Annotated in this window: 105 protein-coding genes and 1 pseudogene (2 of these 106 running past the window's edge); 33 read left to right on the forward strand and 73 right to left on the reverse strand. The window is 72.3% G+C overall.

What is annotated here, in order from left to right; genetic code table 11:
- The 3 genes in view from dhaM to dhaK are tightly spaced (at most 41 nt apart) and all read right to left on the reverse strand, a layout consistent with a single transcriptional unit that may run on beyond the window.
- On the reverse strand, positions 1–548 hold the 5' portion of the coding sequence (gene dhaM / locus ES689_RS05320) for a dihydroxyacetone kinase phosphoryl donor subunit DhaM (RefSeq protein ID WP_146901101.1). It extends 142 nt beyond the left edge of the window; only the first 548 of its 690 coding nucleotides appear in the window; its start codon is at positions 546–548; its stop codon lies beyond the left edge, outside the window.
- Between the two features lie 2 nt (positions 549–550).
- A complete protein-coding gene (gene dhaL, locus ES689_RS05325) occupies positions 551–1,222 on the reverse strand; it encodes a dihydroxyacetone kinase subunit DhaL (protein ID WP_146901105.1) in 672 nt (223 codons plus the stop codon).
- 41 nt (positions 1,223–1,263) lie between these two features.
- On the reverse strand, positions 1,264–2,265 hold the full coding sequence (dhaK, locus tag ES689_RS05330) for a dihydroxyacetone kinase subunit DhaK (protein ID WP_146901109.1): 1,002 nt from the start codon (positions 2,263–2,265) through the stop codon (positions 1,264–1,266).
- 164 nt (positions 2,266–2,429) lie between these two features.
- Here dhaK and ES689_RS05335 point away from each other — a divergent pair, with 164 nt between their 5' ends.
- Both ES689_RS05335 and glpK read left to right on the forward strand, forming a co-directional pair.
- On the forward strand, positions 2,430–3,230 hold the full coding sequence (locus ES689_RS05335) for an MIP/aquaporin family protein (RefSeq protein ID WP_146901112.1): 801 nt from the start codon (positions 2,430–2,432) through the stop codon (positions 3,228–3,230).
- A 135-nt stretch (positions 3,231–3,365) separates the two neighbouring features.
- Positions 3,366–4,883 carry a glycerol kinase GlpK gene (glpK, locus tag ES689_RS05340; RefSeq protein ID WP_123545611.1) on the forward strand — a complete coding sequence of 506 codons (1,518 nt, stop codon included), beginning with the start codon at positions 3,366–3,368 and terminating at the stop codon, positions 4,881–4,883.
- A 124-nt stretch (positions 4,884–5,007) separates the two neighbouring features.
- On the opposite strand, the gene trpD is transcribed toward glpK, so the two are convergent.
- Positions 5,008–6,060 carry an anthranilate phosphoribosyltransferase gene (gene trpD / locus ES689_RS05345; RefSeq protein ID WP_146901115.1) on the reverse strand — a complete coding sequence of 351 codons (1,053 nt, stop codon included), beginning with the start codon at positions 6,058–6,060 and terminating at the stop codon, positions 5,008–5,010.
- Positions 6,061–6,169: 109 nt separating this feature from the next.
- Here trpD and ES689_RS05350 point away from each other — a divergent pair, with 109 nt between their 5' ends.
- From ES689_RS05350 to ES689_RS05365, 4 genes are read left to right on the forward strand one after another with little or no spacing between them, the layout of a single operon-like run.
- Positions 6,170–6,814: a heme-copper oxidase subunit III gene (locus tag ES689_RS05350; RefSeq protein WP_123545607.1), complete on the forward strand. Its 645-nt coding sequence runs from the start codon at positions 6,170–6,172 to the stop codon at positions 6,812–6,814.
- A 21-nt stretch (positions 6,815–6,835) separates the two neighbouring features.
- Positions 6,836–7,681, forward strand: coding sequence for a c-type cytochrome (locus ES689_RS05355; RefSeq protein WP_146901118.1), 846 nt, complete (start codon positions 6,836–6,838; stop codon positions 7,679–7,681).
- A 38-nt stretch (positions 7,682–7,719) separates the two neighbouring features.
- A complete protein-coding gene (locus ES689_RS05360) occupies positions 7,720–8,787 on the forward strand; it encodes a ubiquinol-cytochrome c reductase iron-sulfur subunit (protein WP_146901121.1) in 1,068 nt (355 codons plus the stop codon).
- On the forward strand, positions 8,784–10,451 hold the full coding sequence (locus ES689_RS05365) for a cytochrome bc complex cytochrome b subunit (protein ID WP_370512331.1): 1,668 nt from the start codon (positions 8,784–8,786) through the stop codon (positions 10,449–10,451). Before ES689_RS05360 ends, ES689_RS05365 begins: the two co-directional genes overlap by 4 nt.
- A gap of 778 nt (positions 10,452–11,229) precedes the next feature.
- On the opposite strand, the gene ES689_RS05370 is transcribed toward ES689_RS05365, so the two are convergent.
- From ES689_RS05370 to ES689_RS05390, 5 genes are all read right to left on the reverse strand, one after another.
- Positions 11,230–11,646, reverse strand: coding sequence for a cytochrome c oxidase subunit 4 (locus ES689_RS05370; protein WP_146901124.1), 417 nt, complete (start codon positions 11,644–11,646; stop codon positions 11,230–11,232).
- Between the two features lie 4 nt (positions 11,647–11,650).
- Positions 11,651–13,393, reverse strand: coding sequence for a cytochrome c oxidase subunit I (gene ctaD / locus ES689_RS05375; protein ID WP_146901127.1), 1,743 nt, complete (start codon positions 13,391–13,393; stop codon positions 11,651–11,653).
- Positions 13,394–13,406: 13 nt separating this feature from the next.
- On the reverse strand, positions 13,407–14,294 hold the full coding sequence (gene coxB / locus ES689_RS05380; RefSeq protein WP_223269394.1) for a cytochrome c oxidase subunit II: 888 nt from the start codon (positions 14,292–14,294) through the stop codon (positions 13,407–13,409).
- 208 nt (positions 14,295–14,502) lie between these two features.
- Entirely contained in the window at positions 14,503–14,883 is a 381-nt protein-coding gene (erpA, locus tag ES689_RS05385) for an iron-sulfur cluster insertion protein ErpA (protein WP_123545598.1), read from the reverse strand.
- Between the two features lie 131 nt (positions 14,884–15,014).
- Positions 15,015–16,430 carry a dipeptidase gene (locus ES689_RS05390; RefSeq protein ID WP_146901130.1) on the reverse strand — a complete coding sequence of 472 codons (1,416 nt, stop codon included), beginning with the start codon at positions 16,428–16,430 and terminating at the stop codon, positions 15,015–15,017.
- A gap of 42 nt (positions 16,431–16,472) precedes the next feature.
- Here ES689_RS05390 and ES689_RS05395 point away from each other — a divergent pair, with 42 nt between their 5' ends.
- Positions 16,473–17,048 (forward strand): DUF3043 domain-containing protein, encoded by a 576-nt coding sequence (locus ES689_RS05395; protein WP_223269395.1) that lies wholly within the window; start codon positions 16,473–16,475, stop codon positions 17,046–17,048.
- An 83-nt stretch (positions 17,049–17,131) separates the two neighbouring features.
- On the opposite strand, the gene ES689_RS05400 is transcribed toward ES689_RS05395, so the two are convergent.
- From ES689_RS05400 to hisD, 3 genes are all read right to left on the reverse strand, one after another.
- Positions 17,132–18,175, reverse strand: a complete 1,044-nt coding sequence (locus tag ES689_RS05400; protein WP_223269396.1) for a quinone-dependent dihydroorotate dehydrogenase — start codon at positions 18,173–18,175, stop codon at positions 17,132–17,134.
- Positions 18,172–18,654, reverse strand: coding sequence for a transcriptional regulator NrdR (gene nrdR / locus ES689_RS05405; protein ID WP_146901131.1), 483 nt, complete (start codon positions 18,652–18,654; stop codon positions 18,172–18,174). Before nrdR ends, ES689_RS05400 begins: the two co-directional genes overlap by 4 nt.
- Before the next feature lie 99 nt (positions 18,655–18,753).
- The gene (hisD, locus tag ES689_RS05410; protein ID WP_146901134.1) at positions 18,754–20,064 is read right to left on the reverse strand and encodes a histidinol dehydrogenase; all 1,311 of its coding nucleotides are present in this window, start codon (positions 20,062–20,064) and stop codon (positions 18,754–18,756) included.
- An 86-nt stretch (positions 20,065–20,150) separates the two neighbouring features.
- Between hisD and ES689_RS05415 the strand changes: the two genes are divergently transcribed.
- Entirely contained in the window at positions 20,151–20,681 is a 531-nt protein-coding gene (locus ES689_RS05415; RefSeq protein ID WP_146901136.1) for a flavin reductase family protein, read from the forward strand.
- 81 nt (positions 20,682–20,762) lie between these two features.
- Here the strand turns inward: ES689_RS05415 and dnaE are convergent, their stop codons facing one another.
- The 21 genes from dnaE to ES689_RS05520 form a co-directional block, all read right to left on the reverse strand.
- Positions 20,763–24,278, reverse strand: a complete 3,516-nt coding sequence (gene dnaE / locus ES689_RS05420) for a DNA polymerase III subunit alpha (RefSeq protein ID WP_146901138.1) — start codon at positions 24,276–24,278, stop codon at positions 20,763–20,765.
- A gap of 49 nt (positions 24,279–24,327) precedes the next feature.
- Positions 24,328–25,251, reverse strand: coding sequence for an RluA family pseudouridine synthase (locus tag ES689_RS05425; RefSeq protein WP_146901140.1), 924 nt, complete (start codon positions 25,249–25,251; stop codon positions 24,328–24,330).
- Positions 25,248–25,889 (reverse strand): signal peptidase II, encoded by a 642-nt coding sequence (lspA, locus tag ES689_RS05430; protein ID WP_223269397.1) that lies wholly within the window; start codon positions 25,887–25,889, stop codon positions 25,248–25,250. Before lspA ends, ES689_RS05425 begins: the two co-directional genes overlap by 4 nt.
- A gap of 4 nt (positions 25,890–25,893) precedes the next feature.
- Complete coding sequence (locus tag ES689_RS05435) at positions 25,894–26,727, reverse strand: DivIVA domain-containing protein (protein WP_146901142.1); 834 nt, start codon at positions 26,725–26,727, stop codon at positions 25,894–25,896.
- Positions 26,728–26,886: 159 nt separating this feature from the next.
- On the reverse strand, positions 26,887–27,183 hold the full coding sequence (locus tag ES689_RS05440; protein ID WP_146901144.1) for a YggT family protein: 297 nt from the start codon (positions 27,181–27,183) through the stop codon (positions 26,887–26,889).
- 74 nt (positions 27,184–27,257) lie between these two features.
- The gene (locus ES689_RS05445; protein WP_146901146.1) at positions 27,258–27,812 is read right to left on the reverse strand and encodes a cell division protein SepF; all 555 of its coding nucleotides are present in this window, start codon (positions 27,810–27,812) and stop codon (positions 27,258–27,260) included.
- 37 nt (positions 27,813–27,849) lie between these two features.
- Positions 27,850–28,548, reverse strand: coding sequence for a YggS family pyridoxal phosphate-dependent enzyme (locus ES689_RS05450; protein WP_146901149.1), 699 nt, complete (start codon positions 28,546–28,548; stop codon positions 27,850–27,852).
- Between the two features lie 3 nt (positions 28,549–28,551).
- On the reverse strand, positions 28,552–29,718 hold the full coding sequence (ftsZ, locus tag ES689_RS05455) for a cell division protein FtsZ (RefSeq protein WP_146901152.1): 1,167 nt from the start codon (positions 29,716–29,718) through the stop codon (positions 28,552–28,554).
- A gap of 140 nt (positions 29,719–29,858) precedes the next feature.
- The gene (locus tag ES689_RS05460; protein ID WP_223269398.1) at positions 29,859–31,043 is read right to left on the reverse strand and encodes an FtsQ-type POTRA domain-containing protein; all 1,185 of its coding nucleotides are present in this window, start codon (positions 31,041–31,043) and stop codon (positions 29,859–29,861) included.
- A 37-nt stretch (positions 31,044–31,080) separates the two neighbouring features.
- Positions 31,081–32,511 carry a UDP-N-acetylmuramate--L-alanine ligase gene (gene murC / locus ES689_RS05465; protein WP_146901156.1) on the reverse strand — a complete coding sequence of 477 codons (1,431 nt, stop codon included), beginning with the start codon at positions 32,509–32,511 and terminating at the stop codon, positions 31,081–31,083.
- Positions 32,508–33,716 carry a glycosyltransferase gene (locus tag ES689_RS05470; RefSeq protein ID WP_146901159.1) on the reverse strand — a complete coding sequence of 403 codons (1,209 nt, stop codon included), beginning with the start codon at positions 33,714–33,716 and terminating at the stop codon, positions 32,508–32,510. Before ES689_RS05470 ends, murC begins: the two co-directional genes overlap by 4 nt.
- Complete coding sequence (gene ftsW / locus ES689_RS05475; RefSeq protein WP_146901162.1) at positions 33,713–35,008, reverse strand: putative lipid II flippase FtsW; 1,296 nt, start codon at positions 35,006–35,008, stop codon at positions 33,713–33,715. Before ftsW ends, ES689_RS05470 begins: the two co-directional genes overlap by 4 nt.
- On the reverse strand, positions 34,965–36,533 hold the full coding sequence (murD, locus tag ES689_RS05480) for a UDP-N-acetylmuramoyl-L-alanine--D-glutamate ligase (RefSeq protein ID WP_146901165.1): 1,569 nt from the start codon (positions 36,531–36,533) through the stop codon (positions 34,965–34,967). The genes ftsW and murD overlap by 44 nt, the downstream gene beginning before the upstream one ends.
- Complete coding sequence (mraY, locus tag ES689_RS05485) at positions 36,530–37,633, reverse strand: phospho-N-acetylmuramoyl-pentapeptide-transferase (protein WP_146901168.1); 1,104 nt, start codon at positions 37,631–37,633, stop codon at positions 36,530–36,532. The genes murD and mraY overlap by 4 nt, the downstream gene beginning before the upstream one ends.
- Positions 37,630–39,039 carry a UDP-N-acetylmuramoyl-tripeptide--D-alanyl-D-alanine ligase gene (gene murF, locus ES689_RS05490; protein ID WP_146901171.1) on the reverse strand — a complete coding sequence of 470 codons (1,410 nt, stop codon included), beginning with the start codon at positions 39,037–39,039 and terminating at the stop codon, positions 37,630–37,632. Before murF ends, mraY begins: the two co-directional genes overlap by 4 nt.
- Positions 39,036–40,586: a Mur ligase family protein gene (locus ES689_RS05495; protein WP_146901174.1), complete on the reverse strand. Its 1,551-nt coding sequence runs from the start codon at positions 40,584–40,586 to the stop codon at positions 39,036–39,038. Before ES689_RS05495 ends, murF begins: the two co-directional genes overlap by 4 nt.
- A gap of 14 nt (positions 40,587–40,600) precedes the next feature.
- Positions 40,601–42,391: a penicillin-binding protein 2 gene (locus ES689_RS05500; protein ID WP_223269399.1), complete on the reverse strand. Its 1,791-nt coding sequence runs from the start codon at positions 42,389–42,391 to the stop codon at positions 40,601–40,603.
- Positions 42,392–42,466: 75 nt separating this feature from the next.
- Positions 42,467–43,105: a hypothetical protein gene (locus ES689_RS05505; protein WP_146901176.1), complete on the reverse strand. Its 639-nt coding sequence runs from the start codon at positions 43,103–43,105 to the stop codon at positions 42,467–42,469.
- Positions 43,102–44,052, reverse strand: a complete 951-nt coding sequence (gene rsmH / locus ES689_RS05510) for a 16S rRNA (cytosine(1402)-N(4))-methyltransferase RsmH (RefSeq protein ID WP_146901179.1) — start codon at positions 44,050–44,052, stop codon at positions 43,102–43,104. Before rsmH ends, ES689_RS05505 begins: the two co-directional genes overlap by 4 nt.
- A 102-nt stretch (positions 44,053–44,154) precedes the next feature.
- Positions 44,155–44,586 (reverse strand): division/cell wall cluster transcriptional repressor MraZ, encoded by a 432-nt coding sequence (gene mraZ / locus ES689_RS05515; RefSeq protein WP_123545558.1) that lies wholly within the window; start codon positions 44,584–44,586, stop codon positions 44,155–44,157.
- Positions 44,587–44,872: 286 nt separating this feature from the next.
- The gene (locus ES689_RS05520) at positions 44,873–45,286 is read right to left on the reverse strand and encodes a DUF3040 domain-containing protein (protein WP_146901180.1); all 414 of its coding nucleotides are present in this window, start codon (positions 45,284–45,286) and stop codon (positions 44,873–44,875) included.
- Between the two features lie 98 nt (positions 45,287–45,384).
- Here ES689_RS05520 and ES689_RS05525 point away from each other — a divergent pair, with 98 nt between their 5' ends.
- Positions 45,385–46,506, forward strand: a complete 1,122-nt coding sequence (locus tag ES689_RS05525; RefSeq protein ID WP_146901183.1) for a polyprenyl synthetase family protein — start codon at positions 45,385–45,387, stop codon at positions 46,504–46,506.
- A gap of 46 nt (positions 46,507–46,552) precedes the next feature.
- On the opposite strand, the gene ES689_RS05530 is transcribed toward ES689_RS05525, so the two are convergent.
- Positions 46,553–46,909: an Rv2175c family DNA-binding protein gene (locus ES689_RS05530; protein WP_370512332.1), complete on the reverse strand. Its 357-nt coding sequence runs from the start codon at positions 46,907–46,909 to the stop codon at positions 46,553–46,555.
- A 187-nt stretch (positions 46,910–47,096) separates the two neighbouring features.
- On the opposite strand from ES689_RS05530, the gene ES689_RS05535 reads away from it, so the two are divergent.
- Both ES689_RS05535 and pknB read left to right on the forward strand, forming a co-directional pair.
- Positions 47,097–48,482: a LysM peptidoglycan-binding domain-containing protein gene (locus ES689_RS05535; RefSeq protein WP_223269400.1), complete on the forward strand. Its 1,386-nt coding sequence runs from the start codon at positions 47,097–47,099 to the stop codon at positions 48,480–48,482.
- An 89-nt stretch (positions 48,483–48,571) separates the two neighbouring features.
- Positions 48,572–50,530 carry a Stk1 family PASTA domain-containing Ser/Thr kinase gene (pknB, locus tag ES689_RS05540; protein ID WP_146901185.1) on the forward strand — a complete coding sequence of 653 codons (1,959 nt, stop codon included), beginning with the start codon at positions 48,572–48,574 and terminating at the stop codon, positions 50,528–50,530.
- Between the two features lie 134 nt (positions 50,531–50,664).
- On the opposite strand, the gene ES689_RS05545 is transcribed toward pknB, so the two are convergent.
- From ES689_RS05545 to ES689_RS05555, 3 genes are all read right to left on the reverse strand, one after another.
- Positions 50,665–51,993 carry a class II 3-deoxy-7-phosphoheptulonate synthase gene (locus tag ES689_RS05545; RefSeq protein WP_146901925.1) on the reverse strand — a complete coding sequence of 443 codons (1,329 nt, stop codon included), beginning with the start codon at positions 51,991–51,993 and terminating at the stop codon, positions 50,665–50,667.
- A 111-nt stretch (positions 51,994–52,104) separates the two neighbouring features.
- Complete coding sequence (locus ES689_RS05550; RefSeq protein WP_146901188.1) at positions 52,105–52,794, reverse strand: 1-acyl-sn-glycerol-3-phosphate acyltransferase; 690 nt, start codon at positions 52,792–52,794, stop codon at positions 52,105–52,107.
- 29 nt (positions 52,795–52,823) lie between these two features.
- Positions 52,824–53,774, reverse strand: a complete 951-nt coding sequence (locus ES689_RS05555; protein WP_146901190.1) for an ROK family glucokinase — start codon at positions 53,772–53,774, stop codon at positions 52,824–52,826.
- Between the two features lie 121 nt (positions 53,775–53,895).
- On the opposite strand from ES689_RS05555, the gene ES689_RS05560 reads away from it, so the two are divergent.
- A complete protein-coding gene (locus ES689_RS05560; RefSeq protein ID WP_146901193.1) occupies positions 53,896–55,749 on the forward strand; it encodes a long-chain fatty acid--CoA ligase in 1,854 nt (617 codons plus the stop codon).
- Positions 55,750–55,815: 66 nt separating this feature from the next.
- Here ES689_RS05560 and ES689_RS05565 read toward each other — a convergent pair whose 3' ends face one another.
- A complete protein-coding gene (locus ES689_RS05565; protein ID WP_146901195.1) occupies positions 55,816–56,313 on the reverse strand; it encodes a peptide deformylase in 498 nt (165 codons plus the stop codon).
- Between the two features lie 133 nt (positions 56,314–56,446).
- On the opposite strand from ES689_RS05565, the gene ES689_RS05570 reads away from it, so the two are divergent.
- Positions 56,447–57,259: a ParA family protein gene (locus ES689_RS05570; protein WP_146901198.1), complete on the forward strand. Its 813-nt coding sequence runs from the start codon at positions 56,447–56,449 to the stop codon at positions 57,257–57,259.
- A gap of 128 nt (positions 57,260–57,387) precedes the next feature.
- On the opposite strand, the gene ES689_RS05575 is transcribed toward ES689_RS05570, so the two are convergent.
- The 3 genes from ES689_RS05575 to ES689_RS05585 form a co-directional block, all read right to left on the reverse strand.
- Positions 57,388–57,936 carry a MerR family transcriptional regulator gene (locus tag ES689_RS05575; protein WP_146901201.1) on the reverse strand — a complete coding sequence of 183 codons (549 nt, stop codon included), beginning with the start codon at positions 57,934–57,936 and terminating at the stop codon, positions 57,388–57,390.
- A gap of 154 nt (positions 57,937–58,090) precedes the next feature.
- Positions 58,091–58,789 carry a MerR family transcriptional regulator gene (locus ES689_RS05580; protein WP_146901204.1) on the reverse strand — a complete coding sequence of 233 codons (699 nt, stop codon included), beginning with the start codon at positions 58,787–58,789 and terminating at the stop codon, positions 58,091–58,093.
- On the reverse strand, positions 58,789–59,355 hold the full coding sequence (locus ES689_RS05585; protein WP_146901206.1) for an FHA domain-containing protein: 567 nt from the start codon (positions 59,353–59,355) through the stop codon (positions 58,789–58,791). Before ES689_RS05585 ends, ES689_RS05580 begins: the two co-directional genes overlap by 1 nt.
- A 234-nt stretch (positions 59,356–59,589) precedes the next feature.
- Here ES689_RS05585 and ES689_RS05590 point away from each other — a divergent pair, with 234 nt between their 5' ends.
- Positions 59,590–61,044, forward strand: coding sequence for a S1C family serine protease (locus ES689_RS05590; protein ID WP_223269401.1), 1,455 nt, complete (start codon positions 59,590–59,592; stop codon positions 61,042–61,044).
- Positions 61,045–61,100: 56 nt separating this feature from the next.
- Here the strand turns inward: ES689_RS05590 and ES689_RS05595 are convergent, their stop codons facing one another.
- The 4 genes from ES689_RS05595 to ES689_RS05610 form a co-directional block, all read right to left on the reverse strand.
- Positions 61,101–61,997 (reverse strand): NUDIX domain-containing protein, encoded by an 897-nt coding sequence (locus ES689_RS05595; protein WP_146901209.1) that lies wholly within the window; start codon positions 61,995–61,997, stop codon positions 61,101–61,103.
- Entirely contained in the window at positions 61,994–62,281 is a 288-nt protein-coding gene (locus ES689_RS05600; RefSeq protein WP_146901211.1) for a hypothetical protein, read from the reverse strand. The genes ES689_RS05595 and ES689_RS05600 overlap by 4 nt, the downstream gene beginning before the upstream one ends.
- Positions 62,282–62,450: 169 nt before the next feature.
- Complete coding sequence (locus ES689_RS05605; protein ID WP_146901214.1) at positions 62,451–62,837, reverse strand: VOC family protein; 387 nt, start codon at positions 62,835–62,837, stop codon at positions 62,451–62,453.
- A 102-nt stretch (positions 62,838–62,939) separates the two neighbouring features.
- Positions 62,940–63,896, reverse strand: coding sequence for a DnaJ domain-containing protein (locus ES689_RS05610; RefSeq protein WP_146901217.1), 957 nt, complete (start codon positions 63,894–63,896; stop codon positions 62,940–62,942).
- Between the two features lie 104 nt (positions 63,897–64,000).
- On the opposite strand from ES689_RS05610, the pseudogene ES689_RS05615 reads away from it, so the two are divergent.
- A pseudogene (locus tag ES689_RS05615) lies at positions 64,001–64,825 on the forward strand (glycerol dehydrogenase); the annotation flags it as partial.
- A gap of 71 nt (positions 64,826–64,896) precedes the next feature.
- Here the strand turns inward: ES689_RS05615 and ES689_RS05620 are convergent.
- Entirely contained in the window at positions 64,897–65,304 is a 408-nt protein-coding gene (locus ES689_RS05620; protein ID WP_146901219.1) for a PGPGW domain-containing protein, read from the reverse strand.
- Positions 65,305–65,480: 176 nt separating this feature from the next.
- On the opposite strand from ES689_RS05620, the gene ES689_RS05625 reads away from it, so the two are divergent.
- Positions 65,481–66,356 carry an aldo/keto reductase gene (locus ES689_RS05625; protein WP_146901222.1) on the forward strand — a complete coding sequence of 292 codons (876 nt, stop codon included), beginning with the start codon at positions 65,481–65,483 and terminating at the stop codon, positions 66,354–66,356.
- Between the two features lie 44 nt (positions 66,357–66,400).
- On the opposite strand, the gene ES689_RS05630 is transcribed toward ES689_RS05625, so the two are convergent.
- Positions 66,401–66,907: a hypothetical protein gene (locus ES689_RS05630; RefSeq protein ID WP_146901225.1), complete on the reverse strand. Its 507-nt coding sequence runs from the start codon at positions 66,905–66,907 to the stop codon at positions 66,401–66,403.
- A gap of 151 nt (positions 66,908–67,058) precedes the next feature.
- On the opposite strand from ES689_RS05630, the gene ES689_RS05635 reads away from it, so the two are divergent.
- The 3 genes from ES689_RS05635 (at position 67,059) to manD (ending at position 70,106) form a co-directional block, all read left to right on the forward strand.
- Entirely contained in the window at positions 67,059–67,913 is an 855-nt protein-coding gene (locus ES689_RS05635; protein WP_146901227.1) for an aldo/keto reductase, read from the forward strand.
- Between the two features lies 1 nt (position 67,914).
- Positions 67,915–68,706, forward strand: coding sequence for an EI24 domain-containing protein (locus tag ES689_RS05640; RefSeq protein WP_223269402.1), 792 nt, complete (start codon positions 67,915–67,917; stop codon positions 68,704–68,706).
- 161 nt (positions 68,707–68,867) lie between these two features.
- Positions 68,868–70,106, forward strand: coding sequence for a D-mannonate dehydratase ManD (manD, locus tag ES689_RS05645; protein ID WP_146901230.1), 1,239 nt, complete (start codon positions 68,868–68,870; stop codon positions 70,104–70,106).
- Positions 70,107–70,145: 39 nt separating this feature from the next.
- Here the strand turns inward: manD and ES689_RS05650 are convergent, their stop codons facing one another.
- From ES689_RS05650 to ES689_RS05680, 7 genes are all read right to left on the reverse strand, one after another.
- Positions 70,146–70,628, reverse strand: a complete 483-nt coding sequence (locus ES689_RS05650; RefSeq protein ID WP_146901233.1) for a VOC family protein — start codon at positions 70,626–70,628, stop codon at positions 70,146–70,148.
- A gap of 150 nt (positions 70,629–70,778) precedes the next feature.
- A complete protein-coding gene (locus tag ES689_RS05655; protein ID WP_191330185.1) occupies positions 70,779–72,245 on the reverse strand; it encodes an NCS2 family permease in 1,467 nt (488 codons plus the stop codon).
- Positions 72,246–72,303: 58 nt separating this feature from the next.
- Positions 72,304–73,875, reverse strand: a complete 1,572-nt coding sequence (locus ES689_RS05660; RefSeq protein WP_191330187.1) for a biotin carboxylase N-terminal domain-containing protein — start codon at positions 73,873–73,875, stop codon at positions 72,304–72,306.
- Complete coding sequence (pxpB, locus tag ES689_RS05665) at positions 73,872–75,662, reverse strand: 5-oxoprolinase subunit PxpB (protein ID WP_146901240.1); 1,791 nt, start codon at positions 75,660–75,662, stop codon at positions 73,872–73,874. The genes ES689_RS05660 and pxpB overlap by 4 nt, the downstream gene beginning before the upstream one ends.
- Positions 75,659–76,462, reverse strand: a complete 804-nt coding sequence (locus ES689_RS05670; RefSeq protein ID WP_146901243.1) for a LamB/YcsF family protein — start codon at positions 76,460–76,462, stop codon at positions 75,659–75,661. The genes pxpB and ES689_RS05670 overlap by 4 nt, the downstream gene beginning before the upstream one ends.
- An 88-nt stretch (positions 76,463–76,550) precedes the next feature.
- A complete protein-coding gene (locus tag ES689_RS05675; protein ID WP_146901246.1) occupies positions 76,551–76,982 on the reverse strand; it encodes a hypothetical protein in 432 nt (143 codons plus the stop codon).
- A 152-nt stretch (positions 76,983–77,134) separates the two neighbouring features.
- Positions 77,135–77,992 (reverse strand): LysR substrate-binding domain-containing protein, encoded by an 858-nt coding sequence (locus ES689_RS05680; RefSeq protein WP_146901249.1) that lies wholly within the window; start codon positions 77,990–77,992, stop codon positions 77,135–77,137.
- 197 nt (positions 77,993–78,189) lie between these two features.
- Here ES689_RS05680 and ES689_RS05685 point away from each other — a divergent pair, with 197 nt between their 5' ends.
- Complete coding sequence (locus ES689_RS05685) at positions 78,190–79,548, forward strand: MFS transporter (RefSeq protein WP_146901252.1); 1,359 nt, start codon at positions 78,190–78,192, stop codon at positions 79,546–79,548.
- On the opposite strand, the gene ES689_RS05690 is transcribed toward ES689_RS05685, so the two are convergent.
- The 8 genes from ES689_RS05690 to ES689_RS05730 form a co-directional block, all read right to left on the reverse strand.
- Entirely contained in the window at positions 79,545–80,936 is a 1,392-nt protein-coding gene (locus ES689_RS05690) for an AMP-binding protein (RefSeq protein WP_146901255.1), read from the reverse strand. The genes ES689_RS05685 and ES689_RS05690 overlap by 4 nt on opposite strands.
- A 4-nt stretch (positions 80,937–80,940) precedes the next feature.
- The gene (locus ES689_RS05695) at positions 80,941–81,606 is read right to left on the reverse strand and encodes a phosphohydrolase (RefSeq protein ID WP_146901258.1); all 666 of its coding nucleotides are present in this window, start codon (positions 81,604–81,606) and stop codon (positions 80,941–80,943) included.
- Positions 81,596–83,731, reverse strand: a complete 2,136-nt coding sequence (locus tag ES689_RS15540) for a VWA domain-containing protein (protein ID WP_223269403.1) — start codon at positions 83,729–83,731, stop codon at positions 81,596–81,598. Before ES689_RS15540 ends, ES689_RS05695 begins: the two co-directional genes overlap by 11 nt.
- The gene (locus ES689_RS05710; protein ID WP_146901264.1) at positions 83,728–84,474 is read right to left on the reverse strand and encodes a potassium transporter Kef; all 747 of its coding nucleotides are present in this window, start codon (positions 84,472–84,474) and stop codon (positions 83,728–83,730) included. The genes ES689_RS15540 and ES689_RS05710 overlap by 4 nt, the downstream gene beginning before the upstream one ends.
- On the reverse strand, positions 84,471–86,051 hold the full coding sequence (locus tag ES689_RS05715; protein WP_146901267.1) for a MoxR family ATPase: 1,581 nt from the start codon (positions 86,049–86,051) through the stop codon (positions 84,471–84,473). Before ES689_RS05715 ends, ES689_RS05710 begins: the two co-directional genes overlap by 4 nt.
- A gap of 9 nt (positions 86,052–86,060) precedes the next feature.
- Positions 86,061–87,149, reverse strand: a complete 1,089-nt coding sequence (locus tag ES689_RS05720) for an AAA family ATPase (protein WP_146901270.1) — start codon at positions 87,147–87,149, stop codon at positions 86,061–86,063.
- 1 nt (position 87,150) lies between these two features.
- On the reverse strand, positions 87,151–87,780 hold the full coding sequence (pnuC, locus tag ES689_RS05725; protein ID WP_146901273.1) for a nicotinamide riboside transporter PnuC: 630 nt from the start codon (positions 87,778–87,780) through the stop codon (positions 87,151–87,153).
- A 77-nt stretch (positions 87,781–87,857) separates the two neighbouring features.
- The gene (locus tag ES689_RS05730) at positions 87,858–88,259 is read right to left on the reverse strand and encodes a hypothetical protein (protein WP_146901276.1); all 402 of its coding nucleotides are present in this window, start codon (positions 88,257–88,259) and stop codon (positions 87,858–87,860) included.
- 299 nt (positions 88,260–88,558) lie between these two features.
- Here ES689_RS05730 and ES689_RS05735 point away from each other — a divergent pair, with 299 nt between their 5' ends.
- Positions 88,559–89,611 (forward strand): LLM class flavin-dependent oxidoreductase, encoded by a 1,053-nt coding sequence (locus ES689_RS05735; protein ID WP_146901279.1) that lies wholly within the window; start codon positions 88,559–88,561, stop codon positions 89,609–89,611.
- 74 nt (positions 89,612–89,685) lie between these two features.
- Positions 89,686–90,660 (forward strand): acetylxylan esterase, encoded by a 975-nt coding sequence (locus tag ES689_RS05740; RefSeq protein WP_146901282.1) that lies wholly within the window; start codon positions 89,686–89,688, stop codon positions 90,658–90,660.
- A 235-nt stretch (positions 90,661–90,895) separates the two neighbouring features.
- On the opposite strand, the gene ES689_RS05745 is transcribed toward ES689_RS05740, so the two are convergent.
- The 3 genes from ES689_RS05745 to ES689_RS05755 form a co-directional block, all read right to left on the reverse strand.
- Positions 90,896–91,768, reverse strand: a complete 873-nt coding sequence (locus ES689_RS05745; RefSeq protein ID WP_146901285.1) for a hypothetical protein — start codon at positions 91,766–91,768, stop codon at positions 90,896–90,898.
- A 91-nt stretch (positions 91,769–91,859) separates the two neighbouring features.
- Complete coding sequence (locus ES689_RS05750) at positions 91,860–92,522, reverse strand: response regulator transcription factor (RefSeq protein ID WP_146901288.1); 663 nt, start codon at positions 92,520–92,522, stop codon at positions 91,860–91,862.
- On the reverse strand, positions 92,519–93,979 hold the full coding sequence (locus ES689_RS05755) for a sensor histidine kinase (RefSeq protein WP_146901291.1): 1,461 nt from the start codon (positions 93,977–93,979) through the stop codon (positions 92,519–92,521). Before ES689_RS05755 ends, ES689_RS05750 begins: the two co-directional genes overlap by 4 nt.
- A 66-nt stretch (positions 93,980–94,045) precedes the next feature.
- Here ES689_RS05755 and ES689_RS05760 point away from each other — a divergent pair, with 66 nt between their 5' ends.
- The 3 genes from ES689_RS05760 (at position 94,046) to ES689_RS05770 (ending at position 97,473) form a co-directional block, all read left to right on the forward strand.
- The gene (locus ES689_RS05760) at positions 94,046–95,074 is read left to right on the forward strand and encodes an NADPH:quinone reductase (protein ID WP_146901294.1); all 1,029 of its coding nucleotides are present in this window, start codon (positions 94,046–94,048) and stop codon (positions 95,072–95,074) included.
- A gap of 166 nt (positions 95,075–95,240) precedes the next feature.
- Positions 95,241–96,308, forward strand: coding sequence for an MBL fold metallo-hydrolase (locus ES689_RS05765; RefSeq protein WP_146901297.1), 1,068 nt, complete (start codon positions 95,241–95,243; stop codon positions 96,306–96,308).
- A gap of 52 nt (positions 96,309–96,360) precedes the next feature.
- Positions 96,361–97,473 carry an ATP-dependent DNA ligase gene (locus ES689_RS05770; RefSeq protein WP_146901299.1) on the forward strand — a complete coding sequence of 371 codons (1,113 nt, stop codon included), beginning with the start codon at positions 96,361–96,363 and terminating at the stop codon, positions 97,471–97,473.
- 15 nt (positions 97,474–97,488) lie between these two features.
- Here the strand turns inward: ES689_RS05770 and ligD are convergent, their stop codons facing one another.
- The gene (ligD, locus tag ES689_RS05775) at positions 97,489–98,499 is read right to left on the reverse strand and encodes a non-homologous end-joining DNA ligase (RefSeq protein WP_146901302.1); all 1,011 of its coding nucleotides are present in this window, start codon (positions 98,497–98,499) and stop codon (positions 97,489–97,491) included.
- A 63-nt stretch (positions 98,500–98,562) separates the two neighbouring features.
- On the opposite strand from ligD, the gene ES689_RS05780 reads away from it, so the two are divergent.
- The 4 genes from ES689_RS05780 to ES689_RS05795 all read left to right on the forward strand — a co-directional run bounded on the left by ES689_RS05780 (position 98,563) and on the right by ES689_RS05795 (position 102,581).
- On the forward strand, positions 98,563–99,783 hold the full coding sequence (locus ES689_RS05780; RefSeq protein WP_223269404.1) for a glycosyltransferase: 1,221 nt from the start codon (positions 98,563–98,565) through the stop codon (positions 99,781–99,783).
- Between the two features lie 109 nt (positions 99,784–99,892).
- Entirely contained in the window at positions 99,893–100,372 is a 480-nt protein-coding gene (locus ES689_RS05785) for a heme-degrading domain-containing protein (RefSeq protein ID WP_146901305.1), read from the forward strand.
- A 43-nt stretch (positions 100,373–100,415) separates the two neighbouring features.
- Complete coding sequence (locus tag ES689_RS05790) at positions 100,416–100,922, forward strand: hypothetical protein (protein ID WP_146901307.1); 507 nt, start codon at positions 100,416–100,418, stop codon at positions 100,920–100,922.
- Positions 100,923–101,048: 126 nt separating this feature from the next.
- A complete protein-coding gene (locus ES689_RS05795; RefSeq protein WP_370512333.1) occupies positions 101,049–102,581 on the forward strand; it encodes an APC family permease in 1,533 nt (510 codons plus the stop codon).
- A 9-nt stretch (positions 102,582–102,590) separates the two neighbouring features.
- On the opposite strand, the gene ES689_RS05800 is transcribed toward ES689_RS05795, so the two are convergent.
- Positions 102,591–104,138 carry an MFS transporter gene (locus tag ES689_RS05800; RefSeq protein WP_146901313.1) on the reverse strand — a complete coding sequence of 516 codons (1,548 nt, stop codon included), beginning with the start codon at positions 104,136–104,138 and terminating at the stop codon, positions 102,591–102,593.
- Between the two features lie 294 nt (positions 104,139–104,432).
- On the opposite strand from ES689_RS05800, the gene ES689_RS05805 reads away from it, so the two are divergent.
- A complete protein-coding gene (locus ES689_RS05805) occupies positions 104,433–105,029 on the forward strand; it encodes a hypothetical protein (RefSeq protein WP_146901317.1) in 597 nt (198 codons plus the stop codon).
- Between the two features lie 31 nt (positions 105,030–105,060).
- Here ES689_RS05805 and ES689_RS05810 read toward each other — a convergent pair whose 3' ends face one another.
- Positions 105,061–105,555: a DUF427 domain-containing protein gene (locus ES689_RS05810; RefSeq protein ID WP_146901319.1), complete on the reverse strand. Its 495-nt coding sequence runs from the start codon at positions 105,553–105,555 to the stop codon at positions 105,061–105,063.
- A gap of 332 nt (positions 105,556–105,887) precedes the next feature.
- On the opposite strand from ES689_RS05810, the gene ES689_RS05815 reads away from it, so the two are divergent.
- Positions 105,888–106,355, forward strand: a complete 468-nt coding sequence (locus tag ES689_RS05815; protein WP_146901322.1) for a DIP1984 family protein — start codon at positions 105,888–105,890, stop codon at positions 106,353–106,355.
- A 293-nt stretch (positions 106,356–106,648) separates the two neighbouring features.
- Here the strand turns inward: ES689_RS05815 and ES689_RS05820 are convergent, their stop codons facing one another.
- The 3 genes from ES689_RS05820 to ES689_RS05830 form a co-directional block, all read right to left on the reverse strand.
- Positions 106,649–108,106, reverse strand: coding sequence for a hypothetical protein (locus ES689_RS05820; RefSeq protein ID WP_146901324.1), 1,458 nt, complete (start codon positions 108,104–108,106; stop codon positions 106,649–106,651).
- On the reverse strand, positions 108,103–109,329 hold the full coding sequence (locus ES689_RS05825; protein ID WP_146901327.1) for an OmpA family protein: 1,227 nt from the start codon (positions 109,327–109,329) through the stop codon (positions 108,103–108,105). Before ES689_RS05825 ends, ES689_RS05820 begins: the two co-directional genes overlap by 4 nt.
- Before the next feature lie 522 nt (positions 109,330–109,851).
- Positions 109,852–110,499 carry a helix-turn-helix domain-containing protein gene (locus ES689_RS05830; protein ID WP_146901330.1) on the reverse strand — a complete coding sequence of 216 codons (648 nt, stop codon included), beginning with the start codon at positions 110,497–110,499 and terminating at the stop codon, positions 109,852–109,854.
- Between the two features lie 81 nt (positions 110,500–110,580).
- On the opposite strand from ES689_RS05830, the gene ES689_RS05835 reads away from it, so the two are divergent.
- Positions 110,581–111,753 carry an NAD(P)/FAD-dependent oxidoreductase gene (locus tag ES689_RS05835; RefSeq protein ID WP_146901332.1) on the forward strand — a complete coding sequence of 391 codons (1,173 nt, stop codon included), beginning with the start codon at positions 110,581–110,583 and terminating at the stop codon, positions 111,751–111,753.
- A complete protein-coding gene (locus ES689_RS05840; protein WP_146901335.1) occupies positions 111,750–112,469 on the forward strand; it encodes a bifunctional 2-polyprenyl-6-hydroxyphenol methylase/3-demethylubiquinol 3-O-methyltransferase UbiG in 720 nt (239 codons plus the stop codon). Before ES689_RS05835 ends, ES689_RS05840 begins: the two co-directional genes overlap by 4 nt.
- Positions 112,470–112,496: 27 nt before the next feature.
- Here the strand turns inward: ES689_RS05840 and ES689_RS05845 are convergent, their stop codons facing one another.
- Complete coding sequence (locus tag ES689_RS05845; protein ID WP_146901337.1) at positions 112,497–112,946, reverse strand: MauE/DoxX family redox-associated membrane protein; 450 nt, start codon at positions 112,944–112,946, stop codon at positions 112,497–112,499.
- A gap of 135 nt (positions 112,947–113,081) precedes the next feature.
- Positions 113,082–115,343 carry the 3' portion of a glycoside hydrolase family 2 TIM barrel-domain containing protein gene (locus ES689_RS05850; protein ID WP_370512339.1) on the reverse strand. The gene runs 822 nt beyond the window's last position, so 2,262 of the gene's 3,084 nt are visible here — the last part of the coding sequence; its start codon lies off the right edge, out of view; it ends in the stop codon at positions 113,082–113,084.

Genomic DNA, 115,343 nt, shown 5'->3' on the forward strand with positions numbered 1-115,343 from the left:
TTCGCGTCGACGCCGTTGACGGTGACGTCGGCCTGGAACCGGGAGGCGTGGGTCACGAGCTCGGCAGCGGGCCGGGCGTGCAGGCCCGACGCGTTGACGAGCACGGCCGACCGCTCGACGGCGTCGCCGCCGCGCAGCTCGCGCTCGTCGGCGTGCGGATCGGCTACGCCCGTCGCGCTGCGGGCTGCCTCGGCGACCTGGGCCAGCGAGCCGCCGGTCTCGGCCGCGACGGCCGCGGCCACCGCTCCCTCGACGATCGGCGCGTCGACGATGACGACGCGCTCCTTCTCGGCGTCGTCGAGGAAGTCGACCGCCGTCTCCGACGTGAGCAAGGCGGAGCCGAGGTCGCAGAGCACGACGACTCCCCCGCCTCCGTCGGCGGTGCCCAGAGCTGCGGAGACGGCGTCGAAGCTGGTGCCGATGCCGCCCTCGTCGGTGCCGCCGGCGGCGACGAGGGTCGTGGTGGGCGCCATCTGACGAGCGAGCTCGACCGTGCCCTCGGCGATCTTGGAGCTGTGCGAGACGACGACGATGCCGACGGAGGCCATGGTCACGCCTCCCCGGAGGTCGTCGCCGCGGCCGCCGCGACGTCGTCGGCGGCATCCGCGGCGGCCGCCAGGATGAGCGCGGACGACTGCGCGCCCGGGTCCCGGTGCCCCACCGCGCGTTCGCCCAGGTAGCTGGCGCGTCCCTTGCGGGCGACGAGCGGCTCGGTCGACGCGGCTCCGTCCGCAGCCGCGTCGGCAGCTGCTCGCAGCACCGACGTGGGGTCGCCACCGGCGTCCGCGGCTGCCTTCGCGGCATCCGACGCGGGCGTCCAGGCATCGATCATGGTCTTGTCCCCGACCTCGGCCTTGCCGCGCAGCACGGCGCCGTCGCGCGCCGCGGCCACGAAGGCCGCGACGGCGGCGGAGTCGATCTCCGTCGCGTCGCCGATCGCGCCGGCCCCCTTGAGGAACGCGGTGCCGAGGAGGGGCCCCGAGGCGCCTCCCACGGTCGAGATCAGGGTCGTCGCGACCATCTTGAGCAGGGCGCCGGGCGTGGCGTCGTCGGGCTGCGAGGCGAGCTTGGCGCGCACGGCCGAGAAGCCGCGCTCGAGGTTCTCGCCGTGGTCACCGTCGCCGATCTCGCGGTCGAGCTCGATCAGAGCGGCGCGGTTCTCGCTGACGGTGTCGGCCGCGCGCTCGACGAAGCGGCGGGCCCAGGTGGAGTCCAGTGTCATGTCGTCCTTCTCTCGGGTGTCTGGTCTGGTGGGCGGCGGGGTCAGCGTCCGCGGCGCAGGGCCGCGGTCTCGACGGGGGCGTCCCACAGCTCGGTCAGCTCGTCGTCGAGCGTCGTCACCGTGATGGACATGCCCTGCATCTCGAGCGACGTGACGTAGTTGCCGACGAGCGTCCGCGTGACCTGCACGCCCTTCTCGGTCAGCACCTCCGAGGCACGGCGGAACGCGACGTAGAGCTCGACGAGCGGGGTGCCGCCCATCCCGTTGACGAACAGGAGCACGCGATCGCCGGAGGCGGTGCCCAGGTCGTCGAGGACGGCGTCGAGCAGGCGGTCCACGATCCGGTCGACCGGCTCGAGCGGCACGCGCTCGCGGCCGGGCTCGCCGTGGATGCCGATGCCGATCTCGACTTCGTCGTCGGCGAGCGTGAAGCTCGGCTCGCCGGCGTGCGGGACGACGCCGGCGGTCAGCGCGACCCCCATCGTCCTGGTCGCCGCGTTGGTCCGGCGAGCCACCTCGGCCACCTGCTCGAGCGAGTCGCCGCGCTCGGCCGCGGCTCCCGCCGTCTTCTCGACCACGACCGTGCCGGCGACGCCCCGGCGGCCGGCCGTGTAGAGCGAGTCCTTGACGGCGACGTCGTCGTCGACGAGCACCGACGCCACGGTGATGCCCTCGGCCTCGGCCAGGTCGGCCGCGGTCTCGAAGTTGAGGACGTCGCCCGTGTAGTTCTTGACGATGTAGAGGACGCCCGCTCCCCCGTCGACGGCCTGGGTGGCGGCGACGATCGGGTCTGGCGTGGGCGACGTGAAGACCGGGCCCGGCACGGCCGCGCTGAGCATGCCGTGTCCGACGAACCCGGCGTGCAGCGGCTCGTGGCCGCTGCCGCCGCCGCTGACGATCGCGACCTTGCCGGCGACGGGCCCGGAGGCGCGGCGCACGAACGTCGGGTCGTGCGAGACGACCAGCAGGTCGGGGTGCGCGGCGCCGATGCCGGCCACCGCCTCCTCGACGACGTCCTTCGGATCGTTGATGAGCTTCTTCATCGAAGTCCCTCCCTGGAACGGGCACGGTGCACGGGCGGCACCGTCGCGCCTCGAAGCTACTCCGGGCAGGGCCGGTGCAGGCGGGGCGCGCGACGGCTCCCGTGCACATATGTGCATCCGTGGTGATTCGGGTGGCGGCCGGGGTGTTCCCCGGGTCTATGGTGATGCCACACGCTCACCGCGGAGGTGCACAGTCGCCCTCCGCCCGACGACTAAGGAAGGTCGACGTGGACCTGGGAACGATTTTTCTCTCTGAGCTGGTGGGCACTGCCATGCTCCTCACCCTCGGTGGCGGCGTGGTCGCCAACGTGGCCCTCACGAAGTCGAAGGGCTTCAACGGCGGCACCCTGATGGTGAACTTCGGCTGGGGCCTCGCGGTCTTCGCCGGCATCGCGGTCTCGTACAAGTCGGGCGCTCACCTCAACCCCGCGGTCAGCATCGCGCAGCTGATCCTCGGCAACATCGACTTCCCGCAGTTCCTCGTCTACGTCGCGGCGCAGATGGTCGGAGCGATCATCGGTGCGGTCATCGTCTGGCTGGCCTACAAGAACCACTTCGACGAGGAGCCCGACCCGGCCTCGAAGCTCGGAGTGTTCTCGACCGGCCCGGCCATTCGCAACTACGGGTGGAACCTCGTGACCGAGATCATCGGCACCTTCGTGCTGGTGTTCGTCATCATCGCCTTCACCAACGGCAGCGCAGCGCCGGTCGACCTCGGCGGCCTCGGCGGCCTCGCCGTCGGCCTCCTGGTGGTCGGCATCGGCGCCTCCCTCGGCGGCCCGACCGGCTACGCGATCAACCCGGCCCGTGACCTCGGCCCGCGCATCGCCCACGCCCTGCTTCCCATCAAGGGCAAGGGCTCGAGTGACTGGTCCTACGCCTGGGTGCCCGTCGTGGGCCCCCTGGTCGGCGGCTCGCTCGCGGCGCTCCTGTCCTACCCGCTCCTCCCCCTCATCAACGGCTAGCAGGCCCCCGGCAGGCAGCCGACGACCCCCCGTTCCACGACTGCACCGCGGGGACACCCGGGACACGCACCGGCCACGGCCGGGGCGTGTCCGCCCTGCTCGGTGCACACCATCAACGACGAAGGAGAACCACACGTGAGCGACGACTACATCCTGGCGATCGACCAGGGCACCACCAGCACCCGCGCCATCATCTTCGACCACTCCGGCTCGATCGTCTCGACCGGCCAGAAGGAGCACGAGCAGATCTTCCCGCGCGCCGGCTGGGTCGAGCACGACCCCGCCGAGATCTGGGAGAACACCCGCGAGGTCATCGGCCAGGCCCTGTCCCGCGCCGACATCACGCGCCACAACATCAAGGCCGTGGGCATCACCAACCAGCGCGAGACTGCCGTCGTCTGGGACAAGACGACCGGCAAGGCCGTCTACAACGCCATCGTCTGGCAGGACACCCGCACCCAGTCGATCGTCGACCGCCTCGCTGCCGACGGCGGCGTCGAGCGCTTCAAGCCCGTCGTGGGCCTGCCGCTCGCCACCTACTTCTCGGGCACGAAGGTCGTCTGGATCCTCGAGAACGTCGAGGGAGCCCGCGAGAAGGCCGAGGCCGGCGACCTGCTGTTCGGCACGACCGACACGTGGGTCCTCTGGAACCTCACCGGCGGCACCGACGGCGGCGTGCACGTCACCGACGTCACCAACGCCTCGCGCACCCTCTTCATGGACCTGGAGACGCTCGAGTGGCGCGACGACATCCTCGAGGCCTTCGACGTGCCCCGTTCGATGCTCCCCGAGATCAAGAGCTCGTCCGAGGTCTACGGCACGGTCGAGGCCTCCAGCCTCCTCCGCGAGGTCCCGATCGCCGGCATCCTGGGCGACCAGCAGGCAGCGACCTTCGGCCAGGCCGCGTTCGACCAGGGCGAGTCGAAGAACACCTACGGCACCGGCAACTTCCTGATCTTCAACACGGGCGAGGAGATCGTCCACTCGAAGAACGGCCTCCTCACGACGCTGGGCTACAAGCTCGGCGACGCGGCGCCGCACTACGCGCTCGAGGGCTCGATCGCCGTCACCGGCTCGCTGATCCAGTGGCTGCGCGACAACCTCGGCATCATCGGCTCCGCGCCCGAGGTCGAGGAGCTCGCCAAGAGCGTCGAGGACAACGGAGGCGTCTACTTCGTGCCCGCGTTCTCCGGTCTGTTCGCGCCCTACTGGCGCTCGGACGCCCGTGGCGCCCTGGTCGGCCTGACGCGCTACGTCAACAAGGGCCACATCGCCCGTGCCGCCCTCGAGGCGACGGCGTTCCAGACCCGCGAGGTGCTCGACGCGGTCAACGCCGACTCCGGCGTCGACCTCACCGAGCTCAAGGTCGACGGCGGCATGACCGGCAACGACGCGCTGATGCAGTTCCAGGCCGACATCCTGAACGTGCCCGTGGTGCGTCCGGTCGTCGCCGAGACGACCGCGCTGGGCGCTGCCTACGCGGCCGGCCTCGCGGTCGGCTTCTGGGAGACGCTCGACGACCTGCGCTCGAACTGGCAGGAGGACAAGCGCTGGACGCCGAACATCGAGGCAGACGAGCGCGACCGCACCCTCCGCCTCTGGAAGAAGGCCGTCACGAAGACCTTCGACTGGGTCGACGAGGACGTCAACTGACGCCAGCGCCACCTGGCGTGACAGCACGAGGGCCCGTTCCGTCAGGAACGGGCCCTCCGTCGTGTCCGGGACGACCGCCTCCTCGTGTCCGCGCCAGGCGCGACGCAGGAGGCGGTCGGTCGACTCAGCGCCGGGTGGCGGCCACCCAGTCAGCCAGCTTGCGGGAGGCGGCGCCCGAGTCGATGGCCTCGGCCGCGACGATGAGCTGCTCCCTGAAGCGGGCGAGGATCGGTCGGTCACGCTGGGCCGGGTCCTGGGCGAGGCGGTACGAGACGAGCCCGGCCGCGGCGTTGAGCAGGACGATGTCGCGGACCGGTCCGGTCTCGCCGTCGAGGACACGGCGAGCCACGCCAGCGTTGTGCTCGGCGTCGCCGCCCACCAGGTCGGCGATGGCCGCCCGCGGGATGCCCAGCTCGAGGGGGTCGAGGTCGTGCTCGGTCACCGAGCCTGCCGAGACCTCCCAGATGTGGCTGTGTCCAGTCGTCGTGAGCTCGTCGAGCCCGTCGTCGCCCCGGAACACCAGCGCCGTCGCCCCGCGGGTCTGGAAGACGCCGACGATGAGCGCCACCTTCTCGGGCGACGCGACGCCGACCGCGCTGGCCTCGGGACGCGCGGGGTTGACGAGCGGGCCGAGGAAGTTGAACACCGTCGGCACGCCGATCTCACGACGGACGGCCGCGGCGTGGCCGAACCCCGGGTGGAACGCGGCCGCGAAGGCGAAGGTCAGGCCTACCTCGCCGAGGACCTCGGCGACCCGGTCGGCACCGAGCCCCAGGTCGATGCCGAGGGCCGCCAGCACGTCCGACGATCCCGACGACGAGCTGGCGGCGCGGTTGCCGTGCTTGATGACGGGGACGCCGGTCGACGCGACGACGACGGACGCCATCGTCGACACGTTCACCGTGCCGAAGCGGTCGCCTCCCGTGCCCACGATGTCGACGGCCATGGAGTCGACGGGCAGGGGCACCGCGTGGGCCAGCACGGCGTCGCGGAAGCCGACGATCTCGTCGACGGTCTCGCCCTTGGCACGGAGGGCCACGAGGAACGCGCCGAGCTGGGCCGGGGTCGCCTCCCCCACCATGACGCGCTCCATCGCCCAGGTCGCCTCGCTGATCGAGAGGTCGTGCCCGGAGAGCAGCTGGTCGATGAGGAAGGGCCAGGTCAGGTCGTGGATCATGCCGTCAAGGCTATCGGCGCACAGGGTGGCCCATCACATAGCTCGTCGTCAACGCAAAATCCACCACCCGGGGTTTCCTGCGCAAACCCTGGGCCGGTTACCAGGCATAATGGTCCTCGTGACAAGTACCTCTCTCTCGAGACCTTCTGCAGGACCGGTCGTGAACCGGCCGAGCACGGTTGCCGTGGGCACCATCGTGTGGCTCGGCAGCGAGGTCATGTTCTTCGCCGGCCTCTTCGCGATCTACTTCACGCTGCGCAGCACCTCCCCGGGGCTGTGGGCTGCCGAGACCGCCAAGCTCGACGTGCCGTTCGCGCTGACGAACACGATCATGCTCGTGCTCTCGTCGGTCACCTGCCAGTTCGGCGTCTTCGCCGCCGAGCGCATGCAGGCTCGACGCACCGGCAAGCTCTTCCAGGTCGGCTCGTGGGGCATGGTCGAGTGGTTCTTCCTCACCTACTCGATGGGCGCCGCGTTCATCTGCCTCCAGGTCTTCGAGTACGCGCACCTCATCTCCGAGCACGTCACCCTGAGCTCCAGCGCCTACGGCTCGGCCTTCTACATGACGACGGGCTTCCACGGGGCCCACGTCATCGGCGGGCTCATCGCGTTCCTGCTCACGATCGGCCGCGCCTTCGCCGTCAAGAACTTCGGTCACAAGGAGGCGACGACCGCCATCGTCGTCTCGTACTACTGGCACTTCGTCGACGTGGTGTGGATCGGCCTCTTCATGGTCGTCTACGTCCTCAAATAGGCATTGGATCCCTCGCACAGCATGTTCCTCAAAAGCTCAGCAGCCTCGTCCTCTCCCGAGGGCCGTACGCCCAAGCGCCGCCCGGCCAAGACCGGGCGCCGCAGCCCCCTGGCCACGGCCTCCCTCCTCCTGGTCGGCCTGCTGACCACAGGTGGTGCCTACGCTCTGTTCTCGTCCACGGCCACGGCCGACGAGAGCACCACCTCGGCCGCGTCGCAGCAGAGCATCGACGAGGGCCAGAAGCTCTTCGCCTCGAACTGCGCCACCTGCCACGGACTCGCGGCCGACGGCACGGGCGAGGGCCCCAGCCTCATCGGCGTGGGCGCTGCCTCGGTCGACTTCCAGGTCGGCACCGGCCGCATGCCCATGGCCGCGAACGGCCCGCAGGCCGAAGAGAAGCCCACGCAGTTCACCGACGACCAGGTCTACGACCTCGCCGCGTATGTCGCCTCGCTGGCCCCCGGCCCCGCGATCCCCGACGAGGAGTACCTGCAGGCCGACGGCGACACCACCAACGGCGCCGAGCTGTTCCGCATCAACTGCGCCATGTGCCACAACGTCGCCGGCGCAGGAGGTGCCCTCACCGAGGGCAAGTACGCTCCGGCCCTCGACGGCGTCAGCGGTGCCCACATCTACGAGGCCATGCTCACCGGCCCGCAGAACATGCCCGTCTTCAACGACCTCAACCTGTCCCCCCAGGACAAGGCCGACGTCATCACCTACCTCAAGTACCTGGAGAACAACCCGTCGCCCGGCGGGTTCGAGCTCGGGAGCCTCGGCCCCGTCGCCGAAGGCCTGTTCATCTGGATCTTCGGCCTCGGCGCGATCGTCGCGGTGACCATCTGGCTCACCGCCCGGTCCAACTGACCCGCGACTCTCCCGCACTCCACGAAAGGCAAGAAACCATGGCACAGCACGACGACGAGGCCCCGACCGCGGGCTCGGCTGTCGAGAAGCATGAGCCTCGACAGGTGTCGGCCGGCACGGCCGTCGTCACGAAGGACGTCTTCGAGAACCCGGGTGAGCCGCCCCACCGCGACCGTGTCACCGACATCGACCCTCGCGCCGAGAAGCGCGCGGAGCGTCAGATCAGCCTCTGGTTCTTCCTCTCGATCGTCGGCAGCATCGGTGCCATCGGTGCCTACGTGGCCTTCCCGATCACGTCCGGCGACTCCGGCTCCGTTCGTCTGAACAACCTGTTCCTCGGTCTCGGCATCGCCCTCGGACTTCTGTCCGTGGGCATCGGGGCCGTGCACTGGTCGAAGACGCTGATGCCCGCCCGCGAGATCACCGAGATGCGGCACAGCACCCGCGGCACTGACGAGACCCGCGAGAAAGCCGTCGAGGTCTTCTCGCTGGGCAACGAGGAGTCCGGCTTCGGTCGGCGTGCCCTGATCCGCAACAGCATGATCGGTGCACTCGTCGCGACCCCGCTGCCCGCCGTCGTGATCTTCCGCGACCTGGCACCGGCAGAAGACCCCAACGCGGTCCTCCGTCACACCCTCTGGGAAGACGGCATGCACCTCACCCGTGATCCTGACGGATCGCGCATCAGAGCGTCCGACGTGACCCTGGGCTCGGTGTTCCACGTGATCCCCGAGAACCTGAACGAGTCGGAGCACCTCCTCGAGGAGAAGGCGAAGGCAGCCGTGCTGCTCATGCGCCTGAAGCCCGAGGACCTCAACATCCCTGAAGGCCGCGAGGGATGGCAGTACGACGGCATCGTCGCGTACTCCAAGATCTGCACGCACGTGGGGTGCCCTGTGGCGCTCTACGAGCAGCAGACACACCACCTGCTCTGCCCCTGCCACCAGTCGACCTTCGACGTGACGAACAACTGCGAAGTGATCTTCGGACCGGCCAAGCGGCCTCTCCCGCAGCTGCCCATCGCCGTGGACTCCGACGGGTACCTCGTCGCGCAGAGCGATTTCCACGAACCTGTGGGCCCTAGCTTCTGGGAGCGCGAAAAGTGATCACCACCACACCGGCACCGAGCACGGAGACGACCACGTCCGAGGGCTCCAACACCACCACCACGGCACCGGCCTTCGCGCCGACCAAGACGAACAAGATCTTCGGCGCCGCGGCGAACTACGTCGACGAGCGCACCAGCATGTCGGGCCTCGTGCGCGAGGTGGGACGCAAGATCTTCCCCGACCACTGGTCGTTCATGCTCGGCGAGGTCGCGCTTTACTCCTTCGTCGTGATCCTGCTCTCGGGAACGTTCCTGACGTTCTTCTTCCAGCCGTCCATGGCCGAGGTGAACTACAACGGCTCGTACGTGCCGCTCAAGGGCCTCAACATGTCGGCCGCCATGGCGTCGACGTTGGACATCTCGTTCGACGTGCGCGGCGGTCTGCTCTTCCGTCAGATCCACCACTGGGCCGCGCTGCTCTTCGTCGCCGCCATCATGCTGCACATGCTGCGCGTCTACTTCACGGGTGCGTTCCGCAAGCCGCGTGAGATCAACTGGGTCGTCGGCTTCACCCTCTGGATCCTCGCCATGGCCGAGGGCTTCACCGGCTACTCGCTCCCCGACGACCTGCTCTCCGGCAACGGTGCGCGGATCATCGACGGCATGGTGAAGGGCATCCCCGTCATCGGCGTCTGGATCTCGTACCTCCTGTTCGGCGGTGAGTTCCCCGGCACCGACATGGTGGCGCGCTTCTACTCGCTGCACATCATGCTGCTGCCGGCGCTGCTGATCGCCCTCCTCGGCGTCCACCTGCTGCTGCTCATCATCAACAAGCACACCCAGTGGGCGGGGCCTGGCAAGACGAACGAGAACGTCGTCGGCGTCCCCGTGATGCCCGTCTTCGCGGCCAAGGCCGGTGGGTTCTTCTTCATCGTCTTCGGCGTCCTGGTGCTGATCGCCTCGCTCTTCACCATCAACCCGATCTGGAACTACGGGCCGTACGACCCGTCGCCCGTGTCGGCCGGAACGCAGCCGGACTGGTACATCGGGTTCGCGGACGGCGCTCTGCGTCTCGTCCCGCCGGGCTGGGAGTTCCTGTTCTTCGGCTACACCGTATCCATGAACATCCTGGCTCCCATCGCGCTGCTGACCTTGTTCATCCTGGCCGTGCTGCTGTACCCGTTCCTCGAGGCGTGGGTGACCGGTGACAAGCGTGAGCACCACATCCTCGACCGTCCCCGCAACGCTCCCACCAGGACGGCGATCGGCGCCGCAGGCATCGTGCTCTACGCGGCACTGTGGGCCGCGGCCAGCTCGGACATCATGGCGACGCACTTCAAGCTCTCGCTGAACTTCGTCATCCACTCCGTCCAGGCCGTCCTGATCATCGGACCGTTCCTCGCCTTCTGGATCACCAAGCGCGTCTGCTTGGCGCTCATGAAGAAGGACCGCGAGATCGCGCTGCACGGCTACGAGTCGGGTCGCATCGTCCGCCTCCCCGGTGGCGAGTACGTCGAGGTCCACGAGCAGCTCGACGAGTACGAGCGCTGGCGTCTGCTGAACTTCAACGAGTACGAGCCGCTCATGATCCGTCCGAACGCGAACGGGCAGATCACTCCCCTGCAGCGCGTCAGGGCGTCGGTGTCGACCTTCTTCTTCGAGGACCGCATCGCGCCGGTCACGCGGTCGGAGATCGAGGCCTCGCACCACGACGAGCACTGACCCACCTGCACCACCCGAAGGGCCCGACCGCACCAGCGGTCGGGCCCTTCGCCGTCCGCCCGGCTCCACTGCTCCCCCGGGCCCCTTCTCATCTGCTTCCCGCACCCCCGGTCTCGTCTGCGCAAGACGGCGGCTCACCCGGCCGCCCCGGCCCGAGCACCCCCACGGCGGCTCCCCGTAGCCATCGACGGGGCCGGTAGCCCCCGCGGGCCCCAGAAGCCCGGTTCCCGTAGTCCTCCGCCGGCCCACCCGCCCTCGGGCAGGTTCCCGTAGCTCGCGGCGGATCGGTGTGCGCCCGCCGCCGACGACAGCAACCCGCTCGACCCTCTACCCCTGCCTCCGGACTCACGCACTCGCCAGCAGCCCCCCAGAGCGCCGCCGCACCCCGCTCCGCCCTCGGACGGGGCAGTGCGCCCCACGGCGGTTGTCGCTAGCCCGCGGCGGGTTCACGTGCCTCGCGGCGGGTTCCCATAGGCCGTGGCGGTCCGCACGGACCCGCCGGCGGCGACAGCCACCCGCCGACTCCGAACGATGAGCCGATGGAGCCGGTGGGGCCCACTGGGCTGACCCACGCACGTCGGATCCGGTGACCAGGGTGGAATGGGACAAGTCAACAGCGGGCCCCGGGTCGCCTCGTCGCCTTCGCGTCAGCAAGTACGAGTGTGCCCGAGCCTAAGGGACGGCAGCCACGTCGGCCGCGCAGACGCAGCCAGCCGCAGGCACCAACGACGGATGCCGCCCACCCGTGAGGGTGAGCGGCATCCAGGGGACGGTGACGTCAGTGGGCGAAGTTGCCCCGGTAGTACTCGTAGACCCAGCCGACGAGGGCCACTGCCACGAGCGCGCCGCCGATGTAGATGATCCACATGCCGACCGCGAGGGCCAGGAAGATCAGGCCGCAGGCGAAGGCCAGGACGATGGGCCACCACGACCACGGGCTGAAGTGCCCGAGCTCAGGGTCGCCGTCGTCGATGTTGGCGTCCGGACGGTCCTCTGCGAGCTCGCCGCCCTGGGCTGCGTGCGAGCGTCCCATGTAGAAGGCGAGGAAGACCCCCAGAGCTCCGGCAAGGCCGATGCCCATCGTGCCGGCCCACTCCACCTTGCCCGTGTCGATGAGGCTCCAGATGACGTAGACGGCATCCACGAAGAAGAAGAAGATCGCCAGGATCCAGAACAGGGTCGCGTTGGTTCTCATCGGACTACTTCACCTCGTTGCTGGATGCGTCGTACGTGGGGGCCTCGGGCGCGTCCTTGACCGGACCGATGCCGACGGGGATGCCCGCCTCGGGGTGGTTCAGGTCGAACGCCGGCGACTCCGAGCGGATGCGCGGGATCGACGTGAAGTTGTGACGGGGCGGCGGGCACGACGTGGCCCACTCGAGCGACCGGGAGTAGCCCCAGGGGTCGTTGACCTCGACCTTGGGCGCCCGACGCGCGGTGATGTAGACGTTGTACAAGAACGGCAGGATCGAGACGCCGAGCAACATGGCACCGATCGTCGAGAGCTGGTTCATCCACGTGAAGTGGTCCTCGGCCTGGTACGTGGCGTAGCGACGAGGCATGCCCATGACGCCGAGCCAGTGCTGGATGAGGAACGTCGTGTGGAAGCCGATGAACAGCATCCAGAAGTGGATCTTGCCGAGACGCTCGTTGAGCATCTTGCCCGTCCACTTCGGCCACCAGAAGTAGAAGCCGGAGAACATCGCGAAGACGACCGTGCCGAACACCACGTAGTGGAAGTGCGCCACGACGAAGTACGTGTCGGAGACGTGGAAGTCGAGCGGCGGCGACGCCAGGATGACGCCGGTGAGCCCACCGAAGGTGAAGGTCACCAAGAAGCCGATCGCCCAGAGCATCGGGGTCTCGAACGTGACCGAGCCGCGCCACATCGTGCCGATCCAGTTGAAGATCTTGACGCCGGTGGGAACCGCGATGAGCATCGTCATCAGAGAGAAGAACGGCAGGAGGACCGAGCCCGTGACGTACATGTGGTGCGCCCACACCGTGACCGACAGGGCCGCGATCGAGATCGTCGCGTACACGAGCGTCTTGTAGCCGAAGATCGGCTTGCGGCTGAAGACCGGGAAGACCTCGGAGACGATGCCGAAGAACGGCAGCGCGATGATGTACACCTCAGGGTGACCGAAGAACCAGAAGAGGTGCTGCCACAGGATGGCGCCTCCGTTGGCGGGGTTGAAGACCTGCGCGTCGAACACCCGGTCGAACCCGAGCCCGAACAGGGCGGCGGCCAGCACGGGGAACGCCATGATCACGAGGATCGAGGTGATCAGCGTGTTCCAGGTGAAGATCGGCATGCGCCACATCGTCATGCCGGGTGCGCGCATGGTCACGATCGTGGTGATGAAGTTGACCGAGCCGAGGATCGTGCTGAAGCCCGTCATGCCGAGCCCGAAGACCCACAAGTTGCCGCCGAGCCCTGGTGAGAACGTCGTGTCCGACAACGGTGCGTAGGCGAACCAGCCGAAGGAGGCGGCGCCCTGGGGGGTGAGGAAGCCGGCGACCGCGATGAGCGAGCCGAAGAGGTAGAGCCAGAACGCGAAGCCGTTCAGTCGCGGGAAGGCGACGTCAGGCGCACCGATCTGCAGGGGCATGAGCGCGTTGGCGAAGCCCGAGAAGAGGGGCGTCGCGAACATGAGCAGCATGATCGTGCCGTGCATCGTGAACAGCTGGTTGTACTGCTCCTTCGTCTGCACGATCTCGAGCCCGGGGGCGAAGAGCTGCGCGCGGATCAGCAGCGCCATGACGCCGCCGAGGCAGAAGAAGAGGAACGACGCGATCAGGTACATGTACCCGATGGTCTTGTGGTCGGTCGACGTCAACCACGTGACGACGACGTTGCCCTTGCGGCCGACCTTCGACGCTCCGAAGTTCTGCCCTGAGGAGGTTCCGCCTGTGGTGGGGCGGGTGGCGGTGGCTGTCATCGAACCCGTGCCTTTACTTCTCGTCCGAACCGGCGGCGACGGGCGCCTCGTTGTTCGGCTGGTTGGTGTTGGTGTTGTACTGGTCGCCGAGGAGGCCGGTGTTGCCCTCGTCGGCGAGCGTCGCGAGGTAGTCCTCGTACTCGCCCTCGGAGACGACCTTGACGTTGAACAGCATCAGGGAGTGGTACTCGCCGCAGAGCTCGGCGCACTTGCCCGTGAACGTGCCCTCTTTCTCAGGCGTGAAGTACATGAAGTTCGTCTTGCCGGGGATCGTGTCCTTCTTGTAGAGGAAGTCGACGATCCAGAACGAGTGGGCGACGTCGCGCGACTTGAGGTCGATCTGCACGGTCTTGTTCACGGGGAGGTACAGGACCGGGAGCTGGTCCTGGTCGACCTCGCCGCTCGGCAGTTCCTGGGCCTGGATGCCCTGGTAGTAGACGCTGTCGTCTTCCTGCTGCTGGTCGATGTAGTTGAAGTCCCACGCCCAGCGCTTGGCGTAGACGTCGATCTTGACGTCGGGGTTCGCGGTCGGCTCCTCGATGGCGGCCTGGTCGCGAGCGGTGAAGGCGAAGAAGCCCAGCACGAGGATGAGCGGCACGACCGTGTAGAAGATCTCGATCGGCATGTTGTAGCGGAGCTGGACGGGGAGGCCGGTCTGCCCCTTGCGGCGCCGGTAGGCGATGCAGGTCCAGATGATCAGGCCCCACACGATGAGCCCCACGATCAGCAGCACGATCCACGACGTGACCCAGAGGCCGATGATGCTGTCGACGTGGTTGGTCGTGCCCGCGGTGGTGGGGAGCCAGCCCTGGAGCTGTTCCGGCGTACATCCCGCGAGGACGAGGGCCATGACGGCGGCCACGGGGATGGCGGCCCAACGAAGACGGCGGTTAGAACGCACTGTTACCTCTCGGATGACACGACAGCTTGGGGGTCTTCCCAGTCTAGGACGGGACTTCCCTAGCCTACTCGCAGGTTGACCGGGCCTCTGCACACGGCCCCGCCGAGTCGTTCGAGCACGAGCCACCTGGACGCACGAGAGGGACCGCCTCTCGGCGGTCCCTCTGGTGTGGTGACCGGTCAGGAGCGCCCGGGAGGCGCCTCCTGCGTCAGTGGAAGCTGTCGCCGCAGGCGCAGCTGCCCTGGGCGTTCGGGTTGTCGATGGTGAAGCCCTGCTTCTGGATCGTGTCCTCGAAGTCGATGGCCGCGCCGTCGAGATAGGGAACGCTCATCTTGTCGACGACGACCTCGACGCCGTCGAAGTCGACCGTGGCGTCGTTCTCGAGGAGGCGCTCGTCGAAGTAGAGCTGGTAGATGAGGCCGGAGCAGCCACCGGGCTGGACGGCAACGCGGAGGCGGAGGTCGTCACGCCCTTCCTGCGTCAGGAGGCTCTTCACCTTGTCGGCGGCGGTCGCGGTGATCGTGACGCCGTGGGCGGTCGTCGTGTCGCCGGCGGCCGTCTCGACGGCGGGGGTCGCGGTGTCGGTCATGGAGCCTCCTCGGGTCGGTGCGCAGGGGCACTCGTCGTTGACCAGTGTAAGCAGCCCGTGCCGGGATTTGTTCCCGGCGACCAGGGCGGACGAGGCCGACGGTGCACAGGCGCCGTCGACCCCGCCGTGCCTCAGCTCCGGGCGTCGAGGCGGGCGATCAGCACGGCCTCGCTGAGCACGGCACGGTGCAGCACGCCGAGGTGCTGCGACTCGTTCGGGCTGTGCGCACGCGTGTCGGGGTCCTCCACGCCGGTGACGAGGATCTGGGCCTCGGGGAACGTCCGGACGAGGTCGGCGATGAAGGGGATCGAGCCGCCGATGCCGATCTGCAGGGGCGCCTCCCCCCAGGCCTCTGTCATGGCCGCGGTGGCCTCGGCGAGGGCCCAGCCGCTCGTGTCGACGAGGAACGGGTCGCCCTCGTCGACGTCGTCGATCTCGACGTGCGCGCCGAAGGGCGCGTGCTCGCGGAGGTGCGCCTCGATGGCCGTGTAGGCCTCGGACGCGGCCTGCCCCGGAGCGATGCGCGCGCTGATCCGGACGGACACCTCGGGCGACAGCGTGTTCGACGCGTTGGCGACGCTCGGGGCGTCGATGCCCGTGACCGTGATCGACGGCTGCGACCAGACGCGGCTGAGGAGCGGGCCCGTGCCGATGGGCGTCACGCCCTCGAGCAGCCCGGCCTCCTCGCGCAGCTGCTGCTCGCTCTGCTCGGGGTGCTCGGCCTCGCGGCTGCGCAGCCCGGCGACGGCGACGCTGCCCGCGTCGTCGTGCAGGGTGGCGAGCAGCTTCACCATCGCGAGCATCGCGTCCGGGACCGCGCCGCCGACCATCCCCGAGTGGGACGCGTGCGCCAGGGTGCGGACGGTCAGGCGGAACGTCACGTTGCCGCGGAGTCCGACGGTGATCGCGGGGACGGTCGTGCTCCAGTTGCCCGAGTCGGCGACGACGATGACGTCGGCCGCGAGGTCGTCGCGGTGCTGGCGGAGGAAGTCGGCGAACGAGCGGGAGCCGAACTCCTCCTCCCCCTCGATGAACACCGCGACGCCGACGCCCAGGTCGTCGCCGAGCACCTCGCGGACGGCCCGCAGCGCCGCCACGTGGGTCATCACGCCGGCCTTGTCGTCGGAGGCGCCTCGCCCGTAGAGGCGATCGCCCTTGACGGTGGGCTCGAACGGAGGCGAGTCCCAGTCGGCGTCGTCGCCCTGCGGCTGCACGTCGTGGTGGGCGTAGAGGAGGACCGTCGGCTTGCCGTCGCGCGCGGGGCGCCGGGCGAGCACGGCCGGCTGGCCGAGGGCGCCGGTGTCGCCGATCGGGGCACGGCTCACCTGGACCGTCTCGAAGAGGCCCGTGCCCCGCACGAGCTCGGCGACGGCCTCGGCGCTGGCGGCGACGTGCGCGGGGTCGAAGGCGTCCCAGGAGACGGACGGGATGCGCACCAGGCCGCCGAGGTCGGCGACGGCGGCGGGGAAGCCGCCCTGCACCGCCTCCGCGAGTTCGCTGACAGTACGAGGATCGGTCGGGGTCACGGGGTGCTGCGAGTCGGTCATGCAGGTAATCTTAGGAACTCGTTCAACCCCCGAGGACTCTCCGTGGCCAAGGCACCTGACAAGACCATCACGACGACCGTCGACGAGACAGAGTCGCCGACGACCGGCAAGGGACGGCCGACGCCGACCCGCCGCGAACGCGAGGCCGCCAACCAGCGCCCGCTCGTGGCCACCGGCAAGGAGGCGCAGAAGGCGCAGCGCGCCCGTCTCGCCGAGCAGCGCGAGCGCCAGCGCGTCGGGCTCGCGAACGGCGAGGAGAAGTTCCTCCCCGAGCGCGACAAGGGCGTGCAGCGAAAGTTCATCCGCGACTACGTCGACGCTCGCTACAGCGTCGGCGAGGCGATGATCCCGGTCATGGTGCTCGTCATCGTCATGAGCATCGTCCAGAACGTCGCGGTCCAGACGACGACGCTCTTCGTCCTCTGGGGCTTCTTTATCCTCGCTGTCGCCGACTGCCTCCTCGCCGGCCAGCGCGTCTCCTCGCAGCTGCGCGCGAAGTTCGGCGACGACGGCCTGCAGAAGGGCAACCGCTGGTACACCGCCATGCGGGCCATGCAGATGAAGCCCATGCGGCTGCCGAAGCCGCAGGTCAAGCGCCGCGAGTTCCCCACGCTGTAGCCAGGCCACGACGAAGGAGCCCCCGACCACGCGGTCGGGGGCTCCTTCGTGTCAGGCGAGCCTCACGGGGCGGCCGAGACCGATCAGGCTGTTCGGCGGAGGGCGCGCAGCCCTCGGTTGACCTTGCGGGCCCAGAGCGGCCCCTCGTAGAGGAAGGCCGTGTAGCCCTGCACGAGCGTGGCGCCGGCGTCGAGGCGCGCCTGCACGTCGGCCGCGCTCGTCACGCCCCCGACGGACACGACGCACGTCTCGTCGGGCAGCACCGAGCGCAGCACGCGCAGCACCTCGATCGACCGGGCCGCGAGCGGGGCGCCCGAGAGACCACCGGCGCCCGCGGCCTCGACGACGCCGGGCGGGGTCTGCAGCCCCGACCGGGAGAGGGTCGTGTTCGTCGCGATCACTCCCCCGAGCCCGATCTCGGTGACGAGCTCGGCGATGTGGCGGATGCCGTCGTCGTCGAGGTCGGGAGCGATCTTGACGAGCACGGGGGTGTCGCCCGCGGCGGCGTGGACGGCGCGCAGCAACGGCGACAGCTTGTCAAGCTCTTGCAGGCCGCGGAGACCGGGCGTGTTGGGGGAGCTGACGTTGACGGCCAGGTAGTCGGCGAGCGGGGCGAGCAGTCGCGTGCTGTCGAGGTAGTCGTCGACCGCGTCGTCGACCTCGACCACACGGCTCTTGCCGATGTTGACGCCGATCACCGGCCTGCCCGAGGCACGTCGCGCGCTGGTGAGCTCGTCGGCCGCCTGAGCCGCGCCTCCGTTGTTGAAGCCCATGCGGTTGACGACCGCCAGGTCGGGCACCAGGCGGAACAGCCTGGGTCGCTCGTTGCCGGGCTGGGCCCTGGCCGTGATCGTGCCGACCTCGACGTGGCCGAAGCCGAGCGCCCCGAGACCGGCGATGCCCGTGGCGTCCTTGTCGAAGCCTGCGGCGACGCCGAACGGCGACGCGAACCGGAGTCCGAGGGCGTCGACGGCCAGCGACGAGTGCGGCGCCGTGAAGCGGCGCACCAGCGGCGCGAGGCCGACCCGAGGGACGGCGCGGATGACCCGGGAGGCGAGGTGGTGAGCGTCCTCGGGGTCCATCTTCGAGAGCACCAGGTCGAAGAGGACCCGGTAGGGGGTCCTCACTCGTCGACCGATCGCGGCGTGCGCACGCGATCGCGGTGCTCGTCGCGCAGCTGGGTGATCGAGGCCTCGAAGTCCTCGAGGGAGTCGAAGGCCTGGTAGACGCTCGCGAAGCGCAGGTAGGCGACCTCGTCGAGTTCTCGCAGGGGAGGCAGGATCGCGAGGCCGATGTCGTTCGCCTCGATCTGCGACGTGCCCGACGCACGGACCGCCTCCTCGACTTTCTGCGCCAGGACGGCCAGGTCGCCGTCGGTGACGGGCCGGCCCTGGCAGGCCTTGCGCACGCCGGAGATGATCTTCTCCCGGCTGAAGGGCTCGAGCACGCCGTTGCGCTTGACGACGTTGAGGCTGGCCGTCTCGGTCGTGCTGAAGCGACGACCGCAGTTCGGGCACTGGCGTCGCCGGCGGATCGAAGTGCCGTCGTCGCTGGTGCGGGAGTCGACGACGCGGGAATCGGGGTGGCGACAGAAAGGACAGAACATGGTGTCCTCAGCGTACCGGGGCCCCACGCCCCGCCCCCTCGACGCCACGGGCGGGAGACGGCCGGCCGCGCCCTGCACGGGCGCCGTCGGGACGACCGGTCAGGGCTTGTGGAGACGCGCCGCGACGGCCTCGCCGTGGGCCGGCAGCAGCTCGGCACGCGAGAGGGCGACCAGGCGGTCCGCGACCTCGACCAGTGCGTCGTGCTCGTAGCGCACGATCTGCTGGGGTCGGAGGAACGTGTAGGCGCCGAGCCCGGACGAGAAGCGCGACTGGCCACCGGTCGGCAGCACGTGGTTCGAACCGGCCAGGTAGTCGCCCAGGCTCACGGGCGTGCTCGGGCCCACGAACACTGCGCCGGCGCTCGTGATGCCCGCGAGCACCGCGTCGTCGTCGTGCGTCTGGATCTCCAGGTGCTCGGGGCCGTACGCGTTGCTGAAGTCCACGGCGGCCGACAGGTCGTCGACGAGCACGAGGGCCGACTGGCGACCGTCGAGGGCGGTCTGCACACGGGTCGCGCTCAGCGTCCGCGGGACCAGCCGGACCAGCTCGTCACGGACGCGGTGGGCGAGTTCCTCGGACGTCGTCACGAGGACGGCCGCTGCCTCCTCGTCGTGCTCGGCCTGGCTGATCAGGTCGACAGCCACCAGGGTCGGGTCGGCCGAGTCGTCGGCGATCACCAGGATCTCGGTGGCACCGGCCACGGCGTCGATGCCGACGCGTCCGCGCACGAGCTGCTTGGCCGCGGCGACGTAGTTGTTGCCCGGACCGGTGATGACCTGGACCGGATCGAGCCCGATCTCGGGCACGCCGTAGGCGAGGGCCGCGATCGCGCCCGCGCCGCCCATGACGTAGACCTCGTCGATGCCGAGGAGCCCCGCGGCCCCGAGGATGACGGGGTGGACGGCGCCGCCGAAGTCGCGCTGGCCCGGCGAGACGAGGGCCACGGAGCCGACGCCGGCGACGAGGGCCGGCACGACGTTCATGACGACGCTCGAGGGGTAGACGGCCTTGCCGCCGGGCACGTACACGCCCGCCCGGGCGACCGGCTGCCACCGCTGCTCGATCCGAGCCCCCGGCGCCGGGACGGTGACGGAGCCAGCGGGCACCTGGGCCCGGCTGGCCTCGGTGACGCGCGCGATCGACTCGACCAGCGCCTCCTTCACCAGGGGGTCGAGCTCGTCGACGGCTCGGGCGATCGCGGCGGCCTCGACGCGGAAGACCTCGGTGCGGACGCCGTCGAAGCGCTCCGCCTGGTCGCGGAGGGCGTCCGCTCCGCGCTCTCGCACTGCCTGGACGATCTGTGCGGCCGCGCCCGAGGCGGCGGCGACGTCGACGTGCGACCGGGGCACGAGGCCCAGCAGGTCGGCGTGGGTAGGCTTGAGGCCCCGGAGGTCTGTGGTCTGGATCATGGCCCGTCGAGCCTAGCCCGAGCCGTCGCGGCGCGGGCGCGGCCGCTCCCCCGGCAGCAGCAGAGCACAGGAGGCGCCCACCCGTCATGTCCGACACCACCGCACCAGCAGCCGCCGCTGCACAGCCCGACCCCGCCGACCTCGCCGCCTTCAAGGCGGGCTTCCGGCGCCATGCCGCCGGGGTCGCGATCGTCACCGCCAGGGACTTGGACGGCCGACCCGTCGGCTTCACGGCGACGTCCCTCGCCTCGCTCGCGGCGGTGCCGCCCCTGGCGACCTTCAACATGGCGCGCACCGCCAGTTCATGGCGCGCGATCGAGGAGACCGACCGCGTCGTCGTGCACCTTCTCGGCCTCCGCAACCAGGGCCTCGCCCGACGCATGGCGGGGCCGGCGGCCGAGCGGTTCGAGGGCGACCACTGGAGCGAGGGGCCTCACGGCCTCCCGCTGCTGCACGACGTCACCGCCTGGATGACCGGTCGCATCGTCGAGAGGGTGCACGTGCACGGCAACGCCGTCGTCGTCGTCCAGGTCGAGGACGGCGGCACAGGAGCCGACGACGACGCGTTGCTGTACCACGACCGCCGCTGGCTCCGACCCGTGGGCCTCGAGGCCTAGGCAGGCCCTGCGTCCGGACCACGACGGCCCCGCGGACTCACGTCCGCGGGGCCGTCCTCCGCCACCGGAAGGGACAGGGGCCTAGACGAGGCAGCCTGGCCCGAGCAGGCTCTTGAGCTCGCCGTACAGGTCGGCGGTCACGTCGACCGGCATCGGGATCTCGAACGACCGCGCGACGTCGCCCTTGACGAGCCGGAGCCGGACCTCGGTGCCGCCTGTGTGCCGGCCGAGCACCGCCGCGAGCTCGGTGACGGTGTCGGTCGTGGCGCGGTGCTCGGGGATCTGCAGCACGAGAGGCCCCTGCGACGCGCCGACGCCGAGGTCGGGCATGAACATGCTCGCGGCGTGCATGTTCATGCCGTCGTCCCGCACGCTCACCCGCCCCTTCAGCACGATGATCGAGTCGCCGACGAGCGACGGCCCGAACTCCTGGTACGTCTTGCCCAGGAACATCGCGGAGATCTCGCCGCCGAAGTCCTCGACCGTGACGATCCCGTAGGGGTTGCCCGAGTTCCGTGCGACCCTGTGCTGGACGCTGGTGATCAAGCCCGCGATCGTCACCGTCTCGCCGTCGATCGCTGTCGGCTCGCTCGACAGGATGTCGGTCACCGTCGTGCTCGCGTGCTTCGCCAGGGGCAGTTCGAGCCCGGCCAGCGGGTGGTCGCTGACGTAGAGCCCCAGCATGTCGCGCTCGAAGGCGAGCTTGTCGCGCTTCGACCACTCGGGCCGCTCCGGCACGTGCTGGACGTCCTGCGGCTCGTCCCACAGGGAGTCGAAGTCGAAGCCCACCTGGCCGTTGGCCTCGGCCCGCTTCTCGTTGACGGCGGCCTCGACGGCGGACTCGTGGATCTCGACGAGGGCCCGGCGGGTCGAGCCCAGGCTGTCGAAGGCCCCGGCCTTGACCAGCGACTCGACCGTGCGCTTGTTCGCGACGGGGAGCGGGACCTTGCGCAAGAAGTCGTGGAACGAGGCGAAGGCCCCCTCTTTCTGCCGGGCGGCGATCACCTGGTCGACGACGTTGAACCCCACGTTCCGGACCGCGCCCATGCCGAAGCGGATGTCGTCGCCGACGGCCGCGAAGAAGCCGATCGACTCGTTCACGTCCGGCGGGAGGACCGTGATGCCCATGCGTCGGCACTCGTTCAGGTAGAGCCCGAGCTTGTCGCGCGAGTCGCCGGTGCTGGTGAGCAGGGCGGCCATGTACTCGGCCGGGTAATGCGCCTTGAGGTAGGCGGTCCAGTACGAGACGACGCCGTAGGCGGCGGAGTGCGCCTTGTTGAAGGCGTAGTCCGAGAAGGGCAGCAGGATGTCCCACAGCATCTTGACGGCGTCGGGCGAGAAGCCGTTGTCGAACATGCCCTGCTCGAAGCCCGCGTACTGCTTGTCGAGCTCGGACTTCTTCTTCTTGCCCATCGCGCGGCGCAGGATGTCGGCCTGGCCGAGCGAGAACCCGGCGACCTTCTGCGCGATCGCCATCACCTGCTCCTGGTAGATGATCAGGCCGTAGCTCGTCGACAGGATCTCCTTCAGGGGCTCCTCGAGCTCGGGGTGGATCGGCGTGATCTCCTGGATGCCGTTCTTGCGCAGCGCGTAGTTCGTGTGCGAGTTCGCGCCCATGGGCCCTGGCCGGTACAGGGCGATGACGGCCGAGATGTCCTCGAAGTTGTCGGGCTTCATCAGCCGCAGCAGCCCGCGCATGGGCCCCCCGTCGAGCTGGAAGACGCCGAGCGTGTCACCGCGGCCGAGCAGCTCGTAGGCCGCTCGGTCGTCGAGCTCGAGGTCTTCGAGGACGAGGTCGAAGCCCCGGTTGGTGCGGATGTTGTCGAGGGCGTCGTTGATGATCGTCAGGTTGCGGAGACCCAGGAAGTCCATCTTGATCAGCCCGAGCGACTCGCAGGCGGGGTAGTCGAACTGCGTGACGATCTGGCCGTCCTGCTCGCGCTTCATGATCGGGATGATGTCGATCAGGGGGTCGCTCGACATGATGACGCCGGCCGCGTGCACGCCCCACTGGCGCTTGAGGCCCTCGAGGCCGAGGGCCGTGTCGAAGACCGTCCTGGCCTCGGGGTCGGTCTCGACGACCGTCCGGATGTCGCCGGCTTCTTTGTAGCGCTCGTGGGCCTTGTCGAAGATGCCCGTGAGCGGGATGTCCTTGCCCATGACCGCGGGCGGCATGGCCTTCGTGAGCTTCTCGCCCATCCCGAAGGGGAAGCCGAGCACGCGACTGCTGTCTTTCAGGGCCTGCTTGGCCTTGATGGTGCCGTAGGTGACGATCTGGGCGACGCGCTCGTCGCCGTACTTCTCGGTCACGTACTGGATGACCTCGCCGCGGCGACGGTCGTCGAAGTCGACGTCGAAGTCGGGCATCGAGACACGGTCGGGGTTGAGGAACCGCTCGAAGATGAGGCCGTGGCGGAGCGGGTCGAGGTCGGTGATGCGCATCGCGTAGGCGGCCATGGACCCGGCGCCCGAGCCGCGTCCCGGACCGACGCGGATGCCGTTCTCCTTCGACCAGTTGATGAAGTCGGCGACGACGAGGAAGTAGCCGGGGAAGCCCATGCCGGTGATGACGCCGATCTCGTACTCGGCCTGCTTGCGGACGTCGGAGGGGATGCCGTCCGGGTACCGGTAGACCAGGCCCTTCTCCACCTCCTTGATGAACCAGGTCTCTTCCGTCTCGCCTTCGGGCACCGGATAGCGCGGCATGTAGTTGGCCGAGGTGTTGAACTGGACGTCGCAGCGCTCGGCGATGAGCAGGGTGTTGTCGCAGGCCTCGGGGTGGTCGCGGAAGAGGTGCCGCATCTGCTGGGCGGACTTCAGGTAGAACTCGTCGGCGTCGAACTTGAACCTGTTCGGGTCGTTGAGGGTCGAGCCCGACTGGACGCAGAGCAGCGCCGCGTGGCTCGTGGCGTCGTGCTCGTGCGTGTAGTGCAGGTCGTTGGTGGCCACGAGGGGCAGCCCGAGGTCTTTCGCGAGGCGGAGGAGGTCGCCCATGATCTGGCGTTCGATGCCGAGGCCGTGGTCCATGATCTCGGCGAAGTAGTTCTCTGCGCCGAAGATGTCGCGGAAGTCGGCCGCCGCCTTGACCGCCTCGTCGTACTGGCCGAGACGGAGGCGCGTCTGCACCTCGCCGCTCGGGCAGCCCGTCGTGGCGATCAAGCCGTCCGAGTACTGCGACAGCAGCTCGCGGTCCATGCGTGGCTTGAAGTAGTAGCCCTCGAGGGACGCGCGCGAGGACAGCCGGAAGAGGTTGTGCATGCCCGCCGTGCTCTGCGACAACAGGGTCATGTGCGTGTAGGCACCGGCACCGGAGACGTCGTCGCGCCCGCCGTCGCCCCAGCGCACGCGGGTCTTGTCGCCCCGGTGCGTGCCCGGGGTGATGTAGGCCTCGGTGCCGATGATCGGCTTGACCCCGGCGTCGGTGGCCGTCTTCCAGAAGTCGTAGGCGCCGAACACGTTGCCGTGGTCGGTGACCGCGACCGCGGGCATGCCCTGGGCGGCTGCCTCCGCGATCAACGGCTTGACCCGGGCTGCCCCGTCGAGCATCGAGTACTCGCTGTGGACGTGCAGGTGGACGAAGGAATCTTTCGAGGCCACGCGGCTCCTCGTCTGTGGTGGTTCGGCTGTTCAGCGGTAGACGGACAGCCTAGGCGGCACGGAGGACATCGAGAGCGTGCTGCAGGTCGTCGGGGTAGGTCGACCTGTAGACGACGGGCTCGCCGGTGCCCGGGTGCCGGAAGCCGAGCTGGACGGCGTGCAGCCACTGCCTCCCGAGGCCGAGGGCGGCCGAGAGCGTCGGATCGGCGCCGTAGGTCGCGTCGCCCACGCACGGGTGCCGCTGCGCCGCCATGTGGACGCGGATCTGGTGCGTGCGCCCGGTCTCGAGGTGGATCTCGAGCAGCGAGGCCGAGCGGAACGCCTCGACGGTCTCGTAGTGCGTCACCGAGGGCTTGCCGTCGACGACGACGGCGAACTTCCAGTCCGACGAGGGATGCCGGCCGATCGGCGCGTCGATCGTGCCGGTGAGGGGGTCGGGGTGCCCCTGCACGACGGCGTTGTAGATCTTCTCCACGGTGCGCTCGCGGAAGGCGTCCTTGAGCTGCGCGTAGGCGCGCTCGGACTTCGCCACGACCATCAGGCCACTGGTGCCGACGTCGAGACGGTGCACGATCCCCGCACGCTCGGCGGCGCCCGACGTCGCCACCTGGAACCCGGCCGCGGCGAGGCCGCCGAGCACGGTCGGCCCGGTCCAGCCGACGGAGGGGTGGGCGGCGACGCCGACCGGCTTGTCGACGACGACGATCTCGTCGTCGTCGTGCACGATGCCGAGGCCGGGCACGTCGAGCGGCACCACGGTGGGAGCTTCACGCGGCGACCAGGTGACCTCGAGCCAGGCGCCGGCCTCGAGCCGGTCGGACTTGCCCACGGGGCGACCGTCGACGGCCACTCCCCCGGAGCTCGCCACCTCGGCGGCGAAGGTGCGGCTGAAGCCGAGGAGCTTCGCGAGGGCGGCGTCGACCCGCTCGCCTGCGAGGCCGTCGGGAACGGGGAGCTGGCGGGACTCGCTCACGGGCGCTCCGTCGGTCGAGGCACAGGAGGCGCCGCATCGGCATCGGCACCAGTGCCGGACCGGGGCGAGGCCGTCCCGTCCACCGTCGCCTGGTCGGAGGCGTCACGGACGGCACCGGCCTTCGTGGTGCGGGTGCCGTCGAGGTTCACGCCCAGCAGCGTCAGCAGCAAGAGCAGGCCCATGCTGGACACGATGAAGATGTCGGCCACGTTGAAGATCGCCGGCAGCAGCGACGGGAAGTACAGGAAGTCGATCACGTGCCCCTGGCCGAAGGAGGGCTCACGCGTCAGGCGGTCGGTCAGGTTGCCGAGCGTCCCGCCCAGGAGCATCCCGAGCATGACTGCCCAGGAACGGGAGCGGATGCGCCGCGCGAAGACGACGATGGCCACCACCACGGCCGAGGCGGCGATCGAGAAGATCCACGTCGTGCCGCTCGCCAGGGAGAAAGCGGCCCCGGGGTTCCGGACGAAGTGCAACTGGAAGAACTCGCCGACGACGTCGACGCTCTCGCCCTCGACGAGACGCGTCACCACGAGGTGCTTCGACACCTGGTCGAGCACGTAGGCCGTGACAGCGACGAAGGCCAGCGCCGCGATGATGCGGACGCTGACCTTCGTCGGAGGAGTGCTCTGCGTCAAGACCTTAGTTGGAGCCGAAGCCCTGGGCGCTCGCCGGTGCGAAGCCGCTGGCGGGCTGCTGCTCGCCGGACTCGGCCTCGAGGTCGCGGAGCTGGCCCTCGATGTAGCCCTTGAGCTTCTGGCGGTAGTCGCGCTCGAAGGTGCGGAGGTCGTCGATGCGACGCTCCAGACCGGTCCGCTCGGTCGCCAGCTGCTCGAGCACCTCACGGCGCTTGGTCTCGGCCTCGGCCACGACCTCGCGGGAACGAGCCTCGGCCTCGGTCACGACGTCGCGCTGCTTGGCCTCCGCCTCGGCGACGAGGCGGGCAGAGGTCGACTGACCCTCGGCGATCAGCGCGTCGCGCTTCTCGACGCCCTCGCGGACGTGCTCCTCGTGGAGTCGACGTGCCAGCTGCAGGAGGCTGTTCGTGCTCTCCGTGTCGTCCTGGCTGGGCCCGGCGTAGGCCGGGACCGGCGCGACAGCCGCGGCGGCGACCGGCTCGGGCGCTGCCACGGGCTCGGGTGCCACCTCGACCGGGGCCGGGACCGACGCGGGAGCCGGCTCGGAGACCGGAGCGGGCTCGGCCTCGGGGACCGGGGCCGAGGCGGGAGCCTGTGCGGAGACGGGGGCCTGAGCCGAGGCGGGTGCCCCGGCGGCGACCGGAGCAGGGACGGCGGAGCCGCCCGCCGACTCTGCGGCCGTCAGCCGCTGTCGCAGCTCGTCGTTCTCCTGGCCGAGTCGTCGCAGCTCTGCGACGACCTCGTCGAGGAAGTCGTCGACCTCGTCCTGGTCGTAGCCCTCGCGGAACTTCGTCGGCTGGAACCGCTTGTTGACTACGTCTTCAGGCGTCAAAGCCATTGCCGTCACCTCGTGCATCTGTGGGATCACGTGATCGTGATCGTGGTCTGTGTCGTTCGACTACACCGTAGCGAACACTGGCCCTGGAGGGCAGCAAGGACGCGGACGCCCTCGCACCAGCCTACCCTCTCACCGCGCAGGGAGAGGCCAGGCCGGGCGTCATGCGTAGCGGAGCCCGCTTGCCACGCCCATGAGGATGACGACGGCGAGCATGATGAGGCTCCACCCGAAGTCGAGGGCCACCGAGCCGAGGCGCACCGGCGGCAGGACACGTCGGACCGCCTTGATCGGAGGATCGGTGACCGTGTAGGCGATCTCGGCCAGCACCAGCACGGGCCCCTTGGGACGCCATCCACGGCTGAACGACTGGGCGAGGTCGAGGACGAACCGCCCCCACATGAGGAGGAAGAACAAGAGGAGCGCGTAGTACGCGATCGAGGCGATCAGGAACGTCATCGGGGTGTCATCAGCTCACACTGGTCGGCGTGGTCGGGCCACGGAGAGGAGTCGGGGCGTCGTGACGCCGCCGCTCAGGACTGCGCGAAGAAGGACGCCTCGATGTCGGACTCTACCTCGGCCTGCTCACCGCTCACCGCGATGTGGGCCGGCGACAGCAGGAACACCTTGTTCGTGACGCGCTCGATCTTGCCGAAGAGACCCTGTGACAGGCCGCTGGCGAAGTCGACGAGGCGACGAGCGTCGGCCTCGGTCATCTGCGACAGGTTGATGATGACGGGGATGCCGTCGCGGAAGCTCTCCGCGATCGCCTGGGCGTCCTTGTACTCGCGGGGGTGGACGGTGAGGATCTCGTTCATGTCGTGGGGCACCGTGTTCTTCGAGGTGGAGGTCGAGCTGCGACGCAGGGGCGTCACGGGGGCACGTGTCGCGGCGGGGGCGGGCGCCGGCGAGGGGACGGGGGCGACCGGGGAGGCGTGGGTCGCGGCCGAGGACTGGCGGGCGGCCGGCTGTGCAGCCGGCTGCGGCTGCTGCCGCTGCGGCTCCTGCCGCTGCTCCTGCTCGTCGTACTCGAGTTCTTCGTCGGCGAGGCCCAGGTAGACCATCGTCTTGCGCAGGGGGTTGGCCATGGGGTGTCCTCCGGGTCGTGGGGCGTTGTGTCCGAGGTTAACGAGCTTCGGGCCTGGAACCCGTGATTGCCGTGCCGATGCGCAGGTGTGTCGCCCCCTCGGCGATCGCGTCGGCGAAGTCGTGCGACATGCCGGCGGAGATCGCGTCGGCGCCGGGGGCCATCCGGCTGACCCTCTCGGACACCAGGCGGAGGCGCGCGAAGGCCTGCCGGGCCGGCACGCCGAGCGGAGCGACGGCCATCAGCCCGCGCAGCCGCACGCCGGGTGCGGCGAGGAGACGCTCGACCAGCCGCTCGACGTCCGGCTCGGGGACGCCGCCCCGGCCCTGCTGCTCGTCCAGGGACACCTGGACGAAGCCGTCCACGACCCGGCCGTCGTCGACCCCGAGAGCGTCGACAACGCTGTCACGGTCGAGTGAGTGCACGGCTGAGACGTAGCGTCGGGCCTGCCGAGCCTTCTTCGACTGCAGCTGACCCACGAAGTGCCAGCGCAGGCCCTCGAGGTCGACGGTGTCCGCCGACTTGGCCTGCGCCTCCTGGTGCCTGTTCTCCGCCACGTCGCGAACGCCGAGGGCGTGGAGCTCGCGGACCAGCGAGGCCGGGTGGAACTTCGTGACGACGATGGTGGTGACCTCGTCGGCTCGTCGCCCGGCGGCCTTGACGGCGTCGTCGACGCCGGAGGCGACCCGGGCGAGACGTTCGCCCAGGTCGCCTCCGAGATCGAGACCGTCCGTCACGTGCTACTTGAGGAAGTCGGGCACGTCGAGGTCGTCGTCGCCGCCGTCGAACGCGGGGTCGACGGCCTGCGTCGCCGTGTGGTCGTCAGGTCGGCGCCACGAGGGCGTGTCGTGCGACGCCCCGCTGTCGGCGATGGCGGAGACGCCCGGCGTCGACGCCGCTGCCGGGGCCGCGTCGGACTCGACGAAGCTCGAGCGCCGGTCCTTCGTCTTCGCCGTGGGCTCGCCGCCGTCGAAGCCGGCGGCGATCACGGTCACCCGCACCTCGTCACCGAGGGTGTCGTCGATCACCGCGCCGAAGATGATGTTGGCCTCGGAGTGGACGGCCTCCTGCACGAGGCGAGCGGCGTCGTTGATCTCGAAGATGCCGAGGTTGGAGCCGCCCTGGATCGAGAGGAGCACGCCGTGGGCGCCGTCGATGCTCGCCTCGAGCAGGGGCGAGGCGACGGCGAGCTCGGCGGCCTTGATGGCCCGGTCTGCGCCTCGCGACGAGCCGATGCCCATCAGGGCCGAGCCCGCGCCCTGCATGACCGACTTGACGTCGGCGAAGTCGAGGTTGATGAGACCGGGCGTGGTGATCAGGTCGGTGATGCCCTGCACGCCGGCGAGGAGCACCTGGTCGGCCGTGCCGAAGGCCTCGACCATCGAGATGCCGCGCTCGGAGATCTCGAGGAGGCGGTCGTTGGGGACCACGATGAGCGTGTCGACCTCGTCCTTCAGCTGGGCGACGCCCGCCTCGGCCTGGGCCTGGCGACGCTTGCCCTCGAAGCCGAAGGGCTTGGTGACGACACCGATGGTCAGGGCGCCGATCGACTTCGCGATGCGGGCCACGACGGGCGCGCCTCCCGTGCCGGTCCCGCCGCCCTCACCGGCGGTGACGAAGACCATGTCGGCACCGGCCAGCGCCTCCTCGATCTCCTCCGCGTGGTCCTCGGCGGCACGACGACCGACCTCCGGGTCCGCTCCGGCGCCGAGACCCCGCGTCAGCTCGCGACCCACGTCGAGCTTGACGTCGGCGTCGCTGAGGAGCAGGGCCTGGGCGTCGGTGTTGATGGCGATGAACTCGACTCCGCGGAGACCGAGCTCGATCATGCGGTTGACGGCGTTGACGCCACCGCCGCCGACACCGACGACCTTGATCACGGCTAGGTAGTTATGGTTCGTTGTCACGTCCGGGCCTCCGCTGGAACCTTAACTCTGAAGTTGAAGGTAAGGGTTGTACATGGTATGCAAGTGCTGCAGTCACAAGTTAGGTGCCGCTGCCTGACGCGCGGTCCAGCCGGACAGGCGTGTCGCGAACGAACGGCGTGTCACCGGGTCCGGATGATGCCGTTGTCCGGCGCGGACACGTCGAACTCGACGGACGCGGCCGGGTCGCGCCTCGCCTGGTCGGCGATGAGCCCGGCGAGCACCTGCGCCTTCTCCGCCGAGTCGTCCGCGCTCCCCCAGACCACGCGCTCACCGGTCGAGAGCGACAGCGTGACGTCGTCCGCGGTGGAGGCGGTCGCCGAGTCGACCGTCTGGCGCAGCGCCTGCGGCAGTGCCAGCAAGACCTCGGCGGTGGAGCGGAACGCCGTCCCGTCCAGGGGGGCGCCGCCCACGTCGACGAGCGGGACTCCCTCCTGACGATCGTCGAGGCGCTGGACGACGACGCCGGCAGGGTCGACGAGGTCGAAGCCGTCGCCGGAGGACACCGTCGCGATCGGCTGACGCTCGGTCACCCGGATAACGAGGGTGTGCGGCGGCGCCGTCTCCGTGACGTAGCTCGCGATGAGGGGGAACTGCTCCAGCTCGGTCGTGATGCGCTCGAAGTCGATCCTCGCCAGCGGGGTGCCGAGCTGTCCGGACACCGCGGCCTGCACCTCCACGGCGTCCACACGGGCGGTCCCCTCGACCTCGATCTGCTCGAGCGAGAGGAGCGGCGAGAACACGGCGACGGCGACCGACGACCCGAGCAGCACGGCGACGGCACCTGCCGTGACCCACGCGGCGCGCCTGTGACGCGACCGCCTGGTGAAGCGCCTGACCTCGATCCGCTCCGAGCGCCTGCGCTCGCCCGAGGCGCGGCGTGCGGCGCGACGCGCCTCTGCGGCGCGCCGACGAGCGGCCTCGGCGCCTCCGGCGGGCTCGATGCGCGGAGTGTCGCCGGCGCTCGTCGCCCCCGGTCCGACGGGGACTTCGGGCCCGGCCTCGGACCGGTCAGTCGTCGGCGCCGCCCCGCGAGGGGCGAATCGGGAAGCGACCCCCGAGACGACGCGCGAGGCCGGACCCGGCGCGACGGACGACGGCAGCGGCACCGGCCCGGTCGGCGTGTCGTCACCAGGACCCGAGACGACGTGCTCGGAGGCAGGATCACGGCCCGGCTCGGCTCGCGACCGGCGGGGCCTCGCCGCGGCCAGCCGGTCGCGCAGGGACGACGGACGTGCCGCCTCCTCGTGCTGTCCGATGCCCTCGGAGCCCTCGGCGGACGGGTCGAAGCCCTCCGGGCGCCTCACGAGCGACCCCGGCCGGTCGACGCGGGTCGACTCGTGCTCACTCCCCGGACTCCTCCGCGGTCGAAGCGTCCGGCGCCGACGCGGCGTCGAGCGACCCGAGCAGCTGCGGCACGATGCGGTAGACGTCGCCGCAGCCGAGAGTGATGACGAAGTCGCCGTCGCGCGCGACGGCTGCGGTCCGGTCGGCGGCAGCCTGCCAGTCGGCGACGAAGTCGACCCGCGAGGCGTCGGCGAATCGATCGGAGACGAGAGCCCCGGTGACCCCGGGCTCGGGGTCCTCGCGAGCCCCGTAGACGTCGAGCACGATCGTGTGGTCGGCCAGGCGCTCGTAGGTCTCGGCGAACTCGCCCGCCATCATGCGGGTCCGGCTGTACAGGTGGGGCTGGTGCACTGCGATGAGGCGCCCGCCGCCGACGACGGACCGCGCGGCCTGGAGAGCGGCGGCGACCTCGGTGGGGTGGTGGGCGTAGTCGTCGTAGACGCTCACGCCGCGGACCGTGCCGTGCAGCTCGAACCGCCGCTCGGTGCCCCCGAACGTCTCGAGCCCCGCGACGGCGGCCTCCGGGTCGACGCCGAGGCCGACGAGCACGGCGAAGGCCCCCGTCGCGTTGACGGCGTTGTGGTGTCCGGGAACGCGGAGCTGGACGGGCCAGCTGACGCCCGCGTGGTGCAGCGTGAACGACACCGGGCCCGACGGGGCGACGTCGGAGAGGCGGACGTCCGCAGACTCGTCCTCCCCGAAGGTGACGACGTGCGGGTGCGTGAGCGCTGCCGTGACGCGACGCGCGCCGGCGTCGTCGGACGACACGACGACGAGCTCGCGGGCAGCGGAGGCGAAGTCGACGAAGGCGGCGTCGAAGGCCTCGTGCGAGCCGTAGTGGTCGAGGTGGTCGGCGTCCACGTTCGTGATGAGCGCCACCGACGTGTCGTAGAGCAGGAACGAGCCGTCCGACTCGTCTGCCTCGACCACGAAGAGGTCGTCCGAGCCGCCCTGCGCGCTGACGCCGAGCGACTGGATGACACCGCCGTTGACGAAGCTCGGGTCGTGGCCCGCCGCGAGGAGGGCCGTGACGACCATGCCGGTCGACGTCGTCTTGCCGTGCGCGCCGGCGACGGAGACCAGACGGTGCTGGCCGATCAGCCAGGCCAGCGCCTGCGACCGGTGGAGCACGGGCAGCCCGCGCTCGAGCGCGAGCTGGTACTCGGGGTTGTCCTGCCAGAGAGCACCCGTGACGACGAGGGTGTCCGCATCGCCCACGTTGGCCGCGTCGTGGCCGATGGCGATCTCGGCGCCGAGCTCGCGGAGGGCGGCGACCCCGGCCGTCTCCCGGATGTCGGAGCCGGTCACGGTGTGGCCGGCCGCGAGGAAGACGCGCGCGATGCCGCTCATCCCTGAGCCGCCGATGCCGACGAAGTGCACTCGGCCGAGCTCGGCCGGGATCTGCTGCTGGAGGTCGGGCTTGATCATGAGCGCTCGGGGCTCGCCTTCTCGGTCTGGTCGTCGGTGCGGTCGGTGCTGTCCGTGCGGCGGGTGCTCGCGGTGCGGGACGAGGCATGCCGCTGGGTGCGCGCCGGCACGTCGCGGTCGGCACGGGAGCGCCCCTCTCGTACGGCCTCGCGGACCAGCTCGACGGTGCGGTCGGTCCCGTCCAGCACGCCGACGGTGCCCGCCCGGACAGCCATCTCGGCGATGGCGGCCCGGTCCTGCAGGAGACTCACGAGCGTGGAGCGCACCCAGTCGGGCGTGAAGTCGGCGTCCGCGACGAGCAGCGCTCCCCCGGCCGCCACGACGTCGGTGGCGTTGTGGCGCTGCTCGCCGTTGCCGACGGGGTACGGCACGAGGACGGAGGCCAGGCCGAGGGCCGTCAGCTCGCTGACGGTCGCCGAGCCGGCCCGCGAGACCACGAGGTCGGCCGCGGAGAGCGCCAGGTCCATCCGGTCGCAGTACGGAAGGAGGTGGTGGTCGGCGAGGCCAGTCGAGCGCAGCTCGGACTTCTGGCCCGTCACGTGCAGGATCTGCCAGCCGGCGCCGAGCACGCTCGTCGCGGACCGGGCGATGGTCTCGTTCAGGCGCCGCGCACCCGACGAGCCTCCGGTGACCAGCAACGTCGGCTTGCGGGGGTCGAGGCCGAACTCGACCAGCGCCTCCTGCCGGCTCTCCCTGCGGTCGAGCTGCTCGATCTCGCGACGCAGCGGCATGCCGACCTGACGGCCGTGTCGGAGCCGGGTCGACCGGTGGACGACGCCGACGTGACGTGTGAACCACGACCCGAGCACGTTCGCGATGCCCGGCTTGGCGTTCGCCTCGTGCACGACGAGCGGGACGTGCGAGCGCCAGGCCGCGACGTAGGCGGGCGCCGACGCGTAGCCGCCGAAGCCCACGACGACGTCGACGTCGTGCTGGTCGAGCAGCTCGCGCACGCCGGCGACGGCCCCGCGGAGCGCTGCGGGGAACGTGAGGGCGGCGCGGGAGGGGCGGCGAGGGAAAGGCAGGCGGGGCACGGTGAGCAGCTCGTAGCCGCGCAGGGGGACGAGGCGCGCCTCGAGTCCCTCGACCGTGCCGAGCACCAGGACGGTCGAGTCGGGCTCGGTGTCGCGGATCCGGTCGGCGACCGCGAGCAGGGGGTTCACGTGCCCGGCGGTGCCGCCGCCGGCGAGGAGGTACGTCGTCACCGGAGAGACCCTACCCGCTGGCGCGGAGCACCCCGTCCCGCCAGCGGCTCCTCTGCGCGTCGTGCGAACGAGAGCACCACGCCGATGGCCGCGAGCGTCACGATCAGCGCGGAACCGCCGGCGGAGATCAACGGGAGGGGCACGCCGAGGACGGGCAGGAGGCCGAGCACGACGGCGATGTTGATGAGGGCCTGGCCGATGATCCAGGCGGTGACCGCACCGGTGACGACCCGCACGAACGGGTCGTTGGTGCGGCGGATGATCTTGACGAAGCCGACCGCGAGCACGACGAACAGCGCCAGCACGACGATCGCGCCGATGAGCCCCAGCTCCTCGCCGATGATGGCGAAGATGAAGTCGTTGTCGGCCTCGGGCAGCCAGGACCACTTCGACTTCGAGTTGCCGAGGCCGACCCCGAAAAGCCCGCCGGAGGCGAGGGCCCAGGTGCCGTGCAGGGTCTGCCAGCACGCGGCCTGGTAGTCGCTGGAGTCCGTGCAGCCGGACATCCAGGCCGCGATGCGCTCGTTCCGCGAGGCCGAGCCGGAGGCGATCAGGGGGATCGCCGCCGCCAGGAAGAGGACGGGCACCGCGAGGTACCGGAGGCGGACGCCGGCGAACCAGACGGCAGCGAAGACGAGGAGGAGCATGACCATCGTCGTGCCCAGGTCGCCGCCCAGCACGACGAGGCCGACCGCGACCCCGACGACGGGGACGAGCGGGATCGCGAGGTGCTTCCAGTCGTCGAGCAGGTCGCGCTTCACGGCGAGGATCATGCCGAGCCAGATGGCGAGGGCGAGCTTCACGGCCTCCGACGGCTGTGCGGAGAAGCCCTCGCCCAGCTGGATCCAGTTCCGGTTGCCGCCCACCTCGTAGCCGAGCGGGCTGAAGACCAGCAACTGGAGGAAGACCGCGGCGCCGAGGATGTGCCAGGCGTACCGGCGGTAGAAGGAGACGGGCAGCCGCGACGCGATCAACATGAGCGGGACGCCGATCGCGGCGTACATGCTCTGCCTCACGAACGCCCCGAAGAAGGACGTGTGCCTGGAGGCGATGTACTGCTCGACGGACGACGAGGACAAGACCATCACGAGCCCCAGCACGACCATGAACAGCGTCGTGCCGAGGATGAGGAAGAACGAGCCGGTCTCGGCCGCGAAGAGCTTCTTGACCGCGACGACGGCGGCGGCCTGACGAGCATCGTGGCCCGCAGACCGTGCGGCACCGTCATCGTCCCGCGGCCGGGTCGACTCAGTCGGCCGGCGACGCGGGAGGCTGGTGGGCTTCGTGGCCATCAGCGTCACCTCCCAGGTGGTGTGCGACCGCGGCGGCGAATGCCCGGCCGCGTGCGGTGTAGTCGGTGAACTGGTCGAAGGACGCCGCCGCGGGGGCGAGGAGGACGGTGTCGCCCGGCCTAGCCGCGGCCGCCGCCAGGCGGACCGCCGTCGGCATCACCCGCTCAGTGTCGGTCTCGTCGACCTCGAAGACGGGCAGCTCGGGGGCGTGTCGTCGGAAGGCCTCGCGGAGGCCCTCCCGGTCGACGCCGATCAGGACGGCGGCGGCGAGGCCCTCAGCCGCGTCGCGGACGAGGGGCTCGGGGTCGACGCCCTTGAACGTGCCGCCCACGATCCACACGACGGAGGGGAACGAGCCGAGCGACGCGTGTGCCGCGTGGGGGTTCGTGGCCTTCGAGTCGTCGACCCAGACGACGCCGCCCGACTCGGCCACCACCTCCGTCCGGTGGTGGTCGACCCGGAACGTGAGGAGGGCCTCACGGACGGCGGCCGGCTCGACGTCGACGGCCCGGACGAGCGCGGCGGCGGCCAGCACGTCCTCGACGAGGTGGTCGGCGGCGAGGCCGGCCGTCTCGAGCTCGGCCGTCGTCGCCAGCTCGAGGGCACGGTGGCGCCGCTCTGCCAGGAAGGCGCGGTCGACGAGCACGCCGCCGTCCTCGCCGCTGACGACGCCGAAGTCGCTCGGGCCGGGCGCAGAGAGCCCGAAGCCGACGGCGCGGCAGCCCTCGGCCACGTCGGCCTGCTCGACCATGTGGACGGTGGCCGCGTCGGCCTTGTTGTAGACGCACGCGGTGACGGTGTTCTCGTACACGCGGGCCTTGGCATCACGGTAGGCCTCGGCCGAGCCGTGCCACTCGAGGTGGTCGGACTCCAGGTTGAGGCAGACCGACGCGCGGGGCCGCAGGGCACCCGGTCCCTCGACGGGCAGCCAGTGCAGCTGGTGGCTCGACAGCTCGACCACCAGGACGTCGAGGCCCACCGGGTCGCGGACGGCGTCGAGCACCGGGACGCCGATGTTGCCCACGGCGGCGGCGCGTCGTCCGCCGGCGAGTGCCATCGACGTCGCGAGCTGCGTCGTCGTCGTCTTGCCGTTCGTGCCCGTGACGAGCAGCCACTCGGCGATCGTCGCGGTCTTGTCGCGGAGGCGCCAGGCGAGCTCCACGTCGCCCCAGACGGCGGCGGCGGACTCGACCGCACGCACGGCGAGGGGGTGGTGCGGGGCGAACCCCGGCGACAGGACGACGAGCTCGGGGTCGAACTCGACGACGCTCGGCGGGAGGTCGGCCATGGCGGGGTCGAGGACGAGCTCGGCCCCGATCAGGCCGAGCAGCTCGGCCCGGTCGTCGTCGACGCTCGGCGCGAGGACGACGACGCGGGCGCCGAGCTCGGTCAGCGTGTCGGCGACGGAGAAGCCGGTGACGCCGAGCCCGAGGACCAGCACGCGGAGGCCCGACCAGTCGGCGTGCCAGCTCGTGAGGCCGTCGAGCCGCGCCGCGAGGACGGGGTCGGAGGCGGAGTTCGTCATGACGTGCGCGAGATCCACTCGAGGTAGAAGACGCCGACGCCGGCGGCGACGAACAGCCCGGCGATGATCCAGAAGCGGACCACGACCGTCACCTCGGCCCAGCCCTTCAGCTCGAAGTGGTGGTGCAGCGGGCTCATCAGGAATATCCGTTTTCCGTGCGTGATCTTGAAGTACGCCCGTTGCAGGATGACCGAGCCGGTGACGACGATGAAGAGGCCGCCGATCAGCACGAGGAGGAGCTCGGTGCGGCTGAGGATGGCCAGGGCAGCCAGCGCGCCGCCGAGTCCCAGCGAGCCGGTGTCGCCGAGGAAGATCTGGGCCGGCGAGGTGTTCCACCACAGGAACCCGATCAGGCCGCCGCAGATGGCAGCGGCCACCACGGCCAGGTCGAGCGGGTTGGCGACCGTGTAGCAGGCCGCGCGGGTCGACTCGTCGAGCCGCGTGCTGAAGCACGACTGGTTGAACTGCCAGAACCCGATGAAGATGTAGGAGGCGATGGCCAGGATCGACGCCCCGGTCGCGAGGCCGTCGAGGCCGTCGGCCACGTTCACGCCGTTCGACGTGCTGACCGTGATCAGCACGACCCAGATGAGGAACAGCCCGCCGCCGGCGATCGTGCCGAAGAACATGAAGTCGAGCCACGAGATGTCTCGCACGCCGCTGATCATGGTCGAGGCGGGCGTGAGGCCGTTCTCGTTGGGGAACGAGAGCGCGAGCACGGCGAACACCGCACCGACCACCACCTGCCCCGCGATCTTCGCCCAGCCGCCGAGACCGAGGCTGCGTTGGTTGCGCACCTTGAGGAAGTCGTCGAGGAACCCGACGGCACCGAGGCCGACCATCATGAAGAGGACGAGCAGGCCGCTGTTGGTGATCCTGTCGGGACCGACGAGGTGGCCCACGAAGTAGCCGAGCACGGTGCCGATGATCAGGACGATGCCGCCCATGGTCGCGGTGCCCCGCTTGGTGTGGTGCGACTGCGGCCCGTCGTCTCGGATGAACTGCCCCCAGCCGAGGCGGTGGAACAGCCGGATGAAGAGCGGCGTCATCAGCAGCGTGAAGACCAGCGACACGGCGCCGGCGATGAGGAGAGCGATCACGCGGTCACCCCCGCGAGGCGGTCGCCGAGGTGGCGGAGACCGGCTGACTTCGACGACTTCACGAGCACGACGTCTCCGGTGCGCAGGGCCTGCCGGAGGAGGTCGTACGCCTCGTCGACGGTGTCGACCAAGACGGACTCGCCGTCCCACGAGCCCTCGAGGCCGGCGGCGACATGGATGTGCCGGGCCTCGTGCCCCACGACGACGAGCTGGCCGACGTTGAGCCGGACGACGAGGCGTCCGACGCGGTCGTGTTCCTCCCGGGCGAGGTCGCCGAGCTCGGCCATCTCGCCGAGCACGGCGATCGAGCGGCCGCCGGGCGGGACGATCTGGGCAAGGGTCTTGAGGGCCGCGGCGACGGAGTCGGGGCTCGCGTTGTACGCGTCGTTCACGACGGTGACGCCGTCGCCTCCGTCGAGCACCTCCATGCGCCAGCGCTCGGCGCGAGTGACGCCCTCGAGCACCGTGACGGCGCGGTCGAGGTCGAGGCCCCACTCCCCCGCCACGGTCAGGGCAGCGAGGGCGTTCATGACGTGGTGCTCACCGAGGATGCGGAGCCGGACGGCCCGGGAGACGCCGTCGTGGTCGAGCACGAAGGAGGTGCCCTCACGCGTGACCTCGAGGTCGGACGCCCGGTAGGCGGCCGAGTCGGTGAGGCCGAAGCCGACGACCCGGGCGGCCGTGTCGGCCGCCATGCCGGCGACGCGGTCGTCGTCGACGTTGAGGACGGCGGTCGCAGTCGAGGGCAGGTCGGTCACCATCTCGGCCTTGGCCGTGCGGGTGCCCTCGATGCCGCCGAAGCCGCCGGCGTGCGCGAGGCCCACCTTGAGGACGACGCCGGTGTCGGGTCGGGCGATCGCGACCAGGCGGGCGATCTCGCCCGGCCCGGAGGCGCCCATCTCGACGACGAGGAACTCGGTGTCGAGGTCGACGCGCAGCATCGAGATCGGCGCCCCGACGTGGTTGTTGAACGAGCCCTCGGGCGCCACGGTCGGGCCGACGTCGGAGAGGACGGCACGGAGCATGTTCTTGGTGCTCGTCTTGCCGTTGGAGCCCGTGATGCCGACGACGCGCAGGCGTCCGCCTCGACGGACGCGCTCCACGACCCCCGCGGCGAGGCGCGAGAGCGCGGCCACGCCGTCGTCGACGACGACCACGGGGACGGCCAGGTCGAGAGGGCGCTCGGCGACGACGACCACGGCCCCGGAGGCGACGGCCGAGTCGGCGAAGAGGTGGCCGTCGGTCTCGTCGCCCCGCAGGGCGAAGAACACGGACCCCTCGGTGACGAGCCGGGAGTCGGTCTCGACCGACCCGTCGACGACCTGGTCGGCGTCGGGGCCGCCCTCGGGGAGGTGCAGGGCGCCTCCGGCGATCTCGGCCAGCTCGGCCAGCGTGAGGGCGATCACTCGGCCCACCCGGCCTCTCGCAGCGCAGCACGCGCCTCGTCGCGGGCGGAGTACGGGGTCCGCTCGCCGCGGATGTCGCGGTAGTCCTGGTGGCCGGGGCCGGCCCAGAGGATCGAGTCGCCCTCGTCCGCCAGGGCGACGGCGGCGCGGATCGCGGCCTCGGGCGGGCTGACCTCGTGGATCTCGTGCCCGGGGATCGCCTCACGGGCAGCGTCGACCAGGGTCGCGCGGATGGCGGCCGGGTCCTCGAAGCGGGGGTGGTGGTCCGTGATGACGAGGATGTCGGAGCCCTCGACGGCCACGCGGGCCATGTCGCCGCGCTTGGTCTTGTCGCGGTCGCCGTCGGCGCCGAACAGCATGATGACCTTGCCGGGGGTGAAGCGCCGGACGGCCGCGAGGGTGGTGAGGAAGGCGTCGGGGCTGTGGCCGAAGTCGACGTACACGCTCGGGCCGCGGTCGCCCGAGACGCGCTCGGTGCGGCCCGGCAGGTAGGCGACGATGCCGCCCTCGGCCTCGAGGGCCTGCGAGATCGCGCCGAGCTCGAAGCCGGCCTCGACCAGCATGACGATCGCCAGCGCGGCGTTCGCGACCATGTGCCATCCGATGAGCGGCACCCGGGTGACGAGCTCGCGGTTCTCCGGGCCGGTGAGCCGGAACTCGGTCCACGCCGCCTGCTCGTCGAGGATCTCGACGCGCCAGTCGGCCTCGACGTCGGGGAGGATCGTGATCGTCGTCAGCGGCACGCGGGCGTTGTCGACGACGCGGTGCCCGTACGGCGAGTCGAGCGAGATCACCGCGCGCTTCGCCCGGTCGGGCTGGAACAGCGGCAGCTTCGCCTGGAAGTACTCCTCCATGTCGGCGTAGTCGTCGAGGTGGTCGTGGCTGAGGTTGGTGAACGCCGCCACGTCGAAGACCAGGCCGTCGACCCGGTTGCGGCTGAGGGCCTGGGCGCTGACCTCGACGGCCACCGCGCGCACCTCGCTCTCGCGCATGCGGGCCAGCAGGGCGTGCATCTCGCTCGCCTCGGGCGTGGTCAGGCGGCTGACGACCGTGAGGTCGCCGATGTGGCGCTCGGCCGTGCTGCTGAGGCCGGTCACGAGCCCGAGCTGGCGGAGGACGCCCTCGAGCAGGTAGGAGGTGCTGGTCTTCCCGTTCGTCCCGGTGACGGCGAACAAGAGGGGCGAGTCCTCGCCGCCGGTGCGGTAGATCCACGCCGAGACGTCGCCGAGGGCCGCGCGGGGCGAGTCGACGAGGACGACGGGCAGGCCGCTCTCCCGGGCGAGCTCGACGCCGGCAGCGTCGGTGAGCAGCGCGACTGCGCCGCCCTCGCGTGCCTGCACCGCGAACTCGGCACCGTGACGGTGCTCACCGGGGACGCCGACGTACAGGTCGCCGGGGTGGAGGTCCGCCGTGCTCAGCGTGACTCCGGTGACCTCGACGCCGTCGAGGGAACCCTCGTGCTCGAGACCGAACTCGCTGACCAGCTGGGCGAGGGACCTCGCCGACGGATGTTCCGGTCGAAGGACCGGGGGGATCCGGGCGCTCAATGAATCCTCTTCTCTCACCAGGTCTGGGGGATGGCCGGTGCGGGCTCCGTCGACGGAGGGACGCGGTACATCTCGAGGACCTGGGACATGATCTTGTTGAAGGTCGGCGCCGCGGCGGCCGACGTCTTCATGGTACTGGGCTTGGTGAAGGTCACGACGACGACGTACTTCGGGTCCTCGGCGGGGGCGATGCCCGCGACGGACACCACGCGGTCGGAACCGTAGCCGGTGCCGTCGGCGCGCGCCATCTCGGCCGTGCCCGTCTTGGCGGCGACGCGGTAGCCGGGGATGGTCAGCGCGTCCTTCTGCTCGCCGGCCGAGACGACGCTCTCGAGCATGTTGACGGTCGTGTCCGCCGCCCACGGCGAGACCACGGTGGTGCCCTCGACGGCCGGGGCCGGCGTGACCGTCCCGTCGGCGGCGGTGCAGCCCTCCACGAGCTGGGAGGGCAGCCGCACGCCGTGGTTGCCGAGCGTCTGGAAGATGCTCGCCACGTGCAGGGCCGTCGTCGAGACGCCCTGGCCGAACATCGTGTTGATGCTGGTCTGCTGGTCCCACGAGCTCGCGGCGCGGACGCCCTGGGTCGGCTCGCCGAGGAACCCGACGGCCGTGGGCTCGTTCAGGCCGAACTTCACCATGTAGTCGTACCGGGCCTGCGCGCTCAGGTTCTGGCCGAGCAGCGAGATGCCGACGTTCGAGGAGTCGCGGAGGATGCCGGTCAGCGTGAGCCGCTCGGTCGGGTGGAAGCTCGCGTCGTGGATCTCGCCGCCCCAGGGGAACGAGCGGGAGTAGGGCACGGTGGCCTGGCTCGTCGGCGTGGCCTTGCCCGAGTCGAGCAGCATCGCCGCCGTCATCGCCTTGAAGGTCGAGCCGGGCTCGTAGGAGGCGGTGAAGGCCTTGGAGCCGAGGTCGCCGACGTCCTTCGTCAGGTTGACGTCGTTCGGGTCGACGGACGGCCAGTCCGCGACGGCCATCAGCTTGCCCGTCGACACCTCCTGGACCACGGCGGTGGCCGACTCCGCCCCGATGGCCTGCGCCTGCTCGGCGATCGCCTGCTGCGCCATGTACTGCAGGTCTTTGTCGACGGTGAGCGCCAGGGTGCCGCCGGCCACCGCCTCCTTCGTGGTCACGGTGCTGCCGGGGAGCTGCACGCCGTCGGCGCCGCGCTCGTAGGTCTCGCTGCCGTTCGTGCCGGCGAGGCAGGAGTCGGCCGTGCGCTCGAGGCCCGCCTGCGGGCCGTCGGTGCCGACGAAGCCGGTGAGGTTGCCCGCCACGGAGCCGTTGGGGTAGGTGCGCGCGGACTGTCGCTCGAAGTAGAGCCAGGACACGCCGCTGTTCTTCAGGTCGCGGACCGCGCGGAAGGCGTCGACGTCGACGCCCTTCACGAGGAACGCGAAGTTGGCCTCGGGGTCGCGGGTGAGCGCCTCCTCCATCTTCGCCGTCGAGCCGCCGGTGATCTCGGCCACCTGGTCGAGCACCTGGTCCACGGACATGGCGACCTTGGTCTTCTCGCCGTCCGCGCCGGTCTGCGTCACGGTGACGTCAGCGGCGAAGGCCGGCGCGGCGGTGATGTTGTAGCGGGTGACGCTGCCGGCGAGGACGGTGCCGTCGTTCGCGGTGATGTCGCCCCGGTCGCCGTACGTCACCTGCTGGATCTCGCGCTTGTTCTGCGACTGCTCGTTGAGCTCCGCGGCCTGGACGAGCTGGATGTCGGCCAGGCGGACGACGAACACGCCGACCAGGGCGATCACGACGGCCATGGCCAGGGTGGCCCGGAGCCGGCGGCTGCGAGGGGCTGTGTTCACGAAGGTGTCCTCACCGCGGCAGGCCGTGTGGCGCCGGCCGCTGTCGTCGTCAGGTGCGCCGCGGAGGGCACACCGCTAGCGGGTCTGGGGAGCCGCGAGCTGGTCTGGGGCAGACGCTACCGACGGGGTGCCGGATCCCGCGGTCGCCGCGCCCGCGGTCGCGGACTCGGTCCCGCTCGCAGCCTGCGCGGCGGCGTCGGTCGTCGTGGTCTCGGCGGGAGCACCGTCGGTCGCCGCGCCGTCGGGCGCCGCGGTCGCGAGCGGGACGCCCTCCAGCAGGGTGTTCGGGATCAGGTTGTCGGTGCCGTCCGCCGTGCCGTCGGCCGGGGCCGGGTCGCCGTGCACCGCGCCGGTGGTCGGGTCGAGGTAGACCGGGTTCGAGTTGCGGACCATGCCGAGCTGCTCGGCGTTGTTCGCCAAGTTCTGCGGCGACGAGAGGACGTCGAGCTGCTCGGAGTACTTCTGCTGGTCACGCGTGAGCTCGGTCTTCTCGGCCTGCAGGTCGGAGATCGTGTACGCGCCGTCGCTGAGGGCGATGCTGATCGCGAGCTGCGTCAGGAGCAGGACGAACAAGGAGGCGGTGGCCACGAGTGCGTAGGCGATCCTGGGCCGTGCGCGACGCTGTGCCCGGCTCGTGACGATCTCGACCGGGGCCCGGCGGGGCTCGTGCGAGGGGCGGCGCTGCGGGATCGGGTCGATCGCGGCGTTGCTCATGCTGTTCTCCGGATTCGTTCGGCTGCGCGCAGTCGCACGGGCTTGGCTCGGGGGTTCAGGTCGATCTCGTCGGCCGAGGCCAGCTCGGCCCCGCGGACGAGGAGGCGGAAGCCGGGCCGGTGCTCCGGCAGCTCGACCGGCAGCCCCTGGGGCGCCGTCGAGGTGGTCCTGGCGGCGAGCTCGCGCTTGACGAAGCGGTCCTCGAGCGACTGGTACGCGAGCACGACGACGCGACCCTCGACGGCGATGCGGTCGAGGGCGGCGGGGACAGCCGCCTCGAGGGACGCCAGCTCGCCGTTCACCTCGATGCGCAGCGCCTGGAAGACGCGCTTGGCAGGGTGGCCCGCCCGCTGCAGGGCCATCGGCGTGGCGGCGATGAGGAGGTCGACGAGCTCGCCGCTGCGACGGAGCGGCGCCTCGGCACGGTGCTCCACGATGCGGCGGGCGTACCGGGGGCTGAGCTTCTCCTCGCCGTACTGGTAGAAGATGCGCCGCAGCTCGGACTCGGGGTACTCGGCGAGGATCGTCTCGGCCGTGACCGGAGAGGTCGGGTCCATCCGCATGTCGAGCGGTGCGTCCTTCGAGTACGAGAAGCCGCGCTCGACGCGGTCGAGCTGCAGGGACGAGACGCCGAGGTCGAACAGCACCCCCTGCACCTCCGAGATGCCGAGCCCGTCGAGGGCGTCGGCGACGCCGTCGTAGCGCGTGTGGACCAGACGGGCACGGTCGCCGAACGGTCGGAGGCGGTCCCCCGCGATGGCCAGCGCCTCCGTGTCCCGGTCGAGGCCCACGACGGTCAGGTCGGGGAACCGCTCGAGCATCGCGGCGGCGTGGCCGCCCATGCCGAGGGTCGCGTCGACCGCGACGGCGCCGGGGCGCGAGATCGCCGGGGCGAGGAGCTCGAGCGTGCGCTCGAGGAGGACTGGGGTGTGGATCTGTTCTGCCATGGCTGACCTGGACCTGGATCCCGGGCTCTGATCCCCATCCATCTCGACCTGGCACCGGGGAAGGTGCGCCAGGGCGGACGGCTGGGAGTCAGGGCCGAGGAGCTAGAAGAGCCCGGGGATCACCTCCTCCGTGGTGTTGGCGAACGCGGCCTCCTGGGCCTCGTAGTAGGTGTTCCAGGCGTCGGTGGCCCAGATCTCCGCGCGGTTGCCCGCACCGATGACCGTCAGGTCTCGACCGAGGCCCGCGTAGTCCCGCAGCTGCGAGGGGATGGTGACTCGGTTCTGCTTGTCCGGGACGTCGTCGCTGGCGCCCGAGAGGAACAGGCGCATGTAGTCGCGGCCCTCCTTGCTCGTGATCGGCGCCTGCCGGATGCGTGTGTGCATGTCCTCGAACTCGGCCTGGCTGAAGACGTAGACGCAGCGTTCCTGACCACGGGTCATGACCAGGCCGGAGGCCAGCTCGTCACGGAACTTGGCGGGAAGGATGATGCGGCCCTTCTCGTCGAGCTTGGGCGAGTAGGTGCCGAGGAACATGCCCCTCTCCCCCTCTCGCCCCGCACCCCGTTCGTGGCACGTGCCTCCACTTTACTCCACAATCCCCCACCCCGATAGGCGACGCGGGCACGCAGATGCCTTTTCTCCCCCCGGGGCCGCTCCAGTTCGGGGGTCGTGGGGGTGGAGGAGAAGGGAGGGGCCAGCGATGCCGACGATCACGGCGAGGAGTCGGAGAGGACCTCGGACCAGCCCCGAGACCCCTGCGCGCGCGAAAAAGAGGCCGGCCCGGAGGCCGACCCCTGAGGTCGTGGTGCGAAGTGGAGGACTAGGAGCGGTCGCCGTCCTGACGGCGTTCCCACCGGTCGTTGAGGCGATCCATCATGCTGCCGCTCCGAGCGGGACGAGCTGCTGTCGGGCGCGCCGCGCCGGGAGCCGAAGGGCCGACCGACGGACGAGCCTGCGAGCCACGACGGGGAGGCGCCATCGCGAAGACCGCACCGGCCACGAGGAGCACGAAGCCGGCCACGCCGACGAGGGGACCCACGGGAGGAGTCCGGATGATGACGCCGGTGACGATGACCGCTATGCCGACGAGAGCCGCGAGCACGCCGATGACGACCATCGTGTAGTTCGGGCGCCCACGGCGCCCGCCGACCGTCGCCACGAAGTCGGAGTCGTTGCTGTAGAGGCTCCGCTCCATCTCTTCGAGGAGTCGTTGCTCCTGTTCGGAAAGTGGCATCTCTTTGTTCCCTTCGAGCACAGGCCCCGCGGCCTCGGGATCACCGCGTGTGGATACGGGCGAGTGTATGCCCGTGCGCTGTGGCTAGGCTAGGCAGCGTGGCTGAGAGTACGCGGTTAGTGGACGTCGTTCAAGAGCGCATCGATCGGTTCCTCGACGACCGCCGACCGGCCCTCCGGGGCATCGCTGACGACCTCTCCCCCTTCGCCGTCTTCTCGAGCGACCTGCTCCGCGGGGGCAAGCGGTTCCGTGCCCTCTTCTGCTACTGGGGATGGCAGTCCGTCGCCGGTCGCGACGCCGGGTTCGACCCCCTCGGCGCATCCGTCGACCAGCGCTCCCTCGACGCCGTGATGACCGCCTCCGTCGGGCTCGAGTTCTTCCACGCCGCCGCTCTCGTGCACGACGACATCATGGACAACTCCGACACGCGTCGCGGGCGCCCGGCCGCGCACCGCCGCTTCGAGGCCCTGCACCGCGACGGCGGCTGGCTCGGCTCCGCGTCCGGCTTCGGCACGTCCGCCGCGCTCCTCATGGGCGACCTCCTCCTCGCGTGGAGCGACGAGCAGATCAGCGAGGCCCTCGACGCGCTCGAGTCACGGGGCGCCGCGCTCTCCGCACGACGCGAGTTCAACCGCATGCGCACCGAGGTCACGGTGGGCCAGTACCTCGACATCCTCGAGGAGAACGCGTGGCGGAGCGTACCCGACGTGGACCTGCTGCCGCGGGCGCAGAGGGTGATCGTCTACAAGTCCGCCAAGTACAGCGTCGAGGCCCCGCTCACGATCGGAGCGGCCATGGCAGGCGGCTCGCAGGCGGAGCTCGAATCGCTGCGACGCTTCGGGCTGCCCCTCGGCATCGCCTACCAGCTGCGCGACGACCTGCTCGGCGTCTTCGGCGACCCCGAGGTGACCGGCAAGCCCGCCGGCGACGACCTCCGCGAGGGCAAGCGCACCGTCCTGGTGGCGACGGCCCGCCGAGCTCTGCCGCCGAGCTCGGTCCGTCTGCTCGACGAGCTGCTGGGCGACCCCGACCTCGACGACGACCAGATCGGCGTGCTGCAGGCGACGCTGAAGGAGTCGGGGGCGGTGGAGGCGGTGGAGCAGTCGATCACCGACCAGGTCGAGCGCGCCGTGGCGGCGCTCGGGAGCGCGGATCTCGCCCCGTCGGCCCGGGCCCAGCTCACGCGGCTCGCCGACACGGTGACGAAGCGCACCTACTAGGGGCCCCGGCCGTCACGGCGGGGCGACGACCAGGCGCAGCCGACGCTCAGAGGAGGCTCTGCGCCACCCGCCGCACCTCGGCCTTGCGCCCGGCCCGGAGGGCGTCCACCGGGGAGACGCCCAGGCTGTCCTCGACGGAGAGCATCCAGTCGAGCGCCTCGTCGTCGGTGAACCCGTTGTCGGCGAGGACGGTGGCGGTGCCGCGCAGCTCGTGCATCGGCTCGCCGTCGACCAGGAAGACCGCCGGGGTCACGACGACGCCGTCGACTCGGGTGGAGAGGAGGACGTGGTCCTCGAAGAGCCGGTGCACGCGACTGACGCTGAGGTCGAGCATCTCGACGAGGTCGGGCACGGCAAGCCACTCGGTGTTCTCGAACCACGGCTGCTGAGAGAGATCGGTCACGGGTCAACCTTGCCACGCTCACCCGTCGCTGCGTGCCGAGGCCGCGGAGAGCGACCCTCAGTCACACGCGTCACTCCCGTCACTGTGATTGACACGAGTGGTCAGCTGTGCCAACTTTGCAGCACGAGACACGCCGTCGCGGCTCAGGTCGTCGACGTGTCGGACGCCACGACCCGAGGATCACCTCATGAACGACAGCAGCTCGGACCGCGCCCTCGACCTCGACGGGGACGCCGTCGCGCCCCGACCCTCACGGCTTCCCGGCGCCGCCTTCGGTCGCGGGGCCCTCGACGCCGACGGACGCGGGGCTCGGTCCCGGGCCGCACGCTCCATGCTCCAGACGGTGCCCATCATGCTCGTCGGGTCGATGGCCCTCAGCCTCGGGATGACCGGCCCGATCGCCTCGCTCGCGCACGACCAGCAGCCCACGAAGAAGCCGCACGCCGCCCCGCGTCCGTTCTCGCTGCCCCCCACCGCCGCCGCTCCGGCCCCCGAGTCGACCGTCTCGACGGTCGACGTGGCGGCAGCGTCGCGGACGGTCCTCGCGCCGTCGACGTACACCGTGGTCGCCGGCGACACCGTCGCCAGCATCGCCGCCTCCTTCGGACTCAGCACCGCCTCCGTGCTCGCCCTCAACGGGCTCAGCTGGAAGTCGACCATCTTCCCCGGCCAGACGCTCAGCCTGGTCGCCTCCGCCCCGTCGCCCGCTCCGGCCGCGCCGGCCAGCGCCCCGCGGACGGCCGCCGCCGGCAGCTACACCATCGCTCGCGGCGACACTCTCAGCTCCATCGCCGGCGCGCACGGCGTGAGCACGGCGTCCCTCCTCGGCGCCAACGGCCTCAGCTGGTCGAGCATCATCTACCCCGGCCAGGTGCTGTCCCTCCCGGGCGGCGCCTCGACGGCCGCCGCCCCGGCAGCGCCGAGCGCCACCTCGTCCTCGTCCGCGGCGGGCGCCGGCCACGTCATCCGCAGCGGCGAGACGATCGCATCCATCGCCCGCCAGACCGGCACGACGGTCCAGGCCCTCCTCGCCGCCAACGGACTCAGCATGACGAGCACGATCTACGCGGGTCGCACCCTCGTCGTCCCCGGCACCTCGACGGCAGCTCCCACGGCGAGGACGGCCGCGGCCACCACCAGCGTCGCTCCGCTGACCACCGGCACCGCGCTCACGGCCGAGCAGCAGCAGAACGCCCGGGTAGTCATCCGGGTGGGGCGCGAGCTCGGCGTCGGCGACCAGGCCATCGTCGTGGCGCTGGCCGCGGCGGCGCAGGAGTCGAGCCTCAGGAACATCCACCACGGCGACCGCGACTCGCTCGGCCTGTTCCAGCAGCGTCCGAGCACCGGCTGGGGCACGCCCTCGCAGCTGACCGACGCCGTCCACGCCACGAAGCTCTTCTTCGGCGGTCGTTCGAACCCCAACGCGGGCAAGACGCGCGGCCTTCTCGACGTCCCGGGCTGGGCGTCCATGTCGGTCACCGACGCGGCCCAGGCGGTCCAGATCTCGGCGTACCCGACGGCCTACGCCAAGTGGGAGGCCCCCGCGCGCACCTGGCTCAGCACCCTGGGCTGAGCTGCCGACGCGACTCCGTGCGGACCTCGTTCGACACGCGCCGGTGAGCCGCGTCGGACACCGGCCCTCCGGCTCGTAAGATCGCCTCGATGAGCGCGAACCAGACTGACCCGATGATCGGCCGGCTCATCGACGACCGGTACCAGGTCCGTTCGCGCATCGCCCGCGGCGGCATGGCCACCGTGTACCTCGCCACCGACCTGCGCCTCGAGCGCCGGGTCGCGATCAAGATCATGCACGGGCACCTGGCGGACGACGCCTCCTTCAAGGAGCGGTTCATCCAGGAGGCCCGTTCGGCCGCGCGGCTCGCCCACCCGAACGTCGTGAACGTCTTCGACCAGGGCCAGGACGACGACAGCGCGTACCTCGTCATGGAGTACCTCCCCGGCATCACCCTGCGTGAGCTGCTGCAGGACCACAAGGTCCTCACGAGCGAGCAGGCCATGGACATCCTGGAGGCCGTGCTCGCCGGCCTGGCCGCCGCCCACCGTGCCGGCATCGTCCACCGCGACCTCAAGCCCGAGAACGTCCTGCTCGCCGACGACGGACGCATCAAGATCGGGGACTTCGGCCTCGCCCGAGCCGCGACGGCCAACACCGCCACCGGCGCCGCCCTGCTCGGCACGATCGCGTACCTCTCCCCCGAGCTCGTGACCCGCGGCGTCGCGGACACGCGGAGCGACATCTACGCACTCGGCATCATGCTCTACGAGATGCTCACCGGCGAGCAGCCGTACAAGGGCGAACAGCCCATGCAGATCGCGTACCAGCACGCGAACGACACGGTCCCCTCGCCGAGCTCGGCCGATCCGTCTGTGCCCGCCGAGCTCGACGAGCTCGTCCTGTGGGCCACGGCACGTGATCCCGAGCAGCGTCCGCGGGACGCCAGGGCGATGCTCGACCAGCTGATCGACGTCCAGCGCGTCCTCGCCGACCCCACCGGGGCTCCCCTCGGGCGCACCATGGTCCTGCCCCCGGCCTCAGCGACCATGGTGCTGCCCCGCGGCGCGACCGGAGAGACCCAAGCACTCCCCAAGGCGCGCCACCGGACGGGACCGGTCGGACCGGCAGCGGTCGACACGGCGGCCGAGCTCGGCCACGCGGCCCGGAGACGGCGGCGGCGGGGCTTCGTGTGGATCGTCGTCGTCCTCCTGCTCGCCGTGGCCGGCGGCGGCGCGGGATGGTGGTTCGGCGCGGGTCCGGGCAGTCAGGTGGCCGTGCCGGACGTCACCGGTCAGGACCCTGCCGCGGCCGCGTCCGTCCTCGAGGCGGCCGAGTTCGTCGTCGCGCCGGACAACGCCGCCGACTTCTCGGTCGAGGTGCCGACGGGACAGGTCATCGGGACCGACCCCGGCTCGTCCTCGCGCCTCCAGAAGGGCTCGACCGTCACGCTGGTCGTCTCACAGGGCCCGCAGCCGCTCGACCTGCCGACCGTCGTGGGGCAGACCGAGGACGCGGCCCGCGCCTCCCTCTCGTCGTTCGCCGTGCAGGACAGCACGACGCAGTTCGACGCCGCCGACCCGGGCACGGTGCTCGCCGTCTCGGGGGTCGACGCCACGGGCGCGGCCGTCGACCTGGCCGACACGGCCCAGTACGGCGAACAGCAGCCCGTCACCCTGACCGTGTCGCTCGGTCCTGTGCCCGACGTCGTCGGCCAGACCGTCGAAGAGGCCCAGGCCGCGCTCCAGGCGGTCGAGCTCACCGGCGTCGAAGCCGGCACCGAGTTCAGCTCCGACGTCGACGAGGGCTCCGTGATCCGCGCCGACCCTCAGCAGGACGGTCCGGTCCGTCCGGGCGCCTCGCTCGACCTCGTGGTCTCGAAGGGCCCGCCGCCCGTCACGGTCCCTGACGTCACGGGCAAGACGATCGACGAGGCGACGGCCCAGCTGCAGGCGCTCGGCCTCCGCGTGAGCTACGACCGGTGCACGGCCTTCACCTGCGCGTTCTACGACTGGGAGGCCAGGCTGCCCGTGCTGGCGACCGATCCCCCGGCGCAGAGCACCGCCGCGCGCGGCTCCACGGTGCGCCTCAGCTACCGCGTCGAGTGAGCTCGCGGCCGCAGTGACCGCGGGATCGCCTCCACCCCGGCCCTTGCCGTCGTCGGCAGGGACGACGACGGGCCCGTCTCGCTGAGGAGACGGCCCCGTCGTGTCGGCCGGCCCGGCGGCCGAGGGAGCTGGGCCTAGTTGGCCGCCAGCTCCTCCGCCACGAGGAACGCCAGCTCGAGCGACTGCATGTGGTTCAGGCGCGGGTCGCAGAGCGACTCGTACCGAGTGGCGAGCGTGGCCTCGTCGATGTGCTCCGATCCGCCGAGGCACTCGGTCACGTCGTCGCCGGTCAGCTCGATGTGGATGCCGCCCGGGTGCGTGCCCGCGGCACGGTGTGCCTCGAAGAAGCCCTTGACCTCGTCCATGATCTCTTCGAACCGACGGGTCTTGTAGCCCGTCGGGGTCGTGAGGCCGTTCCCGTGCATCGGGTCGCTGACCCAGAGCGGAGTCGCGTCGGCGCCCTTGATCGCCTCGAGCAGCGGAGGAAGCGAGTCACGGATCTTTCCGGCGCCCATCCGGGTGATGAACGTGAGGCGACCGGGCTCGCGCTCGGGGTCGAGCACGTCGATGAGACGGAGCATGTCGTCCGGCGTGGTCGACGGGCCCAGCTTGACGCCGATCGGGTTGCGGACCCGCGAGAGGAAGTCGACGTGCGCCCCGTCGAGGTCGCGGGTGCGCTCGCCGATCCACACGAAGTGCGACGACAGGACGTAGGGGTCGCCGGTCCGCGAGTCGATGCGGGTCATGGGTCGCTCGTAGTCCATCAGCAGCCCCTCGTGGCTGGTGTAGAACTCGACGCGCTTGAGCTCGTCGAAGTCGGCGCCGGCCGCCTCCATGAAGCGGATGGCCTTGTCGATCTCCTTCGCGAGGTGCTCGTAGGCGGCGTTGGCCGGATTCGACGCGAAGCCGCGGTTCCAGCTGTGCACCTGACGGAGGTCGGCGAAGCCGCCCTGCGTGAAGGCGCGGATCAGGTTGATCGTCGATGCAGAGGTGTGGTACCCCTTCACGAGACGGGCAGGGTCGGCCCGTCGGGACTCGGGCGTGAAGTCGTAGCCGTTGACGATGTCGCCCCGGTAGGCAGGCAAGGTCACACCGTCGCGGGTCTCGTCGTCGCTCGAGCGCGGCTTGGCGAACTGGCCTGCCATGCGCCCCATCTTGATGACGGGGACGGAGGCGCCGTACGTGAGGACGACGGCCATCTGCAGGATCGTCTTGACTCGGTCGCGGATCTGGTCGGCGGTGGCGCCGGCGAACGTCTCGGCGCAGTCGCCGCCCTGCAGCAGGAACGCGTCCCCGCGGGCCGCCGCGGCGAGCCGGTCGCGCAGCGTGTCGACCTCGCCTGCGAAGACGAGCGGAGGGAGCGCGGCGATCTCGGCCGACGCTGCCTGGACCGCAGAGGGGTCGGGCCACGCGGGCTGCTGCTTGATGGGGAGCGTGCGCCAGTAGTCGAGTCCGTCGATCACGTCGGTGGTGGAGGCGTCGGTGACGACGCCCGCGGACGGTTCGGCGATGGGGACCACGGTCTTCCTTGCGGCTAGGGCGAGCCAGGGACCGATCGATCCCGGCGGTCGAGCCTACCGCGCGGAGGCGACGCGCTTCTCCTTCACCGAGGACGCGTAGACGTCGGCGTACTCCTGGCCGCTCAGGGCGCCGAGCTCGTACATGATCTCGTCGGTGATCGACCGGAGGATGAACCGGTCGCCCTCCATGCCCTCGAACCTGCTGAAGTCGAGCGGCTCGCCGAAGACGATGCCGACCCGTCGGATCTTCGGGATCTTCGTGCCGGTCTTCATCACCTTCTCGGTGTCGATCATGGCGACGGGCACGACGGGGACGTGCCCCTCGAGGATCATGCGCGCCACGCCGGTGCGGCCTCGGTAGAGCTTGCCGTCGGGGCTGCGGGTGCCCTCCGGGTAGATGCCCAGCTGCTCGCCGCGGCGCAGGACCGACAGGCCCGTCGCGAGCGACGCCTCCGACGCCTTGCCGCCGGACCGGTCGATCGACAGCTGACCGGTGGCGGTGAAGAACAGCCGCATCGCCCTGCCCTTGATGCCCGACCCGGTGAAGTAGTCGCTCTTCGCGAGGAAGGAGATCCGACGTTCGAGCGCGAGCGGCAGGAAGATCGAGTCGACGAACGAGAGGTGGTTGCTCGCGAAGATCACGGCACCGGACGCCGGGACGTTCTCGAGGCCCCGGACCCAGGGCCGGAACACGGTGAGCATGAGCGGGCTCGCCACCATCGTCTTCAAGAACCAGTAGAGCATCGGGGCTCCTCCCTCTCGGCGGTCGGAGTCTATCGAGTGGACGCGTGCAGCCTGGCCAGGTCGGCGGCGCCCACGACGCCCGCGTCGTTGACCAGCTCGGCGATGACGAAGTCCGGTTCGGGGTGGAAGCCCCGAGCGGGCAGGTGCTCGTGGAACGCCTTGCGGACGGGGGCGAGGAGGAGCTCGCCCGACTGCGCGACTCCCCCGCCGAAGACGAAGACCTGGGGATCCAGGATGGCGGCGAGGGAGGCGGCGGCCTGGCCGAGCCACGTGCCCAGCTGGCGGAGCGCCTCGAGGGCCCCCGGGTCACCCGCCTGCATCAACGCGGCGACGTCGTGGCCCGAGAGCTCGCCCTTCTCGGCACGCACGGCCGCCAGGGCGGAGCCGACGCCGCCGAGGTCCGCGACCTCGCCGGCCATCCGCAGCAGGGCGCGGCCGGATCCGTACTGCTCGATGCAGCCGCGCGCACCGCAGCCGCAGGGCAGGCCGTCGGGCACGATGCGCATGTGGCCGAGCTCGCCCCCGGTGCCGAAGCCGCCGCGGAGCAGGCGGTCCTGGGCGACGACGGCCCCGCCGACTCCGGTGCCGATCGTGAGCATCGTCATGTCGCTCGCGAGGCGTCCGGCGCCGAAGCGGAACTCGGCCCAGCCCGCGGCGTTCGCGTCGTTGTCGATCGTGATGTGCAGGTCGAGCTGCTCGGAGAGCCGGGCCCGCAGGGGCTCGTTGCGCCACGGGATGTTCGGCGTGTAGTAGACGACGGACTGCGAGGCGTCGATGAACCCGGGAGCCGCGACGCCGGCGGCCACGACGTCGGGATGACGAGCCTGCAGCTGCTTCACCATGGCGACGACGGCGTCGACGATCGCGCCGGCGTCGCCGGCAGGGGTCGGGACCCTCTCTTCTGCGACGATCTCGCCGAGCTCGGTGACGACTCCGCCCGCGATCTTGGTCCCGCCGATGTCAATGCCTATTGCCTGCACGAGCGACGAGTCTAGCCTCGGGCGCTCTCCTGCCGTTCCCCGACGCCCCCAGATCGTCACGGGACGGACGGACGGGCCCCCGCTAAGCTCGTCGGACCCTGCCGGTGCCGAAGGAGCTGCCGTGAACGAACACACCGTCCCCCTCGTGGTCCCCGCCGACCCGACCGCCAACGCGACCGACCTGCTCGTGGAACGAGCCGCGTCGACGCCGAACGAGCCGTTGTTCTCCGTGCCCGACGGCACGGGCGGCTGGACCGACGTCACGGCTGCCGAGTTCGCCGCCCGTGTGCGCGAGGTCGCGAAGGGCCTCATCGCCGCCGGCATCCAGCCCGGCGACGTCGTCGGCCTGATGAGCCGCACCCGCTACGAGTGGACGCTGATCGACTTCGCCGTCTGGTTCGCCGGCGCGCTGCTCGTGCCGGTCTACGAGACCTCGTCGCCGAGCCAGGTGCACTGGAACCTCAGCGACTCGGGCGCCGTGGCGGTCATCGTCGAGACTGCGGACCACTTCGCGCGCTTCGACGAGGTGCACCCCGAGCTGCCGGACGTCGCCCACGTCTGGCAGATCGACCTCGGCGACCTCGACAAGCTCGCCCGCTCGGGGCGGGGCGTCTCGGACGACGAGCTCGAGCGCCGCCGCACGCTGGCGAACGGCGACGATCTCGCCACCATCATCTACACGTCGGGCACCACCGGTCGCCCCAAGGGCTGCATGCTCACCCACGCCAACTTCGTCGAGACCAGCCGCAACGCCGCGGTGGCCATGGGCGACGTCGTGGCGCCGGGCTCCTCGACCCTCCTCTTCATCACGACGGCCCACGTCTTCGCCCGGTTCATCGCCGTGTTGTCCGTCCACGCCGGGGTCAAGGTGGGGCACCAGGCCGACACCAAGCAGCTCCTGCCGTCGCTCGCCTCCTTCCGCCCCTCGTTCCTGCTCGCGGTGCCCCGCGTGTTCGAGAAGGTCTACAACTCGGCCGAGCAGAAGGCCGAGGCCTCGGGCAAGGGCGGCATCTTCCGCCAGGCCGTCGCCGTCGCCATCGCGCACTCCAAGGCCCTCGACGAGGGAACGGTGCCCGTCGGCCTGCGCCTCCGCTTCGCCCTCTTCGACCGGCTCGTCTACCGCAAGCTCAAGAAGGCGATGGGCGGGAACATCCGCTACGCCGTGTCGGGCTCCGCCCCTCTGGGCACGCGCCTCGGGCACTTCTTCCGCAGCCTCGACATCCGGATCCTCGAGGGCTACGGCCTGACCGAGACCACGGCGCCGGCCTCGGTGAACCTGGTGTCCCGGTTCAAGATCGGCACGGTCGGGCCGGCGCTGCCGGGTGTCTCGCTGCGGATCGACGACGACGGCGAGGTGCTGGTGAAGGGCGAGAACGTCTTCGCCGGCTACTGGAGGAACGAGGAGGAGACGGCCGCGGTCATGCAGGACGGCTGGTTCCGCACGGGCGACCTGGGCAGCCTCGACAGCGACGGCTACCTCACCATCACCGGCCGCAAGAAGGAGATCATCGTCACGGCCGGCGGCAAGAACGTCGCCCCCGCCGTGCTCGAGGACCCGATCCGGGCGAACCCGCTCGTCGGCCAGGTCGTCGTCGTGGGCGACCAGCGCCCGTTCATCTCGGCGCTCGTCACCCTCGACACCGAGATGCTGCCGGTCTGGCTCAACAACGCGGGCGAGGCGGCCGACATGCCGCTCGCGGAGGCTGCCGAGCACCCTGCCGTCCTGGCCGAGGTGCAGAGGGCCGTCGACCTCGCGAACGAAGCGGTGTCCCGCGCAGAGTCGATCCGCAAGTTCGTCGTCCTGCCGATCGAGCTCACCGAGGCCAGCGGCCACCTCACGCCCAAGATGAGCGTCAAGCGCGCCGTCGTGATCGAGGACTTCGCCGGCCAGATCGCCGACCTGTACTCGATCTACCCGAACACGGAGTCGGTCAGGACCGTCTCCCCGGCCGGCGAGGGCGGGCCGATCAGCTGACCCGTCGACCCCGTCGGCTCCTGGATGCCCAGCGCCGCGGCGCCCGTGTCGCCTCGGGGCTGCAGCTCAGGCCCGCCACCAGTCGCTCGCCCGGATCTGCCTCAGGGCGTCGCGGCGGGTCTCGGTCTCGAGGGTCATGACGTAGAGGGTGCCTGCGAGGTGGTCCGTCTCGTGCTGCAGCGCCTGTGCCATGAGGCCGTCGCCCTCGAGCACGACGGGGTCGCCCGCGAGGTCGATCCCCTCGACACGGGCGTGCGACCAGCGCGGAGTGGGGAACCAGAATCCCGGCACGGACAGGCAGCCCTCCTCCACGAGCTCCTTCTCGCCCGACACGTCGGTGATCTCGGGGTTCAGCACGTAGCCGACGTCACCGTCGACGTTGTAGCTGAAGGCCCGGAGCCCGACGCCGATCTGCGGTGCCGCCACGCCGGCCCGACCCGGCTCGCGCACGGTGTCGAGGAGGTCGTCGACGAGCGAGGCCAACCGGGCGTCGCCGACCCGGACGCGATCGGAGGGCGACCGGAGCACCGGGTCGCCGAAGAGTCGGATGGGGCGGACGCTCACGACGAGCACCTCCTGGGGGACGGGACGGAAAGGGGGGCTCGGGGCCACCGGAGAAGAGGGAGCCTGCCGGGATCGCCCGTCGAGCGACGTGGCGTGCAGGCGCTTCAAGAATAGTGACGGTATCGTCGTCGTCGTGCATGTACTCAGCGTCAGTTCTCTCAAAGGCGGCGTCGGCAAGACGACCGTGACGCTCGGGCTCACGTCGGCGGCCTTCGCCAAGGGCCTCAGGACCCTGGTGGTCGACCTCGATCCGCAGTCCGACGTCTCGACCGGTCTCGACATCACCGTCGCGGGCCACCTCAACGTCGCCGACGTGCTCGCGTCCCCGAAGGAGAAGACGGTCAGGGCGGCGATCGCCCCCAGCGGCTGGACCAAGGGCCGCACGGGCAAGATCGACGTCATGATCGGCAGCCCCTCCGCCATCAACTTCGACGGTCCGCACCCGTCCATCCGCGACATCTGGAAGCTCGAGGAGGCGCTCGCCAACGTCGAGGCCGACTACGACCTTGTCCTGATCGACTGCGCCCCCTCGCTCAACGCCCTGACACGCACCGCCTGGGCTGCCTCCGACCGCGTCACCGTGGTCACCGAGCCCGGTCTGTTCAGCGTCGCCGCGGCAGATCGCGCTCTCCGCGCGATCGAGGAGATCCGTCGCGGACTCTCCCCCCGCCTCCAGCCCCTCGGCATCATCGTCAACAGGGCTCGCGTCCAGTCGATCGAGCACCAGTTCCGCATCAAGGAGCTGCGAGACATGTTCGGCCCCCTCGTCCTCAGCCCGCAGCTCCCCGAGCGGACGTCGCTGCAGCAGGCCCAGGGCGCCGCAAAGCCGTTGCACGTCTGGCCGGGCGAGAGCGCACAGGAGATGGCGCGCAACTTCGACCAGCTGCTCGAGCGGATCATGCGCACGGCGAAGATCGGCGACTACGCGGAGCCTGCCCCGCGCTGACCGGGACGCCCGCCCTGTAGCGGCGGGACGCGACTGGCGACCTGCTGGACGCCCGACGCAGACGAATGGCAGGACTCTCCCGGCGACGAGATGCGGACGTCTGACGGAAGCGACCTGGCGGCAGGACCTCAGCTCGCGCGGTCGCCACGGCGAGCAGCGAGCTCGTCGGAGGGATCTGCGGCCGGGGTGCTGTCGAGCTCGACGAGGCTCGTCTCGACCTCGCGGAGGACCTTGCCGACGGCGATGCCGAACACGCCCTGGCCACGGCTGACGAGGTCGATGACCTCGTCGTTCGAGGTGCAGAGGTAGACGCTCGCGCCGTCGCTCATCAGCGTGGTCTGTGCCAGGTCGCTGACCCCCGCCTCCCTGAGCTGGTTCACGGCGGTGCGGATCTGCTGGAGGGAGATGCCGGTGTCGAGGAGGCGCTTCACGAGCTTGAGCACGAGGATGTCGCGGAAGCCGTAGAGACGTTGCGAGCCCGAGCCTGCGGCGCTGCGGATGGTGGGCTCGACGAGGCCGGTGCGGGCCCAGTAGTCGAGCTGGCGGTAGCTGATGCCGGCGGCACGAGCGGCGACGGTGCCGCGGTAGCCGCTGTCGGCGTCGAGCTCGGGCATGCCGTCCGTGAAGAGCAGGCCCCGCTCGTAGCGGGATCCCTCAGGGGAACCTGACTCGTTCATGCACTTGCCTTCCACGTCGTGATCTGACCCGAAACATTCAACGCAGGGTTGATGGTTCGACCTGGTCCCACGGTACCCACATCGGGCTCTCGTCGAGGCGACATCCGTGTCGAGGAGTCGGCGTGTCGAGGATATTCGTCGCCGGGCGTGCCGTCTACGTGTCGAGGCGGTCGAGGGCCGAGCGGATGAGCGAGGTACGGACGACCTCGAGCTGCCCGGCGAGTTCTCGGGAGAGCTCGGCCACGCGGGCACGACCGGCCGGATCGCGGCGGCGCGCCACCGATGACAGCGCGCTCTCGATCAGGCTGAGCTCACGCTCGGCGGCCGCTCGGAAGCTGCGCAGGTGGCGGGGCTCGATGCCCGAGCGACCGAGCTCGACCAGCGCCACGAGCACGGCGAGGGGCTCGTCCCCGTAGGTCTCGGACGGCGAGATCAGAGACGAGGCGATCGCGTCGTCGAGAAGGGCCGAGGAGGCGCCCGACTCGCGGAGCAGATCGGCACGGGAGAACCGGCGCACGGTCGAGAGCATCGACACGGGAGCGGAGCCGGTGGGGAGGGTCGACGGTCGACCGGCGTCGAGGTCGTCCAGGTGCTGCCGGATGACCTTGAGGGGCAGATAGTGGTCGCGCTGCAGTCCGAGGATGAAGCGGAGGCGCTCGACGTCGGCCGACGAGAACTTGCGGTAGCCCGATGCCGTGCGCACGGGCGTCACGAGCTGGCGCTCCTCGAGGAAACGCAGCTTGCTGTTGCTCAGATCGGGGAACTCCGGCTTCAGACGCGCCAGGACCTGCCCGATCGTCAACAGGTCGGACGACCCGGCCGGCGACGACCGGGCGGCGGCGGAGCCGGGCACTACTGGAGGGCCAGGTTGGCCAGGTCGACGCGCGAGGCGTAGAAGGTGAGTCGGAACTTGCCCACCTGCACCTCTGCGCCGTCGCTGAGCAGGGCCTCGTCGATGCGGACGCCGTCGAAGTACGTGCCGTTGAGCGACCCGAGGTCGTTCACCGTGAAGGTCGTGCCCGAGCGGCGGAACTCGGCGTGCTTGCGGCTCACGGTGACGTCGTCGAGGAAGATCCCCGCGTCGGGGTGTCGACCGGCGACGGTCACGTCCGAGTCGAGCAGGAAGCGCGCACCGATGTTCGGGCCCCGCCGGACGACGAGGAGAGCAGACCCGGACGGGAGGGCGGCCACTGCCTCGCCCTCGTCGGTCGTCGCGCCGCCCTGCAGGGCGGCGAGCTGCGCCTGGTACTCCTCGTTGAAGCTGAGGGTGGTGTCGACCTCACGGGAGGACCCGGGGACGCCCTGCACGGGCGTGTGCGCCGTGTGGTCACGGGCACCGTGGTCACGGGCACCCTGCTCGCGGGCGCCGCGCTCGTCGGGGCTGTGCTCGTCGGGCACGTGGTGAACGGGCTCTGCCATCGTGGACCTCCTTCGGATGACCAGCGTATCGGATCAGCGACGCCCGACGGCAACGCTTTTCCCACGGACAGCCTCGGGGCGGAGCGGTGTCCGTCGAAGGGCGGACACGGCCCTGGGCTGTCGGCTGTTCCTCCGAGAACTCACGACCGCCTCCTCGGCCGTTCATAGGAAATCGATGGGCGAGCGACGTTCCCTTGTCCTCATCACCTCGACCACCGCCTCAGGAGGCACCCCATGAACGACCGCGAGAGCGACGCCGACCGCCCCGCTGACCAGCCGACGCCCGCGACGACGCCGAGCCCGAGCCCCACCCCGGCCGACGGGGTCCCCGCGGGGACGCACCCGGCCGAGGCGCACACGCTCCCCCACCTGACGGGCTCCCCGGACGCCCGCTTCGTGTCCGCTCCGGTGGAGGACCCGGCCGCCACGCAGGGCGGCCCGACCGCCTCGACGGCCGCCCTGCCCCCCGCCTTCGGGCCCCGCCCCCCGCGTCGTCGTCGTCCTGCCCGGTGGGCCCTAGTCACCGGCGCTGCCGCGGTCCTCGTGCTCGGGGTCGGCGGTGCCGGCGTCGGCGCGTGGTCGCTCGGGCACTCCGTGGGCCTGGCCGCCGCCGAGGCACGGCAGCAGACCTATCAGCTCTCCCCCCAGCAGCTGCCCTCGCAGGGCTCGCCGTTCGGCAGCTCGGACGGATCGTCGTCCGGGAACCAGCTGCTCCCCGGCCAGGGCGGGACGGGCAGCGCCGACGGCACGGGCGACGCCGAGTCGTCGGCCACGGCGGCCACCGCGGAGGAGACGCAGGGCGTGGTGACGATCGTGAGCACCCTGAACTACGACTCGTCGTACAAGTCGGCCGGCACCGGCATGGTGATGACCGCGGACGGGCTGGTGCTCACGAACAACCACGTCGTCCAGGGCGCCACGAGCATCGAGGTCACCGACGAGACGACCGGGCGCACCTACACGGCGACGGTCGTGGGGACCGACGCCACGAACGACGTCGCCGTGCTGCAGCTCGAGGGCGCTGACGGGCTGTCTCCCGTCGACTTCGACGCGTCGGGCGACGTTGCCACCGGCGACGCCGTGCACTCGACGGGCAACGCGGGCGGCACGGGAGACCTCGTCACGGCCGAGGGCACGGTGCTCGCCACCGACCAGGCGATCTCGGTCGCCAGCGAGACGGGAAGCGGCACCGAGTCGTTGTCCGGCCTGATCGAGCTGCAGTCGGACGTCGTGTCGGGCGACTCCGGAGGGCCGCTGCGGGACGCCGACGGCGAGGTGGTCGGCATCGTGACGGCCGCCTCCTCGGGCACCGCCCCGATCACCGGCTACGCGATCCCGATCTCGCACGCGCTGTCGATCGCGGAGCAGATCGTCGCCGGCCAGGGCAGCTCCACGGTCCAGATCGGCCTGCCGGCGTTCCTCGGCGCGCAGATCTCGGGGACGGCCACGGGGACGGGGGCCGGTGTCGTCATCGCCGGCACCGTCCAGGGCAGCGCCGCAGAGTCGGCCGGCCTCGTCGCTGGCGACACCGTCACGGCACTCGACGGGACACCCGTCGCGGACGCCTCCGCGCTGACCGCGGCCGTCCAGGCGCACGACGCCGGCGACCAGGTACAGCTGACCTGGACGGACGCGGCGGGCACGAGCCACACCGCGACCGCGACGCTCGGCGAGGGCCCCGCGGCCTGACCACGGCACGCGCACGAAGGCCCTTCCTCCGACCAGGAGGGAGGGCCTTCGTGCGGTCAGCCGAGCAGGTCCAGGAGGCGGCGGGGACCCACGACGGATCCGCCCGCGGCGCGGACGCGGTCGGCCAGCTCACGGTCGGCCGTCACGACGACGACCCTGGGGACTGCTCCCCCCGCGGTCGCCGCGGCGACGCGCCGCTCGACCTCGACGACGATCGTGTCGTCGCCCTCGCCCGGAGCACGACGCACCGTGAGCCCGTCGACGTCAGCGGCGTCGCGCGCGTCGCCCTCGAGCACGACCGTGGTCGTGGGCCACCACGACGTGGCGGCGCCGGGACCCTCCGGCGGCGCGCCGGACAGGAGCGCGGCAGGGAAGCCGGCCTCGAGCGCGTCGGCCAGGGACCCGAGGAGGCGGGCGGCGCCTCCTGCGCGGTCCCGCCACCAGCCGTCGGGTCGGGACCCCACCACGTTCGCCGCGTCGACGACGAGGTGCACGTCGTCGTCGAGCTGGGCCCGGAGGCCGGGCCACGACGCCGCGAGCCCGGGGTGCAGCGGCAGGACGTCGAGCTCGGCCCGCGGCACCCACCGCAGCTGGAGGCTCTCGGCGTCGGAGATGACGGGCGCGAAGGCGCGCGTGACGGCCGCGACGACGGTCGTGTACGACCAGAAGCCGAGATCGAGGACCGACTCGGAGCGGAGGCGGAGGGCGTCCGCGGGGACGGCGGCCTCCTCGCCCGCCTCGCGCAGCGCCCCGGCGACGGCGGTCTCGTCGAAGTCCCGTGCGCCGCCCGGGAGGCCCCAGGTGCCGCCGAAGTGGCTCCACTCGACACGGTGCTGCAGGAGCACCCGGTCGTCGGCGTCGATCGCGAGGAGACCGGCCGCACCGGCTCGGCCCCAGAACCGACGTCCGTCGGGGCCCTCGACCCAGCCGTCGGCCGGCCCGTGCACGGTCACGACTGCTGCGACAGGACGACGAGCCCTGCCACGGTCCCGAGGACGGCGAAGGCGCCGAGCACGAGCCCGACGATCGCGAGGACGAGCCCGGAGCGGAGGGGGCCGCGGGAGCGCAGCGCCCTGCTGCGGCGGATGCCGAGCACGCCGTAGACGAGGGCGCCGAGCGAGAACACCACGTTGAGCGCAGGGATCGGCACCGCGAAGGCGAGCACGCCTGCCGCCACGGACAAGAAGGCGGCGACGGGGCGCTCGGAGGCGGGGCGGGGGTCGGCGTCGCGCGTCATCGCTGGTGCTCCTCGGGTCGGGGCCCCCAGGCTACCGGCCCCCGGTCCGGGGACGGCGCGGCACCCAACCGGCGGGCCGGGGACTCCGAACGAGGACAGGGGGCTGGCCCGGAACCCGATGTCGGGTCAGCCCTCCCTCCGGCTGGCGGCGTCTCGGCGCCCGCTGCCGTCACTGCTGCTGGACGGAGAAGACGTTCCCGGCGGGATCGTGGAACCAGGCGATGTCCGGACCGTGGCCCGAGGCCCGCCCGCGGACGACCTGGTCCTCGCCCGCCCAGGGCCCGCCGGGGTCGGGAGCGACTCCGCGCCCGGCCAGGTCGGCGAGGGCGACGTCGAGGTCGTCGACGACGAGGTTCAGCACGGTGAAGCCGGCCGGCCGGTGGTCGTCCTTGCCGTAGACGAGGACCCGCGCGGAGCTGCCGGGCAGCTCGAGCTGCAGCATCGTGCCGTCCATCAGCGGCGTGACCGCGAGTCCCATCACCCCGCCCCAGAACTCGGCCGCGGCCGGGACGTCGTCGACGCTGAAGCCGCTGTAGGCACTGACGGGCTCGAACACCGGGACCTCCTCGATCGGGTGACCAGTGTGCCCCTCCGGGCACGCCGGGGGAAGCGCCGCGCGTCGATCGACCTCGACCAGGACCACGACCTCGACCGGGGCTCAGACGAAACGGACGGTCTGCTGCAGGCGCTCGCGGATCTCGAAGACGTCGGAGAGCGCCGTCCGGTCGCCCAGCTCGGGACCGTGGCGGAGGACCTGGGCGAGGAGCGAGCGTCGGAGGACCCACGTGCTGCCCCGTCGCCCGCGCCCGACCTGCTCGAGCGCCGTGGGCAGGTCGTCGTCGGGCACGACGATCAGCTGGTGGGTGAAGGACACCCGGGTCTCGCGCCGCACGGCGCGCGCCTGCCGCGTCACGTCGCGGACCGGTTGCTCGTCGAGGGGGATGCCGGGGCCGACGAGATCGCCCTTGGACACCGTCACCTCGCTCCCCCAGTCGGACGACTGGACGGCGAACAGGCCGGAGGGGCCGAGCACGACGTGGTCGAGCTTGCCGTCGGAGCCGGCGTCGACGTCGCTCCAGATGGTGAAGCCGATGCCGAGCCCGGTCACGATGGCGACCGTCGCCTCCTCGGCCAGGGCGTCGGCGAGCACGTGCCGGATCTCCGGGGGCGCGCTCCGCACGAGGGCCTCGTCGTAGGGGTCGTCGAGGGGCACGCCGCGACCGACCCACTCGCGCATCAGCGACAGGTACCGCTCGCGGTTGGCCCCGCCGGGATGACCGTGCACTCGCGCTCTCGGACGGGAGTCCGTCCTCTGCGGGTCGCGGGGCGGGGGTGCCCAGCCGGGCGTGTGCGGAGCGGACGCGGAGAAGTCCGAGGCCGAGCTGCCGGACGCGGACGACGACGGGCGCCGACGGTCGTACGCGGCCCGCGCCTCTGGCGTGCCCACCGCCTCCCACGCCAGCTGCAGGTCGCGGAACGCGGAGGCGCTGCCGCCGAGGTCGGGGTGCGTCTCGCGGGCGAGGCGCCGGTAGGCCCGGCGCAGGTCGTCGTCGGAGGCCGTGGAGGGGACGCCGAGCACCTCGTAGGCGGTCGCGGAGGCAGGACTGGGCGTCACCCCGCCACGATATCGGGCCGGGGCTGGACTTCTCGTCGACGTCCACCGGACGCGGAGGCGCCCCGCCTACCGTTCACGGCACACGTCACCCAGGAGAGGAAGACCACGCCACCGGCATCCGCTGGGTCAGCGTCCCGACCGTCGCCTCGACGGATGCGCCGACCTCGGCCCTGGCCGTCGTCTACACGGACGAGGGCGAGTTCATCGAGTACCGGTTCTTTCCCCGCAACCCCGACCTCGTGCTGATCGACACCCAGCTCGTCGCGAACGCGCCCGTCCAGTTCTTGGTCGCCGGGATCGGCGACGCGCTGGCCACCTGGATCGAGGCCCGGGCCTCGGCGAAGGCGGCGGCCACCACGATGGCCGGCGGGCTCGCGACCCAGGCGGGCACCGCGCTGGCCGAGCTGTCCTGGCGCATCATCCACGAGAACGCCCTCTCGGCCCTCGACGCGGTGCGCGACGGCATCGTCACGCCCGCGCTCGAGTCGCTCGTCGAGGCCAACACCCTGCTGTCCGGCCTCGGCTTCGAGTCGGGCGGCCTCGCCGCCGCGCACGCGATCCACAACGGCCTCACCGCCGCGCCCCAGACGCACGGCCTGACCCACGGCCAGAAGGTCAACATCGGCTCGCTGACCCAGCTCGTGCTCGAGGGGGCGCCCCGCGCCGAGATCGAGGACTTCGTCGAGTTCACGACCCGCGTCGGCCTGCCGAACACGCTCACCGAGATCGGTCTGAGCCCGGACGACACCCGAGCGCTGGAAGCAGTGGCCGCGGCTGCCACGGTCGAGTCGGAGACGATCCACTCCATGCCGTTCCCGGTGACGGCCGACGACGTCGTGGCGGCGCTCACCTCGATCGAGCGCCTGTCCCGGTCCATCCGCGCCGAGAAGGGGCTGCCGGAGCCGGTGGAGTACGAGGCCGCGCACTAGCGACTCCTCCGGCACCGTGACCGCAGAGGGCCCGTCCACGATCGTGGACGGGCCCTCTGCGGTGTCGTCGGTCAGGCGCGCGCGGCGGCGCGGTTCGCCCGCCAGGCGCGCCAGCGCAGCCGGAGTCGGTGGGCGAGCCGGCGGACGGCCTGGGTGACGCGGTGCGCGGCCGGGAACTCGGTGCCGAGGACGGCGACCCCGACGAAGACGATCAACCATCCGGGACCGGGCAGGGGGACGAGCACCAGGCCGACGGCGATCACGACCACGCCCGCCAGCGCCACGCCCACCTTGTAGGCCACGCGGAGGCGGGGGTAGCCGTCGAGCTTCTCTCGCCCGGCACGCCACCGAGCTCGCGCCCGGGCGGCGCGGCCGAGACCCTTCTCGGAGGCGCCCGGAGGCGTCGCACCACCGGGAGCGCCGTCGTCGTGCGTGCCGGCGGCGGGCCGGGAGGGGGCCACGGCGGTCTCGGAGGTCATGCGGAGAACCTAGGCGGCTCCCCTGGCAGACCCCGCCGTGGCGCCTGCCAGGCACCTGGGCGCCGGTCGTTCCTGGGAACGGGGAGGCCGGGCGGGCGTACCCAGGAGGCAGGTCCCCTCCATGCGGGGACCGCCACGATCACGAGCGCCGCACCGCTGCGGCACGAGGAGGACCCATGAAGTCGAGGACCATCGGAGACGTCACCGTGAGCGCGATCGGCCTGGGCGGCATGCCCCTGTCGATCGAGGGCCGGCCGGACGAGAAGCAGGCGATCGCCACGATCCACGCCGCGCTCGAGCAGGGGATCACGCTGATCGACACCGCGGATGCCTACCACCAGCCCGGCACCCACGAGATCGGGCACAACGAGTCGCTGATCGCCCGGGCTCTCGACAGCTTCCACGGCGACACCTCCGACGTGCTCGTCGCGACCAAGGGCGGCCACCTCCGCCCCGAGGCCGGTTCCTGGGCGCAGAACGGCGACCCTGCCTACCTGAAGGAGGCGGCGCGCGCGTCCGCGCGACGCCTCGGCGTCGAGACCATCGGCCTCTACCAGTTCCACCGCCCCGACCCGGCCGTGCCGTACGCCGACTCGGTGGGCGCCCTGGCGGAGCTGCTCGACGAGGGCGTCATCCGCATGGCCGGCATCTCCAACGCGACGGTCGACCAGATCCGCGAGGCGAACGACGTCCTCGACGGGCGCCTGGTCTCCGTGCAGAACCAGTACTCCCCCGCGTTCCGCTCGAGCACCGAGGAGCTCGTGCTGTGCGACGAGATGGGCATCGCCTTCCTGCCCTGGAGCCCGCTCGGCGGCATCACGAACGCCGCGGACCTCGGCACGAAGCACGCCGTCTTCGCCGAGATCGCCAACGCGCGTCGCATATCGCCGCAGGTGCTGACACTCGCATGGGAGCTGCACGCGTCCGAGCTGGTCATCCCCATCCCCGGGTCGACTCGCCCGCAGACGATCATGAACTCGGCGACTGCCGCGACGATCAAGCTGTCCGCTGACGAGGTCCAGAGGCTGGACGTCGCCGCCGACGCAGCGTGACGTGACGGGCGCCTCCCCCGGGCGACGGCCCGTGCGGGCGAGGGTCAGTGGTACGGGTTCCGCATCGGGATCAGCTGCGGGCCCTCGCCCGGCAGGTCGAAGCCCTCGGGAAGGTCGGTCGCCGTGATCTGTCCCGGCAGCCGCGGGGCAGGGTCGAAGCCGCCCGGCGTGCGTCGCACCTGGCCGCGCAGCGTCAACGGTCCGCGGCGGAGCCGCTCGTCGAGACCCCTCGCCCACGTGGCCACCGCGAGGTCGTCGAGGGGCGTCTCGCCTTCTCTCTGCCAGACGAGCACCACCGACCGTGCCCGTACGTCGCTGGCCTGGTCGCGCACGACGCGCTCGAGGGAGGCGACGTCGCGTCCGTACGGCAGCCTGGGCAGGCCCCTCAGCCTGATGACGCTCGCGCAGGGGTACTCGCCTCGGTCGAAGAACGCGACGTAGGCCAGGTCCTCGTCACAGGGTTCGTCACAGACGACGCTCGCCCACTGGGCGAGAGCGGACTCGGACGAGGTGGCGGGCAGGGGCGGGACGGTGCGGTCAGTCGTGGTCATGGGGACCACCGTGCCGGACGGGCAGTCCCGGATCGACCCGCGCCTCCTCCGCTGTGGACACGGGCCGAGCTCGCGGAGCCTGGGGAGGAGGGACGACGGCGGACCTGAGGAGGGCGAACCCGGCAGGCGACCTCCCGGGCACACTGGGGCGATGGCTGCTCACGAGAACCCGCCCGTCGCCTTCCCCGACGGACGCACTGTGCCCGCGCTCGGACTGGGGACCTGGGAACTCGGCGACGACCCCCGGCGGCGGGACGCTGAGCTGGCGGCCCTCCGCGAGGGTCTCGACCTCGGCCTGACCTTGGTCGACACGGCCGAGATGTACGGCCACGGCGCCTCTGAGCAGCTCGTCGGCGAGGCGATCGCCGGTCGTCGGGACGAGGTGTTCCTCGTGAGCAAGGTGCTCCCCTCGAACGCGAGCCGCCGGGGCACCGTCGACGCCTGCCACGCCAGCCTGCGGCGTCTGGGAACGGACCGGCTCGACCTCTACCTGCTGCACTGGCGCGGCGGCCACCCGCTCGAGGACACGGTGGAGGCGATGGAGGCGCTCGTCGCCGAGGGATCGATCGGAGGCTGGGGCGTCAGCAACTTCGACGTCGACGACCTCGACGACCTCGTCAGGGCCACCGGTGGATCGTCGTCGCCCCAGACCGACCAGGTGCTCTACAACCTCGCCCGCCGCGGGCCGGAGCACGACCTGCTGCCGCGCCTGCGCGAGACGGGGACGCCGCTCATGGCGTACTCGCCCGTCGACCACGGCGAGCTCCTCGACCACCCGGTCGTCACCTCCGTCGCTGCCGATCTGGGAGTGACGCCGGCCCAGCTGGCGATCGCGTGGGTGCTCCGCCTCGCGCCCGACGTGCTGCTCGCCGTGAAGGCCGGCAGCGTCGAGCACGTGCGCGAGGACGCCGCGGCCCTGCAGGTCGACATCGACGACCAGGCCTTCGTGCAGCTCGAACGGGCGTTCCCGGCGCCGGCCCGCTCCGTGCCGCTCGAGGTGCGCTGACGTGTCGGCCCTGCGCGAGTTCGGCTCGGGCGTGGCCGTGCTCGGTCGGGGGCTGCGACTCTGGGGCACCTCGCCCCGGCTGATGCTGCTCGGCGCCGTGCCCGCCCTGATCGTCGGCGCCGTCTTCGTCGCTCTGCTCGTGCTCGTGAACGGACAGGCCGACGACTTGGCCGTCGTGCTGACGCCGTTCGCCGACCGCTGGCCCGAGTGGGGCCAAGTGCTCGTCCGGGTCGGCGTCGGCGTCGCGGTGTCGCTGCTGGCAGTGCTGCTCGCCGTGGTGACCTTCACCGCCGTGACGCTGCTCGTCGGCGATCCGTTCTACGAGCGAATCTGGCGGCACGTCGAGCAGAGCGAGGGCGACGCCCCGGCCGACGTCGAGCAGGGATTCTGGCGCGGCGTGCTGCGGAGCGCCGGCGACTCGGTCCGCCTGTTGCTCGCCACGGCGGCGGTCGGAACCTGCCTGTTCGTCGGCGGCTTCGTGCCGGTCGTGGGGCAGACCCTCGTGCCCGTGCTCGGAGCGCTCACCGGCGGGTGGTTCCTCGCAGTCGAGCTCACCGGCTTCGCCCTCGACGCGCGCGGACGGTCGCTCAGACAGCGCCGGGCAGCCCTGGCGGCGAACCGCTGGCGGACGCTCGGCTTCGGGACGGCGACCTGGTTGTCGTTCTTCGTGCCCCTCGGGGCCGTCGTCGTCATGCCCGCCGCCGTCGCGGGCGCGACCCTGCTCGCCCGCGACGCCGCCCGCGAGCAGGACGCGCGCGGCAAGATTCAGGAACTCACACCGCCGAGTTCCTGAGTCGTGCACGGATCAGGACCGCGCCTCCCCCCGCTGCACGGATCAGGACCTGAGTTCCTGAATGAGGAGCCGCACGGACAGGGGCGCGCTGGCGTGCGGCGTCCAGGTGCGACAGGGTGGTGAGGAGGCATCGCCGCCTCCATCCAGTCGAAGGAGACCGTATGAAGATCGACAAGGCCGAGGTCATCGTCACCAGCCCTGACCGCAACTTCGTCACGCTGAAGCTGACCACCGACGAGGGGGTCACCGGACTCGGCGACGCCACCCTGAACGGCCGCGAGCTCGCGGTCGTCGCCTACCTCGGCGAGCACGTCGTGCCGCTGCTGATCGGCCGTGACCCCGGCCGCATCGAGGAAACCTGGCAGTTCCTCTACCGCAGCGCCTACTGGCGCCGCGGCCCCGTCACCATGGCCGCGATCGCCGCCGTCGACGTCGCGCTCTGGGACATCAAGGCCAAGGTCGCCGGCATGCCGCTCTACCAGCTGCTCGGCGGCGCCTCCCGCACCGGCCTGCTCACCTACGGGCACGCCTCCGGGAAGGACCTGGACGAGCTCTTCGACAGTGTCCGCGACCACCAGGAGCAGGGCTACAAGGCGATCCGCGTGCAGACCGGCGTGCCCGGGCTGAAGTCGATCTACGGCATCGCCTCGAACGCCACCTTCGACGCCAACACCGGCGTGCGCTACGACCACGAGCCCGCCCAGCGCGGCGCCCTGCCGAACGAGGAGGACTGGGACACGCGCTCGTACCTGCGGCACGTGCCGACCGTCTTCGAGGCCGTGCGGAACGAGTTCGGGCCCGAGATCCCGCTGCTGCACGACGGCCACCACCGCATGACGCCGATCCAGGCGGCATCGCTCGGCAAGAGCCTCGAGCCCTACGACCTGTTCTGGCTCGAGGACGTCACCCCGGCCGAGAACCCCGAGGCGCTGCGGCTCGTCCGGCAGCACACGACGACTCCCCTCGCGATCGGCGAGATCTTCAACACGGTCTGGGACTACCAGCAGATCATCCGCGAGCAGCTGATCGACTACGTCCGGAGCGCGGTCACGCACACCGGTGGCATCACCCACCTGCGCAAGGTGCTCGACTACGCCGCGCAGTACCAGATCAAGTCGGGCATGCACGGGCCGACCGACATCTCGCCCGTCGGGATGGCGGCCGCGATGCACCTCGGCCTCGCGATCCACAACTTCGGGATCCAGGAGTACATGAAGCACGGCGAGAAGACCGACTCCGTCTTCCGGCAGAGCTTCACCTTCGTCGACGGGATGCTGCACCCCGGCGAGCAGCCGGGCATCGGCGTCGAGCTCGACGTCGACGAGGCCGGCACGTACCCCTACGAGCAGGCGTACCTGCCCTACAACCGCCTGGCCGACGGGACGGTGCACGACTGGTGAGCCGTCCCCCGCTGCTGAGCTGAGGAGGCGGCGGGCGGGTCAGTCGCCGCGGTAGGCGGCCTCGAGGTCGGCGACCACAAGACGGCCCATGCCCATCATCGCCTCCATCGCGCGGGAGGCGCCGGCCGGGTCGGCCCCGCCGACGGTCCGCTGCATCGCGCTCGGCACGACCTGCCACCAGAAGCCCCAGCGGTCGCGGACCCAGCCGCACCGCCCCTCCTGGCCGCCGTCGGACGCGAGGGCGTCCCAGATCCGGTCGAGCTCCTCCTGGTCGTCGACCGGCACGGAGAGCGAGACGGCCTCGTTGGGGACGAACCCCGGGCCTCCGTTCAGGCCCTGGAAGCCCTGGCCGTCGAGGTCGAACTCGACGACGAGCGCCTGACCGGCCAGGGCGGGGTCGGGGAAGTCGTCGGGGTAGCGCGACACGTGCGAGATGTGGGAGACCGGGAAGAGCGAGACGTAGAACGTCGCGGCCGCCTCGGCCTCGCCGTCGAACCACAGGACTGGGGTGATGCGGGGCACGGGGCGCCTCCTCGAGTCGGTCGCGTCGGCGACGGTGCCGGTGCGTGCCGCAGACGCTACCGCGCTCCGTACTCGTCCCGCACCCCGAAGTGGACGATGCACCCCGACGTATCGGGGTGCATCGTCCACTTCGGGGTGTCGCGGGGCAGGTCAGCCGATCAGGGTCTCGATCGGGCCGCGGACGAAGTAGACCAGGAACCCGACGGCGACGATCCAGAGCAGCGGGCTGATCTCGCGCGCCTTGCCCGAGAACGCACGGACGATCACCCAGGTGACGAAGCCGACGCCGATGCCGTTGGCGATCGAGTAGGTCAGCGGCATGACGATGATCGTGAGGAACACGGGCAGTGCGACGCTGAAGTCGGTCCAGTCGATGTCCTTGATCTGCGACACCATCAGAGCGCCGACGATCACGAGCGCCGCGGCGGCGACCTCGAGCGGCACGACCTGGGTCAGCGGCGTGAAGAACATGGCGAGGATGAAGAGCGCTCCGGTCACGACCGACGCGAAGCCTGTGCGGGCCCCCTCGCCGATGCCCGAGGCCGACTCGACGAAGACCGTGTTCGACGACGAGCTCGTCGCGCCGCCCGCGACCGCGCCGATGCCCTCGACGACGAGCGCCGACTTGAGGCGCGGGAACGTGCCGTCGGGCGCGGCGACGTCGGCGGCCTTGGCGAGGCCGGTCATCGTGCCCATGGCGTCGAAGAAGTTCGTGAAGACGAGGGTGAAGACCAGCATGACGGCCGACAGCCAGCCGATGCGCGCGAAGGCGCCGAAGCTGACGTCGCCGATCAGCGACAGGTCGGGCAGCGCGACGATCTGCGTCGGCAGCACCGGCGCGTTGAGGTTCCAGTCGTCGAGGTTCTGGCCGTTCGAGGTGGGCACCTGGAAGATCGCCTGCAGGACGATCGCGATGACCGTCGAGGCGACGATCCCGATGAAGATCGCACCGCGGACGCGACGGGCCATGAGCACGCCGATGACGACGAGGCCGATGACGAACGTGATGGTCGGCAGGGTGCTGATCGACCCGCCGTCGCCGAGCTGCACCGGGGGCGACGCGTTGCCGCTGGTGCGCACGAAGCCCGAGTCGACGAGGCCGATGAACGCGATGAACAGGCCGATGCCGACCGTGATGGCCGTCTTCAGGGCAGCGGGCACCGCGCTGAAGATCATGCTGCGGAGGCCCGTGACGGCGAGGATCGTGATGACGAGGCCGTTGATGACGACGAGGCCCATGGCCTCGGGCCAGGTCACGTCCTGCACGACCGTGACCGCCAGGAACGAGTTGATGCCGAGGCCCGCGGCGAAGGCGAACGGGAGTCGCGCGACGGTGCCGAAGAGGATCGTCATGACGCCGGCGGTGAGGGCCGTGACCGCGCCGACCTGGCTGTTCTGCAGCCAGCCGCCGAGCACGTCCTTCGCGGCCTGGTCCTCGCTGAAGCCGCCGAGGATCAGCGGGTTGAGGATCACGATGTAGGCCATCGTCACGAAGGTGACGACGCCGCCTCGGATCTCGCGGGCCCAGCTCGAGCCGCGGCCGGTGATCTCGAAGTAGCGGTCGAGGGCACCGGACACGCCGGGGCGGCGAGAGTCGGTGGACACGGGGGTGGTCATGAGGGCTCCCGAGGAGTAGGCGGCGAAGAGGGCGCGCGACTCTGGGCGCACTCTCAGCTTACGACGCCGAGGAGCCCCGGTCGGCCCGTCCGGCGACATCGGCCTCGACCGCCGCGGCGGCGATCCCGGCGACGAGCGCCTCGGCCCCGAGCGAGTCGGGAGCCCGGTCGTCGACGTCGGCGAGCGGCAGGACGAGAGGAACGCGGCGCCCGTCGACGACGACCCAGGTGCGGAGGGACTCCGGGCCGGCCGCCGCCTCCGGCGTGGCGCTCGCCAGCTCGTCGAGCCACTCGCACTCGGTCTCGATCCAGCGGGTGTGCACGGTGGGCTCGTGCTCGTCCACGAAGGCCGGGTCGTCGACGAGGAGGCGGTGGAAGCGCGCGGTGGTCGCGGGCCCCTCCACGACGAGGCCGTCGAGTGCGCGCCGTGCACGGCTCAGGGCCGCCCCGCGGTCGCGGCCCGTCACGACGACCGTGAGGAGGAGGGGGTCTCGACCAGCGGGGACGTCCGAGCCCGCGACCACGCCGGAGTCGATCCGCACGCCCGGCCCGCCAGGCACCTCGAGACGGCTCACGGGGGCAGGCGCGGGCAGGAATCCCCGACCGGCGTCCTCGGCCGTGACGCGGAACGAGATCGTGTGCCCCCGGCTCTCCGGCACGTCGACGAGGTCGAGCCCGAGTCCGCCCGCGACCAGCAGCTGCTGCCGCACGAGGTCGACGCCCGTGGCCTGCTCGGTGGCGACGTGCTCGAGCGGCAGCGCGGTGCCCACCTCGAGGAACGACACCTGGCCGGCCCTCGACACGAGGAACTCGACGGTGCCGGCGCCGCGGTACGAGACGGCCGAGCCGAGCGCGACGGAGGTGGAGGTGACGACCTCGAGCTGTTCGTCGGTCAGGTGCGGCGCCGGCGCCTCGCCGACGAGTTTCTGGTGCCGGCGCTGCACCGAGCACTCACGGGTGCCGACCACGACGATCCGCCCCTCGCCGTCGCCGAGCAGCTGGGCCTCGACGTGCCGCGGCCGATCGAGGTACTGCTCGACGAAGACCTCCCCACGGCCGAAGACGGCAGCCGACTCGCGCACGGCGGAGTCGAGCAGGTCGGCGACCTCGTCGAGTCGGCGCGCGACCCTGAGTCCGAGGCCGCCGCCTCCGTGGGCCGCCTTCAGCGCGATCGGCAGACCGTGCCGCTGGGCGAACGCGACGGCCTCGTCGGCGGAGCGGATCGGCTCCGAGGTGCCGACGACGAGCGGGGCCCCGACCGAGTCGGCGAGGGCGCGTGCCGAGACCTTGTCGCCCAGCAGCTCCATGGTCTCGGGGTCGGGGCCGACCCAGGTGAGGCCGGCGGCGAGCACGCGGCGCGCGAACTCGGCGCTCTCGCTGAGCGGCCCGCAGCCGGGGTGCACCGCGTCGGCGCCGCTGCGCTCCGCCACGTCCAGCAGCGCCGTCATGTCCCGGTACGCGTCGGTGCCGGGCAGCTCGTCGAGGGCCCAGGCCTCGTCCGCGGCGCGCACGTGCAGGGCGTCGACATCGTCCGGCGCGAACACCGCGACGGAGGGCAGGTCGAGGTCGGCGGCGGCGCGCGCGACGCGCACCGCCACCAGCCCGCGCTCGGCGATGAGCAGCTTCCTCACTGTTCGACCCCGCGCTCGCCCGCGGCGCGCTCGTCCACCCGCGCGTCGCGGCGCCCGCCTCGACGCCCCGCGCCGAGGTCGGGCCCGGGGACGACGCGGAACCGCACGCTCGCCCCGACGGGCACCTGGGCGGCACGGTCGAGCTGGTCGCCGACCACGCACGCGACGACGGGGTAGCCGCCGGTGACCGGGTGATCGGCCATGAACAGCACGGGCTGGCCGTCGGGCGGCACCTGCAGGGCGCCCGACACGGTCGCCTCGCTCGGCAGCTCGTGCTCGACGGCCCGCTCGAGGGGGTGCTCGCCCTCGAGGCGGAGCCCGATCCGGTTGGACTGCGCCGTGACCGTGAACCGCTGCCCCGTGAGGCGCTCGAGGGCCTCGGCGGTGAACCAGTCGTCCCGCGGGCCGAGCACGACGTCGAGCAGGGTGACCTCGTCCGGTGCCGAGACGGAGCGCTGTGCGTCGTGGGCCGAGGCCGCGACGCTCTCGGACCAGGCCCGGCCGACGCCGAGCTCGTCGCCGGCAGCGAGCCGGCCGGGGCCGATGCGCGCCAGGACGTCGCCCGACGCGCTGTCGAGCACGCTCTCGGCCTCCCAGCCGCCGCGGACGGCGAGGTACGAGTAGACGCCCCGAGGAGGCGCGCCCACGACGAGCACCTCGCCGTCGTCGAGTGCGAACGCGGCCCCCGGGACGGCGTGGCGGGCGCCGCGCGCCCCGTGCACGGTCAGCGGCACGGGCGCCCCGGCCACCGCGAGCACGAGGTCGCCGCGGGCGGTGGCCTCCAGGCCGCCGTAGGCGAGCTCGAGCGCCGCCGAGCCCGTCGCGGCGCCGACGAGGCGGTTGGCTTCGCGGAGAGCACGGTGGTCCATCGCGCCGGAGCGGGAGACGCCGAGCCCGGAGCGGCCGGGCCGCCCCAGGTCCTCGAGGATGCTGAAGGGGCCCGGCCTGGTCACGACGAGCGCGCGGTCGGGGCGGGGACGGGCGACGGGCACGTCCGCGGCGGGCCCGGGTACTGGCTCAGGCGCCGGCTCGGGAGCGGACGCAGCTGCGCGTGCAGGCCCTCGAAGCGCGGTGGATGCGGGCGCGGTGGTCCCTCGCTCGGCGCCCGTCGCCTCCTCGACTGCGGCCGCCCGGGCCGTGACGTCGACGAACCGGACGCGCATCCCCGGCTGCAGCAGGGCCGGGACGCGCTCGGCGAGGTCCCAGAGGGCGACGTCGGTGTGGCCGAGCAGCTGCCAGCCGCCGGGGCTCTCGCGCGGGTAGACCCCGGTGAACTCCCCCGCCATGGCGACCGCGCCGGCGGGCACCGAGGTGCGAGGCGTCGCGCGGCGCGGGACGGCGAGGGCCGGGTCGCCGCCGGTCAGGTAGGCGAAGCCGGGCGCGAAGCCCGTGAACGCCACGGTGTACGTGGCACCGGCGTGGCGGTCGACCACCTCGTGCGTGCTCAGGCCGCTCAGACGGGCGACCTCGGCCAGGTCCTCGCCGTCGTACCGGACGGGGATCTCGACGAGCCGCCCCTCGGTCGCCGCGTCCCGCGACGTCGGCAGCGACCGGAGGACGCTCATCAACGACGCGATCGGCAGGAGCGTGGGCAGGAACCGCACCGCGACGCTCCGCGCGGCAGGCACCACGTCGAGGATGCCCGCGACGGGCTGGGCGAGCAGGGCGCCGAAGAGGGCGAGCGACTCGTCCAGGCCGTCGGTCTCGATCAGCACTCCGTCGGTGCCGAGCGGCAGCACCCTGAGGTGCGCGAGCGCGGCGCCGAGGTCGACCTCGTGCCCGGTCACCGGGTGGCCGCCCCTGGGGCCTGCGGCACCGTGACGAACGGGCGGAGGCCGACGCCCGCCTCCTCGAGGGCGCTTCGCACCTGGGCGGCGATCGCGACGGCGTCGGGGCTGTCGCCGTGCACGCAGACCGTGTCGACGCACAGCTCGACGACTGCGCCGTCGACCGAGCGGACCGTCCCCGTCTCGACCAGCTGGAGGACGCGGTCGCGGACCTCGCTCGCGTCGTGCAGCACGGCCCCTGGTCGGCTGCGGGGCACGAGGGCACCGCTCGCGTCGTAGGCGCGGTCGGCGAAGGCCTCGGCGACGACGCGGAGTCCCTCCTGCTCGGCACGGCGGAGGAACGCGGAGCCGGCGAGGCCGACGACGGGCAGGGACGGGTCGACGCGGAGCACTGCCTCGACGACGGCTCCCGCGTGGACGGCTCCCCGGCCGTCGGCGTCGGCGACGACCGAGTAGAGGGCGCCGTGCGGCTTCACGTAGCGGACGGCCCCGCCGACCGCCCGGGAGAGCCCGGTCAACGAGCCGACCTGCCAGACGACGTCCGCGACGAGCTCGTCGTGCGAGGCCTCGACGTAGCGGCGGCCGAAGCCGACCAGGTCGCGGTACGAGACGTGCGCCCCGACGACGACCCCGCGACGGTGGGCCGCGTCGACGACGCGCAGCAGACCGGCCGGGTCGCCCGCGTGGAAACCGCAGGCGACGTTGGCGCTCGTGACGACGTCGAGCAGGGCGTCGTCGTCGCCGAGCGTCCAGCGGCCGAAGCCCTCGCCGAGGTCGGCGTTGAGGTCGATCGTGGTCATGCGGCGCCTCCCCTCGGCGGTGGTCGTGCGGTGCTCGGCTCGCGGGCCGATCGTCCACGGTACCGGTCCGGGGCGGGGAGGACGCCGGTCAGGAGGCGCGGCGCACGGCCAGCGCGCTCGCCACGAGCGGCACCTGGAGGGGCAGCCGGGCGACGGTCACGACCCTGCGGGCCGTCCCGGCGCGGCTGCTGCGGAGCGACCGGAGCGCCATCGAGACGTTCGCCGGGAAGACCGCGACGAAGAGCGCCGCCGCCAGGGCGCCGCCCGCCCGCCGCGTGGCGGTCGAGATCAGCGCGCCCGCGACGACGACCTCGGCGACGCCGGAGCTCGTCGTCCACAGGCGCGCCGGGCCGGGCATGCTGCGCGGCACCACCGCGTCGTAGGCGCTCGGGCGCACCAGGTGCAGCACGCCGGAGACGCCGCAGGCGGCTGCGAAGAGCAGCGCGGTGCGGCGGGCTGAGGCGCCGCGCGTGCGTCGGGCTGCGGCGGTGCGGGCGAGGCGGGTGCGTCGGGTGCTCATGCGGTCCATCCTGCTCGCCCGCGCCTCCTCGTCGGGTCTGCCCTGGCCGAAGGCGGGTATTCCGGGTCGAGGGCGGGTCCCGACCGACCCGCCCTCGACCCGGAATACCCGCCCTCGACGAGAGGGCGACGGGGTCGGAGGCGGCGCGGGCGTCAGACGGCGCGGCGGACGCCCCGGCTCATGATCGCCGAGGTGAGCGCCTCGACCGGCTCGCGCGGGGCGGCGGGGTTCGCGACGAGCACGTAGTCGACGTCGCCGAGGGCCGGCAGCGAGAAGCGGTCGCTGACCTTGACCAGGTCGGTGGGGATGAGCGAGAAGGGGAACACCGCGACGCCCATGCCCGCCCGCACGGCCGCGAGCACCCCGTTCACGTCGCGGGTGTTGCAGGTGATCCGCCAGGTGCGCCCGCTCGCCTCGAGGGCGCCGATCGCGAGCTGCCGGCTGAGGCTCGGCGCCTGGTAGGCGATCAGGGGCACCGGCCGGCCGGGCTCCACCTGCAGCTTCTCCTGGCCGATCCAGACCATCGTGTCGCCCGCGACCCGCCGGCCCTCGTCGGACTCGCCCGCCGTCTGCTTCACGAAGATCAGGTCGAGGTGGCCGGAGGCGAGACGTCGTCGCAGGGGACCGCTCTGGTTCACCGTCAGCTCGAGGTCGACGTCGGGGTGCAGCTGCCGGAAGTGACGCAGGATGCGCGGCAGCTGCGTGATCGCGAGGTCGTCCGCGGCTCCGAAGCGCAGGCGGCCGCGCATCGCCGACCCGCTGAACCAGCTCTCGGCCGCGGCGTGCGCGGCGAGGATGGTGCGGGCGAAGCCGGCCATCGCGTCGCCGTTGTCCGTGAGCCGCACGTCACGGGTGTCGCGGACCACGAGGGTGCGGCCGGCCGCCTTCTCGAGCCGGCCGACGTGCTGGCTCACCGTCGGCTGGCTGATGCCGAGACGGAGGCCCGCGGCCGTGAAGCTGCGGGTCTCGGCGACGGCCAGGAACGTCGTCAGCAGGGCAGGGTCGAACACGGCGAGCCTCCTCGTGGTGAATCAGAGCGTGCCATTCGAACAATGCATGACACTGATTCACACCATAGGGGGCCCGAATGACCCCTGCGGGCTTACCGTCGAGGGACGAGGAGGCGCGGCTCACCACCGCGAGGCCCCTCGGCTCCTCCCCCGGCGGCCGCGACCGCCCCGGGCCGCCCCCCAGCGCAGGAACAGTGATGTCCGCTCCGTCCACCGCCAGCACCCCGATCGTCGACCCCGCCGCCTCCTTCCCCGCCACCGCGCCGCTGCCCGTCGCGACGCAGCGCCCGCCGTGGCGGCACACCTTCATCGCGCTCAGCGTGCCGAACTTCCGGCTCTGGACGGTCGGCAACTTCGTCGCCATGACCGCCGGCTGGATGCAGCGAATCGCCCAGGACTGGCTCGTGCTCGAGCTGACCGGCAGCGCGACCGCCGTCGGGGTCACCGTCGCGATGCAGTTCGCGCCGATGCTCTTCTTCGGCCTGCTCGGCGGCGTGCTCGTCGACCGGTTCTCGAAGCGCGCGCTGATGGTGGTGACGCAGAGCGTCTTCGCGGTGCTGAGCATCGGGCTCGCCGTGCTGACCCTCACCGGCGTCGTCGAGGCCTGGCACGTCTTCGCCATCGCCTTCGCGACCGGTCTCGTGACCGTGATCGACAACCCGGCCCGCCAGGTGATCGTGAGCGAGCTCGTCGGCCAGCGCCACCTCCGGAACGCCATCAGCGTCAACTCGAGCGTGTTCCAGCTCGGCGGCATGATCGGCCCCGCTGTCAGCGGCGTGCTGCTGCTCGCGGTCGGCGCCGGGTGGGCCTTCGCCGTGAACGGCGTCGCCTGCCTGCTCGTGGTCGGCATGCTCGGCCTGCTCCGCACCTCCCAGATGACCCGCACCGCACCGGCTCCCCGGTCGCGCGGCCAGCTGCGCGAGGGCCTCGCGTACGCCCGGGCGAAGCCGACCATCCTCGTGCCGGTCGTGCTCGTCGCGTCCTACGCCGTGTTCGGCCTGACGATGCCCGTGCTGCTCGCGTCGTACGCCGACGAGGTCTTCGACGTGGGCGCCGGCGGCTACGGGCTCTTCAACTCGATGATCGCCGTGGGCGCCCTCACGGGCGCGCTGCTGTCGACCCGGCGGGCCACGATCCGGCTGCGCACCCTCGTCGTGGGCCTGCTCGTGACCGGCCTGCTGCAGGCGGGCGCCGGGGTCGTCGGCGGCGCCGCCGGCGTCGTGCCGTTCGCCCTGGTGCTCGTCTCGGTCGGGCTGGCGTCGCTGCTGTTCCTCACGTCGGCGAACCAGCTGGTGCAGCTGTCGAGCAACATCGGCATCCGCGGTCGGGTGATGTCGCTCTACGTGCTCATGCTGCTCGGCGGCCAGGCAGTCGGCGGTCCGCTGATGGGCGGGATCGTCGAGGTGCTCGGCACGCCGACGGCCATGGTGATCTCCGGCGGCGTGCCCGCGGTCGTCGCAGGCGTGACCGCCCTCGTGCTCGCCCGGCGCGGGCAGCTCACGCTGCAGATGCGAGTGCGGCGGCACCTGCCCGTCGTCGAGATCGCGGCGCGCTAGGCCGCCTCGGCCTCCGACACGTACCGGCGCGGCTTGCCCTCGCCGAGGTCGAGCAGTGCCGTCACCTGGCTGACGGCGACCTCCCGGCCGAGCAGCGCACCGAGGCGGGACGCGACGGTCTCGGGGTCGCCGCCCACGACGACCGCGCGCACCGCGCCTCCTCGTTCCTGGTGCACCGACCAGCCGTGGCAGCCCGCGGCCTGCAGGTGCTGCGTGAGGTCGACGCAGGGCACGACGGACCCGTCGGCGTGGGCGAAGACCGTCGGGTCCCGGCCCTCGAGGTCGGCGAGGGCCTGGCGACCGTCGACGTCGACGAGACGGGCGTGGTCGCCCGTGCGGTAGCGCACGAGGGGCAGCAGCGGGTTCTCGCCCGCCGTCACGACGATCTCGCCGCGCTCGCCCGGCCCGACGGGCTGCCCGGCCGGGTCGACGAGCTCGACGACGAGCCTCCGGTCGAGCACGACGTGCGGGCCGCCGTCGCTGCTGACGGCGATCGGCCGGGTCTCGTGCAGCCCGTAGACGTCGATCACGGGACAGCCGAAGGCGGTCTCGAGGTCGGCGCGAAGCGGCGCCGAGAGAGACGTCGCGCCCGAGAACAGGGCCAGGGGCGCCAGGTGACCGACCAGGGTCGGGTGCAGCAGCTCGGCCAGGCTGGTGGGGCTGCCGGAGAACACCTGCGGCCCCTGGTCGGCGAAGAAGCCGGAACGCCGGTCGAGGTCGCCCCACTGCGCGGGGTGCAGGTTCACCCTGGCCGTCGTCGACTGGCCGAAGCCGCTCAGCACCGACGCGTAGGTGAAGGCCTGGCGCTGGTGCACGACGTGGGCGAGCGCCATGCGCGACGGGTCGGGCCGCCAGTCGATCCCGAGGTCGCGCACCAGCGAGACGTACAGGTGGAAGGTGCGTGCCACCTCCTCGACGTGGTCGGGGATCAGCAGCGCCCGGCCGGTCGAGCCCGAGCTGCTGCCGTGGACCATCAGGTCGAGGTCGGCGTCGAGCGGCACGAAGGCGGCGACGTCGTCGACGAGGTCGTCACGCGTGACGAGCGGCCAGTCGTCGAGGCGGTCCCAGCCCGCGGCCCGTCGGCGGTAGGCAGGCAGTCGCCGGGCTGTGGCGAGGTGCTCGTCGAGCCACCCGTCGAGCGACAGCGGCGTCTGCGCGCGTTCGATCCCCGCGGCGGTGAGTCGATCGCCCGTCCGGTGCACCCAGGCCGGGGCCAGCGGGTGGTCGCGGAGGCGGTCGAGGCGCTGCCTGCCCTCGGGCGTGAGGGTCGGCCACCGCTCGGCGTCGGTGAGCGCGACGGAGGCGCCGGGCCGGTACTCGTCGAGGGCGAGGTGGTCGGGGGCGTCGGGATCCGGGGAGCCGGGATCGGGGGCGTCGGGGGCCGTCACGACGTCACTCGTGCCCCGGCCGGGCGGCCGCCTCGCGGGCCCGTGCCTCCCGGAGGCGCCGGAGCACCTCGACCCGGTGCCGCTGCTCCTCGAGCGCCTGGCCCAGCGACTGGTCGCGGCGCAGCGAGTCGCGGGACTCGAGCAGGGCGCGGGCCGTCGCGACGTCCTCGCCGGCGGGGAGCTGCCCGCTCCAGAACAGGAACGTCCGCGCCGCCTCGTCGCGCCGTTCGGCGTCGGCGAGCCACTCGCGCGGATCGACGACGGGGGCCAGCCGCCAGGCCATGGCCGCGAGCACGCGGGCGGCCGCCCAGGGCAGGAGGCGCGGGTCGGTCGGGCCCAGGTCGTCCTCGCTCGCCCAGGTCCACAGTGCCACGGCCGCCCCGCGTCGGGCCGCGTCGTGACGGTCGGCGTCGACGAGGGCCGCGACCTCGGCCGCCTGACGAGCCGGGGCGGAGAGCGGGGCGAGCGGATCGGGCACGAGCTCGTCGAGCACGTCGCCGACGAGAGCGCGCACGGACAATCCGGGCTCGAGGAAGCTCCGGGGCACGGCCGAGATCCGCCGGGCGACCTCGTCGATCGGCGGGCCGGGGGCGAGCCGCCGCCAGAGCTCTTCCTCGTCGTCGTCCCGCGCGAGCCAGCGGCCGAGCGGGGTCGTGTCGTCAGCAGCCACGGGTCTCCTCGGGTCGACGGGGCGGGTCGGCGAGGACGGCCGCGAGCTCCGCGCAGAGGCGGGGCGCGTCCTCGACGCCGGGCAGGACCCGCACGTCGTAGCCCGCCGCCTCGGCCTGCTCCGTCATCGCCGGCGACGCGCCGAGCACGACCAGCGTGGCGGTGTCGAGCACCCGGCGCACCCGGGGCGCGACCCCGGACAGCTTCGGCTGGCCCGCGCCGAACATCGAGGCCAGCCCGTCGTCGGACAGGACGACGAGGTGCCGGCGCACCGCGGGGTCGAGCCGGGTGCCCCGGTACCGGGAGGCGAGCAGGTCGAGCGGGAACGTGGTGCCGCCGCCGAAGAACGTGGTGAGGTCGCGGAGGGCCTCGACGCGGTCACGAGTGGGGCGGACTCCCCCGGCGACCTGTCCGGGGCTCGAGAACGAGGTGACGCGCACTCGTCCTCCCCCGCGCAGGACGGACAGCACGAGGATCGTCCCCGCCACGAGGGCGGCCGAGCCGCGCTCCGGCCCGGGCATCGAGCCTGACGAGTCGACCCACAGGTCGAGCTCGATCCCCTCCCGCCGGGGCGGCGGCGCGTCCGCCAGCGTGTCGCGTCGGCGGGTGGTCACGCCCGGCACGACGACTGGGGAGCGGGACAGGGTGGCGACCCAGTCGAGGTCGTCGACGTCGTCGCCGAGCTGCCACGACTCCAGGGCTCCGGGGATCGTGTCGTCGGGGTCGCTGCCGAGCAGGGCCGGCTGCGTCAACGGCCGGACCCAGCGCCGAGCCTCGGCGAGGTACCAGGCCGCGACCACACCGTCGGCGTCGGTGCTGCGCCAGAGCCGGAGGGTCTCTGCCAGTCCGTAGGCCTGGCCCTCGGCCAGGTCCCGCGGCGCCGCCACGGCCTCGACCTCGTCGCCCTCGTCGCCCTCGCCGCCCTCGCCGTCCGTCGGGTCCGCACCGTCGCCGCGGGCCGCCGCCGCCTTCTCGGCTGCTCGCCTCCCTGCGGCCACGCCGGGGTGCTCGGGGACGACCCGCAGGCGCGGGTCGCCGAGCACTGCCTCCAGCTCGGCGGCCGTCGGGACGCCCTCCGAGGAGGGACCGCCGCAGCCCTCCCCGGCAGACGGCCTGCTCGTCGGCCCTGCCCCCGGTGCCTGGTCGCCCTGACGTGTCCGGAGCACGGCGTAGGGAGCGAGGACCATGCCCGCGGGCAGGGCGCCCGACACGGGGTCGTCGGCGAAGCGACGCACCACGTCGGCGAGGAACTCGGCGTCGGGCCCCGGCGTCAGCATGCTGAGCTGCACGAGCTCGGCTCGCGCGATCACGGCGTCCTCCGCCGCCGCCTCGGCGAGTTCGTCGGCGGACGGCTCCGACGGCTCGGCAGGCTCCGACGGCTCGGCAGGCTCGGACGGCTCGGCAGGCTCGGACGACGGGCCGGGGGCGACGGCCCGCCGTGCGGCCGCCGCCGCACCGGCCGCGAGGTCGCCACGCTCCGCGTCGCCGAGCACATCGGGCGGCGAGACGTCGCAGAACGTGCCGGGCGGCAGCGACCACAGCAGCTCGTGGGTGCGGCAGTACACCCACCAGAGGGGTGACGAGTCGCCGCCCGGGCCGTTCAGCAGGCGCCACAGCGCGATCAGGTCCGGCTCGTCGGCTGTCCTGCCCGACCGCGCGGCCCGTCGCCGTTGCAGGCGCGCGACCCTCGCGTTGATCAGGAGGTCCTCCCAGAGGTTGGCCAGCTCGTGAGCCTCGGCCGGGTCGGACGGGCGCCGCCTGACCTCGCCGTGCCACGAGTCGAGCGCCGAGAGGGCCCTCGCCATCTGCTGGACGACCTTGAACCCGTCGAGGCGCGTGCTCGGCGCGACGACGTGGTGGCCGATCTCGTGGGCGAGGATCGACGAGAGGTGTCGCTCGGCCCCGATGCGCTCGACGAGCGCGAGGTCGACGGTGACCTCGCTGGGGAACTGGAACCAGGCGAAGCTCGACTCACCGGCGTCGGCGACGAACACAGGGTCGTGCAGGTCGACGCCCCAGAGCTCCAGCGCGTCGAGCCACGCGGCCCGCTGCCGAGGCGTCGGCGGCACGGCAGCCCCGGCGAGGGCCTGGCGCCCTGCTGGCGACCTCGTCCCCGGGGCGGTCACGACGCCTCCACCAGGAATGCCAGGCAGCTCGTCCATCGCAGGAGCACCGACGACCGCGCCTGGGCCACGGTGCCCCGCCGTCCTCCGCCGTCGGGGATCGCGAGGCCCGCCGGGACGTCGTCGGCGATCAGGACGAGGCTGTGGCCGAAGACGTCCGCGTCGAGCCGCCAGAGCTGGCTGCCCTCGGGCGGCCCGTCGACGCCCGGCTCAGGGGCCACCCAGAGGAGGTGGGCGCCGGCCTCGTCGAGCGGGGTCGTCCACTGCGGACGTGCCTGCCACGGCCCGCCCAGGCCACGGAACCCGCCCACGCGCGCTATGAGCCCGCCGGGCCGGCCGGGCGGCCACGCGAACGGGTCGGTGCGCTGCCCCTCGGCGAACGCGTCGAGGCGCGCCGCGTCGAGGCCGAGCGCGGCCGCGGCGGCCTCCGGCGAGGGCAGTTCGTCGTCGCCCCCACCGCCGAGCACCCGGTCCAGCCGCGCCAGAGCGTCCGCGCGCAGTCCGACGACCCCCGAGCGCCAGGCCGCGAGGGCCGAGAGGTCGCGGTGCCCCTGCTCGGGCCTGGACGACGACCGCTGCACGGCGAGCGCGGCCGTCAGCACGTGCCGCCAGCGAGTCGCGTCGCCGCCCCAGGCGACCGTGTTCCGTTCGGCACGCTCGGCGTCGAGGCCGGCGGCGAGACGAGGAGGCGCCGAGCCGTCGACGAGGACGCCGTCGTCCACGACGTGGCCCGCCCGGTGCGTCACGACCGGCCGCCCTCGAGCCAGGCGAGGTAGCCGGTGTACCGCTGGTGCACGTACTTGAGGGCGACGAGGTCGTCGTAGTGGCGACCGTAGAGCTTGCCGGCGCCGGCGATCGCGGTGATCAGCGCCTCCACGGCCGTCAGGCGGCGGGACGCCTCGACCCGGTCGACCCCGTCGAGCCCGCGTCCGAGCTGGGCGAGCAGCTCGGCCACCGGGTCGTCGCCGTCGCGGTCGAGGGCGGTGTACTGGCGGCAGCTCTGCTCGAACAGGTCGGCCAGCCAGCTCACGGCGTCGGCGGCGAGCTCGCGGTCGGTGCCCTCGTCGAAGCGGGGGTGCTGGGGATTCGGCAGCAGCTTGCCGCGCAGGGCGAAGGGCAGCACCGCCGCGACGTCGTCGAGGCCGACCTCGGCGCGGCCGCGGAAGAAGGCCATCGCCTTCGCGTAGCCGACCAGGGTCTGCAGGGCACGCACGGAGAGGCTGTTGACGGTCTGCGCCCCGAGGTCGACGGCGAGGTCGGCCCCCGTGTTCTCGTCGACGACGTCGGGGACGCGACCGCCCCCGGTCGTCACCGTGTCCTTCGTGCGGTACTCGAACCGACGGCCGCCGTGCTGCACGAACTCGAAGTGGCTGGAGAAGAACTCGATCCGGCGCCGTACCGAGGCGGGGATCGGCACGGCCCGCACCGCGGCGCGCAGCCGCGACTGCTCGTCGGGCGAGAGCACGAGCTCGGCGGGCACGTGGTCCTCCGGCTTCTCGCCGGCCTCGACCCGGGCGACCAGCTCGTCGAGGAACCGGCTGTTGAAGCCGAGCGCGGCCACGGTGACGTCCATCCGGTCGCGGAGCGCCTGGATGACGGGGAACGTGCCGCCGCCTCCGTCGTCGTTCGCGGTGAAGAACCAGCTCTCGACGCCCGACGGCGGCGTCGTCGAGCGCACCTGGTCGTGGCTCTCGACGTAGCTCTCGGCGACCATGGTGAGCAGGGCGGACTGCGTCTTGGTGGGGATGCGGTTGTACTCGTCGACGATCTTGACGGGCTCGGTGAGCCAGCCGCGCCAGGCGACGTTGACCTCGTCGAGGCTCGCCGCCTGCACGAGGTCGCGCGGCAGGGGCAGCCCGACGAGGTCGCTGACGGTCAGCTGCGGCTGGCCCTGCTGCACGTGCCTGCGCACGTCGGCGGGCGTCGAGCCGGCGAGCACGCCCATCAACACGGCGAGGGTCGTCTTGCCGCGGCCCGGCCCGCCGACGAGCAGGCACTTGCCGCCCACGGCGAGCGTGAGCAGGGGCAGCAGCACGTTCGACGAGTACGACTGCTCGGTCGGCAGGTCGAGCGTCGCGCCGGCGTCGCCGAGGGTGAAGGACACCGGGCTGCCCGACGAGAACTCGACGTCGTAGAACGGCGAGATGACCGCCTGGTTGACGAGCCAGTAGTAGGCGCGGCGCAGCTTCTCGTCGAGCGGCTCGGGCCCCGCGAGCGAGCCGTCCGGCTCGGCGAAGAGATCGTCCGCCGTCAGGTCGTGCGGCGGCCCCGGCGGGACCTGCCGGGTCGGCGACTGCGAAAGACGGTTCCAGCGATCCCCCATGTCGGCAGCCTAGCCGCGGCCCGACGCGTCGTGCAGCCGGTCGGCCTGCGCCTGCTGCTCGAGGGGCAGGGCGAAGCGGAGCGCCCCGGCCACGGCCTCCTCGACCAGGGGGACGGCAGCCGCGACGCGCTCGGCGACGCTGCCGCGCACCTCCGTCCAGGGCACCGGCTGCGCCGTCAGGACGTCGCGGAAGCGCTGCTGCATGTCGTGCCTCAGGTGCTCGCCGTCGCGCATCCCGTCGTCGACGAAGGGGATCTCGTCACCCGAGAGCAGGTAGAGCACGGGCCGGTGCTGCGCGGCCCTCGCCCACAGCGCCTCGGGCGCAGGGCCGACGTAGCGCTCGTGCCAGACCGCCGTCGCCAGCACGTCCGTGTCGCAGACGAGCAGGGGACGGGGCACGCGGCGGCGCGCGGCGTCCTCCCACCCGATCTGTCGGTCGACGATCAGCTCGAACTCGTCGCTCCGCCAGGGCGCGTCGAGCCCGCCGTCGCGGACCTCGCTGTGCAGTCGTCCGTACTCGGGCACCCAGTCGGTGCCGAGGGCCCTGGCCAGGGCCTCAGCCAGGGTCGTCGACCCGGTCGACTCGGCGCCGAGCACGACGACGCGCGGCGTCAGCCAGGCGCGGACGGACGGCGCGAGCGCCCACCAGAGCGCCGCCGGGTCGGCCCGGACCGCCGTGCCCGAGACCGGGTGCAGCATGCGTCCCGCGTCGACCTGCACCCAGGAGGCGCCGAGCCGGTCGGCGAGCTCGCTCCCGTACCCGTCGCTCGAGAACACGGCGTCGACGGGCCGGTCGAGCAGGCCCTCGATGACCACCATGTGCTCGGCCCACGCCGCGTCCGACCCGAAGTCGACCGGCGCGTCGTCCACGGCGGCGACGACGCGGGCGGTCGGGTGCTCCTCGCGGAGCCAGTCGGCCCGCACCTCGAGCGGGATGGACTCGACGGTGGCGCCGAGCACCTGGACGGTCACGCGGCGACACTGCTGCAGGGCTGTCCGGACCAGGTGCTGGTGGCCGACGTGCAGGGGATAGAACTTGCCGAGGACGAGACCGTGCTCGAAGCGCGGCCCGGGCGCCGAGGAGGCGGTGCCGGCCACGTCAGGGCGCCGCGGGGGCAGGCTGCGCGACCCGCGCCTCCTGCGGGTCGACGGCCTGCTGGAGGCGGCGGGCACGACGCCAGCCGACGAAGCCCGTCACGCAGAGGGCGATGAACAGCAGGTAGAGGGCGCCCGTGATCCAGAGGCCCTTGACCAGGTACAGGCCGATGTAGGCGACGTCGACGGCGATCCAGACGAACCAGTTCTCGATCCAGCGCCGGTTGAGCATGTACTGCGCCACGAGGCTGACGGTCGTCGTCGAGGCGTCGGCGACCTGCGTGGTCGAGTCGGTGAACGACGTCAGCACCCAGGTGAGCAGCAAGGTGCCCGCGACCGCCGCGACGAGGAGGGGCAGCCAGGCTCGGCGGGGCGTGCGCACGACGAGCGCCCGGTGGTCGTCGGCCCGGTGCCGGGCCCAGCCGATCCAGCCCGTGACGCCGAGCACGAAGTAGACGACCTGCAGGCCCGCGTCGGCGTAGAGCGCGTTCTCGACGAAGAGCACGACGAACACGACGTTGTTCGCGATGCCGATCGGGAACGTCCAGATGTTCCGCCTCGCCGCCAGCAGCACGCAGAGGGCGCCGGTGACGAAGCCGAGCACCTCGCTCCAGTTCTCGATCAACCAGCCCATGGAGGTCGATCCTAGGGGCCGCCGAGAGGCCGGGCAGACCGATCGGTCGCGCTGGGCGGCGGCGCTGGACGGCGGCGCTAGACGGCGGCGCTGCGCCCGGGCGACCCGAATCGGATCGAGACGTCCACGCGCCACGCCTTCGGCTCGCCCGCGACGTGGGTGGTGCCGACGAAGCGCAGGCGCTCCCCCGCCGCCAGGCTGAGCTGGCCGTGCACGTCGAGCGACTCGCCGAGCCAGAACGAGATCTCGTGCTCGTCGAGCAGGTCGTCGTCCACCGTGACGCCGAAGCTGGCGCCGTCGAACTTCAGGGGCACGTCGCGGAACTCGAGCCGCGGGGCGTCGTCCGACCAGTCGGCCACCTCGGGCACCCGGGCCGCGACGATCGTCGCGTCGACGACCCCGTCGCTGCCCATGGTCACCGAGGAGGCGCGCAGGTCGACCCCGAGGTCGTCGCCGTCGATCCGGAAGCGGTTCTCCACGGGTCCCACGCTAGCGGCGCCTCCTCGTCTCGTCACCTGCGATCTCTGCGGCAGCGGCTGCCGTGACTCGGTCGAGGGCGGGTGTTCCGGGCCGAGGGCGGGTCAGCGGCGGCCCGCCCTCGACCCGGAATGCCCGCCCTCGACGATGAGAGAGGGCCAGACGGTGTGTGGTCGCCGATGCACGGGCGGCCTGGAGGAGCGCGGCCGGGTCCGGATGACTGGAGGAACGCAACCGAGACGCGGAGCGCAGCAGGAACGCGGGCGGAATGCAGGAGGCGGTGCATGCGTTGGCATCGAACATGACGAAGCGCATCGGGTTCCTCTCGTTCGGCCACTACCAGGACGTGCCCGGCTCCCGGACGCCCACTGCCCGGGAGGCGCTGGTCCAGTCGATCGAGCTGGCGGTCGCCGCCGAGGAGATCGGCATCGACAGCGCCTCGGTGCGCGTGCACCACTTCGCGAAGCAGCTGGCCAGCCCGTTCCCGCTGCTGGCCGCCATGGCCGCGCGCACGAGCCGCATCGAGCTCGGCACCGGCATCATCGACATGCGCTACGAGAACCCGCTCTCGATGGCCGAGCAAGCCGCGGCCGCCGACCTGATCAGCGCCGGCCGGCTCCAGCTCGGCGTGAGCCGGGGGTCGCCCGAGACGTCGCTCCGCGGGTACGAGGCGTTCGGCCACGTGCCGGAGGACGGCGAGACCGACGCCGACATGGCCCGCCGCCACACCGACCTGTTCCGCCGGGCGATCGACGGCGACGCCGTCGCGGAGAGCGACCCGCGCATGACGGGCTGGTCGAGCCCGCTCGCGATCGAGCCGCGGTCGCCGGGCCTCGGCGAGCGCATCTGGTGGGGCTCCGGCACCCGGGCGACCGCGCAGTGGACGGGCGAGCAGGGCATGAACCTGATGAGCAGCACCCTGCTCACCGAGGACACGGGAGTGCCCTTCGACGAGCTGCAGGCCGAGCAGATCGCGGTGTTCCGTGCGGCGTGGGCCGCGGCCGGGCACGCCCGCGAGCCGCGCGTCGCCGTCAGCCGCAGCGTCATCCCCATCACGACCGACGAGGACGTCCGCTACTTCGGCGTCCGCGCCCAGGCCGACTCGCAGGACCAGGTCGGGATGCTCGACGGCGTCCAGTCGCGCTTCGGGAAGAGCTACGTCGGCGAGCCCGACGTCATCGCCCGCCAGCTCGCCGACGACGCGGCCGTGCAGGCGGCCGACACCGTGCACCTCACGGTGCCGAACCAGCTCGGCGTCGACTACAACGCGCGGCTGCTGCGCACGGTCGCCGAGCACGTCGCGCCCGCGATCGGCTGGGTGCCGGCGTTCGGACGGGCGACCACCGCCTCCTAGCGGCGACCGCCCCTCCCGAGGCGGGCCGCGCCTCCTCGTCCCGTCGCCGCCCCGCGGCCTGTAGACATGTCTGCATGAACACGGACCTCGACGAGGCGGCCCTCCGCGCCTACCGCAGCACCCAGACCGAACCCGACGACTTCGACGACTTCTGGCGCAGGACCCTCGACGAGGCACGCGAGCACGACCTCGACGTGCAGGCGGAGCCGGTCGACACCGGGCTCACGACGGTCGACGTGCTCGACGTGTCGTTCCGCGGGGCCGACGGCCAGCGCGTGCGCGCCTGGCTGCGGGTGCCGGCCGGCGCCGCTGCCTCGGGCGAGCTGCTGCCGACGGTCGTCGAGTTCGTCGGCTACGGGGGCGGTCGCGGGCACGCGCAGCAGAACCTGTTCTGGGCCTCCGCCGGCTTCGCGCACCTGCAGATGGACACGCGCGGCCAGGGCTCGCTCTGGAGCCCCGGCGACACCGCCGACTCCGGGGGCTCGGGCCCGGCCGCCGACGGCGTGATGACCCGCGGGATCGACAGCCCCGAGAGCTACTACTACCGCCGCGTCTACACGGACGGGGTGCGCGCCGTCGAGGCGGCCCGGTCGCTCGACGTCGTCGACGCCGACCGCGTGGCCGTGCTGGGCACCAGCCAAGGAGGCGGCATCACGCTGGCCGTCGCCGGTCTCGTCGAGGGGCTGGTCGCGGCGGTGCCGCGGGTGCCGTTCCTCTGCGACTTCCGCCGCGCCTCCGTCATCACCGACAGCGACCCCTACAAGCAGATCGGGCGCTACCTCGCCGTGCACCGGCACCGCTCCGAGCAGGTGCACGAGGTGCTGTCGTACTTCGACGGGGTCAACTTCGCCAAGCGGGCGACGGCGCCCGCGCTGTTCTCGACGGCGCTGATGGACGCGACCTGCCCGCCGTCGACGGTGTTCGGCGCGTTCCACGCGTACGCGGGCGAGAAGCAGATCACCGTGTGGCCGTACAACGGACATGAGGGCGGCGGCGTCGAGGACGACCTCGAGGCGCTCGCGATGCTGCGCGGGGCGTTCGGGCTGTAGTCGCGGAGTCGGCGGGTCGCCGTCGCTCGCGGCGGGTCGCCGTCACTCGCGGCGGGTCGTTGCTGCGTGCGGCGGGTTCCCGTGCCTTACGGCGGGTGCGCGCTGACCCGCCCCGGGCTCCAGGAACCCGCCGACATGCCCTGGCACGACACAGAGGGGCCGAGCAGCTTCGCGCTGCTCGGCCCCTCTCGGTGCGGCGACCCGTGCGGCGAAGTGTCGGCCGCGGCGGACCCGCTCAGCCGATCGGCGTCGGGTTCGTCGGCAGCGGCGGAACCGGCAGCGAGCCGCGGATCTGGTTCTGCGCCTGGCACTGGCTCGTGCAGTTGGTGGCTCCGGCGCTCAGCTCGATCGCGTCCTCGCCGAGGACTCCCCCGAGGCGGCCGCCCGACTGGACGAGCCACTTCGTGACGGTGCCGGTCTGCAGGGTCTTCGTCGCGACCTGGGGGCTGTCCTTGCCGAGCAGCATCTGGTGCGCTCCGGCACCCGAGGTCACGGGGTCGACGCCGTCGCCGAAGTTGACCTTGCCCGTGTACTGGTTGACGAAGTAGAACAGGCCGGCCCCGAGGGTGTGCGTGAACTCGACGGGTGCGCCGAACTCGGACTCCATCTGGAAGATGCCGCCCTGGGCGCCGTCCTTCGCCTGGATCTTGAACTTGCCGCCCGCGGTGCTGAACAGGACGACGAGAGTGTCGTCCTTGACCTCGAGGCTCTTGATCGTCGCGCCCGCGAGCTGTGCCGGCGTGAGGGTCGGCACCTTGGAGGCGAAGACGACGGTCGGCTTCGTCACCATCCGCTGCGTGTCCGGCGCGCCGGTCAGCGTGTAGTCGTAGACGCCCAGGGTGGCGACGTCGATGTCGAAGCCGTTGTTGACGCCCCGCACCGCGATGCGGCCGGTCGGGACGATGCCGCCGACCTTGACGCTCTTGCCGGGCGCAGGGTCGTAGGTCGTGCTGCCGATCGTCACGCGGTAGTCGCCGCCCGCGCTGGTCTTGCCGGAGGCGCTGGCCGGGCCGGCCGAGAGGGCCAGCGACCCGGCGACGACGGCCGCGACGAGCACCGCCGCGCGGAGCTGACGGGCCGTGCGGCCGAGAGGTGTGGTGGTGGTCATGGCGGGCTCCTCGTGGAGGGTGGACGACCCGTCCCCCGGGCCTGCGACCACTCTCGCCGGGGCCGTCGCGCGGCACCATCGGACCTTGGTACTAGTACCCGTTGTCCCTCGCCCACAGGGCCGCGCTCGTCCGGTCGGCGACGCCGATCCGGCGGAAGACGCTGCCGACGTGCGCCTTGACCGTGCGCTCGCTGATGCCGAGCTCGGTGCCGATCTGCTTGTTCGCGCGGCCCCGGGCGAGGAGGCGGAGCACCTCGGCCTCCCTGCCCGAGACGAGCGGGGCCGGGTCGGGCACGTCGAGCGCGTCGGACACGTCGGCGGACGCCGGCGTGTGCGGCGCGGTCCTGTCCGGCAGCAGCGCCCTGGCGGCGCGCGGGTCGAGCGGCGCCCCGCCCGCCTCGGCGGCCCGGACCCCCGCGACGACAGTCGCGGGCTCGGCGTCCTTGAGCAGGTACCCGACGGCCCCCGCGGCCAGCGCCTCCCTGACCGAGGAGGCGTCGGGCACGGACGTGAGCACCACGACGTGCACGCTAGGGTCGGCCGCCACGATGCGGCGCGTCGCCTCGACGCCGCCGATGCCGGGCATCGAGAGGTCCATGAGCACGACGTCGGGCCGGTGCAGGGCGGCCGCGGCGACTCCTCGTTCGCCGTCCGCCGCCTCCTCGACCACCACGACGCCCTCGGCCTGGTCGACGAGCGACCGGAGCCCCTGGCGGACCAGCGGGTGGTCGTCGACCACGAGGACGCGGATCACGGCCGGCTCCCGGGGCCGACCGCGGCGGGCGGGGCGGCCACCGCCGAGGCCGGCAGGGCGAGACGCCACCGCGTGCCGCGGCCGGGCGCGGTCTGCACGTCGAGGCCCGCGCCTCCTGCGCTCGCGACGTCGGCGAGCACCCGCAGGCCGAAGTGGTCGGGCTCGGGGCGGGTCAGCAGCTCGGGGTCGAAGCCCGCGCCGTCGTCGGCGATCGTGACGACGACGCCGCCCTCGTCAGGACGGACCGCGGTGACCGACACGACGGAGGCACGGGCGTGGGCCACGACGTTCGCCAGGCACTCCTGCACCACCCGGAACACGAGCCGCTGGCCCTCGTCGTCGAGCGCGGCGAGCTCGTCGGCGGTCTCGGCGTCGAGCACGACCGCGACGCCCCGCGACCGCACGCCCGCCGCGAGGTCGTCGAGCGCCGGGCCGATGCCCGCCCGCGCGAGGTTGGGCGGGTAGATGTCCACCAACAGCGAGCGCAGGCCGCCGACGCTGCCGCGCAGTGCCCCCGCCACCCGGTCGAGCCCGTCGGCCGTGGTGTCGTCGCCGCGCGCCCTCGCCGAGCCGGACTCGGCCGAGACCGCGAGCGAGGCGCCCACGAGATCCTGCACCACGCCGTCGTGAAGCGCCCCCGCGATGCGGCGTCGCTCGTCGGCGCTCGCGTCGAGCGCCCGCTCGAGCAACGCCTCGCGCTGGACCCTGGCCCGGTCGAGGGCCCGCAGCAGCTGCCTCAGAACGGGCAGCAACAGCAGCACGACGAGCACGATGCTGCCGATCGTGATGCCCGCGAACCCGGCGAACAGCTGCCCGCTGCGCTGCAGCACCTCGTCGTAGCGGAAGTAGACCTCGAACAGCAGCGTCTGCCCGCCCGGCGTCTCGACGGCCCTGTAGGCCTCGAGCAGCTTGCCGCGGTCGCGCTCGTACTCGTTCTCGGGGGCTGTCAGGTCGCTGACCTCGGCCTCGACGCCCGTGCCGGTGCCGGTGCCCGCGGCGGCGAGCGCCTCGAGGTCGTCCTCGTCGAGCTCGAACCGGCGGTCGATCAGCGCGGGCTCGTCCGACCAGACGACCCGGCCGGTGTCGTCCCAGATCTTGACGCGGACGATGCTCGAGCTGAGGACGTGGTCGCGGACCTCCTCGTCCATCGCACGCCGCGCCTCCTCGTCGCCGTCGACCAGCGCGTCGGTGAGCGCCGGCTCGACGATCGCGTCGGCGATGCGGTCGGCGCGGTCGGCGGCGTCGCGGACCGACTCGGCCTCGGCGAGGCCGCGGGCGGCGAACAGGGCCGCGACCGCGACCGCCACGATGACGAGCACCGACACGACGGCGACCCAGGCGACGACGCCGGAGGGGCGGGGGTCGGCGGCGGAGGCGGTCGTGCGGTCGGCGGGCCGGGCGACGCTGGTCCAGCGCTGGACGGCGCCGCTGCCGCCCTCCCCCCGAGGTGTGCTCATCTGCACATCTTCGCCGATCTGCGTCCCCGCGGAACACGCGCCGCTGCCGCGTCGTTGACTGGGGGCATGAAGTCGATCACCTACACCGAGACCGGTCCGTCGTCCGTCCTGCACCTCGTCGAGCGCGAGCTGCCCGAGCCGGGGGCAGGCGAGGTCCGCGTCCGCGTCGTCGCGTCCGGCGTGAACCCGACCGACTGGAAGTCGCGCACCGGCGAGACGAGCGGCGGCGAGGTGCCGTTCCCCGTGATCGTGCCGAACCAGGACGGCGCCGGCGTCGTGGACGCCGTCGGCGAGGGCGTCGACGACCTCGCGGTCGGCGACCGGGTCTGGTCGTTCATCTCGGCGAACGGCCACGCGACGGGCACCGCGCAGGAGTACACGGTGCTGCCGCGGGCGCGCGTCGTCCCCCTCCCCGAGGGAGCCTCGTTCGACCTCGGCGCGAGCCTCGGCGTCCCGGCCATGACCGCGCACCGAGCGCTGACCGTGCACGAGGACGGCCCCTCGCGACTCTCGCCCGGCGCGCTCGAGGGCGTGGCCGTGCTCGTCTCGGGCGGCGCGGGAGCTGTCGGCCACGCCGCGATCCAGCTCGCCGCCTGGGCGGGCGCCACCGTGATCACGACGATCTCGAGCGACGAGAAGGCCGCGCTCGCCCGGGCGGCGGGCGCCCACCACGTCGTCAACTACAGGGAGCAGGACGCCGCCGCCGAGATCCGCCGCATCGCGCCCGACGGCGTGCAGATCGTCGTCGAGGTGTCGATCCGGCAGAACGCAGAACTGGTCGCGGCGGTCGTCTCGACCCGCGCCTCCGTCGCGATCTACGCCAACGACGGCGGCGACGAGGTGCAGCTGCCGCTCCGCGCGAACATGGGCACCAACACGCGCTACCAGTTCGTGCTGCTGTACACGGTGGGCGAGGAGGCGCTGCAGGCGGCCGCCGAGGACGTCACCGCGGCCGTCCGCGACGGCGCACTGCCCGTCGGCGAGGACGCGGGGCTGCCGCTGCACCGGTACAAGCTCGAGCAGACGGCGGCGGCACACGACGCCGTCGAGGGCGGGGTCACGGGCAAGGTGCTGATCGACGTCGCACAGGGCTGAGTTCGAGTCAGGCGGAGCGGGGCCGGTGCGGAATCCAGGAACGCCCCACCTCCTCCTGATCCGTGCACAGCTCAGGACGGGACCTCTCCCCACTTCGCGGCTCAAGCCCGATCGTCCTGAATGAGGAGGGGGACGGGGGGCAGAGGGGGCGGGCTAGGCTCGCCGGGTGCCTGCTGCCGCTCCCGCCCCGCTCAGTCCCCTGCAGGCCGAGGCACTGCGTGCGGGGACGCTCCCCCCGCTCGAGGAGGTGCGGCACGGCGTCTGGTCGCTGACCTCGCCGGCCACCTCCTCCGTCGCGGACGCCTCGTACGGCTACGTCGTCGAGGGCTCGGACGGGCTGCTGACGCTGATCGATCCCGGCTGGCCCTCCCCCGACGCCGTCGACCGGCTCGAGACGGCGCTGCACGAGATCGACCACGAACTCGCCGACGTCGCCCTGATCGTGGCGACCCACCTGCACGTCGACCACCTGGGGGCGGCCGACGCCGTCCGACGCGCCACGGGGGCGCGCCTGGCGATGCACCCGGCCGAGCACCGAGCGCTCGCGGGCCGAGCTGACGACGCGGTCGCGGCCGACGCCGACATCGCACGCTGGCAGGTGCCGGCCGAGGCGCAGGAGGCGCTGGTCGCCTCGTGGGGGTCGGGCCGCCTCCTCGTCGACGTCGTCCCCGACCTGCTGCTCGACGACGGCGACGAGCTCCCGGTCGCGGGGCGCCGCCTGCGGGCGGTTCACACCCCCGGCCACACGTCGGGCCACCTCTGCCTGGTCGAGCCCGAGCAGCGGCTGCTCTTCACCGGCGACCACGTGCTGCCGACCATCAACCCGGGGATCGGCCTCGGCGGACGCACCGCGACCAACCCGGTCGACGACGTGCTCGCCTCGCTGGCTCGCGTCGTCGAGCTCGACCGGCCGGGCGCCGACGGGCTCGAGGTCTGTCCCGGCCACGAGTACCGGTTCGTCGGGCTGACCGAGCGGGCGGAGGCGCTCGTCGCCCACCGCGGGGAGCGCACCCGCGACGCGCTGGGCGCCCTCGACGCGCTGCTCGGCGGCGCCGCCGGCAGCGCACCCGTTCGCGGCTCGGGCGCGGCACCGTCGGTGTGGCAGGTCGCCGAGGCCATGACGGGCTGGCGCGGCGGGCTCCGGTCGATGACCGGCCTGCCGCTGGCGTCCGCCCTGGCGCAGACCGAGTGGCACCTGCGCGCGGCAGGCCGAGCCGCCCACCTCGCGAGCTGACCGCCGTCTCCTCGAGCGCACTCAGCCTCGCGGCAGCGAGCAGACTCGGGCGATGACGCCGCCACGCACACCGAGCCCGTCCGCCGACGACGCGGCGAGCCCCGCCGCCGTGCCCACCGCCACCGACCCCGTCGCGCCCATGCTCGCGAAGGCCGTCGCGACCGTGCCCGACGCGGACAGCGTCGAGGGCGGCCTCTCGTACGAGCCCAAGTGGGACGGCTTCCGCGGCCTCGTCTACTGGGACGGCGAGCAGCTCGAGATCGGCAGCCGCGGCTCGAAGCCGCTGACGCGGTACTTCCCCGAGCTGGTCGAGGCCCTCGGCGAGAGACTGCCAGGGCCCTGCGTGCTCGACGGCGAGATCGTCCTGCGCCGGGGCGACCACGGCGGCGAGCGCCTCGACTGGGACGCCCTGTCGCAGCGCATCCACCCGGCCGCCTCGCGTGTCGCGAAGCTCTCGGTCGAGACCCCCGCCTCCTTCGTGGCGTTCGACCTCCTGGCCGAGGGCGACCACAGCCTCCTCGACCGGCCCTTCGGCGAGCGCCGTGCCGCGCTCGAGCGCCTGCTCGACGGGGCGGCGGCTCCCCTGCACCTCAGCCGCACGACGACCGACGCCGACGTCGCCCGTCGGTGGCTGGTCGAGTTCGAGGGCGCAGGGCTCGACGGCGTGGTGGCCAAGCCGCTCGCCGCCTCCTACCTGCCGGGGAAGCGGACGATGCTGAAGGTCAAGCACCGCCGGACGGCCGACTGCGTGCTGCTGGGCTACCGCGTGCACAAGAGCGGGCAGGGCGTCGGGTCGCTGCTGCTCGGGCTGTACGACTCCGGGGGCGAGCTGCGGAACGTCGGAGGCGCCTCCGCGTTCTCGGACGCCCGTCGCCTCGAGCTCGTCGACGAGCTCGCCGACCTGGTGAAGCACGACGACGACGGAGGCATCGCTCACGCCGAGACCGACCGCAGCCGGTTCTCGTCGGGCAAGGACGTCTCGTACGTGCCGCTCCGCCCCGAGCGCGTCGTGGAGGTGCGGTACGACCAGATGGAGGGCGAGCGGTTCCGTCACACGGTGCAGGTCGAGCGCTGGCGCGACGACCGCGAGGCCGCGTCGTGCGGCTTCGACCAGCTCGAGGTGCCGGCGGCGTACGACCTCGGCGAGGTGCTCGTCCGCCCCTGAGCGCCTCCTCGCCTCCTACGGCTGCTTCTTGGCGCGGCTCGGCTGCACGCGCGGCGGCTCGCCCGGCATCTTCGGGAAGTCGGGCGGGAACGGCAGCTCACCGAGCCCCGCCTCGACGTCGCGCTCCCACCAGGCGAGCAGCTCGTCCACGGTGCCGGGCTCGTCGTGCATCCGCTCCCACGGGTCGCCGGTCGCGGCGAGACGATCGGGCGCTGTCAGGACGGTGAACGCCGCGGGGTCGACCCCGTCGAGCTCGCTCCAGTCGAGGGGCGTCGACACGGAGGCGCCGGCCAGCGCCCGAGGAGACCAAGCACCCGCCATGGTTCGGTCCCGGTTCGCCTGGTTGTAGTCGACGAAGATCCGCTGCCCGCGCTCCTCCTTCCACCAGTTCGTGGTGACCGCCTCCGGCAGGCGGCGCTCGAGCTCGCGGGCCGCCGCGATGACGGCGTGCCGCACGTCGAAGAACTCGCGGGTCGGCTCGATCGGGGCGAAGACGTGCAGGCCGCGGTTGCCGCTCGTCTTGACGAAGGCGGTGAGACCGGCGTCGGCGAGCACGCGGCGGAGCTCGCGGGCGACCGGCACCGCGTCGGCCACGTCGGTCCCGGGCTGTGGGTCGAGGTCGATGCGGAGCTGGTCGGGCAGGTCGCTGGCGTCGGCCCGGGACGCCCACGGGTGGAACACGACCGTGTTCATCTGTGCCGCCCAGACCGCGGCGGCCGGCTCGTCGATGACGAGCTGGGGGTGCGACCGGCCGCTGGGGTAGGTCACCTCGACGCTGCGGACGTAGTCGGGCGCGCCCTTCGGCGGGTTCTTCGAGAAGTAGTCGTCGCCGTCGACCCCGGCGGGGAACCGCTGCAGAGACACGGGCCGCCCGCCGTTGGCCCGCACGAACGCGTCGCCCACCGTCGCGAGGTACGCAGCGAGGTCGAGCTTCGTGATCCCCAGGTCGGGCCAGAGCACCCGGCCCGGGCTCGAGACCCGGACCTCGCGGTCGCCCACCTGCAGCATCGTCGCCTCGCTCGCCATGCCTCACCGTATGCCCGGGTGCGTGCGGCGGGCCGGACGGGCCGCGGCGAGTACGCTCGGGCGGTGACCTCACCTCTCCGCATCGCGCTCGTCTCGCTCCACACCTCGCCGGGGGCCGAGCCGGGATCGGGCGACGTCGGGGGCATGAACGTCGTCGTGCGCAACCAGGCGGAGGCGCTCGGCGCCGCAGGCCACGAGGTCGAGATCCTGACACGGCGGTCGTCGCCCGACGAGCCCGACACCGTCGAGCTGGCCCCCGGCGTCGTGCTGCGCTTCCTGACCGCGGGGCCGGTCGAGGCCGTCCCGAAGGGCCGCCACGAGGAGTTCGTCGACGAGTTCCGCGAGCGCCTCGCCGAGCTGGGCCCCTGGGACGTCATCCACTCGCACCACTGGTTCAGCGGAGTCGCCGCCCTGCCGATCGCCCGCGAGCGCGGGATCCCCCACGTGCAGAGCTTCCACTCGATCGCCGCGGCGGACAGCACTCCCCTGTCGCACGGTGAACGCGCCGAGTCGCCCGGCCGCCTGGCCGGCGAGGCGATGCTCGCCCGCGAGTCCGACAGCGTCGTCGCGATCAGCCACGCCGAGGCCGAGACCGTCACGACCCGCCTGGGCGGCGACCCCGAGCGGGTCGCCGTCGTGCTGCCGGGCGTCGATGCCTCGCTCTTCCGGCCCCTCGCCGCGGGAGAGACGGCCCCGCACCCCACCGTCGTCGTCGCCGGGCGGCTGGAGCCCCTGAAGGGCCCCGACCTCGCGATCGAGGCCGTGGCCGCCGTGCCCGCCGAGCTGCGACCCGAACTGGTCATCGCAGGGGGCGCCTCCACCGAGTTCGTGGGCTACGAACGCGACCTGGCTGCGCTCGCCGAGCGGTCGGGGCTCGACGTGCGGTTCCTCGGCCCGCAGACCCGCTCGGGCCTGGCGAGCCTGCTCCGCGAGTCCCGGGTCGTGCTCGTGCCGTCGCACTCCGAGACGTACGGGCTGATCGCCCTCGAGGCCGCCGCCAGCGGGGTCCCGGTGGTCGCCGCCTCCTCGGGGGGCCTCCGCGAGTCGGTCGTCGACGACGTGACCGGCGTCGTGCTCGACTCCCGCGACCCGGTCGTCTGGGGCGAGACGGTGACCCGCCTGCTCGGGGACGGCGAGCTGTGGCAGCGGCTGGCGCGCGCCTCCCGGGAGCGCGCTCTCGAGCACCCCTGGTCGCTGTCGGCCGCCGAGCTGTCCGACGTGTACTGCCGGCTCGTCGGCAGCGACCCGTGCCGGGCGCTCGCCGCGGCGGGCGGGCGTCGCTGACCCTCGGGAACTCGACGAGCCCGCGGCCGCGCCGATCACGCCCCCAGCGCCCGCGTCTAGGCTCGGCCGGGGCGACGACGCCCGCTCGACCCGACCCTCCGGAGGCACCATGACCGACGACACGCTGCTGCGCACCCTCGCCGAGCAGGAGGAGCGCCTCACCTTCCGCAGGTTCACCACCGACACGGCCCTCGACCTCGGCGCCCACGTGCTCACCGGTGCTCGCCGTCGCGGCCTGCCCGTCACGATCGCCGTGCTCAAGGGCCGCCAGCGGGTGTTCCACGCCGCGCTTCCCGGCACCTCCCTCGACAACGACGAGTGGCTCGACCGCAAGGCCCGCGTCGTCGAGCGCTACGGCAAGAGCTCGTGGCGGGTCGGCGAGCAGTTCCGCGTCGACGGCTCGACCTTCGACGAGAAGTCCAGGCTCGACACGGCGCTCTACGCGGCGCACGGCGGGGTGTTCCCCGTGATCGTCCGCGGCGTCGGCATGGTCGGCTCGGTCGGCGTCTCGGGCCTGCCCCAGGCCGACGACCACGCGCTCGTCGTCGAGCTCGTCGAGGACTTCCTCGACCACGGCTACGACAGCTGATCGACCAGTTCCGCCCCGCAGCACACACCCCCGAGGAGGCGCGGTGACCGACGACGAGGCCGTCACGGCTGCCGACTCCCTCGCGCGCCTCCTCCGCGAGACCGCCGCCGAGCTCGACGCCCGGCACGCTCGCGACGAGGCGCTCGCCACCGTGAGGGCGTCGCGGAAGCTGCTGCTCGTGCACACCTCGGCGTCGATGCAGCCCGCGGGCCGGGCGTGGCGACTGGGTGTGCTGCTGCTCGACCGCGACGGTCGGGTCTGGGCCACCGGCCGCATCACCCGGGCGACCGAGCCGAAGAAGGAGCAGGGTCTCTCCGCATCGGTCGAGGAGCGCCGCGACGCCCGCCGGGCCGCCTCGAAGAAGTTCACCGAGGGCGAGGTGGTCAACTTCGAGCACGTCCGGCTGCCGCTCGACGCCGAATCGCTGCGGAGCGGGGCGTCCGATCCGCTCGTGCTGCGCGACGGGGTCGTGCACGTGCGCTGGGGCCGCGGCACCGACGAGGTGCGCGAGCTGCGCGCCTACCTGGCGGACCGGTCCGAGTTCGTCTAGGCCGCCTCCTCGGCCTCGTTGCACGCTCTGCAAGTTCTGGGACGGCACGTGACCCCGGCCGCGCAGCGGAGCAGGATGGGCCGTCAACCGGACCCGTGCAGCACCGATGCGCCCCAGGAGGCCCTCGTGTCGACGACCACCACCCCTCCCGACCAGCCGACGGCCGCCTCCGGGGCCGCCCCCGACGGGGACGACAAGACCGAGCTCAAGCGGGTCATCGGCCCGAAGCTGCTGCTGCTGTTCATCGTCGGGGACATCCTCGGCACGGGCGTCTACGCCCTGACCGGCCAGGTCGCCGCCGAGGTCGGCGGGGCCGCCTGGCTGCCGTTCCTCATCGCGTTCGGCGTCGCGCTCGTGACCGCCTTCTCGTACCTCGAGCTCGTCACGAAGTACCCGCAGACCGCCGGCGCCGCCCTCTACGTGCACAAGGCGTTCGGAGTGCACTTCGTGACGTTCCTCGTCTGCTTCGTCGTGATGTGCTCCGGCATCACCAGCGCCTCCACCGCCTCCCGGGCCTTCGCGGCGAACCTCGCGGTCGGCGTCGGGCTCGAGCTGCCGAACATCGCCGTGATGGGCATCGCGATGGGCTTCATGCTGCTCGTGATGCTCGTCAACTTCCGCGGCGTCAGCGAGAGCGTCAAGACGAACGTCGTGCTGACGCTGGTCGAGCTGTCCGGCCTCGTGATGGTCATCCTGATCGGCTTCTGGGCCATCGCGGGCGGGAACGCCGACCTGTCGCGCGTCACGATCTTCGAGACGCCCGGCGACAAGTCGCTGCTGCTCAGCGTGAGCACCGCGACTTCGCTCGCCTTCTTCGCGATGGTCGGCTTCGAGGACAGCGTCAACATGGCCGAGGAGACCAAGGACCCGAGCCGCATCTTCCCCCGCACCATGCTCACGGGGCTCGGCATCACCGCCGTCGTCTACGTGCTCGTCTCGATCTGCGCCGTCGCCGTGGTGCCCATCGGCGAGCTCGCCGACAACGAGACGCCGCTCGTCACGGTCGTGAACACGGCGGCCCCCGGGTTCCCGATCGGGCAGCTGCTGCCGTTCATCTCGATGTTCGCCGTCGCCAACAGCGCGCTGATCAACATGATGATGGCGAGCCGCCTGCTCTACGGCATGAGCAAGCAGGGCGTGCTGCCCGGGTTCCTGTCGAAGGTGCACCGCACCCGCCAGACCCCGTGGGCGTCGATCGTCTTCACCACCGCACTGTCGCTGCTGCTGATCGGGTACGTGTCGCTCAGCCCGGAGTCGCCCGTCGTCGCCGTGCTCGGCGGCACGACGTCGCTGCTGTTGCTCGTCGTGTTCGCGATCGTCAACGTGACGGTGCTCGTGCTGCGCCGTGACGACGTGGGCAGACACCACTTCCGGGCCGGGCGCGTGCTGCCCGTCGTGGGCGTCGTCGCGTGCCTCTGGCTGGTGCTGCCGTTCTCGTCCGGTCGCGGCGGCGAGCAGTACCAGATCGCGGGCATCCTGCTGGCGATCGGGGTCGTGCTGTGGGCCGTCACGATGATCTCGCGGCGCGGGCGCGGTGGCAGCAGCAGCAGCGACAGCGACAGCGACAGCGACAGCGACAGCGGCAGCGGAGCCGAGGAGGCGCGGGTCACGTCGACGGACGACGCGGGCGACCCCGAGGCGGTGCCGCCCGCCCGCTGACGCGGCCGGTCAGCGCGTCGTGCTCGAGGCCTCCCCGCCGGCGACGGTGGGGTCGGGACCCGGCTCGTAGTCGATGAAGGGCATCTCGCTGAGATCCAGTCGCGGGTTGGTGTCCTGGTTCTCGACGAGGTCGCGTGCCTCCTCAGCCGTGGCGACGCTCGGCATCGAACCGGGAAGGGGGCGCTGCGAGGACTCCCGCATCGCGAAGACCGCGACCGCGCCGACGAGCGACGTGGCCATGAGGAAGAACGCCGGCACGAGCTCGTTGCCCGTGAGCTGCAACAGCCCCTGGATGATGAGGGGCGTCGTGCCGCCGAAGACCGCGATGGCGATGTTGTACGAGATGCCCATCCCGCCGTAGCGCGACGCCGTGGGGAACAGCGCCGGCAGGGACGACGCCTGGCTGGAGACCCACAGCGCGACGCTGACGGCGAGCAGCGACAGGCCCGCGAGCGTGGTCGCGATGCTTCCGAGACCGATGAGCAGGAACGCGGGCAGAGCCAGGACGAGCACCGAGGCCGCCCCGAGCCACATCACCGGGCGTCGCCCGATGCGGTCGGACAGCCGGCCCGCGACGGGCAGCAGCAGGGCGAGCAGCACGAGGACGGGGATCGTCAACAGGGTGCCGTGCAGCGGGTCGTAGCCGAGCGAGTCGGTGAGATAGGTGGGCATGTAGCTCGTGAGTGCGTAGCCGACGGTGTTCGAGGCGGCGACGAGGCCGATCGCGATGAGGATCGGGCGCCAGTGCTGCCGGACGAGCGCGAGCGAGCTGCTCGGGCGGCCCTGCGCCTCGGCCACGGCCTCGTTCGCGCTCGCCTGTGCGTCCTGGGTGGCCTGGAACGCGGGCGACTCCTCGATCTTGAGGCGGAAGTAGATGGCGACGGTGCCGATCACGCCGGCGAGCAGGAACGGCAGGCGCCAGGCCCAGTCGGTCATCTGCTCCTCGGTGGTGAACAGCTGCAGCACCGAGACGACGGCGGCCCCGAGCGCGAAGCCCAGGTAACTGCCGAGGTCGAGGATGCTCGCGAAGAACCCGCGCTTCGCGTCGGGCGAGTACTCGCTGACGAATGTCGTCGCCCCGGCGTACTCGCCGCCGGTCGAGAACCCCTGGAGCAGCTTCAGGACGACGAGCAGCACGGGCGCCAGGGCCCCGATCGCGTCGTAGTCGGGCAGGACGCCGATGACGAACGTGGCCGCCGCCATCATGATGAGCGTCGTGGCGAGCACCTTCTGCCGCCCCACCCGGTCGCCGAGCCTGCCGAAGACGATGCCGCCGAGCGGGCGGGCCACGTACGTCGCCGCGAAGACGCCGAGGCTGAAGAGGATCTGCAACGACGGGTCCGCCTCGGGGAGGAACACGCGGCCCATCGTGACGGCGAGGTAGCCGTAGATCCCGACGTCGTACCACTCCATCGTGTTGCCGACGACGGTGCCGCCTATGGCGCGCTTCATCATCGCGGGATCGACGACCGTGACGTCGTCGACGCGGAGCCGGCGGGAAGGCGCCCCGGAGCCGCGGCGGCCGGCGTCGGGGGCGGGCTGGGAAGATCGGTCCATCGTGTGGTTCCTCTGTGTCTCCGGCGGCACATGTGGTGCGATGGCAGCCTCGGTGGGTGGTCGGGCGGCCAGTGTTCGGCCTCGTCAGGGGGGACCCGTGGGTGCGGCGGCTGGCAACGTTAGCGAGTCGCCGAGAGCGCGTTGCCAGCACATCCCCAGGTGTCGGCGTGTCGGATCCGCTCAGGAACGCCCCTTATCCTCGACCGGACCGCCGGACGACCGGCGGCCGCGGCGACGCCTCACCGAGGACGACGACGCGTCCCCCCGCCCTCGTCACCGCCCCGGGAGCCCGCCGTGCGCCGTCTCGTGATCGCCGCCTCCGTCGTGTTCTGCGGCGGGGTCGTCGCCCTCGTCGTGGCGCTCGTGATGGTCGTGGCATCGCTGGCCGGCACGCCGGACGAGCCGTCCGAGCCGGTCGCCGTGGGCGTCACGTGCCCCGACGTCGAGCCCGTCGTGGTCGGCACGATCAGCGTGCCCGCCGGGCCGATCGCCGGCTACTGCCAGGACAGGCTGATCAACGCCGCCTGGATCATGGAGGCGGCGAAGGCCCAGGGCATCGGCACCCACACCCAGGCCATCGGGGTGATGACCGCGATGGGCGAGTCGAGCCTCCGCAACATCGACCACGGCGACGAGGTCGGCCCCGACAGCCGGGGGCTGTTCCAGCAGCGCGACAACGGCCAGTGGGGCACCTACGAGCAGCGCATGGACCCGTACACAGCCGCGACGAGCTTCTTCACCAAGCTGGTGCGGATGCCCGACTGGAAGGAGCTCACGCCGACCCAGGCCGCGCACGCGGTGCAGGTCAACGCCGACCCCGACCACTACACGAAGTGGTTCGCCGACGCCGAGACGGTCGTCGCGGCGCTGACTGCGAGCCCTGCGCCGTAGCTCGGCGCGACCGGTTCGCCGGGTCGCGACCTCACCAGCCGAGGGTTCCGGGGGCTCCCTTGAACGGACCGACGACGCGCGAGGTGATCCAGCCGCCGTAGAAGTCGCCGTCCTGCGCCTCCACGACCTCGCCGTCGACCTCGCACGAGTCGAACCGGCTCGGATACAGCGCGACGTGGTCGGCGAGCATCTCGTAGCCGGGCCAGGGGCTCGGGTAGGTCCACCCCGCCGAGGAGGCGGTCGTGCCGCCGCCCCGGACGTCCAGGTAGCGGGCCGTCCCCTTGAACTCGCACATGCTGCGCCCCTCGCCCGCGGACAGGGCGCCGTCGACGAACGCCTCGCGGGGCAGGTACCAGACCGGCGGGTGGCTCGTCTCGAGCACGCGGTACGCGCTCGTCGTGTCGGCGACGACCTCGCCGCCGAGCCGGACGACCACGCGCTCGGGGCGTGCCTCGACGCGGGGCGGCCTCGGGTAGTCCCAGACGGATTCCTGGCCGGGCCCGGGCTCGACGCGCTTCGCTCTCATGGCGACATCCTGCTCCCGGCGGCTGGGCGCTCGACCGTGCCGCCGCCTCCTGCGCTCTGCCGTGCTGCGCTGCCTCCGCGACCGTCAGCGCGTGCCTCCTCGCCGCCTCCTCCGCTCTGATCCGCTGGCCTCGTTGTCGAGGGCGGGTCTTCCGGGTCGAGGGCGGGTCGCGCGGTACCCGCCCTCGGCCCGGAATACCCGCCCTCGGCGCAGGTGGGCCGCGGAAGAGGCAGCGGGCGCGAGCGGACGCTGCGGACACGAGGAGGAGCGGCGACGGGGCAGGAACGGAGACGGGGCGGCACGGTGACGGCGGCACCTGACAGGATGGCGGCATGAAGCTCGCCGAGGCCCTCATGACCCGCGCCGACCTGCAGCGACGAGTCGCCCAGGCACAGGAGCGGATCCGCCAGAACGCCCGGTACCAGGAGGGCGAGGAGCCCGCCGAAGATGCGGCGGCGCTCGTCGACGAGGTGTCGCAGTCGCTCGACCGCCTCGAGGAGCTGGTCGTGGCGGTCAACCTCACCAACGCCTCCGTGCGCCTCGCCGACGGCCGCACCATGACCGCCGCGCTGGCCCGTCGCGAGACGCTCCGTGCGCGGCACGGCCTGCTCTCGAACGCCGCCGACGCGGCGCAGGGCGGAGGCGGCGGCGGGTTCCGGCAACTGCGCAGCGAGCTCCGCCAGTTCGCCGCGCTGCCCGTCGCCGAGCTGCGCCGCCGGGCCGACGACACCGCTCGTGAGCTGCGCGAGCTCGACGTGGAGATCCAGCGCACCAACTGGGAGGCGGACCTCACGACCTGAGACGAGGCACCACCGCGCGCGGAGAGTCGGTAGACGCCTCCCGGAGCGAGCACGAGCCGTGGCCGGCGGTCATCCCGGCCCCTGTCGGCGCGAGGGCAGCGCCATCCCCGCATGATGCAGCCCTGCACGCCGCACAGGTGACGTCTCACCGACGACGTCTCATCACCGTGTGCTGGCCGGGCGACGTCGAGGGCGGGATCGGGGACCTCTCCGCGCTGCGTCGTCCGTGTGCGGTCAGGCGTCTCGTCGCACGGGCGCCGCCTCGCGGGGGGCGGGGGCGGGGCGGGCGCGGGTCAGTCGGCGAGGTCCGTGACGCGCGGTGCCCGGATCTGGGCGAGGGCCTCGTCGAGGCCACCGCGGGCCGGACTCACGACCGGCAGCTCGGCTCCCACGTGCACCGTGCCGGCGAGCGACCGCGTGTAGCGCAGGGTACGGGTGCTCGGGCCGCGGTTCGCCCGGCGGTCGCCGGCCTGCTCGATCCGGGCCGCGGCCCGCTCGGCACGGGCCGAGAGCACGGCGACGCGGCCCTCGATCCGGTCGAGCTCGAGGTGCAGCTTGCTGTCGCGCCGATGGGCCTTCCGCAGGTGCCGCCCGAGGTGCAGGAGGCGGTCGGTCGCGCTCGTGCCGTCGCGCAGCTCCGTCCGGTAGATCAGGTGCCCGATGCCGGCCATGACCACGCCGATCGCGACGCCGAGCAGCAGCGCCAGGGGCAGTGGCGCCCCCGACACGAGGGCATCGTCGACGATCCGCACGCCGATCAGGATGCCGGGCAGCACGGTCAGCACGTGCACGAAGACGAGCTGCAGCCGGAGCTGCGCCGCGCCGTCGGGCACGACGACCTCGCCGGAGTCGTCCTTGTGCGCCCGGTGGGCGTGCCCGAAGTGGTGCAGGGCGTAGGCGACCCCGAGCGTGAAGAGCAGCGCGAAGACGATCGACGTCGTGAACGCGATCGGGTCGGTCGCCGGCATGAACACGTCGACGTTCAGCACCCGGGACATGAAGTAGGCGAACAGCGCGAAGTCCGCGAGCACGAAGAAGAGCAGGAGGCGCTTGCGGGCCCGCGACTCGGTGCGGTGCTTCTCCGAGCCCGAGTCGAGCGACTCCTCGATCGCGATCGACAGCCGGTCCGTTGTCGCCTGGGCCTCGTCGCGGGTCACCGTGCGACCGGTCGTGTCGACGATCGGCTCGTCCCCCGAGCGCTCGAGGCGCCGGAGCACCTCGCGGTGCCGTGAGCTGAGCGCGGTCAGGCGCCTGGCCGCCGGGTCGAGCGCCTGCCGCGTGCGACGAGCCAGCCACCGCTCGGCCGCGACCTCGGTGCGGAGCCGGAGCGCCGCCTCCAGCGGGGTGTGGTCGTCCACGCCTTCTGGCAGGTCGGCGCGCAGGCGCTCGTCGTGCAGGCGAGGGGCGGTCGCGACGTGGCGCGCCGGGATCGGCCCGAGACCGATGACCGAGAGCGCGAGGTCGCTGCCGGGGAGCTTCTCGACGGCACGGGGACGCGGGGCCGTGCCCGCCGAGCGAGGCGCCGGGAGCGGCGACCCGGGCGAGAACGGCTCGTGCACCGGCCGGACGTCCGAACGAGTCGCTGCCGGAACGGCCGACGCCACAGGAGCGGCCGGCCACACGTCGAGGCGGTCCGTCGCGCGGGCGTCGGAGGACGATGCAGGCCAGCCGTCGAGACGCTCGGTGACCTGGTCGTCAGGGCGCGAGTCGGGGCGGGTGTCGGGACGGGAGTCGGGGCGGGTGTCGGTCATGACGCGGTGTCCTCACTGCGGAAGGTGATCTCGACGCGGCGGTTCTGCGCCGCGAGCTGGTCGTCGAAGACGCCGCCGGGCAGGTCGTCGACGACGGGGTCGGCGTCTCCGCGACCCACGACGTCGCCGAGCGTCCCGGCGGGAGCACCGAGACGCACGAGTGCGTCGTGCACCGCCTGTGCCCGGTCGAGGCTGAGCTGCTCGCCGTCGACGACCCCGGCACGGGTGTCGGCGGCGTGGCCGACGACGTCCGCCGTGACCCCGGACGGGCAGCGGCCGAGCTCGTCGGCGACGCCCTGCAGGGCCGTGTCGGCGGTCGAGCCGAGGTCGGCGGAGTCACCGCCGAAGAGCACGGCGGCCGACAGCACGAGCGGGGCGCTGCACGGCGTCGCGTCGCTCGTCACGGGAACGACGGGCACCGCCGAGGAGGCGATGGGCGCGTCCTGGGACGCGCCCGCTCCCCCGTCGGTGCAGCTCGTCGCCCCCGCGGCGTCGCAGATCGCGAGCCAGAGCTCGGACAGGCGGCTCGTGGACGAGATCGACGGCGCAGGCTGCGATCCGGCCGTGCGGCCGAGGCCGACGAAGGTGACGGCGTGTCCGCCGAGGTCGGGCAGGGCGCCCTGGTCGGCCAGCGTCGAGGCGATCGCGGCAGGGTCGAACGACCAACCGAGCTGCCGCAGGTCGAGAGGATCGGCGGTCTGCACGCCGCTCGACACGACGACGATCGAGCCGCCGTCGTGCAGCGCAGCGGCGGAGGAGAGCACCGAGAGCAGGTCGAGGCCCTCGCCGCCCGCCGTGAGGCCGGCCACGTCGGTGCCGAGACCGTCAAGGGCGTCGGCGACGGCCGCCTCCCTCTTGTCGGGGACCTGCTGCACCCGGTCGGCGGTCAGCATCGGCGTGAGGTCGTGGGACGACGCGGACGACGTGCCCTGCACGACGACGTCGACGCTGCCCTCGGCAGGCTGGTGCGCCGCGAGGGCGTGGGCGGAGACGGCGTCGGCAGCTCCCGCGCCGAGCGAGGGCAGCGGCTCGGCGGAGGTGGCGGTGAAGCCGAGCACGAGCGGCTCCGGCGACTCGAGGGAGCAGCCGGCCAGGGTGGTGAGTGCGACGGCGGCTGCTGCCGCGGCCGCGACGGCGCGCGCGGCCGCGCGGCGGGCGGGTCGCGCGGCGGCCGGTCGGGGGCGGTTCGCGGGTCGCGGGGACGCGGAGGGTCGTGGGGTCATGGAGGGTCCTCTGGATCGCGCGGGGCAGGCCCGCTCGGGGACGACGAACGTCCGGAACTCGAGCGTAGGAACGGGCCGCTCCCCGCCGCAGCCTGCCGAGGGATGACCGGGACCCTCCTCCGGGATGAACCGCGCTCCTCCTCAGGTCGCGGCCGCCGCCTCCTCGGCTCGCCCACCGGCCGTCGCCGATGCTCCTCCTCCGCTCCGCGGTTCGTCCCTCGCACCGTCGGCCCGCGAGTCCGGCCCGACCCGTCGAGGGCGGGTCATCCGGGTCGAGGGCGGGTCGCCGCGGACCCGCCCTCGGCCCGGACTACCCGCCCTCGAGAGAACTGCACTGCGCGCGGCTGGATCGCGCCCGCAGATGCTCGAGGGCGGGTCGGTGGCGACCCGCCCTCGACGCAAGGGACCCGCCCTCGACGGAACAGGGGCACGTGCGGCACGGAGCGGCGCGGCGGGTCAGGCGCCGAGACGGCCGGGCGGCGCGGCGGGTCAGGCGCCGAGACGGCCGGGCGGAGCGGCGGGTCAGGCACCGAGACGGCCGGGCGGCGCGGCGCGCACGTGCATCCGCTCGCCCTGGCGGCCGAACAGGCTGAGGAACTCGACGGCTCCGGGCCCGACCCGGCCGAACCAGTGCGGCGTGCGCGTGTCGAACTCCGCCGCCTCCCCCGCCGGCAGCACGAGGTCGTGCTCGCCGAGCACGAGACGCAGGCGTCCGCGCAGCACGTAGAGCCACTCGTAGCCCTCGTGCACCCGAGGATCCGGCTCGCCGGTCGGCACGTCCGCCTCGATGAGGTGCTTGAACGCCTGCAGCCCCCCGCCGCCGCGCGACAGGGGGACGATCGTCTGGCCGTGCATCGTGACGGGCCGCAGGTGGATCCGCGGGTCGCCGGTCTCGGGCGCCCCGACGAGCTCGTCGAGCGGCACGCCGTGCGCGCGGGCGAGCGGCAGCAGCAGCTCGAGCGCCGGCCGCCGCTGGCCCGACTCGAGCCGCGACAGGGTGCTCACCGAGATGCCGGTCGTCTCGGCCAGCTGCGACAGGGTGCGACCGCTCGTGGCCCGCAGCGCGCGCAGCCGGGGGCCGACCCCCGCGAGCACGTCGTCGGTCGAGGCGTCGCCCCCCTCGTCTGATGCGCCGGAAGGGCCGCGGGAGCGCTGACGATCGTGTGCCATGCCGTGATCTTGCCACATCAGCAACAGGGCTTGCAGGTCGGGGAGGTGCGGGTCGAGCATGATCTCAGGAGGTCACCCACCATGACGAACGCCCTGCAGTCCCCCCTCGACTCCCCCGCCGACGCCGGCCCACCCGCTGTCGACGACACGACCGCGGCACACTACGACGTGGTCGTGGTCGGAGGCGGCGCCGCCGGCCTCAGCGCCGGTCTCACCCTCGCCCGTGCGCGCCGCCGCGTGCTCGTCGTCGACGCCGGCGAGCCGCGCAACGCCCCCGCCGAGGGCGTGCACGGCTTCCTCACCCGCGACGGCATCGCCCCGCGCGACCTCACTCGACTCGGCCGCGCCGAGGTCGAGCACGTGGGCGGCGACGTCGTCGACGGGACCGTGACGCGACTGGAGCGGACCGGCGGCGACCCTGTCGACGCCTCGGACTCCGCCGGGACGCCGACCGCGGGGGCGAGCGCAGGAGGCGCCTCCTCGTTCACCGTCTCGCTCACGACACGGGGCGGCAACGTGCGCGTCGTCCGGGCCCGACGAGTCGTCGTGACGACCGGCCTCACGGACGAGCTGCCCCAGGTGGACGGCCTCGCCGAGCGCTGGGGCCGCGACGTCGTGCACTGCCCGTACTGCCACGGCTGGGAGATCCGCGACCAGGTGATAGGCGTGCTCAGCACGACCCCGTTCGCCGTGCACCAGGCGATGATGTTCCGACAGTGGAGCGACCGCGTGACCCTCTTCGTGCACGAGGCGCCCGAGCCGTCCGACGACGAGTGGGAGCGGCTGGCCGCCCGAGGCATCCAGGTCGTGACGGGCCGCGTCCGGTCGCTGCGGGTCGAGGGCGACGCGCTCACCGGCGTCGTCGTCGACGGCGCCCCCGTCGTGCCGGTCGACGCACTGGCCGTCGCCGCGCTCGTGCGCCCGAACGGCGACCTGCTCGAGCCGCTCGGCATGGTGCACGAGCCGCACCCGATGGGGCTGGGGACCGTGATCGCCTCGGACCCGTCGACCGGGGCCACGACCGTGCCGGGGCTGTACCTGGCCGGCAACGTCGCCGACGCGCGGATGCAGGTGGTCACGGCCGCCGCCTCCGGCGTGGGGATCGCGGTCTCGGTCAACATGGACCTCATCACCGAGGACACCGACCTCGCCGTGGCGGAGCGACGCCGGCCGTTCGGCGTCCGCGCCGAGGCGGAGAACACGACCAGGGTGCTCGGCGACCGCCGGCACGGACTCGAGGGAGCACGACGATGACGCAGACGACCGGGCAGCACCCGCACGACGAGGACCAGCCGGGGCACGTGCACGCACACGGAGGAGACCGCCACTCGCAGCACGCCTCGGAGGAGTGGGGCCGCGACTACTGGGAGGACCGCTACTCGGCCCCCGGCCTCCAGTGGAGCGGGCGTGCGAACCCCGTCCTCGTCGACGAGGCGAGCGGACTCGAGCCGGGTCGCGTGCTCGACGTCGGCAGCGGCGAGGGCGGCGACGCGATCTGGCTCGCGGGCCGCGGCTGGCAGGTGACCGCGATCGACATCGCGCAGGCAGCGCTGGACAAAGCGGCGGCCCGGGCGGCCGAGGTCGACGAGGAGGCGGCGGCCCGGATCACCTGGGAGCAGCACGACCTCGCCGAGTGGGCTCCCGCACCGGGGTCGGTCGACCTCGTGTCGTCGCAGTTCATGCACCTCGCCGACCCGGTGCGCGCCGCGTTGTTCCGGTCGCTGGCGGCGGCGGTGGCTCCCGGCGGGACCCTGCTCGTCGTCGGGCACGACGTGTCCGACCTGGCCGCGGGGGCCGGTCGCCACGGCAAGGAGGAGCTGATGTTCACGATCGAGGACGTGCTCGCGGCCGTCCCCGACGACGGCTGGACCGTCGAGGTGGCCGAGTCGCGGGCGCGGCAGGTCCCCGCGGCGGACGGCGGGACCACCACGGTGCGCGACGTGGTCGTCAAGGCGACCCGCGCCTCCTAGTCCGCAGCCCCGTGGCGCCGAGCGGGGTCAGCGGCGGCGGCGCAGGCGGTCGAGCACGACGCGGCGGTCGCGCCAGGCGCCCGTCGACCAGAGCGAGACGAACACGAGCAGCGGCTGGAACGGGAGGCGCAGCCAGCGCTTCGCGTCGGTGTCGAGGCCGAAGGCGCTCGTCCGGGTCACGAGCTGCGAGATGTTGCCCGGGAAGATCGCGACGAAGAACGCCGCCGCGACGAGTCCGACGGCCACGCGCCAGCGACCGAGCGCGATCAGCGAGCTGCCGAGCGCGATCTCGACGACGCCCGAGGCGAGCACGACCGCGTCGTCGTCGATCGGCAGCCACTCGGGCACCTGCGCCTGGAAGTCGTCCCGCGCGAAGCTGAGGTGGCTGGCGCCGGCGAAGACGAGCACGGCTCCCAGCAGGAGGCGGGCGACGGTCCGCGGGACGGACACGGGACGGGCTGTGGTGCGCTTCGACATCCGACCAGTCTGCTCCTGCCGGGGACACCGAGTGGTCGGTTCCGGTCGTTCCGTGCTGCACGGATGACCAGAACTGACCACTCGGCGGGCTAGGGCCGAGGCCCAGGCCCAGGCCCAGGCCGAGGCCCAGGCCCCCTAGCCGAGCGCGGTGAGCCGCAGCCGCATCGACCGCGCCGACGGCCGCAGCACGTGCGGCGCCGACACGTCGGGCCCGCAGGCCCGTGAGCCGAGCCCGTTCTGCGCCGCGTCGAGCCACAGGTAGGTGTGGTCGGGCTCGGGCAGCTCGTGCGGGTGGCGGGCGGCGTCGACCTGCTGGGCGGTGTGCCGACGCAGCGTGAAGCCCGGCAGGCGGCCGAGCTCGTCGCCGACGGCGTCGACCCGCAGCCAGTCGCGGCCGTCGGCGGCGGTCAGGTCGAGGCTGCGGAGGTCGCTGCGGTGGCCGCTCTCCTGCGGGCGGGCGTACTCGACGACGAGGTCGTCGACGGCCGCCGTGTACCGGCCGACGACCGCGGCGTGCCGGCTGTCCGGATACGACTCGTGCGGGCCGGTGCCGAACCACGACGCGGTCGCGACGTCGGTCGGCAGGTCGAGGCGCACGCCGACGCGCGGCCAGGAGGTGTCCCAGCCGGCCGTCGGCACGAGGTCGAGCGCCAGCCAGAGCTCGCCGCCCTCGAGCGACCAGCGCTCGTCGACGGTCACGGCCTGGCGGGCGTCGGCGGCGGCCCAGCGGGTGCGGACGTGCACCTGCGAGTCCGTCGCCGTGACCTGCTCCACCCTCGGCGTCATCCGGTCGAGGCCGAGCCGCAGCCAGGTGGTCTCGGCGCTCGGCAGCACCCCGACGAGGTACTGGTCGGCACGGTGCCGGTCGCGCATCACGTCGACGTCGCGGTCGCGCGGCACCCATCCGCGCCCCTGGTCGTTGTCCGTGGGCGCGCGCCAGAGCTCGAGCCGGGGCCCGTCGACGGGACGGCCGGCCAGGGTGACCAGACGTCCGTCGACGAACGACGCCGGACCGAGGTCGAGTCGACCCGAGGAGGCGCCCGCCAGCCGGTCGCCGGCCGCACCGGGCACGCCGGGTCGCAGCGTCGACGGCGCGCGCCGCACCGCGGCGGCAGGCGTGAGCTCGAGCTGGGCGGTCGCGATCACGTGCCCCGCGGGCGCCCACTCGGCGTCCGCGGCCGTGACGACCCGCACCGTCGCCCAGGTCTCGCCCGAGGTCGCGACCGGCAGCCCGGGGACGGCCAGGACGACCGTCTCCCCCGCAGCGAGGGCGTCGTCGCCGACGCCGGCCACGGGGAGGTCGGCGACCAGCGCCTCCTCGCCGTCGTGCTCGACCGTCAGCCGGATCACCACGTCGGAGGCGTCGGCCGAGTGCCGCAGGTTGGCGACCGTCACGAGCGCCTCGGCCCCGTCGTCGGCACTCCCGGCCTCGCCGGCAGCCAGCGTCACGCGGATCGGCGCGACGACCTGCGCCCACTCGTACAGGCCGGGCGACGGGGTGTCGTCGCTGAGGACCATCCCGTCCATGACGAAGTTCGAGTCGTGCACGACCTCGCCGAAGTCGCCGCCGTAGGCGAAGAACTCGGTGCCGTCGGCGGTGCGGTGGCGCAGGCCGTGGTCGCGCCACTCCCAGACGAAGCCGCCGTGCAGCCGCGGGAACTCGTCGACCAGCGCCTCGTACTCGTCGATCGCGCCCGGGCCGTTGCCCATGGCGTGCACGTACTCGCAGAGGAGGAACGGCTTCGACCGCTGGCGTGCCGCCTCGGCGGGCGTGCAGCCGAGCAGCTGCACCGATTCGTCGCCGCTGCCGATGGCGCGCGTCTCGTCGACGAACGAGTACATCCGCGAGTAGACGTCGGTGTAGGCGCCGGTGTAGTCGCCCTCGTAGTGCACGGGGCGACCGGTGTCGCGGGCGTGCGTCCACGCAGCCATCGCCGCGAGGTTGCGGCCGGTGCCGGCCTCGTTGCCGAGCGACCACATCACGATCGAGGGGTGGTTCTTGTCGCGCTCGACGGTGCGGACCATCCGGTCGACGTACGCGTCGTGCCAGGCCGCGTCGTCGCTCGGGTTCTCGGTCCAGGCGTCGCGCTCGAAGCCGTGCGTCTCGAGGTCGCACTCGAGCACGACCCAGAAGCCGAGCTCGTCCGCGAGGTCGAGGAGGCGCGGGTGCGGCGGGTAGTGCGACGTGCGGATCGCGTTCACGTTGAACTGCTTCATCTGCAGCAGGTCGCGGCGTGCCCACTCCTCGTCGAAGACGCGCCCGCGGTCGGGGTGGGTCTCGTGCCGGTTGACGCCGTGGAAGACGACGCGGCGACCGTTGACCGTGAACAGGTCGCCGTCGATCCGCACGGTGCGGAAGCCGAGCCGGAGGGTGACGACCTCGGCGCCGTGGGCGCT

Origin of the sequence: Frigoribacterium sp. ACAM 257, assembly GCF_007954365.1 — a bacterium.
GTDB lineage: Bacteria > Actinomycetota > Actinomycetes > Actinomycetales > Microbacteriaceae > Frigoribacterium.

Coding starts and splice junctions, on each gene's coding strand:
- ES689_RS05355 (WP_146901118.1), top strand. CDS start 6,836: ATGTTCCTCAAAAGCTCAGCAGCCTCGTCCTCTCCCGAGGGCCGTACG.
- ES689_RS05600 (WP_146901211.1), bottom strand. CDS start 62,281: ATGACGCGCGACGCCGACCCCCGCCCCGCCTCCGAGCGCCCCGTCGCC.
- rsmH (WP_146901179.1), bottom strand. CDS start 44,052: ATGGCAGAACAGATCCACACCCCAGTCCTCCTCGAGCGCACGCTCGAG.
- ctaD (WP_146901127.1), bottom strand. CDS start 13,393: ATGACAGCCACCGCCACCCGCCCCACCACAGGCGGAACCTCCTCAGGG.
- ES689_RS05520 (WP_146901180.1), bottom strand. CDS start 45,286: ATGCCACTTTCCGAACAGGAGCAACGACTCCTCGAAGAGATGGAGCGG.
- murD (WP_146901165.1), bottom strand. CDS start 36,533: ATGACGAACTCCGCCTCCGACCCCGTCCTCGCGGCGCGGCTCGACGGC.
- ES689_RS05625 (WP_146901222.1), top strand. CDS start 65,481: ATGAAGTCGAGGACCATCGGAGACGTCACCGTGAGCGCGATCGGCCTG.
- ES689_RS05740 (WP_146901282.1), top strand. CDS start 89,686: ATGAACACGGACCTCGACGAGGCGGCCCTCCGCGCCTACCGCAGCACC.
- pnuC (WP_146901273.1), bottom strand. CDS start 87,780: ATGGGCTGGTTGATCGAGAACTGGAGCGAGGTGCTCGGCTTCGTCACC.
- ES689_RS05360 (WP_146901121.1), top strand. CDS start 7,720: ATGGCACAGCACGACGACGAGGCCCCGACCGCGGGCTCGGCTGTCGAG.
- ES689_RS05620 (WP_146901219.1), bottom strand. CDS start 65,304: ATGACCTCCGAGACCGCCGTGGCCCCCTCCCGGCCCGCCGCCGGCACG.
- ES689_RS05715 (WP_146901267.1), bottom strand. CDS start 86,051: ATGGGGGATCGCTGGAACCGTCTTTCGCAGTCGCCGACCCGGCAGGTC.
- ES689_RS05755 (WP_146901291.1), bottom strand. CDS start 93,979: ATGAGCACACCTCGGGGGGAGGGCGGCAGCGGCGCCGTCCAGCGCTGG.
- manD (WP_146901230.1), top strand. CDS start 68,868: ATGAAGATCGACAAGGCCGAGGTCATCGTCACCAGCCCTGACCGCAAC.
- erpA (WP_123545598.1), bottom strand. CDS start 14,883: ATGACCGACACCGCGACCCCCGCCGTCGAGACGGCCGCCGGCGACACG.
- ES689_RS05505 (WP_146901176.1), bottom strand. CDS start 43,105: ATGAGCAACGCCGCGATCGACCCGATCCCGCAGCGCCGCCCCTCGCAC.
- ES689_RS05810 (WP_146901319.1), bottom strand. CDS start 105,555: ATGAGAGCGAAGCGCGTCGAGCCCGGGCCCGGCCAGGAATCCGTCTGG.
- ES689_RS05440 (WP_146901144.1), bottom strand. CDS start 27,183: ATGACGTTCCTGATCGCCTCGATCGCGTACTACGCGCTCCTCTTGTTC.
- dhaK (WP_146901109.1), bottom strand. CDS start 2,265: ATGAAGAAGCTCATCAACGATCCGAAGGACGTCGTCGAGGAGGCGGTG.
- mraZ (WP_123545558.1), bottom strand. CDS start 44,586: ATGTTCCTCGGCACCTACTCGCCCAAGCTCGACGAGAAGGGCCGCATC.
- ES689_RS05770 (WP_146901299.1), top strand. CDS start 96,361: ATGACGCCGCCACGCACACCGAGCCCGTCCGCCGACGACGCGGCGAGC.
- ES689_RS05590 (WP_223269401.1), top strand. CDS start 59,590: ATGAACGACCGCGAGAGCGACGCCGACCGCCCCGCTGACCAGCCGACG.
- ES689_RS05825 (WP_146901327.1), bottom strand. CDS start 109,329: ATGACCCCACGACCCTCCGCGTCCCCGCGACCCGCGAACCGCCCCCGA.
- ES689_RS05655 (WP_191330185.1), bottom strand. CDS start 72,245: ATGACCACCCCCGTGTCCACCGACTCTCGCCGCCCCGGCGTGTCCGGT.
- ES689_RS05630 (WP_146901225.1), bottom strand. CDS start 66,907: ATGACCACGACTGACCGCACCGTCCCGCCCCTGCCCGCCACCTCGTCC.
- nrdR (WP_146901131.1), bottom strand. CDS start 18,654: ATGTTCTGTCCTTTCTGTCGCCACCCCGATTCCCGCGTCGTCGACTCC.
- ligD (WP_146901302.1), bottom strand. CDS start 98,499: ATGGCGAGCGAGGCGACGATGCTGCAGGTGGGCGACCGCGAGGTCCGG.
- ES689_RS05815 (WP_146901322.1), top strand. CDS start 105,888: ATGAAGCTCGCCGAGGCCCTCATGACCCGCGCCGACCTGCAGCGACGA.
- ES689_RS05335 (WP_146901112.1), top strand. CDS start 2,430: ATGCCACACGCTCACCGCGGAGGTGCACAGTCGCCCTCCGCCCGACGA.
- ES689_RS05535 (WP_223269400.1), top strand. CDS start 47,097: ATGAACGACAGCAGCTCGGACCGCGCCCTCGACCTCGACGGGGACGCC.
- ES689_RS05370 (WP_146901124.1), bottom strand. CDS start 11,646: ATGAGAACCAACGCGACCCTGTTCTGGATCCTGGCGATCTTCTTCTTC.
- trpD (WP_146901115.1), bottom strand. CDS start 6,060: ATGATCCACGACCTGACCTGGCCCTTCCTCATCGACCAGCTGCTCTCC.
- ES689_RS05760 (WP_146901294.1), top strand. CDS start 94,046: ATGAAGTCGATCACCTACACCGAGACCGGTCCGTCGTCCGTCCTGCAC.
- ES689_RS05785 (WP_146901305.1), top strand. CDS start 99,893: ATGACCGACGACACGCTGCTGCGCACCCTCGCCGAGCAGGAGGAGCGC.
- ES689_RS05820 (WP_146901324.1), bottom strand. CDS start 108,106: ATGACCGACACCCGCCCCGACTCCCGTCCCGACACCCGCCCCGACTCG.
- ES689_RS05845 (WP_146901337.1), bottom strand. CDS start 112,946: ATGTCGAAGCGCACCACAGCCCGTCCCGTGTCCGTCCCGCGGACCGTC.
- ES689_RS05830 (WP_146901330.1), bottom strand. CDS start 110,499: ATGGCACACGATCGTCAGCGCTCCCGCGGCCCTTCCGGCGCATCAGAC.
- ES689_RS05840 (WP_146901335.1), top strand. CDS start 111,750: ATGACGCAGACGACCGGGCAGCACCCGCACGACGAGGACCAGCCGGGG.
- ES689_RS05445 (WP_146901146.1), bottom strand. CDS start 27,812: ATGGCCAACCCCCTGCGCAAGACGATGGTCTACCTGGGCCTCGCCGAC.
- hisD (WP_146901134.1), bottom strand. CDS start 20,064: ATGATCCAGACCACAGACCTCCGGGGCCTCAAGCCTACCCACGCCGAC.
- ES689_RS05835 (WP_146901332.1), top strand. CDS start 110,581: ATGACGAACGCCCTGCAGTCCCCCCTCGACTCCCCCGCCGACGCCGGC.
- ES689_RS05675 (WP_146901246.1), bottom strand. CDS start 76,982: ATGAGCACCCGACGCACCCGCCTCGCCCGCACCGCCGCAGCCCGACGC.
- ES689_RS05800 (WP_146901313.1), bottom strand. CDS start 104,138: ATGGACCGATCTTCCCAGCCCGCCCCCGACGCCGGCCGCCGCGGCTCC.
- ES689_RS05350 (WP_123545607.1), top strand. CDS start 6,170: ATGGTCCTCGTGACAAGTACCTCTCTCTCGAGACCTTCTGCAGGACCG.
- ES689_RS05735 (WP_146901279.1), top strand. CDS start 88,559: ATGACGAAGCGCATCGGGTTCCTCTCGTTCGGCCACTACCAGGACGTG.
- ES689_RS05435 (WP_146901142.1), bottom strand. CDS start 26,727: ATGGCTTTGACGCCTGAAGACGTAGTCAACAAGCGGTTCCAGCCGACG.
- ES689_RS05685 (WP_146901252.1), top strand. CDS start 78,190: ATGTCCGCTCCGTCCACCGCCAGCACCCCGATCGTCGACCCCGCCGCC.
- ES689_RS05670 (WP_146901243.1), bottom strand. CDS start 76,462: ATGACCACGATCGACCTCAACGCCGACCTCGGCGAGGGCTTCGGCCGC.
- ES689_RS05415 (WP_146901136.1), top strand. CDS start 20,151: ATGTCCGACACCACCGCACCAGCAGCCGCCGCTGCACAGCCCGACCCC.
- ES689_RS05575 (WP_146901201.1), bottom strand. CDS start 57,936: ATGAACGAGTCAGGTTCCCCTGAGGGATCCCGCTACGAGCGGGGCCTG.
- ES689_RS05745 (WP_146901285.1), bottom strand. CDS start 91,768: ATGACCACCACCACACCTCTCGGCCGCACGGCCCGTCAGCTCCGCGCG.
- dhaL (WP_146901105.1), bottom strand. CDS start 1,222: ATGACACTGGACTCCACCTGGGCCCGCCGCTTCGTCGAGCGCGCGGCC.
- ftsW (WP_146901162.1), bottom strand. CDS start 35,008: ATGGCCACGAAGCCCACCAGCCTCCCGCGTCGCCGGCCGACTGAGTCG.
- ES689_RS05550 (WP_146901188.1), bottom strand. CDS start 52,794: ATGCTCTACTGGTTCTTGAAGACGATGGTGGCGAGCCCGCTCATGCTC.
- murC (WP_146901156.1), bottom strand. CDS start 32,511: ATGATCAAGCCCGACCTCCAGCAGCAGATCCCGGCCGAGCTCGGCCGA.
- ES689_RS05635 (WP_146901227.1), top strand. CDS start 67,059: ATGGCTGCTCACGAGAACCCGCCCGTCGCCTTCCCCGACGGACGCACT.
- ES689_RS05390 (WP_146901130.1), bottom strand. CDS start 16,430: ATGACCGACTCGCAGCACCCCGTGACCCCGACCGATCCTCGTACTGTC.
- pknB (WP_146901185.1), top strand. CDS start 48,572: ATGAGCGCGAACCAGACTGACCCGATGATCGGCCGGCTCATCGACGAC.
- ES689_RS05585 (WP_146901206.1), bottom strand. CDS start 59,355: ATGGCAGAGCCCGTTCACCACGTGCCCGACGAGCACAGCCCCGACGAG.